67 protein-coding genes and 1 pseudogene (1 of these 68 running past the window's edge) are annotated in these 83,331 nt (G+C 41.0%); 34 read left to right on the top strand and 34 right to left on the bottom strand.

Annotation, left to right across the window (positions count from 1 at the left end; genetic code table 11):
* The first annotated feature begins 530 nt into the window (after window positions 1-530).
* The 4 genes from ACTB0Y_RS12025 (at window position 531) to ACTB0Y_RS12010 (ending at window position 4,704) form a co-directional block, all read left to right on the top strand.
* Window positions 531-1,703 (top strand): pyridoxal phosphate-dependent aminotransferase, encoded by a 1,173-nt coding sequence (locus ACTB0Y_RS12025; RefSeq protein WP_463207068.1) that lies wholly within the window; start codon window positions 531-533, stop codon window positions 1,701-1,703.
* The gene (locus ACTB0Y_RS12020) at window positions 1,700-2,542 is read left to right on the top strand and encodes a prephenate dehydrogenase (protein ID WP_463207067.1); all 843 of its coding nucleotides are present in this window, start codon (window positions 1,700-1,702) and stop codon (window positions 2,540-2,542) included. Before ACTB0Y_RS12025 ends, ACTB0Y_RS12020 begins: the two co-directional genes overlap by 4 nt.
* 2 nt (window positions 2,543-2,544) lie before the next feature.
* Window positions 2,545-3,630: a chorismate mutase gene (locus ACTB0Y_RS12015; protein ID WP_463207066.1), complete on the top strand. Its 1,086-nt coding sequence runs from the start codon at window positions 2,545-2,547 to the stop codon at window positions 3,628-3,630.
* 81 nt (window positions 3,631-3,711) lie between these two features.
* Window positions 3,712-4,704, top strand: a complete 993-nt coding sequence (locus ACTB0Y_RS12010; RefSeq protein ID WP_463207065.1) for a chorismate synthase — start codon at window positions 3,712-3,714, stop codon at window positions 4,702-4,704.
* Window positions 4,705-4,837: 133 nt separating this feature from the next.
* Here the strand turns inward: ACTB0Y_RS12010 and ACTB0Y_RS12005 are convergent, their stop codons facing one another.
* Window positions 4,838-6,349, bottom strand: a complete 1,512-nt coding sequence (locus ACTB0Y_RS12005) for a T9SS type A sorting domain-containing protein (RefSeq protein WP_463207064.1) — start codon at window positions 6,347-6,349, stop codon at window positions 4,838-4,840.
* A 410-nt stretch (window positions 6,350-6,759) separates the two neighbouring features.
* Between ACTB0Y_RS12005 and ACTB0Y_RS12000 the strand changes: the two genes are divergently transcribed.
* Together ACTB0Y_RS12000 and ACTB0Y_RS11995 are read left to right on the top strand one after the other, a co-directional pair.
* The gene (locus ACTB0Y_RS12000) at window positions 6,760-7,689 is read left to right on the top strand and encodes a DnaJ C-terminal domain-containing protein (protein ID WP_463207063.1); all 930 of its coding nucleotides are present in this window, start codon (window positions 6,760-6,762) and stop codon (window positions 7,687-7,689) included.
* Window positions 7,686-7,988: a chaperone modulator CbpM gene (locus ACTB0Y_RS11995; protein ID WP_463207062.1), complete on the top strand. Its 303-nt coding sequence runs from the start codon at window positions 7,686-7,688 to the stop codon at window positions 7,986-7,988. Before ACTB0Y_RS12000 ends, ACTB0Y_RS11995 begins: the two co-directional genes overlap by 4 nt.
* A gap of 277 nt (window positions 7,989-8,265) precedes the next feature.
* Here ACTB0Y_RS11995 and trpA read toward each other — a convergent pair whose 3' ends face one another.
* From trpA to ACTB0Y_RS11960, 7 genes are read right to left on the bottom strand one after another with little or no spacing between them, the layout of a single operon-like run.
* Complete coding sequence (gene trpA, locus ACTB0Y_RS11990; protein WP_463207061.1) at window positions 8,266-9,033, bottom strand: tryptophan synthase subunit alpha; 768 nt, start codon at window positions 9,031-9,033, stop codon at window positions 8,266-8,268.
* Between the two features lie 26 nt (window positions 9,034-9,059).
* On the bottom strand, window positions 9,060-10,250 hold the full coding sequence (trpB, locus tag ACTB0Y_RS11985) for a tryptophan synthase subunit beta (RefSeq protein WP_463207060.1): 1,191 nt from the start codon (window positions 10,248-10,250) through the stop codon (window positions 9,060-9,062).
* Window position 10,251: 1 nt separating this feature from the next.
* Window positions 10,252-10,878: a phosphoribosylanthranilate isomerase gene (locus tag ACTB0Y_RS11980; protein ID WP_463207059.1), complete on the bottom strand. Its 627-nt coding sequence runs from the start codon at window positions 10,876-10,878 to the stop codon at window positions 10,252-10,254.
* Window positions 10,875-11,675: an indole-3-glycerol phosphate synthase TrpC gene (gene trpC, locus ACTB0Y_RS11975; RefSeq protein WP_463207058.1), complete on the bottom strand. Its 801-nt coding sequence runs from the start codon at window positions 11,673-11,675 to the stop codon at window positions 10,875-10,877. The genes ACTB0Y_RS11980 and trpC overlap by 4 nt, the downstream gene beginning before the upstream one ends.
* A complete protein-coding gene (trpD, locus tag ACTB0Y_RS11970) occupies window positions 11,675-12,670 on the bottom strand; it encodes an anthranilate phosphoribosyltransferase (RefSeq protein ID WP_463207057.1) in 996 nt (331 codons plus the stop codon). The genes trpC and trpD overlap by 1 nt, the downstream gene beginning before the upstream one ends.
* A gap of 11 nt (window positions 12,671-12,681) precedes the next feature.
* Window positions 12,682-13,335 (bottom strand): anthranilate synthase component II, encoded by a 654-nt coding sequence (locus tag ACTB0Y_RS11965; RefSeq protein WP_463207056.1) that lies wholly within the window; start codon window positions 13,333-13,335, stop codon window positions 12,682-12,684.
* A 21-nt stretch (window positions 13,336-13,356) separates the two neighbouring features.
* Window positions 13,357-14,745 (bottom strand): anthranilate synthase component I family protein, encoded by a 1,389-nt coding sequence (locus tag ACTB0Y_RS11960; RefSeq protein ID WP_463207055.1) that lies wholly within the window; start codon window positions 14,743-14,745, stop codon window positions 13,357-13,359.
* A 423-nt stretch (window positions 14,746-15,168) separates the two neighbouring features.
* Here ACTB0Y_RS11960 and ACTB0Y_RS11955 point away from each other — a divergent pair.
* Window positions 15,169-15,326, top strand: a pseudogene (locus ACTB0Y_RS11955) (DUF4372 domain-containing protein); the annotation flags it as partial.
* A 1,129-nt stretch (window positions 15,327-16,455) separates the two neighbouring features.
* Here the strand turns inward: ACTB0Y_RS11955 and ACTB0Y_RS11950 are convergent.
* Together ACTB0Y_RS11950 and ACTB0Y_RS11945 are read right to left on the bottom strand one after the other, a co-directional pair.
* Window positions 16,456-16,923 (bottom strand): nucleoside deaminase, encoded by a 468-nt coding sequence (locus ACTB0Y_RS11950; RefSeq protein WP_463207054.1) that lies wholly within the window; start codon window positions 16,921-16,923, stop codon window positions 16,456-16,458.
* 60 nt (window positions 16,924-16,983) lie between these two features.
* Window positions 16,984-17,967, bottom strand: coding sequence for an XdhC family protein (locus ACTB0Y_RS11945; RefSeq protein ID WP_463207053.1), 984 nt, complete (start codon window positions 17,965-17,967; stop codon window positions 16,984-16,986).
* 145 nt (window positions 17,968-18,112) lie between these two features.
* On the opposite strand from ACTB0Y_RS11945, the gene ACTB0Y_RS11940 reads away from it, so the two are divergent.
* Both ACTB0Y_RS11940 and ygeW read left to right on the top strand, forming a co-directional pair.
* The gene (locus ACTB0Y_RS11940) at window positions 18,113-19,306 is read left to right on the top strand and encodes a YgeY family selenium metabolism-linked hydrolase (protein WP_463207052.1); all 1,194 of its coding nucleotides are present in this window, start codon (window positions 18,113-18,115) and stop codon (window positions 19,304-19,306) included.
* Between the two features lie 17 nt (window positions 19,307-19,323).
* Window positions 19,324-20,511 carry a knotted carbamoyltransferase YgeW gene (gene ygeW, locus ACTB0Y_RS11935; protein ID WP_463207051.1) on the top strand — a complete coding sequence of 396 codons (1,188 nt, stop codon included), beginning with the start codon at window positions 19,324-19,326 and terminating at the stop codon, window positions 20,509-20,511.
* A 62-nt stretch (window positions 20,512-20,573) separates the two neighbouring features.
* Here ygeW and hydA read toward each other — a convergent pair whose 3' ends face one another.
* The 3 genes from hydA to ACTB0Y_RS11920 are packed head-to-tail and all read right to left on the bottom strand — an operon-like array spanning window position 20,574 to window position 23,284.
* Window positions 20,574-21,944: a dihydropyrimidinase gene (gene hydA, locus ACTB0Y_RS11930; protein WP_463207050.1), complete on the bottom strand. Its 1,371-nt coding sequence runs from the start codon at window positions 21,942-21,944 to the stop codon at window positions 20,574-20,576.
* A gap of 2 nt (window positions 21,945-21,946) precedes the next feature.
* Entirely contained in the window at window positions 21,947-22,579 is a 633-nt protein-coding gene (locus ACTB0Y_RS11925; RefSeq protein ID WP_463207049.1) for a hypothetical protein, read from the bottom strand.
* A gap of 51 nt (window positions 22,580-22,630) precedes the next feature.
* Window positions 22,631-23,284 (bottom strand): nucleotidyltransferase family protein, encoded by a 654-nt coding sequence (locus ACTB0Y_RS11920; RefSeq protein ID WP_463207048.1) that lies wholly within the window; start codon window positions 23,282-23,284, stop codon window positions 22,631-22,633.
* Between the two features lie 111 nt (window positions 23,285-23,395).
* Here ACTB0Y_RS11920 and ygfK point away from each other — a divergent pair, with 111 nt between their 5' ends.
* Window positions 23,396-26,677: a putative selenate reductase subunit YgfK gene (gene ygfK / locus ACTB0Y_RS11915; protein ID WP_463207047.1), complete on the top strand. Its 3,282-nt coding sequence runs from the start codon at window positions 23,396-23,398 to the stop codon at window positions 26,675-26,677.
* A gap of 262 nt (window positions 26,678-26,939) precedes the next feature.
* Here the strand turns inward: ygfK and ACTB0Y_RS11910 are convergent, their stop codons facing one another.
* The 4 genes from ACTB0Y_RS11910 to ACTB0Y_RS11895 form a co-directional block, all read right to left on the bottom strand.
* Entirely contained in the window at window positions 26,940-28,298 is a 1,359-nt protein-coding gene (locus ACTB0Y_RS11910) for a sensor histidine kinase (RefSeq protein ID WP_463207046.1), read from the bottom strand.
* A 38-nt stretch (window positions 28,299-28,336) separates the two neighbouring features.
* The gene (locus tag ACTB0Y_RS11905; RefSeq protein WP_463207045.1) at window positions 28,337-29,713 is read right to left on the bottom strand and encodes a sigma-54-dependent transcriptional regulator; all 1,377 of its coding nucleotides are present in this window, start codon (window positions 29,711-29,713) and stop codon (window positions 28,337-28,339) included.
* Window positions 29,714-29,948: 235 nt separating this feature from the next.
* Window positions 29,949-30,821, bottom strand: a complete 873-nt coding sequence (locus tag ACTB0Y_RS11900) for a nucleotidyl transferase AbiEii/AbiGii toxin family protein (protein WP_463207044.1) — start codon at window positions 30,819-30,821, stop codon at window positions 29,949-29,951.
* Complete coding sequence (locus tag ACTB0Y_RS11895) at window positions 30,818-31,465, bottom strand: type IV toxin-antitoxin system AbiEi family antitoxin domain-containing protein (protein ID WP_463207043.1); 648 nt, start codon at window positions 31,463-31,465, stop codon at window positions 30,818-30,820. Before ACTB0Y_RS11895 ends, ACTB0Y_RS11900 begins: the two co-directional genes overlap by 4 nt.
* Before the next feature lie 400 nt (window positions 31,466-31,865).
* Here ACTB0Y_RS11895 and ACTB0Y_RS11890 point away from each other — a divergent pair, with 400 nt between their 5' ends.
* The 17 genes from ACTB0Y_RS11890 to ACTB0Y_RS11810 all read left to right on the top strand — a co-directional run bounded on the left by ACTB0Y_RS11890 (window position 31,866) and on the right by ACTB0Y_RS11810 (window position 53,594).
* On the top strand, window positions 31,866-33,230 hold the full coding sequence (locus ACTB0Y_RS11890) for a TolC family protein (RefSeq protein WP_463207042.1): 1,365 nt from the start codon (window positions 31,866-31,868) through the stop codon (window positions 33,228-33,230).
* A 19-nt stretch (window positions 33,231-33,249) separates the two neighbouring features.
* Complete coding sequence (locus tag ACTB0Y_RS11885) at window positions 33,250-34,500, top strand: efflux RND transporter periplasmic adaptor subunit (protein WP_463207041.1); 1,251 nt, start codon at window positions 33,250-33,252, stop codon at window positions 34,498-34,500.
* Between the two features lie 104 nt (window positions 34,501-34,604).
* Window positions 34,605-35,303: an ABC transporter ATP-binding protein gene (locus ACTB0Y_RS11880; RefSeq protein WP_463207040.1), complete on the top strand. Its 699-nt coding sequence runs from the start codon at window positions 34,605-34,607 to the stop codon at window positions 35,301-35,303.
* A 49-nt stretch (window positions 35,304-35,352) separates the two neighbouring features.
* Window positions 35,353-37,707, top strand: coding sequence for an ABC transporter permease (locus ACTB0Y_RS11875; protein WP_463207039.1), 2,355 nt, complete (start codon window positions 35,353-35,355; stop codon window positions 37,705-37,707).
* 94 nt (window positions 37,708-37,801) lie between these two features.
* A complete protein-coding gene (locus tag ACTB0Y_RS11870) occupies window positions 37,802-40,129 on the top strand; it encodes an ABC transporter permease (RefSeq protein ID WP_463207038.1) in 2,328 nt (775 codons plus the stop codon).
* Window positions 40,130-40,170: 41 nt separating this feature from the next.
* Window positions 40,171-42,567 carry an ABC transporter permease gene (locus ACTB0Y_RS11865; RefSeq protein WP_463207037.1) on the top strand — a complete coding sequence of 799 codons (2,397 nt, stop codon included), beginning with the start codon at window positions 40,171-40,173 and terminating at the stop codon, window positions 42,565-42,567.
* 15 nt (window positions 42,568-42,582) lie between these two features.
* A complete protein-coding gene (locus ACTB0Y_RS11860) occupies window positions 42,583-42,867 on the top strand; it encodes a hypothetical protein (RefSeq protein ID WP_463207036.1) in 285 nt (94 codons plus the stop codon).
* Entirely contained in the window at window positions 42,864-45,254 is a 2,391-nt protein-coding gene (locus tag ACTB0Y_RS11855) for an FtsX-like permease family protein (RefSeq protein ID WP_463207035.1), read from the top strand. The genes ACTB0Y_RS11860 and ACTB0Y_RS11855 overlap by 4 nt, the downstream gene beginning before the upstream one ends.
* A gap of 163 nt (window positions 45,255-45,417) precedes the next feature.
* Window positions 45,418-45,798 (top strand): hypothetical protein, encoded by a 381-nt coding sequence (locus ACTB0Y_RS11850; RefSeq protein ID WP_463207034.1) that lies wholly within the window; start codon window positions 45,418-45,420, stop codon window positions 45,796-45,798.
* Between the two features lie 12 nt (window positions 45,799-45,810).
* Window positions 45,811-48,198, top strand: coding sequence for an ABC transporter permease (locus ACTB0Y_RS11845; RefSeq protein ID WP_463207033.1), 2,388 nt, complete (start codon window positions 45,811-45,813; stop codon window positions 48,196-48,198).
* A 76-nt stretch (window positions 48,199-48,274) separates the two neighbouring features.
* The gene (locus ACTB0Y_RS11840; RefSeq protein ID WP_463207032.1) at window positions 48,275-49,390 is read left to right on the top strand and encodes an alpha/beta hydrolase-fold protein; all 1,116 of its coding nucleotides are present in this window, start codon (window positions 48,275-48,277) and stop codon (window positions 49,388-49,390) included.
* A 136-nt stretch (window positions 49,391-49,526) separates the two neighbouring features.
* Complete coding sequence (locus ACTB0Y_RS11835; protein WP_463207031.1) at window positions 49,527-50,642, top strand: alpha/beta fold hydrolase; 1,116 nt, start codon at window positions 49,527-49,529, stop codon at window positions 50,640-50,642.
* 41 nt (window positions 50,643-50,683) lie between these two features.
* Window positions 50,684-51,208 (top strand): RNA polymerase sigma factor, encoded by a 525-nt coding sequence (locus ACTB0Y_RS11830; protein ID WP_463207030.1) that lies wholly within the window; start codon window positions 50,684-50,686, stop codon window positions 51,206-51,208.
* Window positions 51,195-51,833: a hypothetical protein gene (locus ACTB0Y_RS11825; protein WP_463207029.1), complete on the top strand. Its 639-nt coding sequence runs from the start codon at window positions 51,195-51,197 to the stop codon at window positions 51,831-51,833. Before ACTB0Y_RS11830 ends, ACTB0Y_RS11825 begins: the two co-directional genes overlap by 14 nt.
* A gap of 202 nt (window positions 51,834-52,035) precedes the next feature.
* Window positions 52,036-52,356, top strand: a complete 321-nt coding sequence (locus ACTB0Y_RS11820) for a cupin domain-containing protein (RefSeq protein WP_463207028.1) — start codon at window positions 52,036-52,038, stop codon at window positions 52,354-52,356.
* A gap of 74 nt (window positions 52,357-52,430) precedes the next feature.
* Window positions 52,431-53,147 carry an SDR family NAD(P)-dependent oxidoreductase gene (locus tag ACTB0Y_RS11815; protein WP_463207027.1) on the top strand — a complete coding sequence of 239 codons (717 nt, stop codon included), beginning with the start codon at window positions 52,431-52,433 and terminating at the stop codon, window positions 53,145-53,147.
* Between the two features lie 42 nt (window positions 53,148-53,189).
* Window positions 53,190-53,594 carry a DUF3795 domain-containing protein gene (locus ACTB0Y_RS11810; protein ID WP_463207026.1) on the top strand — a complete coding sequence of 135 codons (405 nt, stop codon included), beginning with the start codon at window positions 53,190-53,192 and terminating at the stop codon, window positions 53,592-53,594.
* 600 nt (window positions 53,595-54,194) lie between these two features.
* Here the strand turns inward: ACTB0Y_RS11810 and ACTB0Y_RS11805 are convergent.
* Complete coding sequence (locus tag ACTB0Y_RS11805) at window positions 54,195-54,707, bottom strand: hypothetical protein (RefSeq protein ID WP_463207025.1); 513 nt, start codon at window positions 54,705-54,707, stop codon at window positions 54,195-54,197.
* 430 nt (window positions 54,708-55,137) lie between these two features.
* Between ACTB0Y_RS11805 and ACTB0Y_RS11800 the strand changes: the two genes are divergently transcribed.
* Window positions 55,138-56,673: a Fic family protein gene (locus ACTB0Y_RS11800; RefSeq protein ID WP_463207024.1), complete on the top strand. Its 1,536-nt coding sequence runs from the start codon at window positions 55,138-55,140 to the stop codon at window positions 56,671-56,673.
* Window positions 56,674-56,822: 149 nt separating this feature from the next.
* Here ACTB0Y_RS11800 and ACTB0Y_RS11795 read toward each other — a convergent pair whose 3' ends face one another.
* Window positions 56,823-57,284 carry an Lrp/AsnC family transcriptional regulator gene (locus ACTB0Y_RS11795; protein ID WP_463207023.1) on the bottom strand — a complete coding sequence of 154 codons (462 nt, stop codon included), beginning with the start codon at window positions 57,282-57,284 and terminating at the stop codon, window positions 56,823-56,825.
* A 165-nt stretch (window positions 57,285-57,449) separates the two neighbouring features.
* On the opposite strand from ACTB0Y_RS11795, the gene ACTB0Y_RS11790 reads away from it, so the two are divergent.
* The 4 genes from ACTB0Y_RS11790 (at window position 57,450) to ACTB0Y_RS11775 (ending at window position 64,167) form a co-directional block, all read left to right on the top strand.
* Entirely contained in the window at window positions 57,450-58,925 is a 1,476-nt protein-coding gene (locus ACTB0Y_RS11790) for a pyridoxal-phosphate dependent enzyme (RefSeq protein ID WP_463207022.1), read from the top strand.
* A gap of 118 nt (window positions 58,926-59,043) precedes the next feature.
* The gene (gene thrC / locus ACTB0Y_RS11785) at window positions 59,044-60,279 is read left to right on the top strand and encodes a threonine synthase (protein ID WP_463207021.1); all 1,236 of its coding nucleotides are present in this window, start codon (window positions 59,044-59,046) and stop codon (window positions 60,277-60,279) included.
* On the top strand, window positions 60,276-62,828 hold the full coding sequence (gene xdh, locus ACTB0Y_RS11780) for a selenium-dependent xanthine dehydrogenase (protein WP_463207020.1): 2,553 nt from the start codon (window positions 60,276-60,278) through the stop codon (window positions 62,826-62,828). Before thrC ends, xdh begins: the two co-directional genes overlap by 4 nt.
* A 58-nt stretch (window positions 62,829-62,886) precedes the next feature.
* Window positions 62,887-64,167 carry an amidohydrolase family protein gene (locus ACTB0Y_RS11775; RefSeq protein ID WP_463207019.1) on the top strand — a complete coding sequence of 427 codons (1,281 nt, stop codon included), beginning with the start codon at window positions 62,887-62,889 and terminating at the stop codon, window positions 64,165-64,167.
* Between the two features lie 17 nt (window positions 64,168-64,184).
* Here the strand turns inward: ACTB0Y_RS11775 and ACTB0Y_RS11770 are convergent, their stop codons facing one another.
* The 4 genes from ACTB0Y_RS11770 to ACTB0Y_RS11755 form a co-directional block, all read right to left on the bottom strand.
* The gene (locus ACTB0Y_RS11770; protein ID WP_463207018.1) at window positions 64,185-66,491 is read right to left on the bottom strand and encodes a xanthine dehydrogenase molybdopterin binding subunit; all 2,307 of its coding nucleotides are present in this window, start codon (window positions 66,489-66,491) and stop codon (window positions 64,185-64,187) included.
* 74 nt (window positions 66,492-66,565) lie between these two features.
* Window positions 66,566-67,969 (bottom strand): FAD binding domain-containing protein, encoded by a 1,404-nt coding sequence (locus ACTB0Y_RS11765; protein ID WP_463207017.1) that lies wholly within the window; start codon window positions 67,967-67,969, stop codon window positions 66,566-66,568.
* A gap of 125 nt (window positions 67,970-68,094) precedes the next feature.
* The gene (locus tag ACTB0Y_RS11760; RefSeq protein WP_463207016.1) at window positions 68,095-68,646 is read right to left on the bottom strand and encodes a nucleoside-triphosphatase; all 552 of its coding nucleotides are present in this window, start codon (window positions 68,644-68,646) and stop codon (window positions 68,095-68,097) included.
* Window positions 68,627-69,814 carry a hypothetical protein gene (locus ACTB0Y_RS11755; RefSeq protein WP_463207015.1) on the bottom strand — a complete coding sequence of 396 codons (1,188 nt, stop codon included), beginning with the start codon at window positions 69,812-69,814 and terminating at the stop codon, window positions 68,627-68,629. Before ACTB0Y_RS11755 ends, ACTB0Y_RS11760 begins: the two co-directional genes overlap by 20 nt.
* A gap of 231 nt (window positions 69,815-70,045) precedes the next feature.
* Here ACTB0Y_RS11755 and ACTB0Y_RS11750 point away from each other — a divergent pair, with 231 nt between their 5' ends.
* Window positions 70,046-71,059, top strand: coding sequence for a hypothetical protein (locus ACTB0Y_RS11750; protein ID WP_463207014.1), 1,014 nt, complete (start codon window positions 70,046-70,048; stop codon window positions 71,057-71,059).
* Window positions 71,060-71,173: 114 nt separating this feature from the next.
* Window positions 71,174-72,208, top strand: a complete 1,035-nt coding sequence (locus tag ACTB0Y_RS11745; protein ID WP_463207013.1) for a hypothetical protein — start codon at window positions 71,174-71,176, stop codon at window positions 72,206-72,208.
* Window positions 72,209-72,281: 73 nt separating this feature from the next.
* Here the strand turns inward: ACTB0Y_RS11745 and ACTB0Y_RS11740 are convergent, their stop codons facing one another.
* The 11 genes from ACTB0Y_RS11740 to mnhG all read right to left on the bottom strand — a co-directional run.
* The gene (locus ACTB0Y_RS11740; protein WP_463207012.1) at window positions 72,282-73,271 is read right to left on the bottom strand and encodes a dihydroorotate dehydrogenase-like protein; all 990 of its coding nucleotides are present in this window, start codon (window positions 73,269-73,271) and stop codon (window positions 72,282-72,284) included.
* Between the two features lie 68 nt (window positions 73,272-73,339).
* Window positions 73,340-75,196: an FAD-dependent oxidoreductase gene (locus ACTB0Y_RS11735; RefSeq protein ID WP_463207011.1), complete on the bottom strand. Its 1,857-nt coding sequence runs from the start codon at window positions 75,194-75,196 to the stop codon at window positions 73,340-73,342.
* A gap of 33 nt (window positions 75,197-75,229) precedes the next feature.
* Window positions 75,230-76,420 (bottom strand): NADH-quinone oxidoreductase subunit D, encoded by a 1,191-nt coding sequence (locus ACTB0Y_RS11730; RefSeq protein ID WP_463207010.1) that lies wholly within the window; start codon window positions 76,418-76,420, stop codon window positions 75,230-75,232.
* Window positions 76,407-76,940 carry an NADH-quinone oxidoreductase subunit C gene (locus ACTB0Y_RS11725; protein ID WP_463207009.1) on the bottom strand — a complete coding sequence of 178 codons (534 nt, stop codon included), beginning with the start codon at window positions 76,938-76,940 and terminating at the stop codon, window positions 76,407-76,409. The genes ACTB0Y_RS11730 and ACTB0Y_RS11725 overlap by 14 nt, the downstream gene beginning before the upstream one ends.
* 50 nt (window positions 76,941-76,990) lie before the next feature.
* Entirely contained in the window at window positions 76,991-77,683 is a 693-nt protein-coding gene (locus tag ACTB0Y_RS11720) for an NADH-quinone oxidoreductase subunit B (protein WP_463207008.1), read from the bottom strand.
* Window positions 77,684-77,703: 20 nt separating this feature from the next.
* Complete coding sequence (locus ACTB0Y_RS11715) at window positions 77,704-78,612, bottom strand: respiratory chain complex I subunit 1 family protein (protein WP_463207007.1); 909 nt, start codon at window positions 78,610-78,612, stop codon at window positions 77,704-77,706.
* A gap of 12 nt (window positions 78,613-78,624) precedes the next feature.
* On the bottom strand, window positions 78,625-81,750 hold the full coding sequence (locus tag ACTB0Y_RS11710; protein ID WP_463207006.1) for a proton-conducting transporter transmembrane domain-containing protein: 3,126 nt from the start codon (window positions 81,748-81,750) through the stop codon (window positions 78,625-78,627).
* Window positions 81,744-82,115: a sodium:proton antiporter gene (locus tag ACTB0Y_RS11705; RefSeq protein ID WP_463207005.1), complete on the bottom strand. Its 372-nt coding sequence runs from the start codon at window positions 82,113-82,115 to the stop codon at window positions 81,744-81,746. The genes ACTB0Y_RS11710 and ACTB0Y_RS11705 overlap by 7 nt, the downstream gene beginning before the upstream one ends.
* Window positions 82,115-82,813: a hydrogen gas-evolving membrane-bound hydrogenase subunit E gene (gene mbhE / locus ACTB0Y_RS11700; protein WP_463207004.1), complete on the bottom strand. Its 699-nt coding sequence runs from the start codon at window positions 82,811-82,813 to the stop codon at window positions 82,115-82,117. The genes ACTB0Y_RS11705 and mbhE overlap by 1 nt, the downstream gene beginning before the upstream one ends.
* The gene (locus ACTB0Y_RS11695; protein ID WP_463207003.1) at window positions 82,806-83,051 is read right to left on the bottom strand and encodes a hydrogenase subunit MbhD domain-containing protein; all 246 of its coding nucleotides are present in this window, start codon (window positions 83,049-83,051) and stop codon (window positions 82,806-82,808) included. The genes mbhE and ACTB0Y_RS11695 overlap by 8 nt, the downstream gene beginning before the upstream one ends.
* A protein-coding gene (mnhG, locus tag ACTB0Y_RS11690; protein WP_463207002.1) for a monovalent cation/H(+) antiporter subunit G crosses the window boundary here: on the bottom strand, window positions 83,048-83,331 show its 3' portion. 67 nt of this gene lie beyond the right edge of the window; the window shows 284 of its 351 coding nt (coding positions 68-351); its start codon lies beyond the right edge, outside the window; its stop codon occupies window positions 83,048-83,050. Before mnhG ends, ACTB0Y_RS11695 begins: the two co-directional genes overlap by 4 nt.

Here is an 83,331-nt window from a genome sequence, read left to right as displayed (position 1 = left end):
AGAATAACCCATAATTGTAAATTTTAATTAAACATATCTAGTCATATAACTAGATAAAAATAGTAAAAAAAATCACAACTTCCAAAAAAAAGTCGTGATTTTATCTAGTAAAACGCCAAACTCAAGCATCCCGCCTTTGGCGGGACAGGTTATGACCATTAAAAATAAACAGATGAAAAAAACCTATTCAGCGTATAAAAGTAATCTATATTTGTTTTATCGAAATAATTATTTAGCTTTGAAAACTCAAAATGCAGCAACAAGTACACACATATTATTGGTCTTATTATTATTTCAACGCGAAATAAGGCGGGACTGGTATATGTAAATTTTAATAAAATTTCAACCCCGCCACAAGCGGGGTTTTTTATTTTAAAATAATGAAGCATAACAACCATATAGCATATTATTACTGGTATTACCACAGTTACCTGCCGGGATAACTATAGGGTTGTATGAAAGCAATACAATTTAGAAGGCGTCCCGGGTAAAAGGACGCCTTTTTTATGTCGAATAAAAAAATTACAAAGATGAACATTGAACCTGCGGAAAGACTCAAAAACGTTGAGACTTACTACTTCTCCAAAAAACTTGAAGAAATACGGAGTCTCCGAGCTCAAGGACATGCCATTATCAACCTGGGAATTGGCAATCCGGATATGGCTACGCACAAAGATGCGATAAAAAGCCTGAATCAGTCAACTGGGGAAGCGCAAAGCCATTATTACCAACCTTATAAAGGAACACAATTATTGAGAGGTGCGCTTTCTGCATGGTATCAAAGAATTTACAAGGTTCATCTCGATGCTGAGAATGAAGTATTACCACTTGCCGGATCAAAAGAGGGCATCATGTTAACTACTTTGGCATTTGTAAATCCCGGAGATACCGTTTTAGTACCTAATCCGGGCTACCCGGCCTATGCAGCCACAGCCAGGCTACTGGGTGCCAAAATACAATACTACAGTCTGAAACCTGATGGTGATTGGTTACCCGATTTCTTCGAATTGGAAGAACTTGCTAAACAAGGGGCTAAGCTCATATGGGTCAATTATCCTCATATGCCAACCGGAGCAAAAGCAAACACAGCGCTTTTCAGAAAACTTATCGACTTCGGTCAAAGGCACGGTATCCTAATTGCGCACGACAACCCCTACAGTCTGATCCTGAATGAAGAGCGATTAAGCATATTATCTATCGAAGGAAGCAAAAACACCTCCCTGGAGCTCAACTCCTTAAGTAAATCACACAGTATGCAGGGATTTCGTGTGGGCATGGTTGCCGGGCACCAGCAGTTGGTAAAACACTTACTAAAAGTAAAAAGCAATTATGATTCGGGCATGTACCTGCCCATACAAAAAGCAGCTGCTACTGCACTCAGCCTCGATGAACATTGGTACAATTCCACAAATGCAGTTTATCATAAGCGACGAAATGTAGTGTTCAAAGCTTTAGACCTTTTAAACTGTTCCTACTCCGAAAATACCAGTGGCATGTTCGTATGGGCTAAAATTCCGCAATCATTTAGCGACGGGTATGCCTTTGCAGATCATTTACTATATGATTTAGGCCTATTTGTGGCTCCCGGCGGAATCTTCGGTTCAAATGGGAACCAATATGTGCGGTTTTCACTTTGCGCCCATAATAATGAATTTGAGATAATGCTCAATCGAATTAAAAACCGACAGAAAATCGCGATATGAATATTACAATTATCGGCTTAGGCCTTATTGGCAGCTCCATGGCCATAGACTTAAAAGCGCGCAATTTTGCACAAAAAATCATTGGAGTAGACAATAATCCAATACATTGTGATGCTGCCTTACAATTGGGCATAATTGACAAGACTGCAGAACTAAACGAAGGAATTTACCAGGCTGACCTGGTTATACTTGCTACTCCTGTTGATGTATCACTGAAATTATTGCCTACGGTCCTCAACCAGGCAGATCAGCAAATTGTAGCCGATGTGTGCTCAACCAAAAGTAACCTGAATGAGCGGGTACGCTATCATCAAAACCGCGAAAATTTTGTCAGTACCCATCCTATGGCTGGAACTGAGCAAAGCGGACCACGTGCAGCATTCTCAGGTTTGTTCGATGGCCGGGCATCCATCATTACCGATGCAGAAGAGAGCAGTGAAAAAGCACTGAAAACGATAAAAACAATGTATGAATGTCTTAACATGCGCATTATTTATATGAATGCCTACAACCATGATGTACATACTGCCTATGTGTCGCACATTTCCCACATCAGCTCCATGGCATTGGCACTCACGGTGCTCGAGAAAGAGCAAAATGAGAAAAACATACTTGATTTGGCCAGCGGTGGATTCGACTCAACCGTACGGTTAGCTAAAAGTCCGGCCAGCATGTGGACCCCTATTTTTATGCAAAATGCAGGAAATGTGACCGCTGTATTGGACACATACATTGAACATTTGCAGGCTTTTAAAAAGGCCATGCAAGAACAAAAAAGCGAAAGTATTACGGGATTAATCAATCAATCGAATAAAATCAAACGTGTATTAAGCAGATAATTATGGAAAGGCAACTCAATTTACAACCCGTTAGTCAATGGAAACTACCCGACACAGACAAACCATTGATCATCTCCGGACCCTGCAGTGCAGAAACAGAAGAGCAAGTAATGACCACAGCAAGGGCATTAAGTAAGAACGGCATAACTGTTTTCAGGGCCGGCATATGGAAACCCCGAACGCGGCCAGGCTCATTTGAAGGTATTGGCAGTATTGGCCTGCCATGGTTAAACCAGGTCAAAGAAGAAACCGGCATGCTGATAGCCATTGAAGTGGCCAATGCCGTACATGTACAAGAAGCCTTAAAGGCAGGAATTGACATCCTTTGGATTGGAGCACGTACCTCGGCCAATCCCTTTGCCATGCAGGAAATTGCTGATGCCATAGCAGGTGCAGATGTACCCGTATTGGTAAAAAACCCCGTAAACCCAGATGCTGACCTTTGGGTAGGCGCTATTGAACGTATTCACAAGGCTGGTATCACCCGAATCGGAGCAATTCACCGTGGATTTTCAAGCTACGACCGCAGCATATACCGTAATGTTCCGCATTGGCAAATCCCCATTGAACTGAGAAGTCAATTACCGGATATTCCCATATTCTGTGACCCGAGCCACATTGCCGGTCGGAGAGAATTACTGCAAAGTATATCACAAAAAGCCATGGATCTTGATTTTGATGGCCTTATGATCGAAACACACTGCGACCCTGATAATGCATGGAGCGATGCTAAGCAGCAAATTACACCCGAAAGCCTCGACATCATGCTCGAAAGCTTAGTCATACGAAAAATGAACCCGGAAGGGGTATCGCTAAACACACTTGAAGATCTGCGTTTTCGGATCGATAAACTTGATAACGATTTGATGGACCTGGTGCAGCGACGCATGAATCTGGCTACCGACATAGGTCGCTACAAAAAACAAAATAATATGACCATTCTACAGCAATCGCGGTGGAAAGATATTCTTGAAACAAACATTAAAAAAGGACAAAAACGAGAGCTAAGCTCTGGTTTTATCATGAAAATGTTTAAAGCCATTCACCAGGAATCCATTAATAAACAAACCCGGGTAATGAATGAATAAATATTCAAAAGTCAAGGAGAAAACAAATAAGGCCCGCAAAGCCATAAATAATTTGTAATTTAGAATCTTAAATTGAATTGCATGAACACGTTTGGACGACTATTTCGCGTACACATATTTGGCGAATCGCATGGGAAAGCCGTTGGTGTCACTATTGACGGTTGCCCGGCAGGCATTCCATTGAGCCCAACAGATTTTGAAGCTGACTTAGCAAGGCGCAAAAGTGGCGCAAAAGGCACCACACCCCGAAAGGAAAGCGATAAACCGGAACTCATGACCGGTATCTTCGAAGGGAAAACCACGGGAGCGCCCCTTACCATTCTATTCCGCAATGAAAACGTACAATCTAAAGACTATAGCAATCTGAAAAACAGTCCACGCCCGGGCCATGCCGATTTTGTAGCACAACAAAAATTTGGCGGATTTGCCGATTACCGGGGCGGAGGACATTTCTCAGGCCGGCTCACCCTGCCACTGACGGCAGCCGGCGTAGTAGCAAAAAAAGTATGCGAAAAACTAAAAATCCAGGCCCGGCTCGTTGAAACCGGTGGCGACAGCGATATAGAGTCGGCCATTGACAGGGCCATTGAGCAGAACCAATCCATTGGCGGCATTGTGGAGTGTCGCATAGCGAATTTACCTGTGGGCCTTGGAGAACCTTTTTTTGACTCTGTAGAATCGCTATTGAGTCACGTCGTATTTGCCATTCCGGCCATCAAAGGAATTGAATTTGGGGCGGGCTTTCAGGCTGCACGAATGACGGGTGCTGAGCATAACGACAACATTGTTAGTACAGAAGGAAAAACCGAGACCAACCATGCCGGTGGCATCAACGGAGGCATTACCAATGGCAATGAACTGGTGTTCCGGGTGGCGGTAAAACCCACCAGTAGTGTGTCAACAGCTCAAAACACCATGAATCTGCAAAAAGGAGAGGTCGAAGCCCTGAAGATCGAGGGCAGACATGACCGCTGCATTGCACTCCGGGTACCTCCCGTACTCGAAGCAGCCACGGCTATTGTGCTTGCTGATTTGATGCTGCTGGAGCAGAAAGCAAGAAGGGTTATCACTTAAAATTGAAATAGAGAATTGCTCAGTGCTACAGTAATCTTTTTATCCTGTAAAAGCATCAGTTGCATGAAGCTAATAAAAAAAGCCACCCGGTGAACAGATTAAAGCAATTCACCCGATGACCCAATTATTTATTTTAGTTTTTTATAATTCGTCTGGTCTCAGTTTCGCCATTACTCAACAGCAACCTGACAATATACATACCTTCTTTTAAACCACTGAGGTTTAATGTCTCTTTATTTCCTGTTGCATATTCTGACCTTACATATCTACCGGATGCATCTAAAATTCTAATTTCAGATATATCTGCATCAGATTCAATGTAAAGGCTACTTGAAACCGGGTTTGGATAAACGCGGAACCCTTTATTGGCAGTATTGGCAATATTTAAAGTCTGTTCGCTATAATAGAAATGCTCTAATATAGTTTCATCCCAAACATCATCTGTGCTATTCCACTCATATTCATTTCTTGATACCAATTGGTGCTTAAACACTTCTTCCTCCGCACCAAAAGCATTGACAAGTTGATAAAAGATAGACGTAGGCAAAATTAGGTCATTATAAGTCAAAGTGTTATCATATTCGCGTGCCCATTTTTGATGATTCACCCAACTATCTGTGTTTGGATCCCACCTGGAATATATCATTTCAATCCTATTACCTGATGCATCAAAACCGCGTTCATACTGATAATTAGGATACCATTCGCTGTTATTCTCATCCCAGGTAAATACAGTTTCGGATGTTTGATTTTGTGAATTATCATAAGTATACGCTGTTTTAGATTGAGGTTGCCATGATGATTCCATTTCATAAAAAATGTGTTGTGTTTGATTGCCAAATGAATTGTACGAATATTCGGTTTTAGAATCCTCAATCCACACATCATTGATCGTATCGCCATCGTACCTGGTTATCTGCATTAACAAATCATTATCATAGGCATATTCAGTTTTTTGACCTTTCTGATAAGCATCTGAATAATTACTCCACCAATGGGTGTACATGCGTATAATGTTATTAGCTGAGTCATAATCATTGAACCTTATAAAATAATTTTCCCATGAGTCTGTGGAGGCATTCCATGTATTATAGTTATATTCTGTTACGTTTTGAGCAGTATCGAAGGTTGAAATTCTTCTCAGGTCAGGAAGCCATGAGTTGTTCACGGTATCCCAAATGAATTGAACGTACTGTGTTAAATCACTGTACACATTATAAACATTCTCAGTTTTATTTTGCGGCTCCCACACAGAAGCTTCCGAATCCCACACATAATCGATATGCTTTATTTTATTCCCCTGCTCATCATAAAAAAATTCATCTTTTTCATCATTAATCCAATCTCCGGTAACTTCATCTACGGTATATTGCAACCACAAAGTAATAGTATTATCATCATCAAAGTTTAATACATGCTTTTCCTCGTTCACAAACTGTCCGGTAACATCATAATACGATTGCTCGATTATAGAATCCAGCCTCATGCCAGATGATACATTGGCATTCTTCAGCATTAATTCATCAGAATTTTGGTTTTCGATAATTCTCTGTTCAATCTCTGAATTCTCTTTTAGCTCCTGCGACAACAGGCTGAATGGTATTCCAATAATAGCAATAAGTAAAGTAAATTTTCTAAGTAACATAAGCATAGTCTTTTTATTGGTTAACTACCTATGCAACTAACTGAAAGCTATATTGTTTAGAATTATTACAAATAATATTTATAATCATTACAAATAGTATTGATATAGGTATAACAACAGAAATTTAGAAGTAGCTATTGCAGCATGAAATACGCTTTCAAAGAAGCTGTCCTCCTTCGATTAATTATGTCCGAAGCCTTATAAATTGTACATGATTAGACTTACTGATGTGGTCCGGATGAAACATTTCAAAAAGTTAGGGGTTTGTAAAAATCAGCATTGATCAAAAATAACGATCGAGTTATTATTTACTGATATCCAACATCTTCATAAAAAACCACGCTTAAAAAACATTCATTTTAAAAATTTGTTAAAATTTATAACCACTAACAATAATAAAACACTTGTAAATGGCATATATAGACTATTATAAAATATTAGGCGTCAATAAAAGTGCAAGCCAGGATGATATAAAAAAGGCATACCGAAAACTGGCGCGTAAATACCATCCGGACCTTAATCCTAATGATGACACTGTAAAACAAAAGTTTCAGCAAATTTCTGAAGCTTACGAAGTATTGGGAGATAAAGAAAAAAGAAAAAAATACGATAAATACGGTGAAAACTGGAAACATGCGGACGAATTCGAAAAAGCTGGATATGGAGGCCAGCAACAACAAGGACAACAGTTCTACCAGAATTTTGGCGATTTCTTCTCAGGATCCAGGTCACAAGGTAATTTTAGTGGAGGTGATTTTGGCGGGTTTTCAGACTTTTTTGAATCCATGTTTGGAGGAACAGCCGGCAGCAGGCGGCAATCTGGTTTCCGCGGAAATGACCTTCAGGCCGAAATGGAACTCAACCTGACAGATGTAATGCAATCGCATAAACGCACACTGACCATAAATGGAAAAAAAATACGCATTACAATTCCCGCTGGTCTGGAAGACGGGCAAACCATAAAAATCTCCGGATACGGTAGTCCAGGCGCTAATGGCGGGCCAAACGGCGATTTATATATCACATTTTCAATAAACAATAACACCCATTTTAATCGCGATGGTAGTAATTTATACTCAACTGTAGATACTGACTTTTATACTGCCGTGCTGGGTGGCACATCCACAATTGATACCCTCGACGGTCAGGCAAGGATAAAAATAAAACCGGGAACACAACCGGGTACAAAAATGAGACTCAAAGGCAAAGGATTTCCAAAATATAAAAATGAACAATCAAAAGGAGACCTGATTATTACCATCCAGGTGAAAATACCGACTCAATTAAGCGACAAAGAGAAGCAACTATTTGAAGAACTCAAAAATGTCCATCAGTCATGAATGAAAACCAATATATAACCATCGAGGAACTCTGTCAATTATACGAAATTGAAGCAGAATTTATTGAAGAACTAAAGGAAAATGAACTGATACAGGTAGTTCAGGAGGAAGAAAAACTTTGTGTTCCGGTAACTGAGATACAAAATATTGAGAAGATACAATCATTTTATTACGATTTGGAAATAAATATTGCAGGTATAGATGCCATATTCAACCTACTCAACCAAATTGATGAAATGAAACAAGAAATGAATGACATGAAACGCAAACTCGATTTGCTTCAAAACAATTCACTTTGAAATTAACTTGTTAGCAGTTTTTTATGGACGAGAGGAAGTAAATTACAAATAACTAAAACTCTTCTAAATTCACGAAAGCTTTACTTCAAGCGCTACCACACTAAACTAAAAGATAGGGGACGACTTAAAAAACCGCCGGGGAAGCGTGCAACAGAACAGTACTCCCTATAAAGCCTGTATTCGGCAAGCTCAGAACATACGAGCTATTGCGGATGCAAACCTGGCTTACATAGCTTAATCAGCATTTACAGTGTTTAGAGGCTAATCACCAATACTATCAATCCTTAATTGCTTTTACAAATTCATCTATTTTTTCTTCAAATGCAGGATTTCCTTCAAGGGCTTTAATAAAGGCACTTCCAATGATCGCGCCATTGGTATACTGGCAAACACCAGTGAATGTAGCCCGGTCGCGAATACCAAAGCCGGCCATTAATGGCTGATCGCCCACAAGCGACTGCACCCGCTCAAAGTAAGTCGCAGCAGCGGCTGTATTAAGACTACTACCTGTGATGGCGTTGGAAGATACCAGGTAGATAAACGATGTACTTAACCGGGCAATTTCCTGAATCCTTTCATCCGGTGTTTCCGGACTGATGAGCAAAATATTGTGTATGCCATACTTTTTGAAAAGTTTTTCATAGTGCATTTGGTACTCTTCAAGGGGCAAGTCAGGTAAAATAACACCATCAACACCCGTTTCAGCAGACTTTCGGAGGAAATGCTCCATCCCAAATTGCAACACCGGATTGATATACCCCATCAATACCCGGGGAATTTTTAATTGCTGTATTGTTTCAAGTTGTTCAAAAAGTCTTTGCACGGTCATACCATTATCCAGAGCCTGCTTGCTGCTTTTTTGTATCACCGGACCATCGGCCACTGGATCAGAAAATGGAAAACCTATTTCGATAAAATCTACTCCTACCCTATCCAACTGAGCTGCAACACGCCTTGTATCTTCAAGTTCAGGGTATCCTGCAGTAAAATATACAGAAAGCAGATTTTGTTTTTTATGCTGAAAAAGTTGATCGAGTTTATTCATTACAGATATTTTTACATTCAGGGAAATCATTTCAAATCAAGTGCTTTAAGGTATGTGGCCATGTCCTTATCGCCACGCCCCGAAAGATTGATCACTACGTTATCGCTTTGTTTAAAGTCCAGTTTTTTGAGTGCGGCAAAGGCATGGGCCGATTCAAGGGCAGGTATAATGCCCTCCAGGCGGGTCAATTCAACAGCTGCATCAAGTGCCTCCTGGTCATCCACACCAAGAAACTGAGCCTTGCCTGTCTGATGCAACCAGGCATGTAAAGGGCCAATACCCGGATAATCGAGGCCGGCAGAGATAGAATATGGTTCAATCACCTGGCCATCGTCGCTTTGAATAAGCAAACTTTTAGCACCATGCAGTATTCCTGTCCGCCCAAAATTTATTGTAGCTGCATGCTCCTTCGTATGCAATCCCTTACCTGCGGCTTCAATACCAACCAGCTTTACGCCGGTGTTTAGAAAGTGATAAAAAGCCCCGGCAGCATTACTTCCTCCGCCAACACACGCCATTACATAATCTGGCTCAGTCTTTCCGGTTTTAGCTTTGAATTGTTGAGCAATTTCTGCGCTAATAACTGATTGTAATTGGGTAACAATCTCCGGATATGGATGCGGCCCCACAACAGAGCCAATTACATAAAAAGTATCAGCCGGGTTATTGATCCAATCACGAAGCGCCTCGTTGGTTGCATCTTTCAGAGTTTTGTTGCCACTTGTAGCCGGTACAACTTTGGCACCCAGCATCTTCATTCGTGCTACGTTTGGTGCCTGCCGCTCCACATCCAAAGCACCCATATGCACCACACATTCTAAGCCCCGCAAAGCGCATACGGTAGCTGTAGCCACGCCGTGCTGGCCGGCTCCGGTTTCGGCAATAATGCGCTTCTTGCCCAAATGCTCTGCCATCAAAACCTGACCAATGGTATTGTTAATTTTGTGGGCTCCGGTATGATTGAGGTCTTCGCGCTTCAGCCAAATGTTGGTTTGATATTGGTTTGATAATCTTTCTGCAAAATATAGTGGTGTGGGTCTTCCGGTATATTCTGTGAGCAAATGTTGGAAAGTTTTCTGAAATTTTGGATCGTGTAAAATACTCTGATAATTGGCTTCCAATTCTTTAACATTGGGTCGCAGCATTTCGGGAATCCAGGCGCCGCCATAATCGCCATAATATCCGCGTTCATCAGCTATTGATTTGAATTGTATCATATTATTCGTTCGACTTTAAGGTTTTAATAAATTCTTTCACTTTTTCGCTGTCTTTCAATCCGGGCTGTATCTCGAAACGGCTGTTGAGGTCAACTCCGGTAAACTTTTCGTGTTGAAATGCCTTTACTTGTGCTGCATCATCCGGTCCAATGCCACCACTAAGAAAAAACGGTGTTTTGCCCTGATAACCACTGAGAGCCGACCAGTCGAATTGCTGCCCGGAGCCACCATAATCCTTCGTAGACGTATCAAACAAAAAATAATCTACGACTGACTCGTACTGCTTAACCTCATTAAAATTAAAACCGGATTTTACACCAAACGCTTTAATAATTTGCAATCCCTGCTCCTGTAATTCCTTACAGGTATCAGGTGATTCATTACCGTGGAGCTGCACGGCGCTCAGACCATAGGCAACCACATTCCGCATGATAAAGAAAAAGGGTGCATTGACAAAAACGCCTGTGCGAATATGGGTTGAAGTAGTTTGCATTAATAAATCACCGGCCTCAATCGTCACTCTGCGCGAAGATTTCGGATAAAAAATAAAACCAAGTAAATCGATATCTTCCAAAGGCAGCGATTTTATATTCTCCAGACTATTCAATCCACATACTTTGATTTTCATATTGGTGCGTTTTTTAGTTGATTCAGTTTATTAATAAATGAGAGGCATTGAGCAGGTGGATTCGGGTGCCTCATAAAGAACTCGCCAATCAGAAAACCATGAAATCCTTCGGCATACATTCGCGCTGCTGTTTCGGGCGCATTTATGCCGCTTTCCGCTATTTTGGTGTAGGAATCCGGTATTTGCTGGCAAATCGCTATGGATTGGTTTAAATCAACAGAAAAATCATGCAAATTGCGATTATTGATTCCTACAACATCAACCAAAGGGGTTACTTTCTCAAGTTCGGAATCATCATGCAGTTCCAGCAAAACCTCCATTCCATGTCCCTGCGCAAGCGATGTCAGATCCTGAATTTGCTGTGTTGATAAAATGCGTGCTATGAGCAAAACGGCATCTGCTCCGGCAGCTTTGGATTGGGAAATTTGATATGGATCAATGATAAAATCTTTTCGCAGCAACGGAATATTGACCTGTTCCCGCACCGATTCCAGGTGAAACAAGTTCCCTCCGAAAAAAGATTCATCCGTCAGTACCGACACAGCCGATGCACCGGCATGCTGATATCCCGCTATCACTTCACGATGCTGCATGGCAGTATGGATAACTCCTTTTGAAGGTGATTGACGTTTGTGTTCGGCAATGATACCACTACCGCGCACAATGTGCTCAGCAAAAGAGAGCGGGAAGCGCTGGAAAAAACGCGACTGCTCAAATTGCCTTGCAGGAAACAAACGCTTTTGCTTTGCGACTTCCTGTTTTTTCTTTTCTACAATTTGCTCAAGTATATTCTTCATTACGCGTTTAACTGCATTAATTTTTCAAATGACTTCAAGGCTGAACCTTTCTCAATGCTTTGTCTGGCAATGTCTACGCATTCATTCATTGATTTTTCCGCATTAGCCGTGTGGATAGCCAGTGCAGCATTGGCCAGAATCACTGATTTTTGAGCATCTGTGGACTCATTTTTCAATACATTCATGAAAATAGCTGCAGAATCTTCAATGCCCTTACCACTTGCAATTTCACTTGCCTGCAAAGTTGGTAAACCAAGTTCTTGCGGAATCATATTCCGCTCTCCTGCACGGTTAAAGGCTTTAAAAGTTCCGGTAAGCGATACCTCATCATAACCATCGAGGCTATGCACTACGGTATACGCTTTGTCACTCAATTGATAAATGTAGTGGTACAAACGTGCTGTTTCCGTGCTGAATACACCTATGAGCTGACTGCCAGGATCGGCCGGATTAATCATTGGCCCCAAAATATTGAAAAAGGTCTTTATGCCCAATGCTTTACGAACCGGCGCGATATGCTTCATGGCCGGATTAAAAAGTGGCGCATGCAAAAAAGTAATACCGGATTGATCCAGTTCGCGAAGCAGCTTATCCCGATCGTTGGAAAACCGGTATCCAAAATGCTCAAGTATATTGGAAGAACCTACAGATGAAGAGACAGCATAATTACCGTGCTTGGTTACCTTCAGCCCAGCTCCGGCTGCCACAAAAGATGATATTGTGGAAATATTAAATGTGTCTTTGCCATCGCCGCCTGTCCCACACAAATCAATGGTTTCAAAGCCATTGGTATCAATCGGTATTTGCAACTCAAGCATGGCTTCTCTAAAGCCGGAAAGTTCCTCCAGCGTTACAGGACGCATGGCAAAAACACCCAAAAAAGCCGCCATCTGACTGGTGTTGAAGGCTGCACTGGCAATCTGTTTGAGAATCTCACTTGCTTCAGCTTTTGTGAGTGTTTTATGCTGATAAAGGTGATCTAAAATTTGCTTCATAATTAGGGGTTTTACAAAAAAAGTGAACGTTCAATACGATTAATATTATAAGCAGCACTGTCAGATGCCGGCAGGCAGACTTCCATTTGAGGTTCCGGCACCTTGAGCCAATTGGCAATCATTTGGATACCATGCTCTGTAAGCACTGATTCGGGATGAAACTGTAAGCCCACCATATCATACTTTTTGTGGCGAATGGCCATGGCTATGCCATTTTCATCGCTGGCCAGCAGCTCAAATTCCCGACTGACATCAGATACTCCAATTCCCCAGGAATGATAGCGGCCCACGTTAAATTTGCGGGGTAAACCCATAAAAACAGGCTCGTTGGCATCGAACCGTTCAATGTTGGTAGCGCGACCGTGAAAAACCTCCGGTAAGTTTGTCAATTGGCAATTGTAAACTTCACCTATTGCTTGCATACCCAGGCAAATGCCCAGAATTTTTTTCGTCGGTCCCAGCTGTTTTACCATTTCATTAATGATTCCCGCATCTTCAGGCACTCCCGGACCCGGAGAAATAATAATCTGATCATATTTAGCACATTGCGCTACGCTGATTTCGTCGTTGCGGAACACATCAAATGCACTTACTCCGCACTGCCGGACATATTCCGCCAGGTTATAAGTAAATGAGTCGTAATTGTCGATGATTAATGTTTTCATAGTTGTATGCTGTATTAATTTCTATATATTTTCGGCCAGCTCAATGGCTTTTTGAATGGCTTTAACCTTATTATTCACTTCTTCCAACTCTTTTTCGGGTTGAGACTGAACAACGATTCCGGCGCCAGCCTGATAAAATAACTTATGATTCTTCGCCAGCACAGAGCGAATTATTATGGCATGATTCACATCACCGTTGAAACTGATCTGTCCGATTGCTCCTCCATAGAAACTGCGGTTTACATTTTCATAGTAACTAATAAGTTCCATGGCCTTCACTTTGGGTGCCCCGGTGAGCGTGCCGGCCGGATAACTCTTACCAAGCATCTCAAGTGGAGAAGCACCGTTTTGGATGGTTCCGCTCACCCTCGATACCATATGCAGTACATGGGAAAAATATTGAATCTCCTTGAATCTGTCCACAGCAATATCAGATGCGAACCGACTCAAATCATTACGCGCCAGGTCGACCAGCATCACATGTTCTGCGTTCTCTTTTTGGTCGTTGTAAAGTTCAGTAGCAAGCCGACGGTCTTCCTCGTCGTTTCCTGTACGTTTTACCGTGCCGGCGATAGGTACAATAGTGGCCTTGCGGTTTCGTACAACCAACTGACTTTCGGGCGATGAACCGAAAAGCCTGAAATTTCCATAATCAAAATAAAACAAGTACGGTGAAGGATTAATGGAACGCAAGGCCCGGTATACGTTAAACTCATCTCCCTCAAAAGCCCTGTCGAACCTGCGCGAAAGCACCAATTGAAAAGTATCTCCCAACTGGCAATGCTCAACTGCCTTACCCACAAGCTTTTTGTAGTCGGCGTCTTCCATATTGGACTGGTGCACGCCTTTGGCTTTAAACGGGTAAGAGGCAAAAGTTCTGTTTTGCAACTGATTCTCAATTTCCTGTAGTCGTGGTGCTTCGCCTTCGGGAAGTAATTCCATCAAATGGGCCGTATACTGATGGTGATTAATAGCTATCACAAAACGGTACAACTGATAAAGAATGTCAGGAATACGGGTTGCATCATCGCGCTGCGGAATATCAACCTTTTCAAAATTTGTTACGGCATCGTAAGCAGTATAACCGAAAAGTCCGTTTAAGCGGAGTTCTTCGGCACTGCCCTCAATAGTAAAATAGTCGAGAAACTGTTGCAGTTGCTCATTGACATTCCCGTTAAAATGGTCAGAAACATCGTGGTTCAACACTGATACTTTGGTATCTTCCTCGTCATGGGTAAAAGCTGCCAGGGGGTCGAGGCAGATGAACGAATAATTATCAGCACCGCCCTTAAAATCGTTACTCTCCAGTAAAATGGCATTGGGATAAAGATCCCTGAATTTTAAATATAAGCTTAGCGGAGAAAGCGTATCGGCCAGAATTTTTTTAGAATGGATGGTTAATTTGCTCATTTCTATTCAATTAAGTTAAAAAAAAATAAAGGCCCATCGTGATTGATGAGCCTTTTAAATTTATGCATAGCACACTCGTCACGACGGTATCGTTTGCCAAATGTGCCACCACCAAAGTTGTATTTTTTGTACTTGTCTCATTGTATATAAATTTACTTTAAACGAAAAAAGCCCGTCGTGAGAACGACGGGCTTTGTATTTTGTACATACAGGTCGGGCTTCCTCACGATTGCTCGTCAAGTTTGTGCCACCACCATATGTTTAAATTTCTTTTCATTGCGCTACAAATCTATAAATAAATTTTAAAAAGTCACAACCTAAATTAAAAATTTGTGGTTCGTAATCACAACTATCCGAAACTTTGAAAAAAGGAACAGAACCCATACTTTTGGTTAAGCACGAATAAAACATACTAATAAGGGACTGTTCCGAAGAAGCAAAAATACAAATAAGCCAGTAATTCCTCAAATTATTGATTTTATCCCTGCCCATTTTTTTTGCGTCGGGTTATACAATCTCATCAAACAGATAAATACTATAAATACAAAACTTACGACCAATTGGTGGCCTTAATATTCGGATAGCTAATGGGGGGAATAACAATCAAAACACAATAGGATGAAGCTATGATGATGCCAAACTTGATTAATATTGGGCAAGCTGCTACTCATGACAGAAACGGTTTTGGAGTATTTTTAATAAACTTTTTTTCTTGAAAAAAAAAGTTGCAAAAAATTCAAGATCAAATTACGCTTCGCCCCGCTTTATTCAATAGATTAAATGACCTGTAAAAGCTGAACAAGCCTCTTTTACGTCATTTATATCTATTGAATATTCACCCTTACGCTAGCCCGCCAATTTGATCAGGCCACCCCGCTTTTGGGAGATGCTAAATCTTAATGATAAACGGTTGACTTTAGGTGACCTAAGTGTTTTAAGCGGGCACCTTCTTTCTTGAAGCAAATGGCCGCAGGCAAATTGAACCGAACTTGTGAGCTACATCCGACCATTAAAATCAAAATTATGAGCGGATGAAAACTGTTTGAGATGATGCGCAGATTCGATAATTAGAATACTAAACTTAAATAGCATCATCGAGTTTTTTCAATTTATCCCCGAACATGTTCAGCTAATCCCAATAAATTGGGAAGCTTCACTATGTCGGGATTTTCAATTTGCGAAAAAATAGAAGGTCGCTTAATATACTAAGTCTTGAATTTTTGCGCCACCGCTATAGCTAAGGCGGCACGCGGTTGCTTCGTTTTTGGTTCAACCGAATCGCCGTTAGGCGCTGAGCTCATGACCGAAGGGAATAACCCAAAAATGAAGAGCCCGCCGGCTGGAGGCAAAGTTAAAAAAAAACGCATCTAAGGTTAAATCGGCCACGTTAGAAATATATCATAGTAAATTTTAGATGGTCCACAATTTTATAAAGGAATTCCATTTATTTGTCTGTAAATTATGTAACCAATCAGATTAAACCAAAAGCACAAAGGACCGTCCCTGTTCAATAAACAATTAATTTTTGTCTTCAAAGCACGTTATTTTGAAATAGGACCAACTTTTTTCTTAATAATTCAAGAATATACCTTGTGAATCAATGGGTTAAAGCTCTATTTTGCTAATTTTGGAAAAATTTCGGATGAATGTGATAATTTAAATAAAGGCTGCCCTTTAGCACACAATAGAACTACGAATTGTTTATCGAAATTAATATTCTATTTTCTCTTCAGAATTACGCCACTTATCAAAAGCTTCCTTTGCTTTTTCACGCATCATTTGCCGGGTATACAACTTACGATCGGCATAATCGAGTTTGAGTTCATCGTAAATAAAAGAGTCATCAAAGCCAGCGTCTTTTGCATCTGTTTTTGTACCGGCAAAATAGAGCTTGTCGAGGCGTGCCCAATAAATAGCGCCCAGACACATGGGGCAAGGCTCACATGAGGAGTAAATCTCACACCCGGAGAGATCGAAAGTACCCAGTTTTTGGGTTGCCTGCCGTATGGCATTTATCTCTGCGTGCGCTGTTGGGTCGTTGGTTAAAGTTACACTGTTTGAGGTTTCTGCAATCACTTCTCCGTCTTTGGCTATAATCGCTCCAAAGGGTCCGCCACCTTTAGCCACGCTCTCAACGGAACGTTTAATGGCTTGCTTCATTAATTCATTTTTATCCATAGTGATTTTTCTGTATATCTAATTCATTTAAATGTAAGTTAATCTCGCTAATTTTAAAAACTATACCATTTGATTCTTTATTTTTATAATTTCAGCTGCTATACTTATAGCTATTTCAATAGGTGTATGACTGTGAATCTGCTCACCAACAGGCATGTGTATCTTTTCAATCTCGCTCTCGCCAAAGCCCTTTTCTTTGAGCAATTGATGAATTGTCGACACCTTGCTTTTACTACCCATCATCCCCAGATATTTTATATTTTTACCCACCATTTGAGTAAGTACTTCAAGGTCGTGCATATGGCCTACTGTCATAATCACAATATAATTACCGCTGCCCTCATCCACATAGGTTCCGGCACGATTAAATTCAATGACATGTTTTTCGTGGGCAGCCTGATTGCTGTGCATTGTGGAGATATCTGAACGGTTGTCATGAATTTTGATGTAAAACCCAAGCATACGCATCACCTTACTGAGCTCTACACTTACATGTCCACCGCCAAAAATATAGATTGTGTCATTGAGTCCGAGCGGCTCAGTATACTGCCAGTCATCATCATCCGATAAACCGCTCGTTGTAATGCCATCGCTACCGGATTCTTCCAATATTTCAATTCCGGATGGTGAGACATGCATGGCAATTTTTGTAATCGTATCCTGTGCTGCTTCAATTTTTTCTAAAACTGGCAACTCATCTTTTTGCAAAGGTACAATTGCCAGGGTTTGTTCGCCGGCACAAATCATCCCGGAGTTATCTTCTTCGGCTTCAGGACTGTGCACCTGCCGCATAAGCTGTGGGGTTGGTTGTTTTTCTTTCAACAGTTTTTTTGCACGCTCTACAGCGGCATATTCCGCGCTTCCACCACCAACCGAACCTTTCAGGTTTCCTGTTTCACTTACAGCCATTTTAAATCCCGGCTTACCCGGACTACTTCCTTTAGTCTCCAGTATTATCAATAATGCCGTAGCGTTATCCTTTAATAATTGTGTTCGGCAAAAAGACCAAATATCCGATAGTTGCGCTTGTTCTTTATAACTCATGGAAAAATATTTTACAAAATAGGTGAAATTTATATTTTTATCCTATATTCTTGATTACACACTACTCTTTTGTTCTGCAAATAGTCAAAAATACATAAAAAATGGTATATTTACCTTTCTCAAAGCAAAAAAATCAGATAGAATTATGAGTGAAGTATATGCAAAAATTAATGAATTGGCTGAAAAATACCGTGATTACACAGCGGAAAACTTATCCAAACTTGTAAAAATAAAATCACTGAGCCTTCAGGAAAAAGAAGTACAGCAGGAGCTGAAACGCCAGATGGAAGAAGCCGGATTTGATGAAGTACGAATCGATGGGCTGGGCAACGTCATTGGCCGCGTGGGAGATGGTAAAAAAATACTGGCTATCGATGGACATATGGATACTGTAGACCTCGGGCAAATGGAAAACTGGGATTTCGACCCGCTTGGTGGAGAAATTAAGGACGGCTTTGTTCACGGCCGCGGCACTGTAGACCAGGAAGGTGGTTGTGCATCATTCGTTACAGCAGGTAAAATACTCAAAGAATTGAGTTATGATAAAGACTGGACCATTTATTTTGTAGGTAGCGTTATAGAAGAAGATTGTGATGGTCTGTGCTGGAAATATCTGGTAGAGGAAGAAGGTATTAAACCCGACCTTGCCATCTCTACAGAACCAACTAACCTGAATATTTATCGCGGGCAACGGGGCCGAATGGAGATGAAAGTACATTTTTACGGAACATCCTGCCATGGTTCTGCACCGGAACGCGGTGACAATGCCATTTACAAAGCAGCCAAAGTTGCCACAGAAATTGAAAAACTCAACGATCGCCTGAAAGATGATGAATTCCTTGGTAAAGGAACCATTACCATTTCAGAATTTGTTTCGGGTAGTCCATCACTTTGTGCTGTGGCCGATTATGCAGCATTCCACCTTGACCGCCGACTAACATGGGGCGAGACCAAAGAATCAGCAATGGCTGAAATTGAAACGCTCATACAAGGAATGAATGCCAAGGTGGAAGTACTCGAATACAAAGAAAAATCATATACCGGACTCGAATACGGCATGGAGAAATATTATCCAACCTGGAAAATTCCGGAAGACGCAGAAATTATTCAGCAAGGCGTAAGTGCATTTGAAAAATTATTCGACAAAAAGCCAAAAGTCGACAAGTGGACATTCTCGACCAACGGCGTTACCATTAACGGAAAGTATGGAATACCCCTGCTTGGGTTTGGCCCTGGCAACGAAGTAATGGCACACGCACCCAATGAAAAGGTGCCGGTAGATGATTTGGTTAAAGCCACAGCTTTTTATGCAGCTTTTGCTTATGAAATTGCAGAATAGAAAAAAACAAAATAATAATGAATCTGAACGAAAAAATTAACCAGCTAAGCCAAATCAAGGCTGAACTTTACCAGAAAGATTTCCTTTTAACCTGGGAAAAAAGTGACGAAGACTTAAAGACAGTTTTGGAAGTAGCAGACATTCTCAAAAACATGCGTGCTCAAAACATTTCACCACGTGTTTTTGATACGGGGCTGGCTATTTCCAACTTCCGCGACAACAGCACGCGCACGCGTTTTTCTTATGCCTCGGCCAGTAATTTACTTGGTCTGGCTGTGCAAGACCTCGATGAACAAAAATCGCAAATTGCACACGGAGAAACCGTACGCGAAACCGCTAATATGATATCATTCCTCTCTGATTTTATCGGAATCCGCGACGACATGTACCTTGGCGAAGGAAATAAATATATGCGCGAGGTAGGAGATGCTTTGGACGAAGGTTTTACGCAGGGAGTACTTCCTAACCGCCCCGGTATCGTAAACCTGCAATGCGACATGGACCATCCGACCCAGTCAATGGCTGATTTGTTGCACCTGCAAAAAGAATTCGGTTCGCTGGAAAACCTAAAAGGTAAAAAAATCGTCATGAGCTGGGCTTATTCTCCCAGCTATGGAAAACCCCTTTCGGTTCCACAAGGCATCATTGGTTTAATGTCGAGATTTGGAATGGACATCGAACTGGCCTATCCGGAAGGATACGACCTGATACCTGACATTGTGGATATGGCCGGCAAAAATGCTAAAGCCAGTGGCGGTAGTTTTAATGTAAGTCACAACATGAGTGATGCTATGGAGGGTGCCGATATTGTATACCCTAAAAGCTGGGCACCCTATCACATTATGGAGGAACGCACCAAATTATTAAAAGCGGCAGACAAAAAAGGTCTCGATGAACTGGAACAAACTTGCCTGGCCAACAATGCCAAATATAAAGACTGGGAATACGATGAAGCCAAAATGAAACGCACAAAAAACCAGGATGCACTATACATGCACTGCCTACCGGCAGACATTTCCGGTGTTTCTTGCGAGGCTGGTGAAGTCAACGCTGATGTTTTTGAAAAATACCGTATTAAAACATACCACGAAGCAGGTTTTAAACCTTATATTATTGCTGCAATGATGTTTACCAATAGATTTAAAAATCCCGCAGCAACATTAAAGCAAATGGTAGAACGCGGTAGTAAACGTGTAATAGCCTAACATAACATTCTCTATCACTTAAACTTAAAAAGGAGTGCAAATTTATTGTACTCCTTTTTTAATTATGATAATATTTTATCGCGCTTCAGAAAGACTCCCGGTGTTTTCGGGTTGTTCCATTCACCATCTTCTATTACAATTTCTCCATTCTTCATAAGCCATTTTACATGTCCATGCGTTTTAAAACCTTCGTAAATATTCAGGTCTGTATTTTGATGGTGGCTTGCAGCACTGATTGTATTCTTTGATTCGGAATCCCAAACCAATAAATCAGCATCAAATCCTGGTTTGATGTCGCCTTTTTGTGGATACAGTCCAAATATTCTGGCCGGCTGCGTGCATGCAACATCTACCAATTTCGGAAGCGAAATCTTTTCTGACAACACGCCATAGGTGTATAAAAGCGGAATTCTGTGTTCTACTCCGCCTGCTCCATTGGGGATTTTCCGAAAATCATCTTTCCCGGCACTTTTTTGAGCTAGGGTAAATGGACAGTGGTCGGTGCCAATTGTACTGATGTCGCCATCTTTCAGTGCCTGCCATAAAGCTGTCTGGTCGGCCTCAGTGCGCAATGGCGGGCTCAGCACATATTTTACAGTTTCCTCAAACGTTCCCGCATATTTCGACTCGTCAAGCAGCAAATAATGTGGGCAGGTTTCAGCAATCACCTGTTGACCTTTTGCCTGTGCATTACGTATATGCTCCATCGACTCCCGAGTTGATACATGCACGATGTATAACGGACATGATGCCACAGCAGCCATCTCAATGACCTTTTTCACGGCATCAGCCTCTGTATGGTTCGGGCGAGTGTCTCTGTGAGCAGCTGGCCCCACGTTTCCTGCCCTGGCCGCCTTGTCGCGCAGGGCATCAATTTCATCGCCCATTTCGGCATGTACTGTAACCATGCCACCTAACCGGCCAACCGTCTGAAGCACCTTTTCAACCTCATCATCTTCCAAACCCACAGCCTGTTTATAAGCCATATAAATCTTAAAAGATGTAATGCCCCGGTCAAAACATTCTTCTAACTCTTTTGCTGTAGTATCGCGCCATTCAATTGGGCTTACATGAAATGAATAATCAATTTGTGATTTCTGTGCTTCTGTCTGGCGCTCTTCCAGAGCATCTACCAGCGACTGACCGGGTTGTGGCGTAACAAAATCAATGATGGTGGTGGTTCCACCATGCAAAGCTGCAAAGCTTCCGGTATAAAAATCATCTGAAGAAGGTCCGGCCGGCGTGGGTAAATGCATGTGCACATGCGGATCAATACCGCCGGGCAATACATAGCAGCCAGCAGCATTTATGGTGCGATCTGCCAGAAAATCTCCGTGCCCCACATGCTTAATTTTATCATTTTCAATCCATACATCGGTCTTCTGCATCTGCTTCGACGTCACCACAGTGCCATCTTTGATCCGGGTAATCATAATTATATGGTTTTTTCCAGGGTTTTAGAACAAGTACCATCTTCCTGTTCTTCAAAACCCAGTTTTTTCAAATAGTTAAAGTACTTTTCGCTGTTGGCATCTGCTACAACTTTAGTAAATCCTTCATCGAGAAAAAACTTCCTTACATGCCTATATATGTAGCGTCCGTTTTTAAAATCGCGGTATTTAGGCCCCACATAATCGAGTCCAACACGCAACACATGATCAGCCTCTCGATGTGCAAGGAATAGACCTGCTACCTGCATATCGCGCAAAACGAAAAAGCTAACTGTATTCTTCTCCGGCTGATATTTAAAACCCGGGAAAAATCGCTGAATTTCTTTTTCATGAAATTTCAGGTAGCGCAACAAATATTTATTATTGGGCCGCACCTCCAGGGTCTCAAAAACCTCTTTTTTGTTGAAAATAAAGTACAGAAAATAAACGTCGACAAGCACGATGAAAAGGTTCATAAAACCAACCGGCAAGGCGCCTATTAAAAAACCATAAAGTGCAAAAGTGCCGGCACCCACTAAATTAATGATTCGAAACTTGACGATGGAACTCATCGTCATCGAAATAGCGATTAATATGGAGGCCAAATAGCCAATCCATTCCAAAATATTAATATCCATGTGTCAATTTTTTACAAAGATGAGAAAAAGTTCCCGAAAAACAGCATTTCTTTATTGTCTGCCAGAGTTACTCTGTAATCGCTGAACCCCTGTTGTAACTGGTTCTTTGAACCATTTCAGGTAAGCTTCGGGCGTATTGATATTGGCCAAAATCTTTTGATCTTGCACAGGAATTCGTAAGTGCTTAAACTGTTGCAAAAAATACTTTAGGTGCTCCTGTGAATTGGGATGGGTAATAATTTCATGAATCACACGGGAAGAAATAAGAAAAGGATGTCCGCCCTTTTTCTCAAATTCGGGTAAAATATAATCAGCTCTTTCAGAGGCTTTCTCCAAAACAGTTAAAACATCTGCATTGGTGTAAGGATTGTCAATATTTTGCACATACACAGCATCCGCCCCCTTTAACTGCTCACAGGCCAGTTGCAGAGAATAGAACTTTGGCCATTCTGGATGTAAATTTTTTATCACCTTGACATTTTCAGGCAGTTCAAAATCCTGTCTGATGCTTGCTTCGCCATCTGGGTTTACCACGATGAGAACTTCTGAACAGCCATAATCTTCATATACTGAAATAAGTTGCGATAAAAAAGTTTCTTCATTGCCAAACGGCAGTAACATTTTATGCATGGCCATCCGGGAAGAGAATCCTGCAGATAGAATGATAGCAGGAATTTTTTTTTCTGTTTGCCGGTTTTTTGTCATTATTTCCTAAAATGAGTATTCTCTTTAGCAACAAAGCACGAAAATAGGCATTTTCACAGGATTTATGTACTTTTAACCCTTACGATTTTTTTTAATGCAAACAAACGCCTTATGTCAGATAGATTTCATCCTATAAGTTTACAATTGCTTCTGAAAACCATTTTCCGCGAACTGGAGAGCAAGCAAAGCATTTTTGGACTTCCAAATGAGCTCTTTTACCAACCAGAAAAACAAGAGCGCTTTAATCAAAAGATATTCCGCGAACCAATCGATAGTCCGCTGGGCGTTGCAGCCGGTCCGCACTCGCAGCTGGCTCAAAACATTGTTGCTTCATGGCTTATGGGAGCCCGGTATATTGAACTCAAAACTGTTCAAAACCTCGATGAAATTGATGTGGCCAAACCATGCATAGACATGCAGGATGAAGGTTACAACTGTGAATGGTCGCAAGAACTTAAAATAAAAGCCAGCTTCAATGAGTATCTGAATGCCTGGATTGCTGTTCATTACCTGAACAAAAAATTCTTTGGAGATAAACCCCTCAATACCATTTTCAACATGAGTGTGGGATACGACCTGAAAGGCATAATGCAGGAAAATGTACAGTGGTTTTTCGATAAAATGAATGATTGCTCAGTTGAGTTGGCCCAAAAAATAAAAGAGACAAAAGCAGAATTCCCTGAGTTAGCCGACCTGGATATTCCAACCCGCATTTCAGATAACATAACCCTCTCAACAATGCACGGTTGCCCGGCAGATGAAATACAGGACATTGCCGAATATTTACTCACAGAAAAAAAGCTGCATACATTCATCAAACTGAACCCCACCCTGCTGGGTCCGGATGAGCTGCGCCACATTTTGAACAAAACCAGCGGTTTTAAATCTGTGATTCCCGATGAAGCCTTCGAGCACGACCTCAAGTATGCCGATGCGCTGAACATCATCCGCTCCTTACAAAAAACAGCCAATGAAGAGCAATTGGAGTTCGGACTGAAGCTCACCAACACGCTGGAAACCCAAAATTTTAAAGATGCTTTTGGCGATGATGTGGACATGATGTACATGAGTGGCCGCTCCCTGCACCCGCTGAGTATAAATATTGCCCGTAAATTGCAAAATGAATTCGACGGCAAGCTGCAACTATCCTTTTCAGGCGGAGCCGATGCCTTTAATGTGGCTGATATACTCTCTTGCGGATTTAAAACCGTAACGGTAAGCTCTGATTTATTGAAACCGGGTGGATACATGCGCCTTAATCAATACTTTGAAGAGCTGCAGAACCGTTTTGACGCAGTCGAAGCTACTGATATTGATAGTTTTATAAAGCAAGAAGCAGGGAACAAAGACCGAACACAAGCCGCGTTGCACAACCTCCACCAATATGCAAAAAATGTGATTGATAATCCCCGCTATCGCAGAACAACCATTCGGGATATCGACATTAAAACCAACCGCAAACTGGGCTATTTTGATTGTATTTCGGCACCATGCCGCGACACGTGTGCCACAAACCAGGATATTCCTGACTACATGTACTACACAGCCACAGGTCAATTCGACAAAGCCTATGAAGTTATTTTACGCACGAACCCATTCCCGGCCATAACCGGTATGGTGTGCGACCATCTATGTCAAAACAAATGTACACGTGTAAATTATGACGATGCACTACTCATTCGGGAAGTAAAGCGCTTCATTTCTGAGCAGGACGATGCAAAGCTCACTCCTGAACCCGCTAACGGGAAAAGTGTAGGTGTTGTTGGCGCCGGTCCTGCAGGTCTGTCTGCAGCCTATTTTCTAACAATGGCCGGTTTCAATGTGGAAGTGTTCGAAAAAAATTCAAAAGCCGGAGGTATGGTACAATTTGCCATTCCCGGATTCCGCCTTACAGACGAAGCTATAGCAAAGGACTTTCAACGGGTTACTGACCTGGGTGTCAAAGTGCACTACAATACCCCGGTCGACCAATTAAAGTTCAACGCCATACAAGCAGATTTTGACTACACCTTTATTGGTGCAGGAGCCCAACTATCAAAACCGCTACACATCGATGGAATCGAAAGTAAAGGTGTAAGTGAACCGCTGAAATTTTTATTTAGGGTGAAAAAAGGCGAATCCCATGGTGCAGGAAAAAATATTGTGATTATCGGTGGTGGAAACACAGCCATGGATGCAGCACGCACAGCTTACCGGACAGTGGGCAAAGATGGCAAAGTCACAGTTGTATACCGCCGCAGCATTGACCAAATGCCGGCCGACCAGGGTGAAATAAAAGCCGTGCTGGAAGAAGGCATTGAAGTAGTTGAACTCGCCGGACCTGAAAAAGTTATTGAAACTGATGGAAAAGTAACTGCATTGCGCTGCGCAAAAATGAAACTTGAGGGAAAAGACGGTTCCGGAAGACCCAAACCCGTCAGGATTGAAGGCGGCGAATTTGATATTCCCTGCGACACCATCATCCCGGCTATCGGACAGGACCTTGATATTGATTTCATGTCTGGCGACCTGTTAGAAACAACTAATGGCACCTATCAAACAGGAACAGAAAATATCTTTATTGGTGGAGATGCCCTGCGTGGTGCATCTACAGCCATTAACGCCATTGGCGATGGACGAAAAGCAGCCGCTGAAATCATAGAACGGGCACATCAGCAATTCGATATTCCTAAACCCCAAAAAAGAAAAACATATTCGAAGCGGGAACTTACACTGAAGAGAGCCACACGACAATACGCCCCTGAATTGAAGGAGCTTGACATTAACGATAGACAAAATTTCAAACTGGTTACCGAAACACTGGATGAAGCAACTGTGCGCAACGAAGCCGAACGTTGCCTGTTTTGTGATGAGATATGTAATATTTGCACAACGGTTTGTCCTAACTTTGCCAACTATTCATACGAAACAGAACCGCTTGCTTATCAACTTCAGAAAATAAAAGTCGACATTGCAGGTGAAATACAATATGCAGATGATGATTTGTTTGAAGTAAAACAGAAATATCAAATTCTGAATATTGCCAATTATTGTAATGAATGTGGCAACTGTACTACATTTTGCCCTACAAACTCAGCTCCATACAAAGAGAAACCACATATTTATATTACGAGAGAATCATTCGACGAGGCAGATGAAGGATATTATTTAGACAAGGTAAAGGGAAGTAAAAAATTGCTATATAAAAATTCGGGCAAAACAGTTTCATTACAGGAAAACGACACTCAATACGTTTACGATACCGATTTACTGACGGTCCGGGTCAACAAAAACGATTTTCAAATTGCTGACACAACTTTGAAATCAACAAACAGCCAACAGATTTCATTGCAAAAAGCTGCTGAAATGAGTGTAATTTTAAAAGGCGCAGAAAAATTGACAACAGAAAATTAACCTGCCATACTGCTTCCTGAAATACTTGTGCGAATAACTTTATTACTAAAGTCGCACCATATTTACACATTATACTTATTCAGCTCGTAAAAAAGTGTGAAACTTTGGTATATTTTTATAAAAATAGCAAATTAACTTCTTTGAGCTTCCTACGGTCGGTGGTTGCTTCACAAAGCAGATTTTCGCTGATATGGTTCCAAAATCTTTTACGTGAGATATATTTTGACCCGGTTTTGAGATGACTTTTGGGTTAGAGCTTAGGTTATTCGGGAAGCTCAATAATAAACCGTGTGCCTTCGCCTTGCATCGATTGTACTTGCAGGTTTCCGCCGTGGAGGCGTATCACCTGACGGGAGAAGCTCAGCCCAATACCGGATCCTTTTTCTTTGGTTGTGAAAAACGGTATAAAAACCTGGTTGAGCTGTTCGGATACAATGCCGGGTCCGTTATCCTGAACGCTGATGACGGAACGGCCTGAATCCAGCCGTCCTGCTTTTATTTGAATTTTGCCATCAGGCTGTCCATTAAGCGCTTCAAGGGCATTTTTTGTCAGATTGATCAATACGTGGGTAAGCTGTTTTTCATCTGCATTTATACTGAGTTCCTGAGGTTGCACTGCAATTTGAAATGTGGTAGCGCTGAAACCCGGTTCCGTGCTGGACAGGATGCGTATTTTGTCTAAAAGTGCAGCTACATGGACTTTTTGTTTTTCCGGCTGAGGTATGCGGGTCAGTTGCCTGTAGCGCATAACAAATCCTATCAGATCGTCGCCACGTTCTTTAATTACTTCAAGGCCCTCCAGTGCTTGTGTGTGGAGTGCATCATCCGACAAAATGGAAGCACGGGTATGTTTTTCAAATAAGCTCATAAGCGTTTCCGAAAGTGATGTAATGGGCGCAATGGAATTCATAATTTCGTGTGTCAGCACCTGGATTAAACGTATCCAGGCATCGGATTCTTTTTCGTCGAGCTCGGTTTGAATGTCATTGACAGCTACCAAACGAAATTGGCTGTTGCGGGCGATAAAAGTGGTAGAACGCAGGGATAACTCACTGGTTTTGTTGTTTTTTTGAAGTTTCACTGATTGGCGATCCTGCCGGCTAAGCGAGTGAAAGGCCTCATACAATTGGTTGTCGATGCGTTTGAGCTGAACCAGATTAGTGAGCTGATCCAATTGCAACAGCTTTTTGGCTGTAGAATTTGCCTGAACCACATTTCCTTTTTCATCGTGAATGATGATGCCTGTTGTCACATGTTCCAGTATGGCCTGGTAAAACTGTTCCTGCTGCCGGTTCCTGGTTTTTGCCTGTTGTATGAGAGCATTGATTCTGTTCAGACTGCGATTAAGCTTCTGCTCCGATTGATTCCTGACATCTGTACTGAACCGCAACGATGAGTCGTTATTCTCTACTGCATCGAAAAAAAAGGCAATTTTACGATTAACACGGTTAAAATAGTGCACAAAAAGCCCGGCCTGCAAAACAATAAGCAAGCCAAATAAAATGCCGGCTGCAAGGTTGTTGTACTTTATTGTAAGCCATGTGCCGGCTACAACGGTAAGTATCAAAATACTGATGCGAAGTATAATAGTTGTACTTTTATTGATATGTTGGGTGCTCATTATTTTGCATGCTATTTTTTCAACTCAAATAGAAAAATTTACAGTTTGAATTTACGCATCTTATTGTACAATGTTTGGCGGGTAATACCAAGTTGACCGGCTGCTGCACTCAGGTTTCCTTCTTGTTGATCTACTGCGCGGGCAATCATCTGCTTCTCCATATCTTCCAGTGTGTCAGGCGTGCTCTCCCGGCCACCGTATGTGAGGTTCTTTAACTGAAAATCATCCGGTTTCAACACATTGCTATCGCTCAAAATAACAGCTTTTTCAATGGTGTGCTCCAATTCGCGTACATTACCCGGCCAGTTGTATTCCTCAAGTTTTTCCAGCGCTGCCGAATTAATTCTTACGCCGGGTTTGCCGTACTTGTGTGTATATTTCTGCATAAAAAAATCGGTCAGGCTTTTTACATCGCCGGAACGGTTTCGCAGTGGCGGTACTTCTATGTGAATTGTGTTGATGCGATAGAGCAAATCTTCGCGGAATTGTTCTGATGCCACCATACTGTCCATATCGCAATTGGTGGCACAAATGAGGCGAATATCTACGGGCACAGGCTGGTTTGAACCAACTTTGATAATTTCGCGGTTTTGAATGGCATTGAGTAATTTGGCTTGCAGCGGTAACGGCAGGTTCCCGATTTCATCCAGAAACAGGGTGCCTTTGTGGGCCAGTTCAAATTTTCCTGTACGATCTTCGTGAGCATCGGTGTAGGCGCCTTTCACATGGCCAAACAGCTCACTTTCGAACAGGTTTTCGGCAATGGCGCCCATGTCTACCGTAACCATCATCTGGTCTTTACGTTTCGACTGCCGGTGCAGTTCCCTGGCCACCAATTCTTTGCCCGTTCCGTTTTCTCCGGTAATGAGCACATTAGCATCAGTTACAGCAACTTTGCGCACCATGTTCAGCACGTTAGTCATCTCCGGCGATTGCCCGATGATAAATTTTTGTTCCCGGTTCAGTTCGCTGATCAACCGGTGCTCGCGCTTTTTCAGGTTTTTTACTTCTTTGCGGGAATCCCTGAGCTTAAAAGCAGCACTTACCGTGCTGAGCATTTTGTGGTTATCCCAGGGTTTCAGTACAAAATCGGTGGCGCCTTTTTTAACGGCTTTTACAGCCAGTTCAACATCGCCATAAGCTGTTATCATCACTACCGAGGTGTCGGGGTCGATTTCCATAATGCGCTGGAGCCAGTACAATCCTTCGTTCCCGGTATTTAGACCGGCCGAAAAATTCATATCCAGCAAAATTACATCAAACGATTCCTTTTGCAGCAATGAAGGCAATTGCTTGGGCGAACTGATGCATTTGACCTTCTCGTATTCGAATTTGAGCAGCATATCCAGTGCCCTGAGTACACTTTTATTGTCATCAATAATTAAAATGCTTCCTTTGGCGGGTTTCGTTGGCATTGTTTCGTAATAATTTCTTGTAAATGTAAGCTCCCTTCAGGGCAAAATCAATAAAGTGTAAAAATTTTTGACATATTGATGTAGTTTTTTTGCAAGGAGGGGAAAATACGGATGGTTGCTAGCAGCCTTAGCGGTGTTTTTATTACTTTTATTTCTTTGAATTAAATTTGTAAGCATCTAAATCGACTTTTGTCGTGAGCCTGAAATATTACTTATTACACCTTCTTTTGATTATTTATATAAATAAAACTCTTTTAGTCAATAATTTAAAGTAATCTTCCGTCCAGAATTCAAGTATTCGATGGTCTTTAATAAAAGGCTGAACTTCTTCAACAGCTTTTTTTATGTTTAGTGTGTCAATTTTATTGTTCATTAGCTCGATAAATCGTTTCTCATCAAGTAAAATACTCCGGTCAAAATCACCACTTTCAATCATTCTTTCTTTCAAATGTTCAAGGTTTAACTTTGTGCTGTTTTTTACATACCACTCAAAATCATACCAATCACGTCCTTTTACTCGTGTTTTCCAGTTTCTACATAAAACGGCGTGCATTTTACCTGCAAAAAGATTAGGTAAAGTCATAGAAACAATATTAAAGGTCATTGGCATTAACAATGTTTTTGCTTCTGTTTGAAATTTTAAAGGTGGATTAGTATCAACTTCAATCTTAATTTTTATTTTTTTTTGGTAATTGATGCCCTCAAGAATGTTTTCTAAATCTACTGTATTAATATCAAGCGTGTGTATTGAAGTATCATTTTTCAAAAAAGCCGATTCTATATTTGATGATTTACCTTTTTTCTTTTTTTTCTTTAACTCTATGCGGACTCCAAGAGCATCAAACTCGTCAATAATATATTTAAAATAATCTTCAATATTAAAATTTTGGTCTTTCTCTATAAGTGAAAAATCCAAATCTTCCGAAAATCTATTTAAACCATATAAGACTCTCAAAGAAGTCCCTCCATAAAATGCTGCTTTACTAAAAAAGCTTCCTCTATATAATCCTAATAAGGTTATTTCCTGAAAAATCTCTTTTAACGCATTTATAATATCATTTTCAGAATTAATATCGTATTTAGATAGCATTTGCTTAATTATGCTCATAATTCTTTTATTAAATTTAGTAGTACTTGTATCTTTTTTGATTTCGATATTTTATAATATTCCGCAAGGATGTTAGTATCAAAATCCTCTAAATCCTCTATATCAACCCTTAAATCGTTTTCTAAAAAGTCAATCATAGAGGCCTTAGAAGCTAATTCAATTCCTTTTGTTAAATATATTTTATCACAAATAGCTTTTTCTTTACCTGCAATAAGAAAGTTTGCGTTTCTTGAACTCTCGATTTTTATACCAATGCTGAATAACTCTATTTTTATATGTTTATAGGAAAAAACACCTATACTGGTTTTAAAAGATTTTGAACGTTTTGGTGTAACCGCAGTAACTTCATGGATTGATTCCGGAATAAGTCCATGAAAACTTAAAGCGTAGTCAAGTGATATATAAGAAGGATTATCTAATAAAATATTTGAAAGAAGTTCTTTTGAAATAATAGTTTTAGTACTCTGTGAATTATGAATATAAAATCCTTTTTTTATTGGTTGTATAATTTTCTTTCTTTTTAAATTCACTATTTTATCATTAATATTCACATAACCAAGGCTTGTGAGTATGCTTTTTAAGGTTGCATAATCAATAATATGAGTTTTATATTCCAACAATTTATTTTCTATTAACAAATCCACAGAGTACTGATTTTACATGGGTAATATGCATATTGAATATTATCTATGCAAATATAGTAATTTTTTCTGTAGGTAGTGTTTTAATGGTTTTAAAGAATCGCCAGATAATTATTGTCTTTCTGTCTGATTGATAAACTCTTCAAACTTAACAAAGGTTTTAGAGATATCCATGGTTCCTTTTTCAACAAAATCTGCATGTCTTGAATAAACCCAACAGGCAATCAAACACAGGGAACTCTGCGTGTGGTAGCAGCGGAATAATAAAATGTGTAAAATTTTTTTACATGTGGATGTATGATTTTTTTACAAACCCCGGAAAACCACCCGGGTTTATGCTTTAATATTCACTTACTTACGTATTTTGGCACTCCTATTGGCTTTATAGAGAAAAAACCAGAAAATGTCAAAGCAAATTTATATATCATCTTTTACTGTTTTTATCCTGGTGACCGGCATTTTTAAAAATGTGCCGGGGCAGCCCAATACTTTGGATAAATGCATTGAATATGCGTTGGAACACAATACGGAGATCGTCAACCAGGGAATAAGGACAGATATGGCGCATACTGATTACCAACAGGCCCGCCGCGACTTATTGCCTTCTGTTTACAGTGGTGCCGGAAGCAATATGTTTTTTGGTAAATCCATTGACCCCACGACCAACAATTTTGTGGAGCAGCGATTGTTTTCAGGCAATCTTTATATTTCTGCCGAAGTCGATTTGTTTCATGGATTAGTGAAGCAAAACCGGATCAAGTTCGAAAAAATCAATCATCAAATAAGCCGGGAAGTAGAAAAGAAATTGCAAATGGATATTGCTTTTCAAACGATGGAGGCATACTTCGATGTGGTTTATTACCAGGAACTACTCAAAATAGCATATAACCAGGCAGAACTTTCTACAATGAATCGGAAAAGATCGAAAAAACTGGTAGAAACCGGCTTAAAAGCCCATGCCGATTTGCTGCAAATGGAGGCACAATTGGCGGCTGAACAGCATAATGTATTGGTGGTGCAAAATCAACTTGAACAAGCGCATTTAAAGTTGAAACAAATTATGAGATTCCCATTGAGAGATACGCTGAATATCTACTATGAGGCTGATACCAAAGTTCCTCAAACTGTTCCAACAGCAGATGAAGTTTATCAAAACGCGCTCACCCATATACCTGAAATTAGTAAAGCCGAAATGAATATCCGCGCACACCAAAAACAAATGCGTATTGATCAGGGGAAATTATTGCCCCAATTACTTTTGGGTGCGGGTTTTTCGACCAATTATGCCGACTCGCGCAAAGAGCTGCAATTTCCCAATGACCCGGATAACGATGCCATGCAAACCATCGCTTTGGCCGATCAGCTTGACCAAAATGCATCGCAAAACATTTATCTTAGTTTGCGCATTCCGATTTTTCAACAATGGAACCGCGTATCGACCATACAAAAAGACCGCATGCAACTGCAAATCGCACGTAACGAAAAGGTAAGTGCTAAAAACAAGTTATTGGAGCAAGTGATATCCGACATTCAGTTACTAAAAGCCCGGAATGCCCAAATTGCACAATTAGAAAAACAACTGGAGGCAGAAAAAGCGGCTTATCAGGCCGTTGAAAAAAAACTTGCCAAAGGGCTGGTAAGTGTAATTGAATACAATACGGTGAAAAACAACATGGCCAAAGCAGCCGCGAATTTATTGCGCACCCAGCTTTTGCAAAAAATTAAGTTTCAAACCCTGGCGTTTTATCAGGGTAAACGCTCTTTTTAATGATCAATAATTTGAAATTATGGACCGGACAATCGAAAAAAAACGCGGAATAAGAAAGCAACATATTATCTGGATCGCGGGTGGCGGCATATTGCTGTATTTGATTCTCAATATGCTGTTTGCCGATCACACCAGTACACTGAAAGTCGATCGTGAAAAACTCACTATTAGCGAAGTTCAACGTCAGCAATTTAATGACTATACCCGCATAATCGGCCAGGTGGCGCCTATTGCCACCATTTACCTGGATGCTGAGGAAGGCGGGCGCGTTAAAGAAAGGCTCATCGAAGAAGGCGCCATGGTTAAAAAAGGTGATGTAATATTGAGGCTCGAAAACAGCACGGTGCACCAGGAGATCATGAACAGCGAATCGAACCTGGCGCAAAAGGAGAATATGCTCAGACAAACACGCATCAATTTTCAGAACCAAATGATTGAAACGCAGCGGAGCCTGCTGGAATCGCGGTTCGACATTCAAAAGAAGAAACGGCATTTCAAGCAACAGAAATCGCTATATGAGGAGCAACTCGTTTCCCGGGAAACATTTCTGGAAGCCAAAGAAAATTATGAGTTTGCCAGCGAAATGCAAAAAATCAACCGAAGAAAAGCAAAAAACGATTCGCTGATAATGATTACGGAAATGAATCAACTGGAAACCGACCTGAACAAGATGCGTCAATCATTAATCTTAGTCCACGAGCGACTGGATAACCTGAATGTGAAGGCCCCGGTCGATGGACAATTGGGCATGCTCGATGCAGAAATTGGGCAGAGCATTGGCCGCGGCACACGAATCGGGCAAATTAACGTATTGACGAACTACAAAGTTGAAGCCCTGTTAGATGAACACTACATCGACCGGGTGCGCCGGAACCTAACGGCGACGCTCGACAGGAACAATAGGGTGTACAATATGCGCGTGAAAAAAGTGTACCCGGAAGTCCGCAATGGCCGATTTAAAGTTGACCTGGTGTTTACTGACAGTATTCCCGAACATATCCGCACCGGACAAACGTACCACATCAACTTGCAACTGGGCCAACCCAACGAAGCTGTGATGCTGGCCCGTGGCGGCTTTTTCCAAAGCACCGGAGGCCAGTGGGTTTATGTAGTGGATGATTCGGGAGAAAGCGCTTCACGCCGTCCCATACGCATCGGAAAGCAAAATCCGAAATATTATGAAATTTTAGAGGGGCTCAAACCCGGCGAGCGCGTCATTACATCAGGATATGATACCTTTGGGGAAAACGAGAAACTGGTATTCAATTAGTAATTTACAATTAATATAAATTCAATAATTTTTAGCTATATAAATAAAATGACAAAAAACATGTATTCCCAATTAATAATTACTCATTAATAATTAAATATATCATGATTAAAACCGAAAACCTAACCAAAATCTTTCGCACCGACGAGGTGGAAACCCTCGCCCTGAACCAGGTAAACCTGCACATTAAAGAAGGCGAATTTGTGGCCGTCATGGGCCCGTCCGGCTGTGGTAAATCCACGCTGCTAAATATTATCGGGCTGTTAGACAACCCAAGTGAAGGCCAGTACATGCTCGATGGCAGTGAAGTAGGCCACCTACGCGAACGCCAGCGTACCCGGTTGCGTAAAGGCAACATTGGCTTCGTGTTTCAGAGCTTTAACCTGATTGACGAACTGAATGTGTACGAAAATGTAGAATTGCCTTTGGTGTACCTAAAAATGGCGGCCAAAGAGCGCAAAAAGAAAGTACACGAAGTACTGGAGCGCATGCAGATTGGTCACCGCCGGAAGCATTTTCCGCAGCAGTTGTCGGGCGGTCAGCAGCAGCGTGTGGCCATAGCCCGCGCCGTAGTGGCCAATCCCAAACTAATCCTTGCCGATGAGCCCACCGGTAACCTCGATTCCAAAAACGGTGGCGAAGTGATGAACCTACTCACCGAACTCAACCACGAAGGCACCACCATTGTGATGGTGACGCACTCCAAAGGCGATGCCAGTTTTGCCCACCGCACTGTGAACCTTTTCGATGGCCAGGTAATTACAGAAAGCGAAAATGTGAAAATGGAGGAGGAACTTATCTAAAGCCCAAATTCCAATATGCCATACAACCGAAAACCCAAACTTAAAACCAATGAATCGAAGTATTTTATTTGCCTTACGCAACCTGAAAAAATCACCTTTGCTCGCCGCAGTGGGCATCCCCGGGCTTGTTGTGGGATTGGCAGCGGTGATGCTGTTGGTGGCCTATGTGACCTACGAGTTCAGTTATGATCAGCATTTCGACACCAAAGATCGGGTGCTGCGGGTAAAAAACCGTTTGATCGAGAATGAGCAAACGAGTATTTCGCCCATTTGCCACCAGAAAACCCTGCCCGAAGTGCTGGCCAACGTGCCCGGAGTCGAAGCCGGAACCCGCATCTATCGTGGATGGGAAGTGGATATTATGAGTGGGGAACGCAAATTTGCCGGCATGGAGCTTATATTTGCCGATCCGGGATTTTTTGATGTATTTGCCCAACCAATGATTGCCGGCAATCCGGCAGAAGCCTTGCATGGCAGCAGCAAAGTTGTATTGACCCGAAACGCGGCCATGAAGATCTTCGGAACAGTCGACTGTGTAGGTGAACCCATAACAGTAAACTATCAAAAAGCCACTGTTTCAGGGGTGGTGGAAGACCTTCCGCAAACCAGTCATTTTGGCTACGATTTGGTGGCGTCGATGGAAACCATCCGTCCCGAGCGGTTTCCCGGATTGGAGTTTTTTACCTATGTCCTATTGCAGGAACAAGCCAACCAGGCTGTTGCCGCACAGCAAATTGCACGTGTAAACGATCGTGTGATGGAGCCCTGGTGCGCCGGCACAGGCATAGCGGCAGAGACCGAAACCGAGCTTTTGGCCAATATCCACATGCACTCCAACACCACCTGGGATATCTCTCCAAAAGCCGATATGACGGCGATCATCACAGTCGTGGCCGTGGGTCTTTTTACACTGTTGATTGCCCTGGTAAATTATCTGAACCTGTATGTGCTGCACGGCGAACGAAGAATCGGAGAAATTGCCACGCGCCGCTCATTTGGTGCCACGCAGGGTTGGCTGGCCCGCTTGTTTTATTCCGATGCCATATTGATCGGGCTCATCGCTTTTATCGGTTCAATGGCATTGGTGTACCTGGGTTTTCCATGGTTTGCCCATTTAATGGGTGCGCAAATGCAATGGTCGTCACTGTTTTCAATCCGTGCCATCATTGTCATTGTGTTGATTGTATTGCTGGTGATATCGGTTTCAGGAGCCTATCCCTTGTTTTACCTCTCTAAGCTTGATCTTATCCATGCACTGAAAGGCAAAACAGCCGATGTGAAGCGGAAAAACCGGATGTCGGTGATTTCATTGCTCATGCAATTTGCCATTACTATTTTCCTCGTGGGAAGCTTGCTGGTGATGCACAGTCAAATCAGTTTTCTGAAAGACCGTCCCCTGGGTTTCGATGCCAAACCCGTCCTTCGGATCAATTCATTGACGCCCGCTATGAAAGAGCGTATGGAAAGCATCCGCATGGAGATTGAAAAACTGCCTTTTGTCGATGAAACAGCGACCTCGTTTCATGGAATGGGTTTCGGGTGTAGCGGGCAAATTATAAAAAAATACGGAAGCAGCGCAAAAGAGCAATCCATTAACGAATACCGCGTGCAGCCTGGATTTGCAAGCCTCATGAACCTAAAACTGACAGACGGACGCTATTTTACCGATACAACGCGCGACAGGATGAGTGTTATCCTCAACCAAACCGCAGTTGATAAACTGGGTGGAGGCATTACTGTTGGAGAACAATTCGACATGGGACACGGCGCTCCAATGGAGCTGATTGGCATTGTAGACGATTTTTACTACAACGGACATACAGGCGAACCCATTGGGCCGTTGGCCATTACACTGTATGACCCCACAGTCAGGAACCTGTATGTACGCAACAAAAACAGATGGACTCAGCACCAGCGGGAACAAATGGCTGATGTGTTGCAGGGATTTGACGACACGTATACTTTCAACGCTGCCGGGCTTCAGGAGCTTTATAACCAAAAATACAGCCACCTGGAACGAACCATGGGGCTTGTCAGTGCCGGGACGGTTTTGGCCATTGTGTTAAGCCTTTCCGGGTTGGTTGCCCTTTCGCTCATGAACGTCAACCGCCGCACAAAAGAGATCGGAGTACGTAAAGTGTTGGGCAGCGAAGTGCACCAGGTCGTCATCACCTTAATGAAAGATACCCTGAAATGGATTGTGTTGAGCGCGCTCATTGCTTTTGTCGCCATATACTATTTTATGCATGAGTGGCTGAGTGCCTTTGTCAATAAAATTACCCTGTCGCCACAGTTCTTTCTGTTGAGCGCCCTGGTCGTATTCGTATTTGCCTGGCTGGCCATCACCTGGCAAACCTGGCGGGCTGCATCGCGCAACCCGGTGGAGGCATTAAGATATGAGTAGTATCTTCATATGAAGATGCCGCATTGAAAATCGGGATGAAGTGTTTGAGGTATAAATAACGATGATATAAGTTTAATAAAAAATTAAAATATTTATGTACCAACTTCAGTTGATTTTTAGGAGAATTGTCAGGAATAGGTTTTTTGTATTTATCAATCTGTTAGGACTGGCTTTATCACTAGCGATTGTACTTTTGCTTTCCTATTATTACAATTACGAAAACAATGTCGATGGTTTTCATGAAAACAAAGACCAAATATACAGGGTTTTACATGATAATGGCTGCTATTTTTCACCCCCTTTTGGCCAATACATTGTTAATAATATTAGTGGTATTGAGGATTATACCCGAACCTTTGAAATGGATGCCGTTTTAAAATACAAGGCAACAAAAATACGTACGAAAAACTGTTTGTTTGTTGATTCATCATTCTTCAATATGTTCTCATTTAATATCCGGCAAGGTCATCCATTTAAGGATAAGATGAGTATTCTTGTATCAGAGTCTTTTGCATACAATTTATTCGGTAGTCAAGATATCATTGGAAAACAAGTGACTTATAATAACAGATTAACTTTTACTGTTTCGGGTATTTTTTCAGACTTTGGTAAAAATACACATTTTAATAGCCCTGATGTCATATTTAACTATTTGTCTTTTGACGACGTCTGGGGGTTTGATTTTCTTTCTTCATTTGACATAAAATATTTTCTTGGCGGGCTTTATGTCCAAGCTCACCCACAAGCAGATATGAAACAAAAAGCGGAAAAACTGGTAGAAATGGTTAAACCCTGGTACTGGTTGTTCCAGGAAGACAGAAATGACAACATCTATTTTCAAAAATTGGAAGATGTATATTTTAATCCTTCCGAATACGCGTATTCTTCAGGTGCAAGACAAGGAAATAAAAGAATTCTGAATACGCTGATGCTGATAGCCATTTTTATTTCATTTCTTGCTGCTATAAACTATACAAACCTATCTGTTTCTCTGTCTTTAAAACAATTTAAAACAATAGGCATTAAGAAAATTTTTGGAGCAGGTAAAATAAATATTGTCCTAAATTCCCTGTTTGAGACTTTTATTATTTGTTTAGCTGCATTATTATTGTCGTATGTCATTGTGGTTGCTCTATTTCCCCATTTCAACAATATTGTTGAGTACAATAATAGTGCAGAGGACTTTTTTACTGTTAAACGTATTTTAGGAAGCGCTACTTTTATATTGGTATTAGCTATTTTGGCAGGTATTATACCCGCACTAATTAATGCGCGCTATAGTCCTCTCAAATTAATATCTGGTGGCCATAAAATTGCTAATCTTAAAGTATTTCAGAAGGGATTGGTCATATTTCAATTTATGGTTTCGATTGTTCTGGTTGTATTTATGTTGTTTCAGTTAAAACAAAATCAATACCTGTTAAGCTATGATTTAGGGTTTGATCATGAAAAAATGATGTACATAAGACTTAATTCTGATTTCAAACAAACAAAAGAAGCTTTTCGAAATGAGATTGGTAAAATTCCGGGAGTTGAAGATGTTAGTTTGACTAGTAGCATGCCCGGTAAAGGAATAAATAAGATGAGTTTTAAGAAAAATGGAAAGGTATTGCAGTTTGATGTATTTTGGGTAGAAGAGGATTTTTTTAAGATCCTGGGAATTAAAGCTAAACCAGCTCGAAATACGAATGATTTTAATAGTTGGTTAAACGAGTCTGCAGCAAAGCTACTAAACATATCAGAAAAAGATGATTTTTATACGTTGGAAGGCAGCGACGGCGAATTTACATCATATATCAACGATATTGTCCCTGATATGCACTTTCATCCTTTATATCAGCAACCAGCTCCAACCATCTTCATGCCAACAGATACTGAGAAGTGGGTGGAATATCTACTCATTAGGTATAACACCGCTAACAAAGAGGAACTACTAACTCAATTGGAAGGGGTTTTCAAAGAATTTTCAAGCAACTTCCCATTTGAATATGCTTTTATAGACGATTCTATGAACAAAGCTTATGATAAAGAAGACAGAATATCAGATATATTGGTTTACCTGACCTTTTTTGCTTTAATCATATCATCAATTGGTATTTTTGCTTTAGCTCTTTATTCATCACAACAGCGTATCAAGGAAATCGCAATAAGAAAGGTATGTGGTTCAAGAACCTTATCAATAATATCATTACTGGTTAAAGATTTTATTAAATGGGTTGTTTATGCTTATCTATTGGCATTGCCTATAGCAATTTGGGCTTCCGGTAAATGGTTGGAGAATTTTCCCTATAAAATTTCAAATAACTGGTCAATATATGCAATAACCTTAATATTAGTAATGACCGTTGCATTAATTACAGTCGGTTTTCAATGCTGGATATCAGCTAGTAAGAATCCGGCGGATTCAATCAGGTATGAGTAGATGAACTTTTTAAAATAATCTAAGATCAATAAAAATCTAACATGATATTCGAACTCAATTTGATACTAAGGAAAATAAGGAGTGAAAAAGCCCTCTCTTTATTGATCGTTGCCGGATTAACGCTTGCCTTTCTGGTGGCCATTCCATTGGTTTGCAACATCTATTTTCACCAGTCTTTCGACAGGTTTCATCCCGGAGCAGAAAGTATCTATAATGTGTATATTGACGAAGTGTATCATGGTACACAGGATATTTATAGTGAACTGCCCCTGGCATTCGGCGAGCATTTCACAAAATTATACCCTGAGGTTGAAACGATGGCCCGCACCAAGGATCGTTCTGATGTATTGATTACTCATGATGATAAGAACTTCCGGAAGGAAAATGTGCTATGGGTTGATCCGACATTTAATGATGTCTTTCATCTTGAACTGTTAGCCGGAAATAAAGAATCATTTCTGCAATCATCCGGTGAAGTTTATATTTCCCAATCTTTGTCACGTAAGATCTATGGAAATGAAAATGCTGTCACAAAGAAAATAAAGATTGGCAGTCAGGACTATACGGTTGGTGGAATATTTAAGGATTATCCACGAAACTCACATCAGGAGTTTTCTGTATTAATTCCTTTGAAAAACCGTATCCCCGATGATAGCAAGTACAAATGGGATAGTTACGAGTTCCTCACCTACATCAAATTAACCAGCACAGCAAAAGCAAGTCAATTAGAGCAAAAATTCCAATCTTTCCTTACCGATTATTGGGAGCCCTGGTTAAAAGACAACTACAATCTGGATTTCGCTTCCAACAATGAAAACTCGTTTCAGTTAAAGCTCATGCCTGTAACCGACATTCATCTGAAGGGATCATTTATTAACAGTTTTGAAGCGCAAGGCAATACTTCCATCATTACAATCAATTTGCTCATTGTTGCGGTTCTGATATTCATTGCATACTTCAATCTAATGGGTTTTGCCGTATCAAAAGGAAGAAAGCATCAGTTCCAGTTAAACATTAAACGCATGCTTGGGGTATCGAAGAAAAGGCTGGTTGCTTCCTTTATTTATGAAAACCTGATTTATACGGCTATTGCTTTCATTTTAGCTATTTTAATAATAATTGTTATATGGGATTATCAACCTCCAATTTTAGATGATCTGGTTACGTTTCCGCCGGCTCACTTTCTTTTGCCTGTTGGAATATTGGCTGTATCTGTTGTTCTAATGGCCATACTGACAGGCGGGCTTGTTGGATATTATTTCAGCAAGGTAATTCTGCAAAGGCAATTCAACAAAACACGCTCTTATTCGAAATTTTTGTTCAACAGAGTTGTTCTGGTCACACAATTGGCTGCGTCTATTGTCTTGCTGGTAAGCATTCTGTCTATCTACAAACAATTGCATTTCCTGTCGGATCATGATCCGGGCATCAATACAAAAAATGTGGTGGTACTCAACCAGGGAAATAAAGTAAGGAATCATTATGATGCCTTCAAAGCTGAATTAAAGCAATCGCCTCTCGTAAAAGAGGTATGCCGCTCCAATTCCTATCCTTTCAACTGGATGTCTACATCCAGCTATACCCGGGCCGATACAAACACCAACCCCTACCCTTTCCAGTATTTCAGAACAGATATTGGTTTTAAAGAAGTATTCGATATAAAAATAGACCGGGGAAGGTGGTTCTCCGAGCAAAAGAAAAGTGATAAAAAGGCATTAATATTCAATGGGGTAGCTGTACGTGCATTGGGATTAAAGAATCCGACAGGCGAAAGATTTTTCAGGACAGATAAGCCTTCTGAAAAATATCATGTAATCGGGGTTGTTGATAACTTCAACTTTCAGTCGTTGCACCACAAGATTAAACCCCTGCTGATACGTTTTCTTGATGACAACGACCGGTGGCGTTACATAGAAGTAAAAGGCAACACCGGCAACAGGGAACAATTAATGGCTCATATTAAAACAGTTTGGACAAATGTAACGGGTTGTTCGTACATGGACTATACCTTTCTGGAAGATAAAATGGCCGAATTATATGCAAAAGAACGAAAGACAAAACAATCCATTGGCATTTTCAGTCTTGTAGCCATCTTGATTTCCTGTTTCGGACTTCTGGGAACCGTATTGAATACTATGGTTGAAAAAACCAAGGAGATCGGCATCCGCAAAGTAAACGGGGCGAAAAGCCACGAGATTTTGGTTATGCTAAATGCCAATTTTGTCAAATGGATTGGCCAGGCTTTCATTATCGGTACTCCTGTTGCCTGGTATTTCATGAACCGATGGCTCCAAAACTTTGCTTATAAGACCCAACTCAGTTGGTGGATTTTTGCTTTGTCGGGCTTTATTGTTTTGGTGATTACCTTGTTAACAGTAGGTTGGCAAAGCTGGAGAGCGGCAAGGCAGAATCCCGTGCAGGCGTTAAGAGATGAATAATAAAAAAAGAAAAATATGAAAACAATCATCTACATATCAGGAATTTTAGGCGGCTTACTACTGGCCATACCGCTTGTAGGCATCCTTGCAGCTTTTCCGCAGAACGATCTTTTCACGGGGTTGGAACTGGTGATGCTTGGTTTGGTATGCCTGCCGCTTTTTGCCATTATCCCCTACCAACACCGAAAGAAAATACCACGAACCATTTATCACAATAGAAAACCTAAAGATAAAACCCAATGTATATTTCACTCTGCTCCAATAACCGAAGCAAAACTTAATGCAAAAATAAGCGTATGATTTTATTTCACGTTAAATCGGGTATCCGCTATATCACACGAAGTGTTTTTGCACCCATTATCAATATATTGGGATTGTCTGTGGCACTTGCGACATGTATCGTTCTTTTTTCTTATGCGCATCGTCATTTTAGCTTTGATAAACATATAACCGATGGTCATTCAACATACAGACTTATAAGCCGGGTTGGAGATGGTACGTTTTGGTCACGTACATTTGCCTGCTATAGCGATGAACTTACCAACGTTTCAGCGGTTCAAAAAACTACGGGCTTTACGCTGGCAGAAGATGGTATTCTGCAAAACAAGAACCATGTAGTGAAAGTAAAAGATGTGGCAGTGGTGGACACTCACTTTATCGAGTTCTTTTCACTTCAAATGCATGTGGGTGATGCAAAAGCAATTGATGAACCAAATGTCGTTTTTCTGACGCCGGAAACTGCGGATAAAATGTTTGGCAGTCAAAATGTTTTAGGCAAACGTCTTTTTATTCGCAAGTTTATGGGTTTTAGCGGAATTGACACTATTGGCCATTTTACCGTTCGCGGAGTTGTTTCACCCAATCCGGAGACTACACATTTTCGCTTCGATATGTTAGTGTCTCAAAAAGGAAACCTAAAAAGACTGACCCAGGCACCCAAAAAATTAAAGGTGTTTGCCAGTAATGTATATGTAAAATTATATGACCCCACAGCTAAAAACAGACTGGAGGACTCCCTGACTGCCCTTGCACAAAGTTATTTGACTGATGCACATGGACCTCCACTATCGGCCTTTGAGACTAAGTTACAGGCATTGTACGATATACATTTTACTTCAGGGCTGAATTTTGAACAAAAAGAAAGTGTCAGCAGACTTAATGTGCTTGTATTACTTGGTATTGGAGTCATCATAGTTATTATTGCATTGATTAATTTCATCAATATGTACCTGGCTCGTTTGCAGCAACGATCCAGGGCAGCCGGAGTATTAAAGGTACATGGTGCCGGGCTGAAAGGAATCTGGCTACAGGTATTACCTGAAATATTCATGCAAGTTTTGTTAAGCACTTTACTTGCAATGCTGTACTTAGCACTCGCAGAACCCTACGTAACAAAAGTGTTCGAACAGTGGCACTTTACGGTTTGGAATTTTCATATTATTCTTTATGCCTGCCTGTTTCTTTTCAGTATCACATTTATTGCATCAATAGCCCTATCCTATTATTATGGACGTAAATCTGCACTGAACTTGCTTAAGAAAGGTAGAGGGAAAGAGCAAACACAAATGAATCAATCCGCCGGAATGGTTGTATTTCAATTTGCTGCAGTGATTGTACTACTCATTGCTATGTTTTTTATCCATCGCCAACTGAACTTTGTACAAACCAAAGACTTGGGGTATGATACGGATAATGTTGTTGTTTTACCATTCCCGGACAGGAATACGCAAGGCACTGTTGTGCTGGATGAGGTATCAAATATCCCGGGTGTGGTATCGGCATCTACGGTAGATCATCATCCAATGCATCCGTATCAGAACATTAATTTTAGTCTTCAGGCAACTAATTTCTCGTTCAATTTCAGGACTGTAGATATTGATGCTTTACAAACTTTGGGAATAGAGTTGATTCATGCTTTTGATGACTTAGAGAAAGGTTGGATCATTAATCAAACGTTTTATAAGAATTTACAACAAACATTTAGTCATGACCAAATTGCGATGAGTAAATTCACATCGGCTGAAACCACAAGAGATGATTCATCTGAACCTTTTGTAGTTTCTGCGGTAATGAATGACTTCCACTATGCCTCACTGCATAGCCCTATAGAAAACTTTGCATTTCGTATCCGTTCACCAAAAACCCATTTTAACCGTTTCTTACTGCTTCAGATTCACCCCGGGCAAACAAAGCGAGTTATTGAAGATATAAAAAAGGTGATGACCCTGTTCTACCCTGATCTTCCGGTTGAGTACCACATGTTGGATGATATGATACAGTCTGCATATAAACCCGAACAACGCCTGAGTATATTAATCAGTAGTTTTAGTGCTATTGCAGTAGTAATTGCCGTAATGGGGCTTTTGGGGTTATCATTATTGATGACCCGCCGCCGAACCAAAGAAATTGGCATTCGCAAAGTAAATGGCGCAAGCGTATGGCAATTAGTTATCATGTTCAATAAAGAGTTTCTGCGATGGATTCTATTGGCTTTTATTACTGCTGTGCCAATTGCTTTGTTTGCTATGCGTAGTTGGTTAGAAAATTTTGCTTACAAAACGCCACTACATTGGTGGGTTTTTGGAATGGGTGGAGCCCTTGCTTTAATGATAGCCCTGCTCACAGTGAGTGTTCAGGTTTGGATAGCTGCAAGGTTCAATCCGGTGCAGGCGTTAAGAGATGAATAATAAAAACATAAAAATATGAAACCTCCATGATTAAACTTTTAACACACACGAGAATGATTATTTGGAATAATCAAGTTAAAAATCTGAATGTCAGGAAAAGGAGGTTCCCTCGCTTTGCAGCGGGACAGACATATGACCAATGATAATTAAAAATACAACGATTATGAGAAAAACAATCATCTACATATCCGGAATTTTAGGCGGCTTACTACTGGCCATCAGGCTCGTGGGCATCATTGCAGAGTTTCCGCTCAACGACCTTTTTCTGGTTTTGGGATTGGTGCTGCTTGGCTTGGTGTGCCTGCCGCTTTTTGCCATTGACCGATACCAACACAGGCAAAAGATGAAACGTATCATTTATGGCGATGGTAAGAAAAGATCACGTAAAGAAGTGGAAATCCCGCATGCCGAAAAGGAAGGCTCCAAAGGCTGGGACATGAACCATTCGCCATTCCGCCAACGCAATTCCGGCCTCACCTGGGGCGGCGGAAATGTGTATGCCGCCAATGCCAAAAGAAATAAACGCAGACGTTTTTTAAAGTAAAAACCCAATTGTATGCTTTACATCAAACTCAAAACAGCAATAAAAAACAATTTTAACCGGAGGCTTTCGACCTGGGTCAACATTATCGGGCTCACCATTGCTTTTATGGCCGCTTTCAGCATTTATAGCTATGTGGGCCATGAGCTGAGTTATGACAGCCACTACCAGCACACCAACCGCATTTACCGCATTAGCGGAAAAATTATCACCCCCGATGAAACAAAAACCCATGCAGTACTCGGCCCTGAATTGGCTCCTGCCTTAGAAGCTTACTTCCCTGAGGTGAAAAGCTACACACGCTTGTTCCCTTTCAAAAAAAGCATTACACTGCATACCGATACCAGTCAATTTCAGGTCAAAAAAGCCTATTCTGCCGATCCCCCGGTATTTGATTTTTTCGATCTCCGGTTCATTTACGGTGAGCCGGCAAATGCCCTGCAAGATCCTGGTCAAATTGTTATCGATCAAACATTGAGTAAAAAAATATTTGGCAAAATCAATCCTGTAGGGGAAACATTACAGTTTAACGGGCATCAGGTTACTGTGGCCGGGGTTATTGCCGACATGCCATCAAACACACATCATCAGTTCAGTGCTTTGTTTACCCTCAACAAAAATGCCTATGACAAATCGAAACTGTCGGGTCCAAAACTTGCCGAACTATACTGGATGCCCTCGGCTTTTCATTTTATTTTGCTGGAAAAAGGGGCACAAATCGAAGATATTACCGGAAATTTCAACGGGTTTTATGAAAAGTATATGGCCGGTTTTGGCAAAGCCATACACGCCACATTCGAACCCCTGGCCATCCCTGTAGATGCGTTGCATTTTTCGCCGCATATGAGTTACGATTATCCCAAAGGGAATTTATTGTACACTTATCTGCTGGTGTTAACGGCGGTTTTTATTATTCTGATTGCCGTTTTAAATTACGCTAATCTGTTGGTTTCAAGAAATATAGCACACAAAACAGACTTAGGCATCCGCAAATTACTGGGCGCATCCGAATGGCAAATGTTTTTGCAATTTAGTTTCAATGCTTTCGTCTTAATTTTTACTGCAAGCATTTTAGCTGTTGGGGCCTTGATAATGATATACCCCCTTGTTGATCAATGGCTCCGACCCGAATGGGTTGCAATGAACCGTGAACTCACCCTGGCCATATTTTTAGGATTAAACCTCACACTCAGCTTGCTGGCTGCTACTGTAGCTTTTGGGCAGCAATTTCGCCAAAAAGCCATCCGTCTTTTGCAGAATGTGCCGGTGGGTTTTACAAAGATGAAAGGAGCTTTTCGGGGCAAACTGTCAGTTATATTACAATTTGCCCTGGTTATTGTACTTTTTGCAGGTGCGATTGTGACAACCCGACAACTGCACTTTATGCTCAACCAGGACAAGGGTTTTGATGATAAAAATGTGCTTTTATTGCAGATCAACGACATAAAGCCCACAGCCTCGAAAATTAAAACCCTCAAATCAGAATTAAAATCCTTACCGGGTGTACATTCGGCAGCTTTCGCTTCGAATGCGCCGGGCGATATTTTAGGTACCGTACATTTTCAGATTGAAAAAGAGCAGCAACAAATGGCACGGATTGTCAAAGTAATGTATATCGATGACGATTACATACCACTGATGGAAATGGAATTCAGCAGAGGCCGCAACTTCAGAGAAAAGAAAGATTTTCGGGTGCCCAATACCGTAATAATGAATGAGGCATGCTACAACTACTGCGGGCTTTCCGGCAGGTTGGACTCCATGCAACTTAATGGTGTTAAAGCGATTGGCCTATTGGACAACCTGCATTTTCATTCCCTGCACAATGCAGACGAACCCATTGCCTTTTTGCCGGGAGCTCAGGGTGATGGGGTGTTACATTTAAAAATCGGCCGGCAAAATCAAATCGAAACAATTGCGCAGGTTCGTTCGGTTTGGAAAAAAGTAATTCCGGAAGCTGATTTTCATTTCGAGTTTCTCAGCGACCGCGTGGCATCGCTCTATGTTGATGATCAACGAAAAAATAACCTGTTGCAATTTTTTGCACTCATCAGCATGCTTATTGCCCTGATGGGATTGTTCAATCTGGCATCGGTCATTATGCAGAAAAAGACCAAAGAAGTGGGCATCAGAAAAGTGAATGGAGCAGAACCAAAGTCTTTGCTATTATTACTGAATAAGCAATTCGTAATTTGGATACTGACTTCATTTGCCATAGCTGCACCTGTTGGATGGTATCTCATGGAACAATGGCTTCAGGGTTTTGCCCACAGAATTTCTATGAATATCTGGCTATTTTTGCCGGCTTTGATTATTACGCTGGCTGTTTCGGTCATTACAGTAACCTGGCAAACCTGGCGGGCAGCAAACCACAATCCTGTGAATGCGCTCAGGGATGAATGAAACTAAGCGCATAGAAAAAAGCATGTTTTTGATCAACGCTTAAAAAAAAATGTAAAATCACTTAAAACGTTTAATTATGAAAACTTTCAGCTTCTTACTATCAATTATTATTGGATTAAATATTCACATTTCAGGGCAAAGTTTTTCGGATGATTTTTGTTTGTGTGAAAAACAAACCATTAAGTCGGAGATTCTAAATCAAGAACGCACTTTATTTGTTTATCTCCCAACCGATTATAATAAAAATACCACCAAAACATACCCTGTGCATTACATTGCTGATGCGCCGGCAACATCCAACCTTTATTATGATTTAATGCGACTACATGCAATGACCCAAAGTGTGCCCGAAAGCATTGTAATCGGATTATCAAGTGACGGAAGAAACGAAAATTTGATTATTAGTGAAAATGCCGGCAAATATCTTCAATTTATTCAAAATGAAGTGATTTCGTTTGTAGATCAGCATTACAGAACTAAAAACTATAAAGTATTTGCCGGACACTCCGCCGGTGGTCATTTTGCAATGTATACCATGCTTCAAAATCCCGGATTATTCAACGCATACATTGCAGGCAGCCCCGGTCCTGCAAAGCCATTGATTGATTTTGCCAATAATTCAGTAATAGGCTTAAAAACAGAAGATTACAGGTTTCTGCATGCATCGGTGGGTACGGATAATGATACTGATACACTTAGCTTTAGGTCTTTAGAAAAAATAATGAGTGAAAACAAAGCTAAAGATCATGAATATCACTTTAAAATAAATCAAGGTGAGAACCATATTTCCAATATTGCTGTAAATTTCCAGGATGGGTTTCTAAAACTTTATGAAGATTGGAAATTCCAATTGCCTGATAACTTGGATAACCCTATCAGTCAAGTGATTCAAAATCACTACGATGCGATAGAAGAAAAATTTGGCTATAAGCCCAAACCGGGGAAATGGGAAGTAATTTTTCCAACGATGGATAAACTTGCCAAAAACGGTGATTTTAAAAATGCCATTGATATTTTGAAATATTGCATCGAGCTATACCCTGAATCAGACCAGGCATATGCTTTTTTAGCAAAGGCGCATTTTGACACCGGCAAAATGGAACTGGGGAAAAAATATCTTGAAAAAGCACTGGCAATCAACCCGGAGAATAGATTTGCCCGGAGAATAAAAGCGATGTTAGAAAACCGGTAATAATAATCAAAGCATTTTTTGTTTGCCATAGCTAAAAAAAAAAAAACACAATTTTCTGTAAGAAAATCTTACTGAAACATACTTTTTAAACAGTGCAACTATTGTAATTATTCACAAATTTAAACTGTTTGAAATTATGAGAAATTTTAAGTTAATTCCACTGCTGTTATTAATTGGCATTGCCCATTTTAGCACAACTGCACAGGAAATAATGCATATACAAAGCTTTGACGGAGCAATAATCGAAGGAAGGCTCAACATACCCGGTGATAATTTTAAAAATAAAATTGTTATTGATGTGCCGGGCAGTGGCCCTTTTACCTATGAGACAAAGCGTAAGATCGGCAGGAAAGTATTTAACTACCATGACTATTTTGCAGACGAATTCGCCAATCGGGGAATTGCATATTTTAGCTATAGCACACGATATACCAAACCCGATAGCACTCCGCCCCACTTTGACAGGGTAAACAAGGAGAAGTTCTACAATTATACGCCTACAATAAAAATTAAGGACCTTGAAGCGATTATTCAGTTTTTACGCAAAGACAAACGCCTCGCAAAATGTGAGTTCATCCTGCTTGGCTGGAGTTCTGGGTCAATTATAGCCAGTGAGGTAGCCAATCGTAAAATTGTACCGGTAGATGCACTTTTTTTGGCCGGCGCACCGTCTGACGATGTCTATTCAACAATATTATGGCAGCACAGCGGTAAATCTTCCATGATCAATATGCGCAGATTCTTTGATTCAGACCAGGATGGAATTATACAACCGGAAGAATATGAAAACGGGCATCCCAGAGCCAAAGCACGTATGGGAGGGGCCAAATTTGAGCAATTGGATATGAACCACGACTCCGTTTTAACGGCTGAAGATTTTCGTATAAAGCTCAAGCCCCGGCTTCAAAAAATAAGATCGGCAATTGAAGAAAAAAATAGCGATTGGATATGGAACAACTTCTTTCGGGTGGGTGTGCCATGGATTTTGGAACATCGCGAGTTGGAACCAAACAAGACCCGGCTGCTCAACCTGGATATTCCAGTACATATTTTTCACGGATCGGATGATGCCAACGCCCCGGTTGAGGGTATATTAGCACTAGAAAAAAAAGCAAAAGATTTAAAGAAAAGCAACTTACATTTTTATATCTTTCAGCAAAGCAACCATAGTCTCGATTTCCCGGTATGGGTGCTGAGTGGCACTATTCCGCAAGGACTCAAAACACTGTTCAACCAGGCAGAGAAACTGTAGTCGCAATGGTATGTAATAAGCAAGGATAAAAACAAATCCATATGAGCAATAATTCAGATTCTAAAGCTTTGAAGATAAAATTTCTTGAGATATTATCAGACTACCAGGGTATTTTGCATAAGGTCAGTTTAATTTACTTTAAAAATAGAACAGAGCGAGAAGACAATTTTCAGGAAATCGTCTATCAACTTTGGAAGTCCTATCCAAAACTGAAAAAAGAAAAAAGTATTGGTTCCTGGATATATGCCGTATCTATCAATACATCAATTTCAAGACTTAAGAAAAAATCACGGGTTGAATACAATGAAAAAGTACCGGAATTGGCTGATCAATCCAATATTGAAGATGAAATTTCCAACAATGAAGCTTTTCAGCTTTTACTGAATGGCATCTATAATCTGGATGAAGTATCGAAGTCAATTATGCTGCTTTATTTAGAAGAAAAAACTTACGATGAAATATCGGAAATCATCGGCATTTCAAAGTCTAATGTGGGTGTCCGTATCAACAGGGCTAAAGAATTGTTAAAAAGAAATTTAAAACATTCGCATCATGAGCACAGATGAAAATATAGCGCTACAAAAAATATGGAAAAATGTGGATAGTGCAGTCAATCAAAAAAGTAAAGATGAGTTGAATTTATTGCTTATCTCAAAAGCTAAACAGGCTTTATATAAGTTTGTGGTTATTAATGCAATTGCAATTTTTGTTTGTATTGCAATGATCGTGTGGTTGATTATTACCTCAATTAACCGGCAGCATGATTTTTTACTTTTAATCAATAACGCAATGCTTGGAGCAGTTGTTTTAGTGTCACTATACTTTGGATTGTCTATTTGGTATAAACTCAAAAATATTAAAAGCGACACATCTTTAAAGGCATGGTTAGAAATAAGAATCGACATATTATCAAAATGGTTAACCGGGAGGTTTCAGAAAGTCGAGTACTATTTATTTCCCTTATTATACCTTTTAACATTTTTATCCATCCATGTTTATTATTCAGGATTAGGTTTTAGGGAATTATTGAAGTCGGAGAAATTTTTAACCGAGGATGTTTGGGGCATACTTATTTTTACTCCTATAATTCTGGTATTAGGCTTTCGCTTTATGATAAAAACCCGGAAATATTACCTACAAAAACTTGACTTTTTGAGGGATTTGTACGGACGTCTTGGTAATTTGGATTAACCAAAATAAAATACTTTTCTACTCAAAAAGACCGATTACCAAAAACAAACCCGATGAATTAATATATGATTCATCAACAAAATTTGAAGATATAATAAAAGTATTAACGATTGTAAAAGAGAGAGCTGAAAAGGAAGTAGGCTTAAGAGATTAATATAATCGTCTATAATAAAATTTATAGAACAATAAAAAACCTGTTATTATGATAACAAAAAAAGAAAACGCGAAAAGCAGACAATTTAAGGGGGTGTCTTTTGAGGTTTTGGCTGTCGGACAAAAAACGATGATTTCCAAAATGCTTTATAAAGTTGGCGATAAGGTACCCTTACATTCACATCCTAATGAGCAAAGTGGATATATTATTTCTGGGAAATATAGGATCAGGTATCAAAACAATGATGCAGTTCTTATTCCAGGTGATAGTTATTCAATACCCGAAAATATAGAACATTCAATGGAGGTAATTGAAGCGGGAGAAGTAATCGATACTTTTTCTCCTCCGAGACAAGATTATTTACTTTGAACATAACCAATATTTGGGGTCATTGTATAGAAAAAGACAGCAAGAAAAGTAACGCAACAGATAAATAAATGAAAATGAAAAAAGCTATAATCATCGGAGCATCTTCCGGAATAGGTAAAGGTCTTGCTAAGCTGCTCGCTGACAAAGGTTTTAAATTGGGACTAACAGGCAGACGGAAAGAATTGCTTGATAATATAAAATCAGAAAATCCTGAATCCTATATAAATAAAGCATTTGACATTAAAGACATCAATGCAACGTTAAAGAATCTGGAAGAACTCGTTACTGAACTTGGCGGACTTGATTTACTCATTTGCAGTGCAGGAACAGGAGACCATAATGAAAAATTAGAATTTGAAATTGAAAAAAGGACGATAGACACGAATGTTGTCGGATTCACTTTTATTGCTGACTGGGCTTTTCACTATTTTGAAAACCAAAAATACGGGCATTTTGTAGCAATAAGTTCAGTCGGTGGACTTCGGGGTAGCAGGCATGCTCCTTCATACAATGCAACAAAAGCATATCAGATTAATTACTTGGAAGGGTTGCGTCAAAAAGCAGTGAAACTGAAACAACCAATTGCTGTGACCGATATCAGGCCCGGATTTGTGGATAGCGAAATGGCAAAAGGAGATGGGTTGTTTTGGGTGATGCCTGTTGAAAAAGTGGTTAGACAAATTTATAAAGCGATTAAAAGCAAAAAAAAGGTTGCCTGTGTTACAAAACGCTGGCGACTAATTGCGGCAATATTAAAGCGATTACCGAACATAATTTATGATAAAATGTAAAGATCAGCATTCAATTTGACACAGTTAATAAACTGATAAAACATGATAAATAAAGCTCTGATAGCACCATGTGGAATGAATTGCGGAATATGCCTGGCATTTCTTCGGGACAAAAACCGCTGCTATGGATGCAGAGAAGACAGCAACCACAAACCAGCACATTGTAAGAAATGTGTCATAATAAATTGTGAATTGTTAGCCAACACAGATTCAAATTTTTGTTACGACTGTGAAAAGTATCCATGCAGAAGATTGAAGCAACTGGATGAAAGGTACAGGAGAAAATACAATATGAGTATGATTGAAAATCTTGAATCAATAAGAGATATCGGGTTAGAACAATTTGGGGAAAAAGAAACCAAACGCTGGACTTGTCCGAATTGTGGAGCAACCCGCTGTGTTCACAGAGATTTTTGTTTAAATTGCAAAGCGCCAGTAAATTACTGAAGTTTCGCACCTAACAAGCCGCTAACTTTAAGTCAAATAATTCTCGACTCTGTGTTTTTTTCCTACACTGTCGGCGATGTATACCTCGCTAATTCTAATTTAACGCACCATCGCGGCGATAATTCCATTTCTAACATTTTTGCTACCATAATACCAGGCCTAACGGCCTTGGCTTATAAGGACTACAATCAATACAGGAGCTTTGCTTTGACTTAAAATAAGTCCGTAGGGCTGAAATTATGGTAGAATGATTGATTAAAATGGAATATCGCCGCGACGTAACGCAAAATATCAGTATTAAAGGATTTATCGACGACATTGTAACAGTGGAAATAGAGTTGATTTGCGTATTATTCTTATTCCACTTATTAATAAATGCGAATGGATATTCCGGACTAAGCTGACCCCACCTTCAGAATCCGGGGTTTAGTATTCTTTGTAATGAAAAAAACATGACATTCCGGCGGATGCTGACCCCTTTGTTCTTAAAATTTAAACGGAATTTCCCTTTTTTTCGGCGCGTGTTTGTAATCGTTTTTCACGCTTTTTGCTAAAATACAATCGTTTTTCATGTATCTTTGTTATGTAACATATTGTATATTAATCTTCCATTTTTACGGGAAGGTTGGCGCTGGATGTTTTCCAATGCTCATCGTATATAGATTTATATTGGATATGGATTAATACACTGTCCATTATTTTTTCCATTTCTCTACGCGTTGAGTCATTTCTGGGCAGTTTTTTTTGGACCATGCTGATTTTGGAATCTTCTTTAATAACCATTCCCTCTCGGATATTTGTAAAGGTGTAGGGTCCTTTTAGCTTTTGAAGCCCTAAAAAGTTGATTAGGTCCATGGGATATAATGAATCTTTATACTCAATTTGGATTTTTTCAATAAATGCCGGACCCAAGCCCCTGTTGAATATATTTACAGAATATTCTTTACTATTGTTTATATCCCATATTTCCAAATAGGGCATAACGGTAGCGTATTGATGTTCACGGATTAATTTTGTTTGATAGACAAATGTAAATAGTGTTCCAATGCTGATAATAAATGCAATTCCACTTACAATACGATTAACGTTAACCGCTTTTAATTTTCCTTTCATTATGGTAGATTTTTTTACTGCCTGCAAATATAGATTATTAAAATTATGAGTGGTTCAACACATCCATTATTTTTTGTGGCCGAAATGCCGGAGTTATAATCACAGTTCGGTACCCATCAATATGTTTTTTTTAGGTTGAGAATATATTTAGAATCGTAAAAAAAACGAAATTCTTGAATTTTATTACTACGCACAGAGAAAATCAAGAGTTTTCTTAGATACACTACATACGAGATACTGACCATTAAAACCAAAATTATAAACATATGAACCCGTAAGCATATCGTAATTTGTAATTTTTATACTTGCGGATTTTGGGAGCCAGGTTATTTGTAATCGTTTTTCACGCTATTGCTAAAATATAATGATTTTTCATGAAAAATAATCATTTTTCCCGTATATTTGCTATAATCATTTTTCACAAGTTCACATGGAATCTAATCACTTTTCACAGGAAATAACTGTTTTTCACGGAAGAGTTGCACCGGAAAAAGCAAGACTTGTAGGTTATGGTGCTGTTATTGAGGCATTGGGTCTAACTATGCCAATGCCTGAGAGCCTGGCTTTAGTAAGCTATAAAAACCGACAATACAAGAATAAACACTGGCAGGTTTTTACTTTCCGTCATTTGCCCGATGACAATTTATATAGTCAACTTATTTTTGCCATCAAATATGAAGGCATTAATCTACTATTTTTTAAGAAATTGTTTCAACAATTATCCAAAGCTGATATTACCCAAATAATATCCAGTGAAGCAACCGGTCAATATAGCCGGAAAATATGGTTTCTATACGAATGGCTGATGCAGGATATGTTGGATATTGCTGATATAAAAAAAGGAAACTATGTATCCTTATTAAATGAGAACCTACAATATTCAGTAAAAGGTACTCACTCGAAACGCCATCGCATCATTAATAACCTTCCGGGCTCACCGGATTTTTGTCCGTTAGTGTTTAAAACAGAAAAATTGGAAAATTATATTAAATCACAGTTATCCGAACAACAGGATAAACGACTAAAATCTGTTCATAAGGAATTATTACAGCGAGCATCTGCCTTTTTGTTACTAAAAGACTCAAAAGCATCTTTTACCATTGAGGGAGAAATCCCAAAAAGCAAACGTGCAGCTCGTTGGGGAAGTGCAATAGGGCAGGCGGGCTCAAATCCTTTAACCAAAGAAGAACTTCTGCGGTTACAACAATTAGTGATTGAAAGTACTCGTTTCGTTAAAATGGGTTTTCGCAGGGAAGGTGGTTTTGTAGGTGAGCATGACCGCTCTACTGGTGAACCTTTGCCCGTACATATCTCTGCAAAATGGCAGGATCTGGAACAATTAATCTCTGGTCTTGTTAAAACCAGTCAACACCTCGAAGAATCTGATATTGATCCAGTAATAGCAGCCACAAAAATTGCATTTGGCTTTGTATTCATCCACCCTTTTCAGGATGGTAATGGCCGGATTCATCGTTACCTGATACACCATATACTGGCAAGAAAAAGATTTACAAGCCAAGGCCTCATTTTTCCTGTTTCGGCTTCTATTTTAAATCATATCAATGATTATCGTAGCGTACTTCAGCAATATTCACAACCTTTGCTTGACTTTATTGACTGGAAAACTACTCCTGACAACAATGTAAAGACATTAAATAATACCATTGACTATTACCGATATTTTGATGCCACACCCCAGGCAGAGTTTCTTTATGATTGTGTACATGATACAATTCACAACATCATTCCACAAGAGGTGAAATACCTCGAGCAATATGACCAGTTTAAAAGGTTCCTGGATGAAGAATTTGAAATGCCGGATAAAACAGTGGCGCTTTTAGTTCTTTTTCTGCAACAAAATAATGGCAATTTATCGAAAAGAGCAGGTGAAAAGGAATTCTCCGAATTATCCAGGGCAGAGATCGAAAAAATAGAAAACCAATTTTCAGAAATTTTTTCTGAATAATTCCGGTATGCCATATCCTCCCGGGCTTTGATTTATTTTTTGTAGGTTGAGGGTATATTTAGAATCGTAAAAAAACGAAATTCTTGAATTTTATTACTACGCACAGTGAAAATCAAGAGTTTTCTTTAGATGCACTACCTACGAGGTTATCACAACTCAAAGTCATACTTCACCTTTGATCCGTACATGACAAATGAGCTGTAAAACTGGGTGATATTTTCTATTGTAGAAAACTTATTGGTGATAAAATCATGAAAATCATCCATATCGTCGCAAAAAACCTTCAGCAAAAAATCGGAGCTGCCGGAAATATAATAACATTCCATTACCTCATCAAGCTTCTCTATTTTCTGTTCAAAGGATTCTACGGCCTCTTTGGCATGGTCGCGCAATGACACTGATATATAGACCATCAGCTTTTTATCGAATTTCTTTGGATCAAGCAAGGTAACATATTGCTTAATATAGCCCCCTTTTTCCAGTTTCTTAATACGCTCATGAATTGGTGTAGTAGAAAGGTGTAGTTTTTCAGACAATTCACGAATGGTGATGCGGCTATTTACCTGCAATTCATTTAAAAGCTTGCGGTCAATTTCATCTATGGGCTTCATAAGTCAGGTATATTTTCTTTAAAACAAAATGATTAATCGATCAAATATAAAAATTTTCCAGCAAAAAGAAAAATATTTAAACTATTTCCCAAGATTAAAGGAATAGATAGAACTTTCGTATGTTTTTAGTATATTGCAAAGCAAAATAATCTAAAACAACACGAAATGATTCCAATTACCGATAAAGTAACCAACGAAAAAGCACTCGAAAACGCGGTACAGCGTTTCAAAGAACGTAATATTATTCTCCCGACTTTTGAACAGCAGCGTCATCCGGAGCTGATTCCAGATAAAATTAAAGACCAACTAAAAAACGTAGGTTTATGGGAAATAAATCCACTGAACCTTTTCAGAATTACCTGGAAAAACGAACCCAAAGAAACAGGCGGGTTATTTGGAGATGTAAACTACATGGAGCTGCCGCCTGAAATTACAGGTGTAAAAGCAAAAATTGTATTACTCATCGGTAAATGGTTTCCTACCGGTGCACACAAAGTAGGTGCAGCTTATGGCTGTCTGGCACCCCGCATCACCACAGGAGAATATGACCCCTCTTACCACAAAGCGGTTTGGCCTTCTACAGGCAACTATTGCAGAGGCGGTGCTTTTGATTCTAAACTGATGGGAAGTGAATCAGTAGCTATCCTGCCAGAAGAAATGAGCCAGGAACGTTTTTCATGGTTACGCGATGAAATTGGCTCTGAGGTTATTGCTACACCCGGCTGCGAATCAAACGTAAAAGAGATTTATGACAAATGCTGGGAAATTCGTCGCACGCGCCCTGATTGCATGATCTTTAACCAATTTGAAGAATTTGGTAATGCCGTTTGGCACTACCATACAACAGGAAAAGCCATTGAAGAAGTTTACAGTGCTGTAAAACCACAAAATGGCCGCCTCGCAGCTTATGTGTCAGCTACCGGATCAGCCGGAACCATAGCAGCCGGCGATTACTTACGCAAGAATGCACCGCACCTCAAAGTAGTAGCTTCAGAAGCACTGCAGTGCCCAACCTTGCTCAGAAATGGTTTTGGCGGACACCGCATCGAAGGCATTGGCGATAAACACGTACCCTGGATTCATAACGTAAAAAACACCGATATGGTCACAGCCATTGACGATGAAGATTGTATGCGTATTTTAAGGCTGTTCAACGAGCCGGAAGGGCTGAAATACCTCAAAGATCAGGGAATAGACGAAGAAATAATAAAAGACCTGCACCTTATTGGTATTTCTGGCATAGGAAACCTGCTGTCCGCCATTAAAACAGCCAAATATTATGAAATGACCGAAGAAGATGTAATAGTTACAGTAGCAACCGATTCGGCCGACATGTATCGCTCCCGCCTTGATGAGCAAAAAGAAAGCAAAGGAAAATACAGCGAAATTGAAGCTGCTAAAGATTTTGAGAAATGTATCATGGGTACTACTGTCGATCACATGAAAGAGTTTGGTTATTACGACCGTAAAAACATCCATAATCTGAAATATTTCACATGGATCGAGCAACAAGCAAAAGAACTAGACGACTTGAACCAGTTGTGGGACGATCGCACCATATGGGATAAAATATTCAACCAGGTACATCGCTGGGATGAATTAATAAACGAATTTAATGATCGCACAGGGCTGTTAAAATAACATATGCCCAATGATGAGGAATTTATTACAGTATAACTAATAATAAAAGTTGCTTCAGGACATTAAAATTTGTCCCAAAGCAACTTTTTGCTTTTTCGATTATTCACTAAATTGCAATATGACTGATAAACCGAAGTTTCAATATCAATGCACAGATTGCGGCGCCACCTACAATCCATTCGACGTCCAATATATGTGCCCGTCCTGTAATGCAAAAAATACAGCCGACGAGCCCCCGAAAGGCGTACTGAAAACCATCTATGATTACAACACTCTAAAAAAGCAATCATTTGAAGCGCTTGCCAAACATGGCTTTATAGATATTTTACCCATAAAAAAAACAGCAAGCCTGCCCAATCTAACAATTGGACAAACACCACTTTACGAAATCAATAATTTGGATGGCGAAGCACTGGAGGGCACGCTATTTTTAAAAGACGATGCCCAGAACCCCACATTTTCTTATAAGGACAGGGCATCGGCAGTAGTTTCTGCCTATGCAAAAGAAAACGGCATCAACACCATTGTAACGGCTTCCACGGGTAACGCCGGTTCTTCACTGGCCGGCATTTGCGCTGCCCAGGGCCAAAGAGGCATTATTATGGTGCCGGCAGCCGCACCCGCAGCCAAACTCACACAAATTGTGATGTACGGAGCTACTTTAATACCCGTCGATGGCACTTACGATGATGCCTTCGACCTAAGTATAAAAGCTACCGAAACATTGGGCTGGTATAACCGCAATACGGCTTTTAACCCATTGACCATTGAAGGAAAAAAAACAGTGGCATTTGAACTTTACGAACAACTAGGGCGTCAGACACCCGATCGCGTTTTTGTGCCCGTAGGTGATGGTGTAATTATTTCCGGTGTGTTTAAAGGTTTCGAAGACCTGTTAAAATTAGATTTAATCGAAAAAATGCCAACCATCGTAGCCGTACAATCAACTGGCAGCGATAATATTGCACGTAATTTTACCAACGATGATTTTGAAGTCAAACAAAGCCAAACAATTGCCGACTCCATTTCAGTTGACATACCGCGTAATTATCATATGGCAAAAAAATTCTTGAAAACATACAACGGAGAAGTGCTGGCCATCGAAGACCAGGATATTCTTGAAGCATCACGCAAGCTGGCCGGAAACACCGGACTATTTGCCGAGCCGGCTGCAGCTGCCGCATTTGGAGGCTTTCTTCACTATAAAAAACACCACAAACTGGAATCAGAATCAAAAAATGTAGTTTTACTTACAGGCAGTGGTCTCAAAGACCTGAAAGCAGTAAAAGAAATGGTTCAAATACCTGAACCTATCCAACCCAATATCGACAATCTGAAAAAATATTTATCATGATCAAATACATGCTTAACGGGAAGCCAACAAGTTACAATGGCGATGACGCACAATCGCTGCTCTCGCATCTGCGTAACGATTTAAATATTACATCCCTGAAAGATGGGTGCTCGGGACAAGGCACTTGCGGGGCCTGCACCGTTGAAATAAACGGCAAAGCCCGGCTGGCATGCCGCACAAAAATGCAAAACCTGCAAGATGCAGAAGTAAACACCATCGAAGGATTACCAGAACATTTCAAATCAGTCATCAGTAAATCATTTGCTGAGCGCGGTGCAGTGCAGTGCGGATTTTGCTCCCCCGGCATGATTATGCGGGCAAGAAGCCTGTACAATACAAATACGAACCCTTCACGCGATGAAATATTCAAAGCCATATCTCCCAATATTTGTCGCTGCACAGGTTATGTGAAAATTGTAGATGCTATTGAAGAAGCATTTGCCATTTTACGGGGCGAAGAACCCAGGAAACATGAAAAATCAGCCACCATAGGCGGACGATACCCAAAATACCAGTCAGAAGAGACAGCCCTCGGGTTCCGTGATTTTGTAGATGATATGCGTTTTGAAGGTATGCTTCACGGTGCGCTGAAATTCAGTGACCATCCGCGAGCCCGCATTATTAAAATAGATACCTCAGAGGCGGAAAAACTACCCGGAGTTGAGCGGGTATTTACAGCTAAAGATATTCCCGGTGAACAATTCCAGGGCCTTATTTTTCAGGATTGGCCACTGATGATAGGAGAAAACGAGATCACCCGATACATTGGTGATGTTTTAGCAGGTGTTGTAGCTAAATCGGAAGCTATTGCAAGAACAGCAGTAGAACTAATTAAAATAAATTACGAGGTGCTCGACGCAGTTACAGATATGCATGAAGCTGCAAAACCCGGCAGTCCACAGGTACACGAAGGACGTTCCAATGTTTTGGAAACATGTGCCATCAATTTTGGCGATGTGGATAAAGCCTTCGAAGAGGCTGCTTATACCTCCAGCGGAGTATATGAAACACAACGCATCGAACATGCATTTCTGGAAACAGAAACAGGTATTGCCAAACCGGAGAAAGATGGTATTCGCCTTTACAGTCAGGGCCAGGGAGCCTATGTCGACAGGAAACTAGTAGCAAAAATACTGGGGATTGAAGAAGAAAAAATAATCGCTGTTCAGGTTCAAAATGGCGGTGGTTTTGGTGGAAAAGAAGATCTCACGGTACAAGGGCACGTTTCAATGTATGCTTATTTATTACAAAAGCCGGTTAAGCTGCACCTGACACGTGAAGAATCACTGCGCATGCACCCCAAGCGGCATCCGGTATGGATGAACATAGGCCTGGCCTGCGACAAAAACGGCAAATTCACAGGCGTTAAACTCGATGCTATTGGCGACACGGGGGCATATGCCTCGGTTGGGACAAAAGTAATGGAACGTGTGGTTGGCCATGCTACAGGAGGCTATACTGTGCCTTCAGTAGATATTAAAGCGGTTACGGCCTATACGAATAATATTCCCTGTGGAGCAATGCGTGGATTTGGTGTGCCACAGGTCATTTTTGCCATCGAAAGCTGCATAGACGATATTTGCCAACAAGGAGGATTTGACCGCTGGCAAATACGCTACGACAATGCGCTGGAAGATGGAGCCAAAACAGCAACCGGGCAAAAACTACAAGGTGTTGGTCTCAAAAAAACGCTGGACGCAGTAAAAGATGAATTTCAAAAAGCCCGTTATGCAGGAATTGCCACGGGCATAAAAAACACAGGTGTGGGCAACGGCATGATTGACGATAGTGAGGTTAAAATAGAAATAAAAGCCAAAGACAAAGTAATTGTTCATCACGGTTGGACCGAAATGGGCCAGGGTGTGCATACCATGGCTATTCAGACCTTACACAGCGAAACGGGCATTAACCCGGAACATATTGAAGTTAAAGTAGAAACAGATGCCGGCGTACCCACCGGAATGACCACCTCTTCACGGGCCACAGCATTGGTTGCCAATGCCATAATAGATGCATCAAAGCATATTATCAACGACCTCAAAGGCAATACACTGGAAACGCTGATTGGCAGAACATACAAAGGCAAATACGTTTGCGACTTTACATGCGCACCCGGCGATGATGTGGAAGATCCCAAAATTCATTTTGCATATGGTTACGCCACCCAGGTGGTGATTCTTGATGAAGCTGGAAAGGTCGATAAAGTAATTGCAGCACACGATGCAGGAAAAATAATGAACCGCACACTCTTCGAAGGACAAATTGAAGGCGCCGTGCATATGGGCCTGGGTTATGCACTTTCAGAAGATTTCCCCATGAAAGACGGTTATCCGCTGAGCTATAAATACAATGATATCGGCATTTTGCGAGCAAAAGAGATGCCCAAAGTCGAGGTTATTGGTATAGAAGAAGAAGACCCCATAGGCCCTTATGGCGCCAAGGGTATCGGTGAAATTGGTTTGTGCCCTACGGCCGGTGCCGTGGCCAACGCCTTATGTGCCTTTGATGGTATTCGCCGAACAAAGCTGCCTATGCAACGGAAAAAGTAGATAATTTCACCCGCAGGGATGGCATTAATCTAATCTTCAACTTATAAAACAACTACATATGACTACTTTTTTAAAAAACGCCACATATATAGACTGGGAAACACTGGATTTTAAACAAACCCATATCCAGGTAAACCCCGGTACTAATTCCACTATTGAGTTCATAAACGAAATCGACCCAAAAGCCTACCCCGATGCAGAAATAATTGACTGCACAGGAAAACTGGTTACAAAATCATTTGTAGTAGGGCACCACCATGTTTATTCTGCTCTGGCTAAAGGTATGCCAGCACCCAAAAAGGCACCGGAAAACTTCAGAGAAATATTGCGTTACGTTTGGTGGACCCTGGACAAATCGCTTGACAAAGATACTATTGAAGCAAGTGCCCTGGCTTCAGCCATAGCCTGTGCCAAGAGCGGCTGCACTTTCACCATAGATCACCACGCCTCACCCAATTATATTGACGGTTCGCTCGAAATTATTGCCAAAGCTTTCGAAAAGGTAGGTGTAAGTCATTTGCTGGCCTACGAAATTACAGACCGTGACGGAATGGATAAGGCACAAAAAGGCCTGGAGGAGAATAAACGTCACCTTGAAAAACACCAGGGACTTATAGGTATGCATGCATCATTCACTGTTAGTGATGAAACTATGAAAAAGGCAGCTAACCTCGTGCAGCAAACAAATTCGGGCCTACATATTCACGTGGCAGAAGGCATGTACGACCAAACCCATTGCATGGACAATTATGGCAAACGAGTGGTTGAGCGCCTTAATGAGTATGGTTTCCTGAACAATTCCAAAACATTATTGATTCATGGTCTGCACCTTAGCGACAAGGAACGACAAATTTTTAAATCGGCTCCGGCATGGGTAGTCGAAAATAAAGAAAGCAACCTGAACAACAATGTAGGCCATTTTAATGGTGCAGGCTTGGGCGATAATATTATGCTGGGTACTGACGGAATGCACAGCGATATGCTACAAAGTGCCAGGGCTGCATTTTTCGCCGGACAGGGCGTTGACAATATTGATTTTCCGGGAGCCTACCAACGTTTCCGTAATGCTCATCGCTATTTGGCACAAAACAGCTTTGATGGCGATGGTGAAAACAACCTGGTAATACTAGACTATGATGGTCCAACCGCTCTTACATCAGAAAACTTTTTAGGTCACTTCATTTTTGGATTAAATTCCAATCATGTACAACATGTAATTTCAGATGGAAAATTAATAATCAAAGACAAAAAAATACAAACCATTAATGAAGCAGAGGTGCTTGCATTCACCAAAGCGCAATCACTGAGATTATGGGATGCCATGCAGAAGCAAGGTTAACCGATGCCGGCCTTCCATTATTTTCCCGCATTTTCGACAGCCTTTTTATAAAGCTTTTTTGTCCCCTGTGATTTGTTGCTGTATAAATCCATCAACACTTTTTCGTGCGTGTAGGGTGCGTTGAATGCGGGTTCGTAATCGGTATTGAATGCTTTGATGGCATTACGAATAGCAAAAAACGCCCCGATACCATATAAAAACGGAGGTTCTCCTACGGCTTTGGATTTGAGTATAGCAAGCTCAGCACCTTCTGTTTCCAGAGCCTCGATGTCGACAGATTTCGGTACCGCATAAATATCAGGGATTTTATAAGTGGATAAAGAGTCGCTGGCCAGTTTCCCATTGGGATGGAAGGCCAGTTCTTCCATTGTCATCCAGCCCATTCCCTGCACCAATGCACCTTCGACCTGTCCAAAATCAATGGTGGGATTCATGCTTTTGCCAAAATCGTGCACAATTTGCACCTTGTCGAATTCATAAGTACCCCTGATGCAATCAACAGTAACCTGTGTAATGGCCGTACCATAAACGTGGTATGCAAAAGGATGCCCCTTCTCCTTTGTTTTATCAAAATTTATTTTTGGCGTAGCGTAATGTCCATTTTCAGTTAAACATACGCGTTTCAGAAATGCGGCCTCCACCACTTCATTCCAGTGTACCGCAGTTTTTTCACCGTTCAGGTACACATATTCATTTTTAATATCAACCTCATCAACCTCACTACCAAGCGACTCTGCAGCAGAATGTTTTAACCTGTTAATTAAAACTTCGCAAGCAAGTCTGGTGGCATGTCCGTTAAGGTCGGCCCCTGTGCTGGCAGCTGTTGGCGATGTATTGGCTACGCGTGTGGTATTGGTCGATTCAACTTTAATTTTATCGCTGTCAATGGATAGCACACCAGCAGCAACCTGAATTATTTTTGTATTCACGCCCTGCCCCATTTCAATGGCTCCGGTGCTAATTCCCACGCTCCCGTCCTGGTAAATATGTACAAGCGAGCGTGCCTGGTTCATTGGTGTTTTGGTAAATGAAATACCGAAACAAACCGGCATGATGGATACACCGCGTTTCTTATCAATGTGTTTTTGGTTATAATCTGCGGCCTCTTTTTCTATGCGGGTAAAATCATATTGATTCAGTGCCTGCTCGAAAGTAGCCTTATTGTTTACATTTTCGGCAATCTGACCATATTGGAATGCCTGCCCATCCTGAATAAAATTGACTTTTTGTATTTCATAAGCCGGAATATTCAATTCGTCGGCAGCATGAGCAATGGCCGATTCTATTGTAAAAACACCCTGGGGTGCTCCAAATCCGCGAAATGCCGTATTGGGAGGCAAATTGGTTTTACAGCTGTGTACTGTGACATGGGTGTTGGGAATAAAATAACTGTTTGTACTATGGAAAAGTGTTCGTTCCATGATTGCCGGCGAAAGATCAGAAGCTGCTCCTCCATTCTGATATAAAGTGGTTTGGTAAGCTACAATTTTGAGATCTTTCGATAAACCTATTTTATAATCGGCGCTGTAGGGATGCCGTTTACCTGTCATTTGCATATCATCGGGCCTGTCAAGGGTAATCTTTACAGGCTTTTTCATAACATAAGCAGCCAGAGCTACCATTGTGGCAAAGCCACTGGCCTGGTCTTCCTTACCCCCAAATGCTCCTCCTAATCTGGCTACATCAACTTCAATGCGGTGCATGGGCAACCCGAGAACTTTTGCAGCGGTTTTCTGCACAGCCGTAGGCCCCTGTGTGGAAGAATGAATCTTGATGCTGCCATTATCCGTTGGATAGGCATAGGAACCTTGTGTTTCGATGTACAAGTGCTCCTGACCACCAATATCTGCCCGGCCCTCAAACACATATTCACATCCGTCCCAGGCTTCATCTACAGCACCCATCTGAAAAGTTCGCGAAGGAAACAGCAAATCTCCACGCTTATAGGCTTCGCGAGGGTCGGTTACCACTTCAGATTCTTCTACATCGAGCTTAATTAGCGCTTTTGCCTTGCGTGCGGTAAAAGTATCTTTGGCCACTATGAGTGCAATAGGCTGGCCATAAAAGTGCAATTCTTCCTCTGCAAATAATGGCTCATCTTGAATAATGCCGCCAATTTGGTTCTCCCCGGTAATATCTTTGCTGGTTATAATTCTGGCAACACCCGGTAATTTCTCTGCTGCGGAATAATCTATATTTTTAATTTTGCCATGTCCTACCGGCGCACCAAATACTACAGCCTGATAAGTCCCTTTTTGTACAGGAATATCATCAAGGTAAACTGATTTACCGGTCACGTGTCCTATAGAATCTACATTTTTCATTGTGGTCCTTTTTTTATCTGCTCAATAGCTGACTGGATTGTATAAACTGAACGTGTTTTTTATTGTAAACCTGATTAACCCAGGAACTTTTCTTTTGCCACCTGTTCAGGAAATAATTCCATGAAATGTGCAAATAATATTTGTTTTAGGAGTAATCGTTTATAATCGCTGGTGCCACGCACATCGCTAATGGGCGAAATTTCAGTTTGCATTATTTCATTGGCCTTTTGAATGACCCCAGGGCTAAGCTTTTGCCCTGTCAAGTATTCGCTTGTTTTGTTCAAAAACAATGGAATAGCTTTTACTCCACCTGCAGAAATGCTGCATTCCTTAATTAAATCATCTTCAGTAATTATTTTCATTGCCGAAGTTACACTGGCAATATCGAGGTGCGTTCGTTTACTTACTTTTTCGTAGTTAACAAATAAAGATTTCACAGGTTTTTCAAACACAATAGCTTCAATATACTCACCCTCCTTTATGGCCGTTTTTTTATAGTCAAGAAAAAAATCTTTGAGTGCTAACTCACGCTTGTGCTTTGTATCGTTTAAAACAATCTTTGAATTAAGTGCAAGGAAAAATATAGAAAGATCGCCAATGGGTGAAGCATTCATAATATTACCTGCAACCGTTGCCGTATTGCGAATGGGTTCAGATGAAATAAGTTTAAAATGCTTCTTTATTTCAGGAAAAAAAAGCTGCATTTGATCATTCGATGCAATATCGTTGGCTGTGCATGCTGCCCCAATAGTTACACGGTTACCCTCAACCGATATTTTCTTAAGATCTTCTTTCAAATAAAAATGGTTTAATGACGATTCCGCCATTTTATCGTGCTTTTGCACCATAAGGTCGGTTCCACCGCCCATAATCATATGCTCGTTATTGAACTCGATTTTTGGAGAATCAATTTCCTGCAACCACCCGGGTATTTTTAAAAAATAATCTGGCAAATAATTCTGTTCAACTAACCATTTTACCGGTTGTTCGAGGTTTTTATTTTGCATCGCCTCAGCAATAGCTTCTGCTGCACGCTCTATGGACTTATAACCTGTACACCGGCATATGTTTCCACTTACTGCATCTATGGCTCCTTTGGTATTTACTTTTTCATGCGACATGGCATGTCCGGTAAACGACATAATGAAGCCCGGTGTGCAAAATCCACACTGTGTGGCAGCATTGTCAACCATAGCTTGCTGTATGGGAGACAATTTTTTCATGTTAATACCTTCCAAAGTAACAATATGTTTACCATGCGCATTACCAAGTGGTGTAAGGCATGAAACAATACTTTTATAATTTACCTGTCCATCTTTTAAAGTACCCTCCAACAGGGTACAAGCACCGCAATCGCCCTCGCGGCAACCAATCTTTGTACCCGGCAGGGAGGCATCATCCCTGATAAAATCAAGCAATGCAGTGCCCTGAGGTTTATCAGTGTGAATTATTTCGTCGTTAAGAATAAATGTGATCATGAAACGAATCTAATAAAAAATTTGGGAATTCTATACTTTCCGGCGCATTGTTCGATATGCTTTATCAGTTTTAAAAAAAGAACCCGCAACGGATAGAGAAGTTCAACCAGATCAAAATGTATTAATTACCTGTTAGCATGAAGATTTTTGAAAATTGAATGAACAAATTCCGCTGTTTTACTTTCGGATACATCAAGAACGGTGGATGAATCAAGGCCATATTTACTCATCACTGGTTGCAAAATATTTTTACGTACAACAATAGTTTTTGTGACTTCTTTTTTTTTGGCAAGCTCTTGCATGCCGCAGTGCCAACCTTCACCCTTGAGCTCCATCGGCCCCACTTCATCGATCATTGTAACGGTATTCCTTTTATCCGGCACAGCACATAAAATCTCATTGCCCCGCTTTAATGCTGTAGGATTGAAATAAAATCGTTTGAATTTGTGCCAATTTGCTTTGAATTCGGTAATTGCAAGTTCAATATGGTTGTTGGCTTGTATATCGTAGAGTTGAAAACTGTTTCGCTCACTATTGACAAATTTGCCCGGACACAAAAAACCATAAACCGAAATTCCACGTTTTTGTAATTCGTGCAAGACATTAAAAGCAAATGTGGTTTTGCCCTCGTGCACCTCACCCGTGATTATAAAATGCTTATTTTCGTTGCTTCTCAATGGATTCAAATAAATTTTGGGACTGACTCAGCACTTGATTAACAATAAGTTTTCGCTTTTTGAATAAATTGACAGGTTTGGGCAAACTATCGATGATTGCCGGCAGCGTGGCAAAGGAAAACGAAAGGGTTTGATGCAGATTATAGAAACCTTTTCGACTTAACAGATTTTTTATCGCTGGATTGCGCAATTCGACACCCACAGCGGCAAAACCGAATATAATGATGATGGCTCTGTAGTTCATCTCAAGCCCCACGGCAAGTCCCTTTAATGAAAAATAATTCCCCGTGGCAGCCCACTCCCACAAAAAAGCAGCTACTAGCGTAATTACAAGAAATTGTATCCAAATGGTGGGTTTCTGCAGGTATTTGGTTGAATGCCGATAGCGGTAAATACAAAAACCTATAAACAATAACCCTAGTCCGCCGGCTTGCCAATACAATTGGGCATTTACAAAATACAGATTGAGCACAATTACTGCCAGTACGACAAAAAGCAACACCAACGAAAACGGTTGATTCGGATCGACCTGGAGTCTGTTGGCCTGGGATGATTGCTTTGATATATGGGAATCTATATTTTTTACGGAAGACACATAACGCTTTCCGCTTAAATAACCACTATAGCCTGCCAGGGCTCCAACAAGCATGTACATCAGTGCAACGCCTACAATTAAATATACAGAAGCAAACATGCTGATACCCGATATTTTAATCAGATACTGGTAAAGTGATTCGGCCAGCTCAATAAGATCGAGGCCATACATCAGCAATAAAAAAAGTATTTTTTGAGTTAGTGACCATAATACTGCGAGCGCTCCTGAAATAAGATAACCCATTAAATTTCTACCTAGAATAAATACGGCAATCTCAATTATAAAAGCTTCCATAAATATCCCCACCATGGGTCCGATAATAATGGCACTGGGTGAGATTGACTTCATCAGCGCGCAGATAATACCGGCTTTGAGCACAACGCCTCTTTCTTTCCATACCTGCATAAAACTAATGAGCAGAAACACACTTGCCGCTGAAAGCATTGTTCCGGCAAAGGGTACGCGTAAATTATGCAAGAAACTACCTGCGATAATTTCAAAAGCAGCCCACGTGCTCCCTATAATTCCGGCTTTTAACCAGTCTGTATTGATATTTTTTGCAACTTCTGACATGAAATTTATAAACTACAAAGATAAAAAAAAGATGCCACAGTATTAATCACGGGCTCCAATAGATCATATGAATTCTGGCAAATTGCCTGAATTACTTGCACAAACACGCTTTAATAAAGACTTCATAATAATTCTCGTGTAATGAATCATCCCTGCTCTAACAAATGTCCCGAAACAACTCGTAAAGTGCTACATTTTTTTACTTTTGTGTGTTATTACAACGCAATAGCCATGAAATTAAACTTCACACTCCTACTAATTGCCATTACTACCATCGTATTTGCCCAAAATGAATGGAAACCAGGTTATATTTTAAAAACCCAACAAGATACAGTTTGGGGTTCACTACTGAACAAAAAATACAGCAAAAACGCGAAATCCATAAATTTTCGAACCAATGAAGGTGAAAAGGAAACAACATTTGTACCTTCCGAAATTTATGGTTATCGATTTACTAATGGCAAATTCTATGTCTCGAAATATGTTGATTCTACACATGGCATGCTTTTTTTAGAATACCTGGTTAATGGCGAACTTGACGTTTACTTTTACAGAGATCGTTATGGCGAAAACCATTACTACGTTGAGAAAGACAGCCTCGAACTACGAGAGTTAAAATATCAGGATCAGATGATATATAAAGATGGTAAAACTTACCGCAGAACAACCATAGAATACAAAGGAGTCCTTGATTTTTATACACGGGATACAAAGGGTTTGAAAAAAGAGATATCTAAACTCAATACAATTGGACATAAAAGCCTGGTGAAAATTGCAAAAAAATACCATGAATTAAGTTGTGGTGATGGATCTTGTATTGAATATGGGAAAGATGTAAAACGCAAAATACTTTTCTCTATAGATTATGGAAACCTTTTATTTTCTTCAACACACAGAAGTGAAACAACCAGAAATAACTTCCAATATATTTCAGGTAGCTTTTACTTTCAGCAAATGCAACGAAATGAGAATTTGTTCTTTTTAATTGGCTTGAATCAGTTTCTGGATGATAGAAAATCAATAGGAATCCCTTTTTTCGGAGTAGAGTACATTGATTTACAGCCCGGCCTGGGGTTTAATGGATCTTACACATTTGATCTATTCTTTCTACAATATTTTGGAGCAGGGTTTCACTATAAGATCGACAATCTAATTTTACAAACCACAATAAGGATTGCTGGAAACATAAAAATAGAAATTGTCGGTTTTCAACCTTCCTTCGGAATTATGTATAGTTTCCGATAACAACTACATAGGAACAGAAACTGGTGCAAAAAAGCAGTGACTGGCATATTTATCTAAAAAATTGTAAAATATTGTACTCTTTTTATCTTTGTATGTTATTATAACGCAATAGCCATGAAATTAAAGTTCACACTCCTACTAATTGCCATTACTACCATTGTATTTGCCCAAAATGAATGGAAACCAGGTTATATTCTAAAAACCCAACAAGATACCATCCGGGGATTTTTACTAAATAAGAGTTATAACGAAAATTCCCATGGTATATCATTCAGAGTTAATAAAACCGAACAATCGACAACATATTCACCTAAAGATATTTATGGCTATCGTTTCAAAGAGGGTAAATTTTATATATCAAAGTATGTTGATTCTAATACAGGAAGAGTTTTTTTAGAGTATTTAGTCAATGGTGAACTTGATCTATTTTTTTATCAAGACAATTCAGGCGACAATCATTACTATGTAAAGAAAGAGCACCTTAGCCTAAAAGAACTAAAGTATAAAGATAAGATTATTCGAAAAGAGGGTAAAAAGTATATTTTTGAAAACAATAAGTATAAAGGATTGCTAAGTTATTACACAAAGGAGACCAGTGGTATTAAAAAAGATATTTCCAGGTTGAATAATGTCGACCATAAGAGCCTGATTAAATTTGCAAAAAAATATCATGAGCTCAGTTGTGAAGATGGGGAATGTATGATTTATGGAAAAAACCTGAAAAGAAAGATTTTTGTAGCTGTAAATCATGAATCACTTTTTTATACTGGTAAATATTTAGAAGATTCTGACACAAAACAAGACAGTTACATCAGTGTAAAAGCATATTTTCAACAACTTGAACAAAGTGAACAACTATTTACATTCATTGGAATCAATACTTTTTATTCCGACAACCGTTATTATCCATATCGCATTGGAGTGCCAGCCGGATTTGAATACATCAGTTCAAAAAGTGGGTTTAGCTTAAATGGCTCCTATTCAATGGACATAGCCTCCTTTTTCATACTGAATTATTTAGGTGGTGGCATTAACTACAAAGCAGGTAATATCATAATACAAACACGAGCCAGTTTGGTAATAAACCTGTTAAGTTTTGATATGATTGGCGTAAGCCCATCCTTCGGAATTATGTATAGTTTTCGATAACAACTACAGAGGAACAGAAACTGGTGAAAAAAAAGCAGTATGTCCCCGCTGTATAATTTTGCCTATCTGAATGTTACAAATCAGTATAATTGGAATAATACTTCATAAACTGTGCACGCTCATACATCATTGGGCGTTTTACATTGGCCTGGTTCAATTTTCCTTTAAAATCGGCAATTGAATTATATCCTTTTTTCTTCATCCAATCTTCGATTTGCCCCAACATGGTTTTAATGTATGCAGGCTTATTTTTGTATAGTGTTGATGCAATTTGTGTAGCATCTGCCCCGGCCAGCAGTGCTTTCACAACGCCATGGCCGTCGTGAATGCCAGTTGAGGCTGCCAGGTCGCATTCTACCTTGTTCGACAAAATACCAATCCAACGCAATGTGTTGGCAATGTCGCGCGGTTGTGTGAAAATATCGCCGGTGGTTATTTCTTCTTTTTCTATATTGATGTCGGGTTGATAAAAATGATTGAACAGCACCAACCCGGCCAAATTTGTTTCCGATAAATCGACCAGCATTTTTGCCATTCCGGAAAAATACGAACTTACTTTCATGGACACTGGCATACTAATCTCCTTTTTAACGTGTTCCAATATCTCGAAATAAACCTGCTCTATTTCCGACCCGCTCGATTCCTCATCATTGGGCATAATAAACATATTTAACTCCAATCCATCGGCACCCGCATTTTCTATTTGCCGGGCAAATTCTACCCACTCACCGTTCGAAACACAGTTGATACTGGCAAAAATTGGAATATCCGTCTCTTTTTTTGACTGCTCTACAAGCGACAGGTATTCATCAAGGTTGTGCTTGCGGGTATAGAACGACACGTAGTTCTCCACATCGTCGTAAGATCCGTACATATTATTGACGCGCTGTGCATCAACCTCCATCATAATTTGCTCCTCGAAAAGTGACTTGAGCACTACTGCTCCGGCTCCATTTTCTGCCAGCCTTTTAACCTTTTCAGGAGAATCACAAAGCTCTGAACTACCCACAATAATCGGGTTCTTCAGCGCTTTTCCCATGTAACTTGTCGATAGATCAACCATATTTTTAGATTTTAGATTGTGGATATTAGATAATAGATGGTGGATTATGGACTATAGACCATGCATTTTTATTTAGATTCGTACCTTAACTCACCATTAATATATTTATCAATGCCACGGGCAGCTGTGTGACCATTGGCAATACCATGAATCACATCGGGGCCCTGAATAATATCCCCGCCCACGAACAGCCATTCTGCTTTTGACTGGAAATATTCATTGACGACCATTCTGCCACGTTCGCTAAAATCGATATTATCGCGCACTTCTTCAGGGATATAGCTAATATCTGCTCCCTGACCAATGGATTCAACGATCATATCAGCTTCGAAAAATTTGCGGTTATCCTCGTCAAATTTGGGACTGAATCGGCCATTTTCATCGAAAACAGAGACACATTTCTTCACATGAAGCCCTTTAAGCTTACCCTCTTCGATTTCAATCTTTTCAGGCCCCCATCCTGGGTCAACCACAGCCTTCTCTTCACGGGCTTCTACCACCTCCTCGCGATCGGCCGGCATTATGTCTTCCGATTCAAGCGATGTAGCCAATACATCAACTTTACCGTATTTCTTGTTCTGCAAGCGGGCCAGCGATCGTGTGATGTCCATGGCGACGTTACCACCGCCAATTACTACAATCTTTTTCGCTACAGGCACTCGTTCGCCCAGTGAAATTTTGCGTAATAAATCTGCAGCCATGTACACCTCTTCGTGATCAGTTCCCGGAATTCGGGTACTGCGGCCTATGTGCAATCCAGTACCTGCAAATACAGCATCGTAGTCCGCTTTTAGCTCATTCAGGGTTACATCTTTCCCTATCTCTACGTTGTACTTAATATCAACGCCTAAACTTTGTATGTATTTGATATCTTTATCTAATTGGTCGTATGGAAGGCGATACTCCGGAATACCATAACGCATCATACCACCAGCTTCGGGTAATTTTTCGTATATCGTACACTGATATCCCATGAGCGCCAGATAATGCGCTGCCGATAACCCGGCAGGTCCAGCGCCAATAATGGCCACTTTCTTATCGTGCTGTTCAATGCTGTCTGTGCCCAGTACTTTTTTATAGTCCTCAGAATCAACCTGGTCGGCAATGTAACGTTTGAGCCAGCGTATAGAGAGTGGATCGCCATTGTGGCCAACCGAACATACAGTTTCGCATTTGTGCGTACAAATACGTCCGCAAATTTCTGGCAATGGGTTCGTTTCATAAAGGATTTTGAGCCCTTGCTCAATGTCATCTTCACGAACTGCTTTGATATATTCCGGAATTCCCATGTGCGCCGGACAGGTAGCTACGCAAATACCGCATTCCACGCAGCGGTCGGCCTCTTCCTTGGCTTGTTCTTTAGAAAAGCCTTTCACGAGCTCAACAAAAGAGTTATCACGCTCTTCAGGCTCCAGGTGCTCCATATTCACCCTACTGGGCTCGTAAAAGTTATAACCATCCTCAGGTTTTTTCCATCCTTTTTCGTTGTCATCCCATGACTTTTTATCGATACCGGGAATAAACCGAAATTCTTCAGGATCTTCTGACACCCAAGTGTATTCGTTACTTAGAGTTAAGGAATTGGTTGTGCAAACATCTACGCAGAGTGCACACCAGCAGCAACGGCCATAATCTACACGGGGCCGCAGGCCACTGTCACCATCTTTGGTTTCAACCCCTTCAACCGGCACAAGGTCAATGGCTTTGTTCTCACAAATTTCTTCACACGTACCGCAACCAATACAGGTTTCAATATCGTTTTTGTGAAAACCCCGATAGCGGTCGGCGCCCGGACGGTCATTCAACGGGTCTTTGACTACGGTTGAATCTTCGAACACGTTTTTCCAGGCTGTCAATGGAGTGAGTATGTCTTTGAGGCTCATATTATTAATTTTCAGGTTTCTGGCTTCAGGTTTCAGGTTCATCTTGGAACATTTAACCTGAAACCTGATACCAATTTATCTTTCAATCTCCGGCGGACAGGTTTGCAGCGATACCATTATGGCGTGTACATCGGCTATGTTGGCGTTGATCAGCATTTTTTCCAGCAACGCCACTGCATGCGTGTAGCTTGGGCCGCGCAAGTTTACCCGGCGGGGGTACTTCGATCCGTCAGAGACCATGTACATTCCGTACTCTCCGCGTGATGATTCGGAGCGCACGTAAGTTTCTCCTTTGGGTATCTCCCAGTGCAACACGTTAGGTGTTTTGGCTCTTAATTCGCCGGTTGTCGGCACTTTATCCAAAATTTGGCGAATGAGATCAACCGTCATGAGCAAATCATGCTTACGAACCTGAGCCCGGGTATAAATATCAGAGTCCTTCCCAACGTAAGGATCAAAATCCAATTCGCTGTATTTCAGGTACGGATAATCTTTTCGCACATCACGTTTAAATCCTGCTCCGCGGGCATTAGCTCCAACAATGCCGTATTGGCTTACCCACTCGGGTTTGATTACGCCTCTGCCTACAGTACGTTTATTAAAAATTGAGTTGGTAAATATCAGGTCTTCTATTTTTTGTACAAATTGCTCAATGTCTTTGAGGTTTTGCTCCATGCGCTCCTTAAATCCATCGGGCAAATGGCCGCGTACGCCTCCCGGCAACATATACATATGGTAAATACGTCCACCTGTCAGTTCTTCGAAGCGGTCGAGGATTTGCTCGCGCATGTACATGCCCCATTGGGCACCCAGCCCCAGGGAGAGTGTTGCGCCAATTCCCGGGACCACACGGAGCAATACTTGCAAACGTGCCATTTCGAGTGCCAGGGTTCTCAACCATTTGGCAGCTTCAGGAATCTCTATACCTGCAAGTTCTTCAATACAAGTGGAAAGCACGTATTCATTGGAATCAGCTTCGGGCACACACATACGGATGCTCAATGGAAAACATTGCATGTAAGTGCGGCGCTCCATAAGTTTTTCAAATCCCCGGTGGAGATATCCCACGTGGGTTTTGGCATCAACAATTTCGTCGCCACTTAATGCGAGCTCCAACGACATATTACCGGTAACACCAGGATGGTTGGGGCCTTGCCACAACTTGGTATATTTTTGCGATTGCAGGTCAACAATCGATTTACCATTGCTGTCGAGCTCAGGATATTTTGAGCGATCGGGTTGCCAGGATATTTTATTTTTCTTCATCTGGATACAACTTTTTCTTCATGTATTCTGCGGGATCATTTGTACTGCGACCTTCGCGCGGGAAGTATGTTTCTTCTGAATATTTCAGCGTGTCAAAATCGCGGCGGTAAGGCGGAATATCGTCCCATCCTTCAAGGATAAAATCTTCATCTACACGTGGGCTACCAGGAAAGTCGATGCCAAACATCTCTTTGAGCTCACGCTGATAGGTAGCTACCTGCTTCCACAAATGGTGAGCTGAGTCCATAGTAGGTTTATCACGATCGATAAACACACGCACAGCCAAATCAACATGCTTTTCTGGATGGTTGAGGATGTAAGTCAATTGAAATTGATTCTCCTCAAGCCAATCAACGGCCGTGAGCAATACAAAATGACTAAAGCCCTCAATATCCCGCAAATGTGTAATCAGCGAGATGGCAAGCTCCTTTTTTACGGTTACATACGCCAGGTTATCGCGCTGCTGAACGTGGTCAGTAGTTTGAAACCGGTGGGTGGTATTTTTAATTAGTTCTTGCATAATTCTTAAGGTATTACAAATGAAGCCTTAGCCTCAGCCTTAGCTTTGGTTTACCAATTATAATCTGGCATGTTCCAGTTCTTAATCACCTTTTTTTGATTGGCTTTGTACCAGTCAAATTTCTCGGCGTACTCATTGGCGCCTTCGGCCCGGCCTTGTTTAATGCGTTCTTTTAGCTTATTGAAACCGGCAAGCAAAGCCTCGGGCCGGGGCATACAGCCAGCCACATAAACATCTACAGGCATGTAGTAATCAACCCGGTTAATGGTATTGTATGAATCGTAGTACATGCCCCCATTTATTGTGCAACTTCCCAGGGCCAAAACATACTTTGGGCTTTGCATTTGCTCATAGGAACGAATGGCCCGCTTCAGCGTTTTTACTGACAAGTAGCCGGAAATCACGATCACTGAGGACTGCCGTGGTGTTGGTCGCATTTGCACTCCGTAACGAAATGCATCGAACCGGGGTGAAAACAGTGGTGGAATCTCAATGCTGCCACATCCCGTACCAAAGCCAAGTACCCAGAGCGACTCTGCCCGTGCCCAATTCAGAAACTTCTCAACAATCTTATTTTTCGGTGCATCGGTCTCAGGACGTTTGTCACAGAAGTAATCCCGCATGGGATCAACTTCAAACTGCAAGCCATCGGGCCCTGTGACCATGCGTTTTTTGTTCTCATCGTCCAGGAATTTGTCTTCCTGCGATTCGTTATTTTGATTTAAGTTTTGATCTTCAGACATATTGTTACGCCGTTATCGAATTAGATAAATATTATTACCGCCAGAATTCCTATAACCAATGGTATTTTGAGGAACCAGGTTACTGCCTGCTCAATGCGAAACCTCGGGAAAACCACCCCAACAAATACTGACCAGAAATATATCAGGAAAGTTTTCAGAATAAATTCAGCCCAGTTTGTGGCCCCGCCAAAAAACAGGTTCATAAACAAAGCTGCCTCAACCACATGCAAAATGGCCCCATTGGTACGCAATACGCCTAAAAATGATGAATGATATTCGGTCGGAGGCCCTATGGGCGCCTCATTGGGTGCAATAACCAGGTTAAAGGGGGCATGGCGAAATATTCCGAGAAGCGAGAGCATGGCCGCAACAGTAGCCAGGGGGTTAGTCACAACAGTCCAGTTTTGAAAACCACCTTGTTGGGCAGCCACAATCTCGTGTATTGAGAGTGTATTGTACTGCAATGCAATTGAAATCACGGCCAGTGTTAACGGCAGTTCAACTGTAGTAAACTGCGACAAACCTCGGGTGATGCCAATTACTGAATTTGGGTGCCCACCTTCGCCGGCACCAAGTGCCATTCCCAGCATACCAAAAAACTGAAAATATAGAATCAGGACAAGGTCGCCAGCCCAGGAAAAATTACTAAAATATTCAGAACCGTAAATCAATGGCAGGAACAGGAAAATACCCACACCACCGCCCAAACGAAATACCGGTCCGAGATAGAACATCACTCCGTGAGAAATAGAAGACCTGTTGGCGTAGAGTTTTGTGAGGTCGAGCCAGGGCTGATAAAACGGGATTCCGCGCCGATGGGCCACACGTGCCACAATTTTGCGCATGGTTGCCCCCATCAACATGCCCCAGTTGAGTACGATAAACAACCCCAGTAAGGTCCAAAGCAGTTTAATTATAATGTCGTTCATAAGTCAAATTCATTAGAAAATCACGAAATAGATGATTACGATATATGCTACAATATGAAATGCATATGTTTGTCCGTTTCCGGTGTAAATCCTTCTGACAATACCAGCACTATCATTTACAAACCCGGCTGTACGGTTCCAAAAATTAGTGATGCCGGGAGCCGTAATAAAGCCAAGTGCCTTATTGTACCCGGCATACATGTTATGCGCCAAATGAGTAGTTTCAGGGCGGAACGGTCGCTCAGCCGAATATACCATATTGAATTGCTTCACTTTTGTAGCTTTGGCATTAAGCCACAACAGCCATCCCAAAATCAGCACGAACATTACCCCGATAATGTACATAATCCATTGGCCGTTCCAATAGCCCAGGGCTGTGGTAGCCAATGCTCCGTCCCATTCTACCGGGTTCGATGGAAAATAGGCTGTTAAATATTCACTGATAGGTGCCAAAATCCAATGTGGACGCATAGAAAATATCATAATTCCAATCAGTAAGGTATAAATCGGGATGAGGAATGCCACCGGTATTTCTTTAACGCGTCGGTGCTCATCTTTAAGCTGCCCGAGGAATACGCTGTGTATAAGCCTGTATGTGTACAAAAATGCAATGATTCCGGCAAATAAAATTACGGCACCCTGGAAGTACCAGCCCTTCATGATTAAAGCGTTGTAGAAAAACCATTTTCCGGCAAATCCTGACAACGGAGGCACACCCGAAAGGGTAATGATACCAATGAGAACCGCGATAAATGCCAGTGGCATACGTTTAATCAATCCGCCCATTTCGTACATATTGTGGGTTCCAAGGCGGAGCACAATGGCACCAATGGTGAGGAACAGTACTGCCTTAAATGCAAAGTGGTTAATCACATATACAAAACCACCTACCCAACCCAGATGGGTGGCCATTGCATAGGCAAATAAAATGTACCCCAATTGGCCGATACTGGAATAAGCCAGCAAACGCTTGGCATCTTCCTGGAAGCTTGCAGCCAGGTTGCCCACTAAAGCAGTAAGCGCCCCTAACCAGCCCAGCACATAAAGCAGGCTACTGTTGCCTGCGTTTTCAGCACCCATACCCAGAAATGTAATCAGCAAACCAAACACACCGGCTTTGAGCAAAATGGCCGAAACCATCGGCGATACATCCGATTCTGCCTCGGCATGCGCACCGGGCAGCCATATGTGCAGCCCCAATGTGGCTGTTTTGGTCATGAAACCAATAGCCAGCAAACTAAATATGAGTGTTGCATGCGTAGTAACGTCACTCAACGCGCTAAGCATTCCACCAGCTTGTGCATCGACCATTCCAAAAGCAGCGAGAATAAGGTAAGCTCCACCAAGTGAAAACAGCATATAGCTGAGGCCATGTTGCATGGAACGTTTGCCGCGAATTATCAGGAAGTAGGAGCCAATGGTCATTAATTCCCACGAAAAGAAAAACTGCATGAGCGAGTCAGCCTGTATTATCCCGGCCAATCCGGCAAACATCAGCAATGCCGAGGGATAAAATCCCTGACGTTTGCCTTTATACTGGTAGCCGGCAATTAACGTTAATATACCTCCCAAAATGAAAATTGCCATGAAGATAAACCTCAACATGTCATTTTCATAAAGCCCTGGTAGACTTTGCCATGCCAGGTATCCCATAGCGGCAATTGACAAGGTGTTTTTGACCCATGCAGGTAAAAATTCCAATAATCCAATAACTGCAATAAACAGCAAAGGAATATAATTAATCAGGTTATGTTCACCCATAAAATCAGCTGTGTAGTAACCTCCCATTAATGCAAGGGTGGCAAATACCACAGGTGCAATTATCTGTTCGGGTTTAATAGTAAAGATAAGGCTCTGCTCATTTTCGCCTTTCAACACATAACCGAACCATTTAAACAAATAAACAGCTTCGAGGAATGATCCGGCCAGTATGGCAATAACCCAGGTAGTTTGTCCAGCACCTGATAACTGCATGATGAGTTCCCATTTGCCGAAAAACGAAGGAAATGGCGGGAGCCCAAGCAATGTCAGTATAAAAATGCCAAACATGACCACCAATAAAGGTTCTTTACGTAGTAATCCCCACGATTTTATCTCTTTTTCTTTGGCAATGCCGGCCAACCAAAAAAGCCCGGCCTTTGCCAGGTAATGACTTAAAAGCAATGTGATGGCAATAAACATAAATTGTTCGCCAAGATAGGTCGACAAACCAATAACAGCTGTAAGCAAACCAATCTGGCCTGCCGACGAGTATCCTAACAAACGTTGTGCATTTTTCTGGCGAATACCCAGAAGGTTAGATCCAACGAAAGTCAAGCCCCCAACAGCGGCAATCAGTGTATTCCATTCTGCGGGGAACAATGGCATTAGTTTGTAAAGCACAAAAAGCATGGCCGTGGCGAAACCCGCCGAGAGCAAAGCTGAAGTTCCCGGGTGTGCACTTTCATACACGTCGAGTCCCCAGCCATTGGCCGGAAATGGTTTCAACTCCAAAATTACAGCCATGAGCAACAGGAAAACGGCCACCATACCGCCCTTAACGCCCACGATATTACTTGTGATAATGTCGTCGATGTATAGCGATCCGGCATAATTATACACCATTATGGTACCGATAAGCATAAAAGCAGATATTACGCCACCCGCAATCAGGTATTTAAAACCAGAAGCAATGGTATTCACATGGCGTTCCAGAAGTATCAGTCCTACAATGCCAATTGTGCTAACTTCGAGAAACACAAAGAGGTTGAAGAGGTCGCGTGTGAGCACAATTACATTCAATCCCATGAGTGTAACCATGTAAATAATCATGGCATTAATGCCCATCTCATTGAGTTTTCGCCATAAATAAATACCCCCGAGAAAACCGAACAAATTAATCAGCGCGGTGGCACCAGCTTCCAAAACCCCCATTCTGAGGCTTATAGAAAAAGGGGGTTCAAACCCGGCTGTAAATGTTACTGCTTCGGTAATGTTTCCGGCCAAATGACCAAAAAGCCACTGCATAGAGATAAACCCCATAAAGCCGACCCCGGCCAGCATGAGCGTTTCTGCAACGTTCGTATTAAGCTTTTTGAAAAAGCCCAGCAAAAAAGCCAGCCCGAGAGCTGTTGCAATAATATAAATTGGTCCTACCATTTCAGATCTTTATAATGATTGATGTCCAATGATTTCTTTTTTTCATGCATCTTAAGTGCATAAGCCAGCATCAGGGCCGTAATTCCTAAACCAATGACAATGGCTGTTAGCACAAGCGCTTGTGGAATAGGATCAGCAATTACATCTGCAGCATTGGCTTTAGTAACCGTTTCACCAATAATTGGCGCTGTGGAGTTTTTCACATATCCAACAGCAATCATTATCAAATGAATACCGGTATCGAGTAATGCAAACCCAACGATCATTTTAATGATGTTCTTTTGTGTCAGCAAGCCCCACAAACCAACGATAGCCAGTATAAGCCCGCTGAATAATGCGATATTTTCAAGTCCTATTTGATCCATTACGCTTCGTTTTGATATTCTTGTAAATGTCCTACAATATTTGAAAGTTCAGCGCCCACTTTTAGCCCCACAAAAATGTAAATTAAGGGGATAGCCCCGGCACTGAGTAAGGTACCAAAGGTGCCGAGCGACAGCAAGCTGTTATCGAGAAAACCTCCGGCGTAAATAATCCCCAGTACGCCAATAAATACAAAAGCAAACCCGGAGATGGATTCTACCACATGAATTAGGGTGTGGCTAACTTTCATATCGGGCCGTGCGAGTAGCATAAGCACCAATCCGGAGGCCACAATGGCACCGCCCTGAAAACCACCGCCCGGCGTCAAGTGCCCGTTAATGAATACGTAGATTCCCAGAAGGAATACGAGCGGCGTCAGCACTTTTGCCGCTGTTTGCAAAATTTCGCTCACCGGCCTGAACGTACGTTTACCTCCATTACCATTGGTAACTTTAAGGAAAAAGGCCACAATAGCAGCTGAAAGAAACAATATTGTTACTTCACCCAATGTATCGAGCCCACGATATGTAACCACTACAGCTGTTACAAGGTTGGCTGCGCCTACCTCTTCGGGGCCTTGGCTGGCATAATGCTCAGCCACGGGATTGAGTGCTTCCGCACTTTCAAAATCGGTGGTAAATGCATAAAAAATGGCACCCAACCCGATCAGAATCAATATAATATGTAGATTTTTAACCATTTTGCTTTCGGATTTTATTCAATACATAGAAAAAGATAATGGTGCTCAACCCACTGCCAATGGCTGCTTCTGTCATAGCCACATCAGGGGCGGCCAGCAGCAAATACATTACCGAGGCCAGCAAGCTCACTGCTCCGGCACCGAGTATGGCGACAGTCAATTTTTTTGCATGCAGGGCATAAACAGCAAGGCCAATAATTAAAATGCCCAATATGATGGCAACTATTTTTATGATCATGATGCTTCGGTTTTGTGATTGTCCATTTCAGCGTTGACCTCATCTTTATATTTGTCGACCACTGTTTTGGGTGTCAACGGTGTTTTGATATGATATGCAGCCCTTGCGAGCACATGCGACGACACCGGGTTAGTTAATATGATAAAAATGATGATTACCAGTAATTTGCCCCACCAGTTAGGCATAATAAAAATAAACCCTGCCAGCGAGAGCAATGTGCCTAATGTAGAGGCTTTGGTTCCGGCCTGTAGGCGGTTAAAACTATCGGGCATGCGCAGCA

The organism is Salinivirga sp., assembly GCF_055145285.1.
The sequence above is the reverse complement of the archived record's forward strand: the minus strand, read 5'-3'. Positions and strand labels throughout refer to the sequence as shown.

Coding starts and splice junctions, on each gene's coding strand:
- ACTB0Y_RS12025 (WP_463207068.1), top strand. CDS start 531: ATGAACATTGAACCTGCGGAAAGACTCAAAAACGTTGAGACTTACTAC.
- ACTB0Y_RS12020 (WP_463207067.1), top strand. CDS start 1,700: ATGAATATTACAATTATCGGCTTAGGCCTTATTGGCAGCTCCATGGCC.
- ACTB0Y_RS12015 (WP_463207066.1), top strand. CDS start 2,545: ATGGAAAGGCAACTCAATTTACAACCCGTTAGTCAATGGAAACTACCC.
- ACTB0Y_RS12010 (WP_463207065.1), top strand. CDS start 3,712: ATGAACACGTTTGGACGACTATTTCGCGTACACATATTTGGCGAATCG.
- ACTB0Y_RS12005 (WP_463207064.1), bottom strand. CDS start 6,349: ATGTTACTTAGAAAATTTACTTTACTTATTGCTATTATTGGAATACCA.
- ACTB0Y_RS12000 (WP_463207063.1), top strand. CDS start 6,760: ATGGCATATATAGACTATTATAAAATATTAGGCGTCAATAAAAGTGCA.
- ACTB0Y_RS11995 (WP_463207062.1), top strand. CDS start 7,686: ATGAATGAAAACCAATATATAACCATCGAGGAACTCTGTCAATTATAC.
- trpA (WP_463207061.1), bottom strand. CDS start 9,033: ATGAATAAACTCGATCAACTTTTTCAGCATAAAAAACAAAATCTGCTT.
- trpB (WP_463207060.1), bottom strand. CDS start 10,250: ATGATACAATTCAAATCAATAGCTGATGAACGCGGATATTATGGCGAT.
- ACTB0Y_RS11980 (WP_463207059.1), bottom strand. CDS start 10,878: ATGAAAATCAAAGTATGTGGATTGAATAGTCTGGAGAATATAAAATCG.
- trpC (WP_463207058.1), bottom strand. CDS start 11,675: ATGAAGAATATACTTGAGCAAATTGTAGAAAAGAAAAAACAGGAAGTC.
- trpD (WP_463207057.1), bottom strand. CDS start 12,670: ATGAAGCAAATTTTAGATCACCTTTATCAGCATAAAACACTCACAAAA.
- ACTB0Y_RS11965 (WP_463207056.1), bottom strand. CDS start 13,335: ATGAAAACATTAATCATCGACAATTACGACTCATTTACTTATAACCTG.
- ACTB0Y_RS11960 (WP_463207055.1), bottom strand. CDS start 14,745: ATGAGCAAATTAACCATCCATTCTAAAAAAATTCTGGCCGATACGCTT.
- ACTB0Y_RS11950 (WP_463207054.1), bottom strand. CDS start 16,923: ATGGATAAAAATGAATTAATGAAGCAAGCCATTAAACGTTCCGTTGAG.
- ACTB0Y_RS11945 (WP_463207053.1), bottom strand. CDS start 17,967: ATGAGTTATAAAGAACAAGCGCAACTATCGGATATTTGGTCTTTTTGC.
- ACTB0Y_RS11940 (WP_463207052.1), top strand. CDS start 18,113: ATGAGTGAAGTATATGCAAAAATTAATGAATTGGCTGAAAAATACCGT.
- ygeW (WP_463207051.1), top strand. CDS start 19,324: ATGAATCTGAACGAAAAAATTAACCAGCTAAGCCAAATCAAGGCTGAA.
- hydA (WP_463207050.1), bottom strand. CDS start 21,944: ATGATTACCCGGATCAAAGATGGCACTGTGGTGACGTCGAAGCAGATG.
- ACTB0Y_RS11925 (WP_463207049.1), bottom strand. CDS start 22,579: ATGGATATTAATATTTTGGAATGGATTGGCTATTTGGCCTCCATATTA.
- ACTB0Y_RS11920 (WP_463207048.1), bottom strand. CDS start 23,284: ATGACAAAAAACCGGCAAACAGAAAAAAAAATTCCTGCTATCATTCTA.
- ygfK (WP_463207047.1), top strand. CDS start 23,396: ATGTCAGATAGATTTCATCCTATAAGTTTACAATTGCTTCTGAAAACC.
- ACTB0Y_RS11910 (WP_463207046.1), bottom strand. CDS start 28,298: ATGAGCACCCAACATATCAATAAAAGTACAACTATTATACTTCGCATC.
- ACTB0Y_RS11905 (WP_463207045.1), bottom strand. CDS start 29,713: ATGCCAACGAAACCCGCCAAAGGAAGCATTTTAATTATTGATGACAAT.
- ACTB0Y_RS11900 (WP_463207044.1), bottom strand. CDS start 30,821: ATGAGCATAATTAAGCAAATGCTATCTAAATACGATATTAATTCTGAA.
- ACTB0Y_RS11890 (WP_463207042.1), top strand. CDS start 31,866: ATGTCAAAGCAAATTTATATATCATCTTTTACTGTTTTTATCCTGGTG.
- ACTB0Y_RS11885 (WP_463207041.1), top strand. CDS start 33,250: ATGGACCGGACAATCGAAAAAAAACGCGGAATAAGAAAGCAACATATT.
- ACTB0Y_RS11880 (WP_463207040.1), top strand. CDS start 34,605: ATGATTAAAACCGAAAACCTAACCAAAATCTTTCGCACCGACGAGGTG.
- ACTB0Y_RS11875 (WP_463207039.1), top strand. CDS start 35,353: ATGAATCGAAGTATTTTATTTGCCTTACGCAACCTGAAAAAATCACCT.
- ACTB0Y_RS11870 (WP_463207038.1), top strand. CDS start 37,802: ATGTACCAACTTCAGTTGATTTTTAGGAGAATTGTCAGGAATAGGTTT.
- ACTB0Y_RS11865 (WP_463207037.1), top strand. CDS start 40,171: ATGATATTCGAACTCAATTTGATACTAAGGAAAATAAGGAGTGAAAAA.
- ACTB0Y_RS11860 (WP_463207036.1), top strand. CDS start 42,583: ATGAAAACAATCATCTACATATCAGGAATTTTAGGCGGCTTACTACTG.
- ACTB0Y_RS11855 (WP_463207035.1), top strand. CDS start 42,864: ATGATTTTATTTCACGTTAAATCGGGTATCCGCTATATCACACGAAGT.
- ACTB0Y_RS11850 (WP_463207034.1), top strand. CDS start 45,418: ATGAGAAAAACAATCATCTACATATCCGGAATTTTAGGCGGCTTACTA.
- ACTB0Y_RS11845 (WP_463207033.1), top strand. CDS start 45,811: ATGCTTTACATCAAACTCAAAACAGCAATAAAAAACAATTTTAACCGG.
- ACTB0Y_RS11840 (WP_463207032.1), top strand. CDS start 48,275: ATGAAAACTTTCAGCTTCTTACTATCAATTATTATTGGATTAAATATT.
- ACTB0Y_RS11835 (WP_463207031.1), top strand. CDS start 49,527: ATGAGAAATTTTAAGTTAATTCCACTGCTGTTATTAATTGGCATTGCC.
- ACTB0Y_RS11830 (WP_463207030.1), top strand. CDS start 50,684: ATGAGCAATAATTCAGATTCTAAAGCTTTGAAGATAAAATTTCTTGAG.
- ACTB0Y_RS11825 (WP_463207029.1), top strand. CDS start 51,195: ATGAGCACAGATGAAAATATAGCGCTACAAAAAATATGGAAAAATGTG.
- ACTB0Y_RS11820 (WP_463207028.1), top strand. CDS start 52,036: ATGATAACAAAAAAAGAAAACGCGAAAAGCAGACAATTTAAGGGGGTG.
- ACTB0Y_RS11815 (WP_463207027.1), top strand. CDS start 52,431: ATGAAAAAAGCTATAATCATCGGAGCATCTTCCGGAATAGGTAAAGGT.
- ACTB0Y_RS11810 (WP_463207026.1), top strand. CDS start 53,190: ATGATAAATAAAGCTCTGATAGCACCATGTGGAATGAATTGCGGAATA.
- ACTB0Y_RS11805 (WP_463207025.1), bottom strand. CDS start 54,707: ATGAAAGGAAAATTAAAAGCGGTTAACGTTAATCGTATTGTAAGTGGA.
- ACTB0Y_RS11800 (WP_463207024.1), top strand. CDS start 55,138: ATGGAATCTAATCACTTTTCACAGGAAATAACTGTTTTTCACGGAAGA.
- ACTB0Y_RS11795 (WP_463207023.1), bottom strand. CDS start 57,284: ATGAAGCCCATAGATGAAATTGACCGCAAGCTTTTAAATGAATTGCAG.
- ACTB0Y_RS11790 (WP_463207022.1), top strand. CDS start 57,450: ATGATTCCAATTACCGATAAAGTAACCAACGAAAAAGCACTCGAAAAC.
- thrC (WP_463207021.1), top strand. CDS start 59,044: ATGACTGATAAACCGAAGTTTCAATATCAATGCACAGATTGCGGCGCC.
- xdh (WP_463207020.1), top strand. CDS start 60,276: ATGATCAAATACATGCTTAACGGGAAGCCAACAAGTTACAATGGCGAT.
- ACTB0Y_RS11775 (WP_463207019.1), top strand. CDS start 62,887: ATGACTACTTTTTTAAAAAACGCCACATATATAGACTGGGAAACACTG.
- ACTB0Y_RS11770 (WP_463207018.1), bottom strand. CDS start 66,491: ATGAAAAATGTAGATTCTATAGGACACGTGACCGGTAAATCAGTTTAC.
- ACTB0Y_RS11765 (WP_463207017.1), bottom strand. CDS start 67,969: ATGATCACATTTATTCTTAACGACGAAATAATTCACACTGATAAACCT.
- ACTB0Y_RS11755 (WP_463207015.1), bottom strand. CDS start 69,814: ATGTCAGAAGTTGCAAAAAATATCAATACAGACTGGTTAAAAGCCGGA.
- ACTB0Y_RS11750 (WP_463207014.1), top strand. CDS start 70,046: ATGAAATTAAACTTCACACTCCTACTAATTGCCATTACTACCATCGTA.
- ACTB0Y_RS11745 (WP_463207013.1), top strand. CDS start 71,174: ATGAAATTAAAGTTCACACTCCTACTAATTGCCATTACTACCATTGTA.
- ACTB0Y_RS11740 (WP_463207012.1), bottom strand. CDS start 73,271: ATGGTTGATCTATCGACAAGTTACATGGGAAAAGCGCTGAAGAACCCG.
- ACTB0Y_RS11735 (WP_463207011.1), bottom strand. CDS start 75,196: ATGAACCTGAAACCTGAAGCCAGAAACCTGAAAATTAATAATATGAGC.
- ACTB0Y_RS11730 (WP_463207010.1), bottom strand. CDS start 76,420: ATGAAGAAAAATAAAATATCCTGGCAACCCGATCGCTCAAAATATCCT.
- ACTB0Y_RS11725 (WP_463207009.1), bottom strand. CDS start 76,940: ATGCAAGAACTAATTAAAAATACCACCCACCGGTTTCAAACTACTGAC.
- ACTB0Y_RS11720 (WP_463207008.1), bottom strand. CDS start 77,683: ATGTCTGAAGATCAAAACTTAAATCAAAATAACGAATCGCAGGAAGAC.
- ACTB0Y_RS11715 (WP_463207007.1), bottom strand. CDS start 78,612: ATGAACGACATTATAATTAAACTGCTTTGGACCTTACTGGGGTTGTTT.
- ACTB0Y_RS11710 (WP_463207006.1), bottom strand. CDS start 81,750: ATGGTAGGACCAATTTATATTATTGCAACAGCTCTCGGGCTGGCTTTT.
- ACTB0Y_RS11705 (WP_463207005.1), bottom strand. CDS start 82,115: ATGGATCAAATAGGACTTGAAAATATCGCATTATTCAGCGGGCTTATA.
- mbhE (WP_463207004.1), bottom strand. CDS start 82,813: ATGGTTAAAAATCTACATATTATATTGATTCTGATCGGGTTGGGTGCC.
- ACTB0Y_RS11695 (WP_463207003.1), bottom strand. CDS start 83,051: ATGATCATAAAAATAGTTGCCATCATATTGGGCATTTTAATTATTGGC.